This is a genomic window from Burkholderia sp. F1 (assembly GCF_050813845.1).
Classification (GTDB): domain Bacteria; phylum Pseudomonadota; class Gammaproteobacteria; order Burkholderiales; family Burkholderiaceae; genus Burkholderia; species Burkholderia ubonensis.
Map to the genome: position 1 here is coordinate 1,393,079 of NZ_CP172421.1, position 109,249 is coordinate 1,502,327.

Consider the following 109,249-nt stretch of genomic DNA (forward strand, 5'->3'; position numbering starts at 1 on the left):
GGGCCTGTTCCCGCTCATAACGGGCCCTAACCGGCCCGCGCATCGCGCGCGACGGCGAGCAAGTGCGCCGTCAGCGGATGCTGCTCGCCGCGCCGCGAGCGGATCGCGTGGATCTCCTCGGTCACGTCGCCGGCGCGCCCCAGCCGCCGCAACCCCCTCAATAGCGACGCATCGTTCGCGCCCAGTTCGCTCAATGGAAACACCCCGAGGCCGCGCGCCGCAAACACCGCCATCAGCGCGCTGTCCTCGAATTCGCCGGCGATGCGCGGCACGATGCGTTCCGACTCCAGCCAGCGGTCGAGCCGGTCGCGCAGCGCGGAATGCGCGGTCGGCAGCAACAGCGGCAGCTCGGCGAGGCACTGCGGAAAGCGCTGGCGCGCGGCCTGCGTGACGAGCGCGGCGGGGCCGTACCAGTCGACCGGCGACGCGACGAGCCGCTCGCTCGTCACCCGCAGGTTCGCGTTGGGCGGCGCGCCCTGGCCGGCGAGCACCAGGTCGAGATGATGCAGCGCGAGCTCCGCCAGCAGCGCGTCGTGCTCGCCTTCATGGCACAGGAGCCGCAGCGCGGGCGTGCCGAGCACCGGCGCGAGTATCGCGTGCGCGGCCAGCTTCGAGATGCCGTCCGACAGGCCGACCGCGAGCCGCACCGTCGGCTGGCTCGCGGCGGCGCGCACCTCGTCGGGAATCCGCCGCCCGAGCTCGAAGATCGCCTCCGCGCGCGCGAACGCCGCGCGGCCGGCGTCGGTCATCGCGACGCCGCGTCCCGCCGGCCCGAGCAGCTGATGGCCGAGCGACTTCTCCAGCTCGCGCACCTGCGCGCTGATCGTCTGCACCGCCATGTCGAGCCGTTCGGCCGCGCGCGCGAAGCCGCCTTCCTTCACGACGACCCAGAAGTAGTACAGATGTCGAAAATTCAGCATCGGATCGAAATATCGAAAAAACCGAACCAAAGATCAGATTGTCGCTGATTTTTTCGAAGCGTGCGGATGCCGATAATCGGGTTTTCCACCCTCGTTTCGCGATCCTCATGGACACTCTGCTGACGCTTGCCGCCGATCCCGCCGTATGGGCCTCGCTCCTGACGCTCGTCGTGATGGAAGTCGTGCTCGGCATCGACAACCTGATCTTCATCTCGATCCTCAGCAACAAGCTGCCCGACGCGCAGCGCGCCCGCGCGCAGCGGCTCGGCATCGGCCTTGCGCTCGTGATGCGGCTCGCGCTGCTCGGCACCGTCGCGTGGATCGCGCGCCTGACCGAGCCGGTGTTCTCGCTGTTCGACCACGCGTTCTCGTGGCGCGACATGATCCTGCTCGCGGGCGGCCTGTTCCTCGTGTGGAAGGCGACCACCGAGATCCATCATCACGTGTCGCATGACGGCGGCGATGCCGGCGCGTCGAACGGCGCGCCCGGCCTGACGATGTGGGCGGCGGTCGGCCAGATCCTGATGCTCGACATCGTGTTCTCGATCGACAGCATCGTGACCGCGATCGGCATGACCGAGCACATCCCGATCATGTTCGTCGCGGTGATCGCCGCGGTGACCGTGATGCTGTTCGCCGCGCAGCCGCTCGCGCGCTTCATCGACCGCAACCCGACGATCGTGATGCTCGCGCTGTCGTTCCTCGTCGTGATCGGCATGACGCTGATCGCCGAAGGCTTCGGCTCGCACGTGCCGAAGGGCTACATCTACGCGGCCATGGCGTTCTCCGCGTTCGTCGAGGGCATGAACATGCTGGCGCGGCGCGCGAAGGCGAAGCGTGCGGCGCAGGCGTCCGGCCGCTGAACGCGCGGCGCGATCCCGCTTCCTCACCCGTGCGACAAGGAGACGCATCATGAAATGCCCGGTCTGCAAGACCCCCGACCTGCTGGTTGCCGAACGTCAGTCGATCGAGATCGACTATTGCCCCGCATGCCGCGGCGTGTGGCTCGATCGCGGCGAGCTCGACAAGCTGATCGCGCGCGGCGTCGACGACGCGTCCGCGCACCGCGACGCACGCGCGCATCGCGACCACGACGACGCGTGGGGCCGCGACCGGCGAGCGCGCGACGACGACCGCCGCCACGAGCCGCACCGTCGCAAGCGATCGGTGTTCGACATCTTCGATTTCGATTGAGCGCGCGCCGGCCCCACGGTGAAAAAATGCCCCGTCAGGCTGTGTGCCTGACGGGGCATGTCACATGCGGGCCGCTACGGCGTCACGCGTTGCCGGCCGCGACCTCGATGCGGCGCGGCTGGGCCGCTTCGCGCCGCGGGATCGTCAGCGTCAGCACGCCGTCGCGCAGGTTCGCGACGATGTTCGACGTATCGAGATCCGGGCTCAGCGTGAACGCGCGCGCAAAACGCGGCGCACGCAGTTCGGCGTGCCGGACCCGCAGCTCGGCCGGCAGGTCGATGTGCGCCTGCGCATCGATCGACAGCGTGTTGTCATGCACTTTCACGTCGAGGTTTTCGCGCGGCACGCCGGGCAGGTCCGCGCGCAGCGTGACGCCGTGGCGGTCCTCGACGATGTCGACGGCCGGCGTGATCGCGGGCGGACGCGCGGCCGCTGCAGCGGCGCCGGGCTGGACGTTGGCCGATTGACGTTCGGCGAGTGGCTGGCTGATGTTCATGGCGATCTCCTCGTGATCAGTGGACCGCGATCGCGCGCGGCTTCGACGTTTCGCGCCGGCCGACGCGGATCAGCAGGCAGCCGTTCTCGTAGCGCGCGCTCACGTTGTCGGGATCGGCGTTGCGCGGCAGCTCGACGACGCGGCGGAACGCGCCGTGGAAGCGCTCCTGCGCATACGTGCGCACGTCGTCGCATTCGTTGCGCGGCGCCGGCTTGCGTTCGCCGCCGATCGTCAGCAGATCCTTGTCGATCGACACGTCGAAATCCGCCGCGGCCATGCCCGGCGCGAACACGACGATCTCGATCGCATCGTCGGTCGCGCCGACGTTGAGCGCCGGGAACGCGCCTTGCCGCGCCGCGCGGATGCTGGACGGCGATTCGCCGAACCGGTCGGTCATCTGGCGCTGCATGCGGGCCAGTTCATTGAAGATGTCGGTACCGAATGGGAAACCGTTCATGCTCGTGTCCTCCGTAACAGACGGGCTTCATGCCATCGAAACGCGCAGCGCATGGTGCGCGACTGCGCTCACGGCACGTAATTAGTGGCCGCCTCCGCGCATTTCAAGTGGCCGGCGTCAGACGCGTGCGCACGATTCGATGCGACAATCGCCCGCGCTATCCAAGGAGACCAAGGAGACGAAGCGACATGAGCAAGAACATCGGACGCATCGCCGTCGTCGGCGCCGGCGTGATCGGCGCGAGCTGGGCGGCTTTCTATCTGTCGAAGGGATTCGACGTCGTCGCGACCGATCCCGCGCCGGACGCCGACACGCGGCTGCGTGACGCGCTCGCCGCGTTTCTCGGCGACGCGGCGGCGGCGCTGACGCAGCGGCTCGCGTTCGACGCCGACCTGCCGCGCGCGCTCGACGGCGTCGATTTCGTGCAGGAGAGCGGCCCCGAGCGGCTCGACCTGAAGCGCGCGCTGTACCGCCGGATGGACGACGTGCTGCCCGCGCACGTGCTGATTGCCTCGAGCTCGTCGGGCCTCAAGATGTCCGACATCCAGACCGCGTGCACGAAGCATCCGGAGCGCTGCCTGATCGCGCATCCGTTCAATCCGCCGCACCTGATCCCGCTCGTCGAGCTGGTCGGCGGCGCGGCGACCGCCCCGGACGCGATCGCGCGCGCGAAGGCGTTCTACGACGCGCTCGGCAAGGAGACCATCGTCCTCAACAAGGAGATGCCCGGCCACGTCGCGAACCGGCTCGCGGCCGCGCTGTTCCGCGAGGTGTACCACCTCGTCGGCGAGGGTGTCGTCAGCGTCGCCGACGCGGACAAGGCGGTCGCATGGGGGCCCGGGCTGCGCTGGGGGCTGATGGGGCAGGCCCTGACCTATCACCTCGGCGGCGGCGCGGGCGGGATCGCGCACTTCCTCGAGCATCTGTCCGGCCCGATGACGAGCTGGTGGGACGATCTCGGCACGCCGTCGTTCGATCCGGACGTCGACCGCAAGCTGATCGACGAACTCCGGGCGATCCAGGGCGCGCGTTCGATGCAGGAACTCGCCGCCGAGCGCGACCGGCTGCTCGTCGAGCTGATCGACGCGCGGCGGCGCAGCTTCCTGCCCTGAGCGATTGCGGCGCGCGCGGCGCTACTGCTGCGACGCCGGCTGCTGCGCCTGCATTGCCCACGCGGGCCGCACCGCGTCGAGCCGGTCGCGGTTGCGCGCGCGGGTCGCGTCGCTCGGCGGATAGTCGGCGTCGGTGGTCGGCAGGTCGCCTTCGAGATAGGCCTGCTTCAGTTCGGCGAGGACTTCCGCGCGGGTCTTGCCCTGCGCGGGCGGCGTCGCATCGGTCTGGGCGAAGGCGGGAGACAGCAGCGCGGCGGCGGCGGCCGCGACGACGAATCGCATCACGTTCATGGGGCGCTCCGAAAGAGGGGACGGGACAATGGACTTGCGGCGCGGGGCCGCGCTGTCCGATGGGTCCCATTGTCGCGAGCGGGTGCTGCGCGGACGCTGACGCGTGCCGGGCAGGATTGTCAGCGGGCGGCGGGCGCGGGGCGGGCCGCCCGGCCGGGGCGTTGCGCCCCGCGTTACAGCCCGGCCGCGGCGGCGACCAGCGTCGCCTCCAGCGCGAGCGTCGAACGCGACGCGGCGGCGGGGCGGTCGATCACGTATTCGAGCTCGCCGAGCTCGGGCAGCCCCGCGTCGAGCCGCGCGAGCCCGGCCGGGATCACGTAGCCCGCGAACGCGCTGACGCCGAGCCCCGCGCTGGCGGCCGCGCGCAGCACCGCGACGCTGCTGCTGACCACCGCGATCCGGTACGGCCGGCCGATCGCGTCGAGCGTTTCGAGCACCCGGCGCCGCGACACGCTCGGCTCCGGATGCATGGCGAGCGGCAGCACGGCCTCGTGGCCGGTGATCCGCGAATCGGGGCCGGTGCACCAGTACAGCGGCTCGCTGCGGATCACGCGGCCGCGCCGGCTGCCGGCGATCCGCTTCGCGAACACCAGGTCGTGCCGGCCTTCGTCGAGCGCGTCGAACAGGTCGCCGGACAGCCCGGTCGCGATCGCCAGCTCGACTTCCGGGTTGCGCTGCACGAAGCTCGCGAGCGCGGCGGTCAGGTGGGCCGACGCGAAATCCTCCGACATCGCGAGCCGCACCTTGCCCGACAGCGGCGGCCCGCACACCGACGTGACGGCCTCGTCCATCAGCTCGAGGATGCGCACCGCGTAGCGGAACAGCGCGTCGCCGTGCTGCGACAGGCGCACGTTGCGGGTGTCGCGCTCGAACAGCGGCCGGTCGAGCAGTTCCTCGAGGCGGCGGATGTGCTGGCTGACGGTGGACTGCGACAGGCTCACGCGCTCGGACGCGGCGGTGAAGCTGCCGGACTGGGCGACGGCGACGAAGCTGCGCAGCAGCTCGGGCGGTAACGGACGCATTGCTAAACCCACTGAATCGGTTTCGACAACTTCATAAATGGCCGGATTGTGCGGCGCTAGTATCGGCTCACGCCCCGCGCCGGCGGCTGCTTCGGGCAGTCTACGGCATCCGGGCGCGGACCCGAAGCCGCATCATCCCATCGACCGCCCGAGAATGCGCTCGCACGACGAACCGCCGCGGGAGACACCTGGAAGGAGACGAGACTCATGATCATCTACGGAACCGCGCTGCTTGCGTTCTGCCATCTGGCCGGGCTGTTCCTCGGCGACCTGCTGGGCGCCGCGATCGGCGTGAAGACCAACGTCGGCGGCGTCGGCATCGCGATGCTGCTGCTGATCGGCCTGCGCCTTTACCTGCACCGCCGCGGCTGGCTGCCGAAGGAGACCGAGGCGGGCGTCGGCTTCTGGGGCGCGATGTACATCCCGGTCGTCGTCGCGATGGCCGCGAACCAGAACGTCGTGGCCGCGCTGAAGGGCGGGCCGGTCGCGCTGCTGGCCGCCGTCGGCGCGGTCGTGATCTGCGCGGGCTGCATCGCGGTGCTCGCGCGCACCGGCCGCGACGACACGGCGTTCGCCGTCGTCCCGCAATTCGACCAGCAATGACGGAGGCCGCGATGCTGCAGATGCTCGAAAAAACCGTTGCCCATAACGGCCTCGTCGCGTCGTTCGCGCTCGTCGGCCTGGTCATGTGGATCGCGTCGATCGCGTCGCGCAAGCTGACGTTCGGCCGCGTGCACGGCTCGGCGATCGCGATCCTGATCGGCCTTGCGCTCGCGTATGCCGGCGGTGCGTTCACCGGCGGCGAGAAGGGCATCGCCGACGTGCCGCTGTTCGCCGGCGTCGGCCTGATGGGCGGCGCGATGCTGCGCGATTTCGCGATCGTCGCGACCGCGTTCGAAGTGCAGCCGGCCGAGGCGAGGAAGGCCGGGCTGGTCGGCGTGCTGTCGCTGCTGCTCGGCACCGTGCTGCCGTTCATCGTCGGCGCGTGCGTCGCCTGCGCGTTCGGCTATACCGACGCGGTCAGCATGACGACGATCGGCGCGGGCGCCGTCACCTACATCGTCGGGCCGGTCACCGGCGCCGCGATCGGCGCGAGCTCGGACGTGATCGCGCTCAGCATCGCGACCGGGCTCGTGAAGGCGATCATCGTGATGGTCGGCACGCCGCTCGCGGCCGATTTCATGGGGCTGAAAACGCCGCGCTCCGCGATGATCTTCGGCGGCCTCGCGGGCACCGTGAGCGGCGTGAGCGCGGGCCTCGCCGCGACCGACCGCCGGCTCGTGCCCTACGGCGCGCTGGTCGCGACGTTCCACACCGGCGTCGGCTGCCTGCTCGGGCCGTCGGTGCTGTTCTTCGCGACGCGCGCGCTGGTCGGCGCGTAGGGCCCGGTCCCGCTAGTAACGGGTCCTAAGCCGCATCCATCGCGGCGGCCTCTGGGTCGCATTGGACATCATCATCAATCGGCGGCGGCGGCCGGCTTAGAATGCCGCTGAACCCTCGAAGCGGGAGAACTCTATGACGGGATGGAATCACGCGCGACGCGCGCGCGATGCACGCCTCGCGGCCGGCGCGCCCTTCGCGCAGGGCAAGCGGGTCGACGCGCGCGACGCCGTGGCATTGCTGGAAGCGGTCCTGCGGCCGGGCGACCGGGTCTGCCTCGAAGGCGACAACCAGAAGCAGGCCGATCTGCTCGCGACGGCGCTTGCCGACGTCGACAGCGCGAAGGTGCACGACCTGCACATGGTGCAGTCGGGCGTCGTGCTGCCCGAGCATCTCGACGTATTCGAGCGCGGCATCGCGAAGCGCCTCGACTTCGCGTATTCGGGCCCGCAGTCGCAGCGGATCGCGAAGCTGCTGTTCGGCGGCAAGATCGCGCTGGGCGCGGTGCACACCTATCTCGAACTGTTCGCGCGCTACTTCATCGACCTCACGCCGCAGGTCGCGCTGATCGCCGCGGTCAGCGCCGACGCCGACGGCAACCTGTACACGGGCCCGAACACCGAGGACACGCCGACCGTCGTCGAGGCCACGGCCTTCAAGGACGGCATCGTGATCGCGCAGGTCGACCGCATCGTCGACAAGGTGCCGCGCGTCGACATCCCGGGCGACCGCGTACATTTCGTCGTCGAGGCCGGGCGGCCGTTCTACGTCGAGCCGCTGTTCACGCGCGACCCGGCCGCGATCACCGAGACCCAGATCCTGACCGCGATGCTCGCGCTCAAGGGCATCTACCAGCCGTACGGCATCAAGCGCCTGAACCACGGGATCGGCTTCAACACCGCGGCGATCGAGCTGCTGCTGCCGACCTACGGCGAGAAGCTCGGGCTGAAGGGCAAGGTCGGCACGCACTGGGCGCTCAATCCGCACCCGACGCTGATCCCGGCGATCGAATCGGGCTGGGTCGAGCAGATCCACTGCTTCGGCTCCGAAGTCGGGATGGACGACTACATCCGCGCGCGCTCCGACGTGTGGTTCACGGGCCCCGACGGCTCGCTGCGCTCGAACCGCGCGTTCTGCCAGACGGCCGGCCTCTACGCGTGCGACATGTTCATCGGCTCGACGCTGCAGATCGACCTGTCCGGCCATTCGTCGACGGTCACGGCCGAGCGCATCGCCGGCTTCGGCGGCGCGCCGAACATGGGCAGCGACGCGCGCGGCCGGCGCCATCCGAGCGAGCCGTGGCTGAAGGCCGGCGCGGAAGCGGACCCCGACACGCCGGCGGCGCTCAGGCGCGGCCGCAAGCTCGTCGTGCAGATCGGCGAGACCTTCGGCGACAAGAACGTGCCGATGTTCGTCGAGAAGCTCGATGCGCTGAAGCTCGCCGACAAGCTGCAGCTCGATCTCGCGCCGATCATGGTGTACGGCGACGACGTCACGCACATCGTCACCGAGGAAGGGATCGCGAACCTGCTGATGTGCCGCGACCAGGACGAGCGCGAGCAGGCGATTCGCGGCGTCGCGGGCTATACGGAAGTCGGCCGCGGCCGCGACCGGAAGATGGTCGAGCGGCTGCGCGAGCGCGGCGTGATCCGGCGCCCGGAGGATCTCGGCATCGATCCGCTCGATGCGGACCGCCGCTGGCTCGCCGCGCGCTCGATCAAGGATCTCGTGCACTGGTCGGGCGGGCTGTACGCGCCGCCGGCGCGATTCCGCAACTGGTAAGGAAGAGGGCAATGGAACAGTTGAACTATCGCTTCACCGCGCGGGCGCGGGCAAAGGGCGAGCTGGCCACGGCGCTCGTCGGCGTGGTCGCGTCCGGCAATCTCGAAGTGCTGGTCGAACGGGCGCTGCCGGGCAACGCGTGCGAGATCGACATCCGCACCGCGGCGGTCGGCTTCGGCGCGGTCTGGCAGGCGGTGCTGGCCGATTTCGTCGAGCGGCGCGCGCCGGGCGGCCTGAAGCTGTCCGTCAACGACGGCGGCGCGCGGCCCGACATGGTGTCGCTGCGGCTCGCGCAGGCCGTGCGCGCGATCGAAGGGGAGGCCGCATGAACGACTCCCGCGACACGACCCACGACGCGCCGGCGTTCGTCGCGAACGCGTCGAGCTGGTACGAGGCGTCCGCGCGGCAGCGCATCGACGGCCTGCTCGACGCAGGCAGCTTTACCGAATTCCTCGGGCCGGCCGAGCGCGTGACGAGCCCGCACCTGCCGCTGTTCGACCTGCCGCAGCAGTTCGACGACGGGATGGTCGTCGGGCGCGGCTTGCTCGACGGCAAGCCGGTGCTGGTCGCCGCGCAGGAAGGCCGCTTCATGGGCGGCGCGTTCGGCGAGGTGCACGGCGCGAAGCTCACGGGCCTGCTGCGCGCCGCGCGCGAGCTGGCCGCGGCGCCGGTGCTGATCCTGTTCGACACCGGCGGCGTGCGGCTGCAGGAAGCGAACGCGGGCGAGCTCGCGATCGCCGAGATCATGCGCGCGCTGGTCGACGCGCGCGCGGCCGGCGTGCCGGTGATCGGGCTGATCGGCGGGCGCGCCGGCTGCTACGGCGGCGGCGGGCTGCTTGCCGCGTGCTGCTCGGGGCTCGCGGTGTCGGAGCAGGGCCGCATCAGCGTGTCCGGGCCGGAAGTGATCGAGACCAATCGCGGCGTCGAGGAATTCGACGCGAAGGACCGCGCGCTGATCTGGCGCACGATGGGCGGCAAGCACCGGCGGCTGATCGGCGGAGCGGACCGCTACGTCGCCGATACGCCCGACGCGTTCCGCGCGGCCGCGCTCGAGCTGATCGGCCGCGCGCCGGCGTTCGACGCGGCGATGCTGCGCGCGGAGCAGGCGCGGCTCGAAGCGCGGGTCGCGCGATTCGGCGCGTGCGCCGATGCGCTCGACGTGTGGCGCACGCTCGGCGCGAGCGCGCCGGAAGAAATTCCCGGCATGCCGGACGCCGCGTTCGCCGCGCTTGCCGATCAACTCCAGGAGTCCTCGCATGACGCTCGATGACGTTCTCGCGTCACTGTTTCCGCACGGTCACGCGATCGTGCGCGACGGCGGCCTGCTGTCCGGCCACGCGGAGCTGGCCGGCACGCGCGTCGACGTGATCGGCGTGGCCGATCGGCTGCCGTTCGGCATCGACGAGGCGCTGCGGCTCGCGTCGCACGTGCTCGCCACGCTCGAACGCGGCGGCGCGACGCCGATCCTCGTGCTGGTCGACAGCGACAGCCAGCGGATGAGCAAGCGCGACGAGCTGCTGGGCCTGAACGAAGGGCTGTCGCATCTCGCGAAGTGCCTGATGCATGCCGACCTCGCCGGGCACCGGACGATCGGCCTGCTGTACGGCCACACGGCGGCCGGCGCGTTCATCGCGACCGCGCTCGCGACGCGCGCGCTGCTCGCGGTACCGGGCGCCGATCCCGAAGTGATGGACCTGCCGTCGATGGCGCGCGTGACGAAGCTGTCGCTCGACGTGCTGAAGGAGAAGGCGCGTTCGACGCCGGTGTTCGCGCCGGGGCTCGACAACCTCGTGAAGATGGGCGCGGTCGACGCGGTGCTCGATCCGGCCCGCGGGCTCGACGCGCAGGTCGCCGAATGGCTCGACCGGCCGGCCGACCGGGTCGACCGGCGCGCCGCGCGCGGCCGTCCGGTCGCGGCGGACGTCGCGCAGCGCGTGGTTGAGGCCGCTCGTGCCGCGCAGTGACGCGCTGCTGCGGCGCCACGCCCTCGTCACGCTGACGGCGGCGGGGTGGGCGGCGCTGTTCGCGCGCGACGCGGCGCTCGCCGCCGACGCGCCCGTGTGCCGATGGGCGGGACGCGGCTGGCCGCTCGTCGTGCGTCGCGCGCTGCCCGGTGAAATCGATGGCAGCGGCGTGCCGCTCGGCATCCCGCTGCCGCCGTCGGCGGGCAAGCGGCGCATCGCGGTCAGCGTCGGCGCCGATGCGCTCGCGTCCGTCGGGGCGCCGCCGGCATTCGCCGCGGTGCTCGGCGCCGCGCCCGCCACGTGGCGGCAGCCGCTGCTCGACCTGGATGCGCTCGGCGCCCGCTGCGGCGTGCGGGGGCGCGTGTTCGGCAGCCTCGCATGGCAGGCGCTGACCGGCGAGCCTTACCTGACCGGCACGTCGGATCTCGACGTGTTGTTCCCGCTGCCGGGCGCCGCGCACGCCGCGACGCTGCTCGACGGACTCGCGGCGATCGACGCGCACGCGCCGATGCGCGTCGACGGCGAGCTGCTGCGCGACGACGGCGCGGGCGTCAACTGGCGCGAGCTGCATGCCGGCTTGCCGGACGTCGCGATCAAGACCGCCGACGGCGTCGCGCTCGGTCCGGCCGCCGGCTTCCTCGCCGGGAACGTGCAATGAGCGCCGCGGTGCTGCTGCGCGCGCTGCCGGCGGCGCAATCCGAAGCCGAGCGCATTGCGGCGCTCGCCGAGCGCAGCCTGCTGCTCGAGATCGACACCTATCCGAAGCCGGGGCTCGTCAGCCACGTCGATGCCGGCAGCCATGCGGACATGGACGCGTCGACGTTCGCGCGCAGCGCGCGGGCATTGCGGCCGTTTTTCGCGGAACTGGCCGACGCGGGTGCGCGCGATGCGGAGATGGCCGCGCTGCGCAAGATCGGCCTGCGCGCCGAGCACGCGATGCTCGCCGCGACGGGGGGGGTCAACACCCATCGCGGCGCGATCTTCGGGCTTGGGTTGCTGTGCGCGGCGGCGGGCCGTCGCGCGCGGCCGACCGCGGCGGCGCAGGGCCTGACGCTCGGCGCGTCGGTCGCGTGCCGCTGGGGCGCCGACATTGTCGGCGGGCCGCGGCTGCCCGGCAGCCATGGCGAACGCGCGAGCCGCCGCTATGGCGTCGGCGGCGCGCGCGGCGAAGCGGCCGGCGGATTCGACACCGTGTATCGCGTCGGATTGCCCGCGCTGCGCCGCGCGGCGCGCGACGTGCCGGGCGATCCGGAAGCGGCGCGCGTCGATGCGTGCTTCGCGCTGATCGCCGTGCTCGACGATACGAACCTGCTGCACCGGGGCGGGCAGGCGGGCCTCGCGTTCGCGCGGGCGACCGCGCGCGCGTTTGTCGCGCGCGGCGGCGTGCGTGCGCCCGGCTGGCGCAGCCGCGCGGTCGCCGCGCATCGCGCGTTCGTCGCGCGGCGGCTGAGTCCGGGCGGCGCGGCCGACCTGCTCGCGATGAGCGTGTTCGTCGACGCGCTGGAGCGGGACGAGGCGGCGCGATGACGCTCGCGATCCTGTGTTCCGGGCAAGGCGGCCAGCGCGCGGACATGTTCGACCTGACCGGCACCGGCGTCACGCAGCAGACCGACGCGCTGTTCGAGCATGCGGGGCGGCTGCTCGGCACCGATCCGCGCACGTGGGTGCGCGACGCCGCCCCGTTTGCGCTGCACGAAAACCGCGCGGCGCAGATCCTGTGCACGCTGCAGGCGCTCGCCGCCGCCGCGCTGCTCGCCGCCGCGTGGCCGCGCCGGCGCTGCGTCGCGGGCTACAGCGTCGGCGAACTGGCGTCGTGGAGCGTCGCGGGCCTGATCGATCCGCACGATGCGCTCGACCTCGCCGATGCGCGCGCCCGCGCGATGGACGCCGCGAGCAGCGGCGACGAGCGGATGGCGTTCGTGCGCGGCCTGCCGCGCACCCATCTCGCGCGCTTGTGCGCGGACCGCGGCGCGGCGATCGCGATCGCCAGCCCGGGCGACGCGTTCGTGATCGCCGGCCGGCGCGACGACGTCGAGGCGGCGGCCGCGGACGCGTCACGCGACGGCGCGCTGCGCGTGGCGCCGGTAGGCGTGCGCATCGCGTCGCATACGCCGCGGCTCGCGCCGGCGGTGCCGGCGTTTCGCGCGTCGCTGGCCGCGGTGCGCGTGCGGCGGCCGCTGCCGGGCGCGCGGCTGTTTGCGGGCATCGACGGCACGTCGGTGCTCGACGCCGCCGACGGGCTTGACAAGCTCGCGCGCCAGATCGCCGAGCCGGTCGAATGGGCGGCCTGTCTCGCCGCTTGCGTGGAGGCCGGCGCGACGGCCTTTCTCGAACTTGGCCCGGGCCGCGCGCTCGCCGAGATGGCGGCCAGCGCGTATCCGGCGCTGCCGGCGCGCAGCCTCGCCGATTTCCGCTCGATCGACGGCGCGACAAGCTGGCTCGCGCGTGTCGCGGCGGGCTGAGCGCGCACGCGCGCGCCCGTTGCCGGCGCGCCGTGTTGCGCCGGCGCAGCAGCGTCGCGGTGCGCGCTTGCCACGCGAATTGACGTCGCTACAATGTCGCCCGCCATGAGACCCGCCGCTTTCCTCTTCGCCGCGCTGTGCTGCGCGGCGACCGCCCACGCCACCCCGATTCCGTCCGACGCCGCGTCGGTCGGCGCGTATTTTTCGTATGACAACGCCGCGGCCGACGCGACCGTCGACCTGATCCGGCACGCGCAGCGCCGCGTGCTGCTGGCCGGCTACGCGTACGTGCCGCCTGCGGTGGCCGGTGCGCTGCACGACGCGCGCGGGCGCGGGGTCGAGGTGCGGGTTGTGCTGGTGCGCACGGCGCACGCCGGCAAGTACAGCGGCGCGGGCTACCTGAAGGGCGCGGGCATCGACGTCGCGATCGATGCGCGGCGCGACGCACCGGCGCCGCGGTTCGTGATCGTCGACGACAGCGTCGCGCTGACGACGCTGTCCGACAGTGCGCCGGCGCACGCCGAAACGGTGAACGTGTTCGAGCGCGCGCCCGAACTCGCGCAATCCTATGCGCAATCGTTCTGGCGCCTGTACCGGCGCGCTGGCGGGTTGTGACGCGCCGACGCCGTCGTCGCGCGTCATCCCGATCGGCACGCTTGAATTGGCGGTTCGCATGCACCATGCTCATTGACGTAACGTCGGCGTGATCGCAGCGCATGTGCGATCGGTCGCCGGCGAACGGAAGGGGCGGATCGTGATGGATCGTTTTCTCGATCGCGCCGATGCGGGCCGCCAGCTCGCCGACGCGTTGCACGAGTACGCGGGGCGCACCGACGTCGTGGTGCTCGCGTTGCCGCGCGGCGGCGTGCCGGTCGCGTTTCCGGTCGCCCGCGCGCTGGACGCGCCGCTCGACGTGCTGGTCGTGCGCAAGCTCGGCGTGCCGTACGACCCCGAGCTCGCGATGGGCGCGATCGCGACCGGCGGCGCGATCTATCTGCAGCGCTCGGTGATCGGGTCGATGGACGTGTCGGACGCGCAGCTCGCCGACGTGATCGCGCGCGAAACCGTCGAACTGCAGCGCCGCGAGGCGCTGTACCGCGGCGCGTGGCCGCCGGTGCCGGTCGAAGGGCGCACGGTGATCGTCGTCGACGACGGCATCGCGACCGGCGCATCGATGCGCGTCGCGCTGCAGGCGCTGCGCGAGCGCCGCCCGGCCCGCGTGGTGGCCGCGGCGCCGGTCGCGCCGGCCGGCGTGCAGCGCAAGTTCGACGATCTGGCCGACGCATTCGTCGTGGTGTCGCGTCCGCTGTCATTCTTCGGGATCAGCCAGTTCTACGCGCATTTCGAGCAGACGAGCGACGACGAGGTGCGCGTGCTGCTCGACGCGGCGCGCCGCGCGCCGGACGGCGGGGCGGCGCCGGCTTGATGCCGGCACAGTGCCGGCTCAGTGCCGCGTCGTGCGCGGCGTCTCGGCCTGCGCGAACACGGCCTGCAGCGCCGGATGCACGTCGTCGAGCCAGCGCGCGCCCGTGAACAGCCCGTAGTGGTCGCATCCGTCGACGTCGAGCCGATGCCGTTCGCCCGGCGCGAGACCGCGGCAGAGCGCATGTGCGGCATGCGTCTGCCCGGCGCCGGTGACCGCGTCGCGGGTGCCTTCGACCGTCAGCAGCGTCGTGGCGCGCAGCGCGGCCGGGTCGACGGGGACGTCGTGCACGCGCCAGGTGCGCTGCGCGAGGCACGCGCGCTGGAACACGATGTCGACGGTATCCAGAAAGTATTCGGCGGGCATGTCGAGCAGCGCGGTGTATTCGTGCAGCGCGCGCCGCGCGTCCGTCATCGCGCGCCCGTCCAGGCGCCATGCCGCTTGCGTGTAGCGGTCGAGCAGCGACAGGTAGCGGTGCGGGTAGACGATCGCGATCTCGGCCTGCTGCAGGTAGGTCGGAAACACGTGGCGGCCGTGCCCGGCGAACCCGGCGGGCACGACGTCGATCAGATGCCGGCGGCACCAGTCGAGCGAATGCGACGCGGCCGCGATGCCGAGCGTGCTCGGATGGTGCCGCGCGTCGAGCGGCCCGCCGACCAGCGTGACGCTTGCCGGCGGCGCGAGCCCGCGCTGTGCGCGCAGCGCGAGGGCGCCCAGCGCCGGGAACGTGGCCTGGCAGACGGCGACGACGTGCAGCGGCAGGCCGTCGCGCGCGAGCGTGTCGACGAAAGCGTCGAGCATCGCCACGTATTCGTCGAGGCCGAAGCGGCCCGCGGCGGGCGGCACGTCGCGCGCGTTGGCCCAGTCGGTAATGCAGACGTCGCCGTCGTCGAGCAGCGCCTCGACGGTCTCCCGCATCATCACGGCCGCATGGCCGGCGAGCGGCGCGCACAGCAGCACGGCGCGGGCGGCCTGCCGTTCGCGCGAAAAGCGGCGCAGGCTGCAGAACGGCGTGCGGGCGACGAGGCGCTCGGCGACGTCGCCCGATCCGATCGCGAATGGCGGCGGGTCGGCCGCCGGGCCGAGCAGGGGCTCGAACAGGTCGGCGTAGCACGACGACGCGGCGCGCGGCAGCGTCGCGGCCGGCCACGCGTCGAATGCGTCCCGGGTGGCCGCGCGCCAGGCGCGCAGCCATTGCCGCTGCTGTTCGAACAGGGCATACCACATGGCGGACCTTCCGGTGGCGATGGGCGAATCTGCATTATGGTCACTGTTCGCGCGCGGCGGGGGGCGCGTTTGTACCGGGTTCGCGCCGCGCGGCCATCGCAAGCCCGCTATTAGCGTAGACCCTAGGCGCATGCGCCGGACGCTGCTACAGTCGTCGGTCCCATTCCCTCAAGCGGAGTTTTTGCGATGAAGCTGATCGGCATGCTGGATTCCCCCTTCGTGCGGCGCGCCGCGATCTCGGCGAAGCTGCTCGACCTGCCGTTCGAACACCAGTCGGTGTCGGTGTTCCGGCAATTCGACACCTTCAAGGCGATCAACCCGGTCGTCAAGGCGCCGACGCTCGTCACCGACGACGGCGCGACGTTGATCGATTCGTCCCTGATCGTCGACTATTTCGATCACCTCGTCGCCCCGGAGCGGCGCCTGCTGCCCGAGGCGCCCGACGCGCGACTGCGCGCGCTCGTGCCGGTCGGCTTCGCGCTGGCGGCGGCCGAGAAGACGGTGCAGGTCGTCTACGAGCACGGCCTGCGGCCGGCCGACAAGCAGCACCAGCCGTGGCTCGACCGCGTGCTCGGCCAGCTCGAGGCGGCGTACGGCGAGCTGGAAAAGCAGGTCGCGGGCGTGGACGGCTGGCTCGGCGGCGCGCGCGTGATGCAGGCCGACGTGACGGTCGCGGTCGCGTGGCGCTTCACGCAGTTCATGGCGGCCGACTATCCGGCGCTCGCCCGCATCGATCCGGCCCGTTATCCGGCGCTCGCCGCGCATTCGGCGCGCGCGGAGGCGCTGCCGGCGTTCGTCGAGACGCCGCTCGCCTAGCGCACGCATCTGGTCGGGGGAGCATCGTTCCCCCGGCGCGCCGCTCGTCCGGCGATGGTCACGCCGATTGTTTACCGCAGCCGACAAGTGACTTCGTTTTCAGGCGATTTATCCGGACCTCGGCCGTCCCTAGAATTCACTCCATCGGATACCGCGTTGCCTGATGGAGCTGACGATGAAAGCCCTGATCGAATCGAGCCTGTACCACCCGTCCGTCGTGCTGCCGCTTGCCGCGCTGACGCAGTTGATGGTCGAGCGCGATTTCAATCTCTCGCAAGTTGGCCTGATCGTCGCTGCGCGCGGCGCGCAGGCGGCCGTGTCGCGCTCGCGCGCGCTGATCTTCTGCCGTCATGGCGACGCGCACGCATGAGCGCGGCGGCGCGGCAAGCATGAAAAAGCCCGGCCGGCGCAGAGCCGGTCGGGCGTTCGGGCCGGGCGACCGGCCGTTCGATCGGGCCCCGGCAATGCCGGGGCCCGTCGTTTTGGGCAACGCGCTCAGGCGCGCGCGGTGGCGGCCACGCGGTACAGGCCCGCGTCGTCTTCGTCGTCTTCGTCGTCGCGCAGCCGGCGCGCGAGCTGATGCGCTTCGCGGCGCGTCGCGACGGCCGGCGGCGAGCCCTTGAGCGGCTGGCGGGCGGTTTCGGCCAGCGCCAGCACCGACACGATGCCGATTACCGCAGCGCCCATCATGTAGTACGCGGGCATCATCAGGTTGCCGGTCGTGTCGACGAGCCACGCGGTCACGAGCGGCGTCGTGCCGCCGAACAGCGATACCGACACGTTGAAGCCGATCGCGAGCGCGCCGTAGCGGATTTCGGTCGGGAACAGCGCCGGCAGCGCCGACGGCATCACGCCGGTGAAGCATGACAGCAGCACGCCGAGCATCAGCAGGCCGCCGAACACGGCCGCCGTGGTGCCCGTGTGGATCAGCATCATCGACGGGATCGACAGCGCGAGCAGGCCGACGCAGCCGGCTAGCATCACGGGCCTGCGGCCAATCTTGTCGGACAGGCGGCCGGCGGCGAGCGTCATCGGCATCATCAGCACCATCACGATCAGCACCAGCACGAGGCTGTGCGACTCGTCGAAATGCAGCGTCGACGACATGAAGCTCGGCAGGTACGACAGCACCATGTAGTCGGTCACGTTGAAGATCAGCACGAGGCCGACGCACAGCAGCAGCGCGCGCCAGTTGGCGAGCAGCGTCTCGCGGAAGCGCGCCTTCGGCACGGCCTTGTCCTGCGCTTCGCGGGCCTCGGCCTGGCGCTTGAACGCGGGCGTTTCCTCGAGCTTCATCCGGATGTAGAGGCCGATCAGGCCGAGCGGGCCCGCGATCAGGAACGGCACGCGCCAGCCCCACGACAGCAGCGCTTCCTGCGACAGCGAGGCGGTGAGCAGCGCGACGACGCCCGCGCCCAGCACGTAGCCGATCAGCGTGCCGAACTCGAGGAAGCTGCCCATGAAGCCGCGGCGCTTGTCGGTCGAGAATTCGGCGATGAAGGTCGCGGCGCCGCCGTATTCGCCGCCGGTCGAGAAACCCTGCACGAGGCGGGCGACGAGCAGCAGCACGGGCGCCATGATGCCGATCGACGCGTAGCTCGGGATCAGGCCGATCGCGAACGTGCCGACGGCCATCATGATCATCGTCATCGCGAGCACGCGCTGGCGGCCGATGCGGTCGCCGAGCGGGCCGAACACCATGCCGCCGAGCGGGCGCACGAGGAACGCCGCGGCGAACGTGCCGAAGGTCGCGAGCAACTGCGCGGACGGGCTGCTGGACGGGAAGAACACCTTGCCGAGCGTGACGGCGATGTAGCTGTAGACGCCGAAGTCGAACCATTCCATCGCATTGCCGATGGCCATCGCGCTGACGGCGCGCTTGAGGAGGCTCTGGTCGACGACGGTAATGTCGTCGGCGGCGAGCGGGGCGTCGTCGGACGGCGGGGTGGAAGCAGCAGCGGTCGGGCTGACGTGTGTTGCGGTCAAGGTCATGCACTCCTTTGACTGCGCCGGACGCGGACGCCCGACACGGTTTGCCGGCGAGCGCGGTGTCGCACGCGGCGCGTCGGGGCAGGCCATTAAGCGCTTACTGCGAAAGGGGCTGCTTCGACGCGGGCCCGGCGGGCCGTCGCGACATGGCGCTCATGAAGAAGAAGCCGCGTGATGCGTGCGGCAGACGCCCCGCAGGGGCGGCGAAACGAGAAAAGCAGGCCCGACGGGCGCGCTTTCCTGTGGATGCAATTCCGAGCGAAACACCGGCCCGCATGATGCGGACGGACTTCTCTCAAAATCGAAATGATGGATATTGAATGTTGAAACAGGCAACATGATAGCACGATAACGGATGATCGTGCAAATTGCCGCGAAATGCCCGTGTGGCGGGGCTCGCTCGGGTATCATCGGCGGCGCGCGGCGGGGCCGCGCGAGCCCCGGCAGAAGGGCCGAAACGACGAGGATCCGGGATGTCCGAACTGATGAAAGTCGCGGTGCTGTTCGCCGCCACCGCGCTGGCTGAAATCGTCGGCTGCTACCTGCCGTGGCTCGTGCTGAAGGCGGGGCGGCCGGTGTGGCTGCTGGCGCCGGCGGCGGTGTCGCTCGCGCTGTTCGCATGGCTGCTGACGCTGCATCCGAGCGCGGCGGGGCGCACCTATGCGGCGTACGGCGGCGTGTATATCGCGGTTGCGCTCGCGTGGCTGCGCGCGGTCGACGGCGTTGCGCTGACTCGCTGGGACGCGGCCGGCGCGGCGCTCGCGCTGGCCGGGATGGCCGTCATCGCGCTGCAGCCGCGCGCGTGAGCGCGCGGCCGCGACGCGTTGGCGTCACGACGCTTCGCCGGTTGCCGGCGTCTGGCGCCACACGCAGGTGCCCTTGACGGACTTGTCGAGACTATCGAGCTGCGCCTGGTGCGCGGCGAGTTCGTCGTCGCTCGCGGCCAGCACCGGCAGGTCGAGCGACGCGAGCGACACGCGCTGGCCGTTCGCCGTGCCGCCGTCGGCCGAGTCGTCGTCGAGCATGTCGATGACGAGGCTGTCCTGGCCGCGCGTCATCGCGAGGTACACCTCGGCGAGCAGCTCCGAGTCGAGCAGTGCGCCGTGCAGCGTCCGGTGCGCGTTGCTGATGCCGAAGCGGTCGCACAGCGCGTCGAGCGAGTTGCGCTTGCCGGGGAACATCTGCTTGGCCTGCACGAGCGTGTCGATCACGCCGCCGCAATGCTCGGTGAACGGCGGCAGGTCGAGCCGCGCGAATTCGGCGTCGAGGAAGCCGAGGTCGAACGGCGCGTTGTGGATGATCAGCTCGGCATCCTTGACGAAGTCGCGGATCTGGTCGGCGACTTCCGCGAACTTCGGCTTGTCGCTGAGGAATTCGGTCGTGAGGCCGTGCACCGCCAGCGCGCCCGGATCGCTGTCGCGCTCGGGGTTCACGTAGAAGTGCAGGTTGTTGCCGGTGAGCCGCCGGTTCAGCAGCTCGACGCAGCCGATTTCGATGAGGCGGTCGCCCGTGCGGGGGTTCAGGCCGGTGGTTTCGGTATCGAGAATGATCTGGCGCATGTCGGAAAAATCAGCAGAAACGGGAGGGCGGTCAGGCCGCGAGCGATTCGACGCCGCGGTTCGCGAGCGCGTCCGCGCGCTCGTTCTCCGGGTGGCCGGCGTGGCCCTTGACCCAGCGCCATTCGACCTGGTGCTGAGCGACGAGCGCGTCGAGCCGCTTCCAGAGATCGGCGTTCTTCACGGGCGTCTTCGATGCGGTGATCCAGCCTTTCTTCTTCCAGCCGTGGATCCACTCGCTGATGCCTTTCTGCACGTATTGCGAATCGGTGTGCACGACCACGCGGCATTCGCGCTTCAGCGCTTCGAGCGCGGCGATCACGGCCATCAGCTCCATGCGGTTGTTGGTGGTGTTCGGCTCGCCGCCGAACATTTCCTTTTCGCGGTCGCCGTAGCGCAGCAGCGCGCCCCAGCCGCCGGGGCCGGGGTTGCCCTTGCAGGCGCCGTCGGTATAGATGTCGATGGTATCGGTAGTCATGACTGTTCTTGATGGGTGGTCGGGGAGGCCGCCGGCGTGAGGCCCGGCGCGAGCACGGGCTTTTTCACCTTGATCTGGCCGACGAGCCGCATGCCGCGCACGCGCTTGACGGCCGTCACCATGTAGACGGCGCCGAAGATCGGCCACCAGCGGTCGCCCGCGGCTTCCATGAAGCCGTAGCGGGCGAGCCATTGGTCGGAGGCGAGCGGCGGCCGGTAGCAGCCGAAGCGGCCGCGTTCGAGGTCGAAGCCGAGCAGCTTGATCCAGTCCTTCAGCCGGATGAACGCGATCTGGTCGCGCGCGGCCGGCACGAACGGCCGGTTCGCCATTTTGCCGAACGACTGCCGCATCCCCCACAGGCTGAGCGAATTGAAGCCGGTGATCACGAGCTGGCCTTCCGGCATCAGCACGCGTTCGGCCTCGCGCAGCAGGCGGTGCGGATCGGACGTGAACTCGAGCGTATGCGGCATCACGATCAGGTCGACGCTCTGCGACTCGAACGGCAGGTCGAGCAGGTCGCACCACGTGGTGCTGCGATCGGCCGGCGCATGGTCGGGCGCGTGCGCCTCGCGCGCCCACGGATACTGGTAGGGCGCGCTCGCGCCGCTCGCCGGATCGAGCACGAGGCCGCGATACGGCATGCGGTTCTCGCGCAGCGCGTCGAGCTGCGGCAGCCCGAGCTGCAGCGCGTGGAACCCGAACACGTCGGACACGACGCGGTCGAGCTGCGCCTGCTCCCAGCCCAGCACGTAGCGGCCGGGAGGCGAGTCGGTCCAGGCGGGCCAGTCTATAATTTGTCGATCAGACATAGCGATGATTGCGCGCCCATGAACGAGCTGGAATACATGCCGGTACCGGCATTCGAGGACAACTACATCTGGCTCGTGTCGGACGGCAGCGATGCGATCGCCGTCGATCCGGGCGAAGCCGCTCCGGTGCGCCGGGCTCTCTCCGAAAGAGGCTGGCGGTTGACCGCTATTTTACTCACCCACCACCATGCCGACCATGTCGGTGGTGTCACCGACCTGATCGATAGCCAGCCGGACGATGCGCCGCTTGCCGTTTACGGCCCGGCCGGCGAGGAAATCGGCGTCGTCACGCACCCGCTGCGCGGCGGCGACCGGGTGACGCTCGACGCGCCTGCGCTGGCGTTCGACGTGCTCGACGTGCCCGGCCATACGCGCGGCCACATCGCGTACTTCCAGACGGCCGGCCAAGGCGCCGCGGCGCCGCATGTGTTCTGCGGCGACACGCTGTTCTCGTGCGGCTGCGGCCGCCTGTTCGAGGGCACGCCCGCGCAGATGCTCGCGTCGCTCGACGCGCTTGCGTCGCTGCCGGGCGACACGCGCGTGCACTGCGCGCACGAGTACACGCTGTCGAACATCCGCTTCGCGCTCGCGTGCGAGCCGGGCAACGCGGCGCTCGCGGCGTGGCGCGACGAGGCGGCCGCCCGGTGCGCGCGGCGTGCCGACGCTGCCGACGACGATCGCGCACGAGCGCGCGGTGAATCCGTTCCTGCGCGCGGACAGCGCGGAGATTCACGCGACGCTCGAAGCGCAGCTGCATGAATCGGTGCCGGATCGCCTGACTGCGTTCAGGCTGCTGCGGGAGTGGAAAAACCGGTTCCGATGAAAGTTTTCCGGCGGATTCCAAAGCTCATCCGGAGTCTGTAAAATTTGCACCAAATATCGGATTTCGCTGAGTTTTCGGTGTTTTTATTGACGTGAAGCACGCACTTCCGTAGTATCGCCTGCAATTTTCAGCCGTCGGAAGCCGAGATTTTCATGCGACTTTTATTGAGCGCGATGCTGGTCCTGCTGCTCGCCGCGTGCGCGAGCCAGGGACCTGTCGCCAATTCCGCCGCCGATCCCGAGGCGGCGTCCAACTACCTTCGCAAGTCCGCCACCGCCAAGGAAACCGTCGACGTCGACAAGCAGTCGGTCGGCGATCTGACCAGCGCCGACTCCGATCTGTGGGCGCGCATCCGCCGCGGTTTCCAGATGCCCGACCTGCAGACCGACCTCGTCGACATGCAGACCACCTGGTATACGCAGCGCCCGGATTACGTGCAGCGCATGACCGAGCGTTCGCAGAAATACCTGTATCACATCGTCGAGGAGCTCGAGTCGCGCCACATGCCGACCGAGCTCGCGCTGCTGCCGTTCATCGAGTCGGCCTACAACCCGCAGGCGCTGTCGGTCGCGAAGGCGGCGGGCATGTGGCAGTTCATGCCGGGCACCGGCCGCACGTACAACCTGAAGCGGAACATGTGGCAGGACGAGCGGCGCGACGTGCTCGCGTCGACGAGCGCGGCGCTCGACTACCTGTCGCGCCTGCATGACATGTTCGGCGACTGGTATCTCGCGCTGGCCGCGTACAACTGGGGCGAGGGCAACGTGCAGCGCGCGATCGCGCGCAACCAGGCGGCCGGCCTGCCGACCGACTACCTGAGCCTGCGGATGCCGAACGAGACGCGCAACTACGTGCCGAAGCTGCAGGCGGTCAAGAACATCATCGCGAATCCGCGGCAGTACGGCCTCGCGCTGCCGGACATCCCGAACCACCCGTATTTCGTGACGGTCACGACGTCGCGCGACATCGACGTGACGGTCGCCGCGAAGCTCGCGAACCTGCCGCTCGACGAATTCAAGTCGCTCAACCCGTCGTTCGCGAAGCCGGTGATCCTCGGCGCGACCGAGCCGCAGATCCTGCTGCCGTTCGACAACGCGTCGGCGTTCGAGAAGAGCCTGAAGTCGTACGGCGGCCAGCTGTCGACGTGGACCACCTATACGGTCACCGAGCGCGCGCGTCCGGCGGCGATCGCCGAGAAGATCGGCGTCGACGCGGATACGCTGATGTCGGTGAACAAGATTCCCGCCGGCATGCGCCTGAAGCCGGGCTCGACGATTGTCGTGCCGCGCGGCGACGACGATGACGAGGACATCAGCGCGGACGTCGCGGAAAACGGCGTGCTGGCGATGGAGCCCGACGTGCCCGACACGCGCAAGATGCTGATCCGCGTGCGTCGCAAGCAGTCGATGGCGGCGATCGCGAGCCGCTACGGCGTGTCGGTCGGCCAGCTGAAGGCGTGGAACCGCACGCATCGCGATCTCGCGATGCCGGGCCAGGCGCTCGTGCTGCACGTGCCGGTCGGTCGTGCGGTGCCGGCGGAGCCGGGGCCCGAGAAGATCGCGACGTCGGTCGGTGGCGCGCACGTCGAGCGCGCGAGCCTGTCCACCGGCGGCAAGGCCGCGCGCGGCGCGAAGCGCGGCGCCGCGAAGCCGGCGGCGAAGGCGAAGGCCGCGCCGAAGGCGGCCGCGACCCACAAGGGCAAGAAGAAGTAAGCCGGTGCGCGGGCAGTCGCCCGCGCGGCCCGGATGCCGTATCATCCGACGAAACGCCGTCACCGAGGTGACGGCGTTTTCGTTTGTGCGCGGCGCGTGGCCGCGCAACATGAAAAGGGACAAAGGGAGTGGTCATGTCGTCGGTGCAGGTGAGGGTGCTCGGGCTGTTCGCGCTCGGGTATTTCGTGTCCTACGTGTTTCGGGGCGTCAATCTCGGCTTCGCGCCGTTCGTCACGCATGACCTCGGGCTGTCGGCCGCCGATCTCGGCCTGCTCACCAGTCTCTACTTCCTCGGCTTCGCCGGCGCGCAGATCCCGGCGGGCGTGCTGCTCGATCATTTCGGCTCGCGTCGCGTGGCGGCAGGCATGCTGCTGTTCGCGGCCGCGGGCGCTGCGGTGTTCGGCGCCGCGCACGGACTCGGCGCGATGATGATCGGCCGGCTGCTGATCGGAGTTGGTGTATCGGTGTGCCTCGGCGCGGCGTTCAAGGCGCTCGCCGAGCATTTTCCGATTGGCCGGCTGCCGCTGGTCAACGGGCTCGTGATGGCGGTCGGCGGGTTCGGCGGCGTGGTGGTCGGCTCGCCGCTCACCTGGCTGCTCGGCTGGACGAGCTGGCGCGCGGTGTGCGCCGGGCTCGCGGTGATGACGCTCGCGGTCGCGGCCGCGATCTGGCTCGGTGCGCCCAATCCGAAGCAAAACCGCCATCAGGGCGGGCTCGTCAGTCAGTTCAAGGGCACCTGGCACATTCTGTCGAGCCGCGCGTTCTGGAAGATCGGGTCGTTCTCGATCGTCACGCAGGGCGTGTTCTACGCGATGCAGTCGCTGTGGGTCGGGCCGTACTTGCGCGACGTCGCCGGGTTCGATGCGCAGCACGCTGCGCGCCTCGTGTCGGTGCTCGGCTTCGCGATGATGGCCGGCTGCGTCGGGTTCGGCGCCGCCGCGCGTGCGCTGGAGCGGCGCGGGGTGTCCGTCTATGCGTTCTGCGGCGTCGGCATGGCGCTGTTCGTCGCGACGCAGGTCGCGATCGTCATGCGCGCGCCGCTGCCGGCGGCGGTGCTGTGGGCCGCGTACGGGATGTTCGGCGGGGTCGGAATCCTGACCTACGCGGTGATGGCCGGCCATTTCCCGGCGCATCTGATCGGCCGCGCGAACACGACGCTGACGCTCGTGATCTTCGTGCTGATCTTCGCATTCCAGATCGGCGTCGGCGCGGTGCTGTCGCACTGGCCGGCGGTTGACGGCCACTATCCGGCCGCCGCGCACCTCGCCGCGTGGAGCGTGCTGCTCGTGCTGCAGATCGCGAGCGCGGTCTGGTACGTGTGGCCCGCGCAGATGGTCGCCTCTGGTCAAGCGAGCCGATAGAGGGGTACGCTGGAGCGTGGCGCGGTTCCGGAAACGGGGCCGCAGCGCGCGCGACGGGCGCAGGAAGGCCCGCGCAATTGAAAAAGAAGAAAAAGGGCGCGTGAGCGATCCGCCGGGCCGCGTTGCTGATTGCCGGGCCCGGAAGGGGGTGTCAACGCGTTATCAATGCCAGGGAATCGGGGGGGCGCGGCATTGAAAACAGGACGATTTTCACGCTATAATTTGAAAGTTTGTGCTGATCAACCTCGCACCCTAGCGCCTACCTCACTCATCCCGTTCATCCGCTGCACGCCGCCTGTCGGGCGATGCCGCGAAACCTCGCACGCTGCGCGCCGGTTTCGCGACTCGACACCGCCGGGTGCGTGACGCAAGCCGACGCGCGCGTCCACGCAGCGCGACGCTTGCGCGGCAGGGTAGACAGGTCGGCAGCAGGGTGTTCCCCAAGGAGCCTCCCGTGTTGCCGTCTTTTTCTCCCGCTTTGCTTGCACTCGCCGACGGCACGGTCTTTCGTGGTTATTCGATCGGTGCCGCTGGCCACACGATCGGCGAAGTCGTGTTCAACACCGCGATCACCGGCTATCAGGAAATCCTGACTGATCCGAGCTACGCGCGTCAGATCGTTACGCTCACCTATCCGCATATCGGCAACGTCGGCGTGAACGCCGAGGACGTCGAGGCGACGAAAGTCCATGCCGCCGGCCTGATCGTGCGCGACCTGCCCGATCTCGCGTCGAACTTCCGCATGGACCGCACGCTCGGCGACTACCTGCGCGACGAAGGCGTCGTCGCGATCGCCGGCATCGATACCCGCAAGCTGACCCGCATCCTGCGCGACAAGGGCGCGCAGAACGGCTGCATCCTCGCCGGCTCGACCGACGAGGCGAAGGCGATCGAGCTCGCGCGCTCGTTCCCGGGCCTCGCCGGCATGGATCTCGCGAAGGTCGTGTCGACCGCCAAGCCGTTCGAATGGAAGCAGACCGAATGGAAGCTCGGCAGCGGCTACGGGATGCAGGAAGCGCCGAAGTACCGCGTCGTCGCGTACGACTTCGGCGTCAAGTACAACATCCTGCGCATGCTCGCGGAGCGCGGCTGCCACGTGACGGTGCTGCCGGCGCAGGCGAGCGCGGCGGAAGCGCTCGCGCTGAATCCGGACGGCATCTTCCTGTCGAACGGCCCCGGCGATCCGGAGCCGTGCGACTACGCGATCGCGGCCACGAAGGAATTCATCGAGCGCGGCGTGCCGACCTTCGGCATCTGCCTCGGCCACCAGATCATGGGCCTCGCGGTCGGCGCGAAGACGCTCAAGATGAAGACGGGCCACCACGGCGCGAACCACCCGGTCAAGGATCTGGCCGACGGCCGCGTGGTGATCACGTCGCAGAACCACGGGTTCGCGGTCGACGCCGATTCGCTGCCGGCCAACGCGCGCGCGACGCACGTGTCGCTGTTCGACGGCACGCTGCAGGGCTTCGAGCTGACCGACAAGCCGGCGTTCTGCTTCCAGGGTCACCCGGAAGCGTCGCCGGGCCCGCACGACATCGGCTATCTGTTCGACCGCTTCACCGCGCTGATGGACGCGGCGAAGCAGCACGGCGCTTAACTTGCCCAGGAGCGGGAGGCTCGCATCATGTTCGGTCATGCACTCGGCATCACGGATCTCTGGACCTACGTCATCGGCGTGGTCTTCATCGTCCTGTTGCCGGGGCCGAACTCGATGTACGTGCTGTCGCTCGCGGCGCAGCGCGGCGTGAAGGCCGGCTATCGCGCGGCCTGCGGCGTGTTCCTCGGCGACGCGGTGCTGATGGTGCTGTCCGCGGCGGGCGTCGCGTCGCTGCTGAAGGCGAATCCGCTGCTGTTCTCGGTCGTCAAGTACGGCGGCGCCGCGTATCTGCTCTACATCGGCGCCGGGATGCTGCGCGGCGCGTGGCGCAAGCTGCGCGCGCCGGCCGGTGCGGTGGCCGACGCGCCGCGCGCGGTCGACGGCGACAAGCCATTCCGCAAGGCGTTGCTCGTGAGCCTCCTGAACCCGAAGGCGATCCTGTTCTTCATCTCGTTTTTCATCCAGTTCGTCGATCCGGCGTTCCCGCATCCCGCGCTGCCGTTCGTCGTGCTCGGGGCGATCGCGCAGTGCGCGAGCTTGCTGTACCTGAGCACGCTGATCTTCGCTGGCGCGCGGCTCGCCGCGCATTTCCGCCGCCGCCGGCGGCTCGCGGCGGGTGCGGCGAGCGGCGTGGGCGGGCTGTTCATCGGCTTCTCGGTGAAGCTTGCGCTCGCCACCATGGGCTGAGCGCAGCCGGCCGCCCCACGACAACGATTACTTATTGAATTTTCAAGCCATGCCAAAACGCACAGACATCAACAGCATCCTCATCATCGGCGCCGGCCCGATCATCATCGGCCAGGCGTGCGAGTTCGACTACTCGGGCGCGCAGGCATGCAAGGCGTTGCGTGAGGAGGGCTACAAGGTCATCCTCGTCAACAGCAACCCGGCGACGATCATGACCGACCCGAACACGGCCGACGTGACCTACATCGAGCCGATCACGTGGGAAGTCGTCGCGCGCATCATCGAGAAGGAGCGCCCGGACGCGATCCTGCCGACGATGGGCGGCCAGACCGCGCTGAACTGCGCGCTCGACCTGCATCACCACGGCGTGCTCGAGAAGTTCGGCGTCGAGCTGATCGGCGCGTCGCCGGAAGCGATCGACAAGGCGGAAGACCGCCAGAAGTTCAAGGACGCGATGACCAAGATCGGTCTCGGCTCCGCGAAGTCGGGTGTCGCGCACTCGATGGAAGAGGCGACCCAGGTGCAAGCCGAGATCATGGCGGCCACCGGCGGCAGCGGCTACCCGGTCGTGATCCGTCCGTCGTTCACGCTCGGCGGCTCGGGCGGCGGCATCGCGTACAACCGCGAAGAGTTCGAAGAGATTTGCCGACGCGGCCTCGACCTGTCGCCGACGCGCGAGCTGCTGATCGAAGAGTCGCTGCTCGGCTGGAAGGAATACGAGATGGAAGTCGTGCGCGACCGCGCCGACAACTGCATCATCGTCTGCTCGATCGAGAACCTCGACCCGATGGGCGTGCACACCGGCGACTCGATCACGGTCGCGCCGGCGCAGACGCTCACCGACAAGGAATACCAGATCCTGCGTAACGCATCGCTCGCGGTGCTGCGCGAGATCGGCGTCGACACCGGCGGCTCGAACGTGCAGTTCTCGATCAACCCGAAGGACGGCCGCATGGTCGTCATCGAGATGAACCCGCGCGTGTCGCGTTCGTCGGCGCTCGCGTCGAAGGCGACCGGCTTCCCGATCGCGAAGGTCGCGGCGAAGCTGGCCGTCGGCTACACGCTCGACGAGCTGAAGAACGAGATCACCGGCGGCCAGACCCCGGCGTCGTTCGAGCCGACGATCGACTACGTCGTCACGAAGATCCCGCGCTTCGCGTTCGAGAAGTTCCGCGAAGCGGATTCGCGCCTGACGACGCAGATGAAGTCGGTCGGCGAAGTGATGGCGATCGGCCGCACGTTCCAGGAGTCGTTCCAGAAGGCGCTGCGCGGCCTCGAAGTCGGCGTCGACGGTCTCGACGAGAAGTCGACCGACCGCGACGAGATCGCGATCGAGATCCACGAGCCGGGCCCGGACCGCATCTGGTATGTCGGCGACGCGTTCCGCATCGGCATGACGGCCGAGGAGATCTTCGCGGAAACCGCGATCGACCCGTGGTTCCTCGCGCAGATCGAGCAGATCGTCCTGAAGGAAAAGGCGCTCGCGGGCCGCACGGTCGCGTCGCTGTCGTTCGACGAGCTGCGCTACCTGAAGCAGAGCGGCTTCTCCGACCGCCGTCTCGCGAAGCTGCTCGGCGCGACGCCGGCCGACGTGCGTGCGCGCCGTCTCGAGCTGAACGTGCGCCCGGTCTACAAGCGGGTCGACACCTGCGCGGCCGAGTTCGCGACGAAGACGGCCTACATGTACTCGACCTACGAGGAAGAGTGCGAGGCGCAGCCGACGAACAACAAGAAGATCATGGTGCTGGGCGGCGGCCCGAACCGGATCGGCCAGGGCATCGAGTTCGACTACTGCTGCGTGCACGCGGCGCTCGCGATGCGCGAGGACGGCTACGAGACCATCATGGTCAACTGCAACCCGGAAACGGTGTCGACCGACTATGACACGTCCGACCGCCTGTACTTCGAGCCGCTGACGCTCGAGGACGTGCTCGAGATCGTCGACAAGGAAAAGCCGGTCGGCGTGATCGTCCAGTACGGCGGCCAGACGCCGCTGAAGCTCGCGCTCGATCTCGAGGCGCATGGCGTGCCGATCATCGGCACGTCGCCGGACATGATCGACGCGGCAGAAGACCGCGAACGCTTCCAGAAGCTGCTGCAGGACCTCGGCCTGCGCCAGCCGCCGAACCGTACCGCGCGCGCCGAAGACGAAGCGCTCGCGCTGGCCGCCGAGATCGGCTACCCGCTCGTCGTGCGTCCGTCGTACGTGCTGGGCGGCCGCGCGATGGAAATCGTCCACGAGCCGCGCGACCTCGAGCGCTACATGCGCGAGGCCGTGAAGGTGTCGAACGATTCGCCGGTGCTGCTCGACCGCTTCCTGAACGACGCGATCGAATGCGACGTCGACTGCATCTGCGACGGCGAAGCCGTGTTCATCGGCGGCGTGATGGAGCACATCGAGCAGGCGGGCGTCCACTCGGGCGACTCGGCATGCTCGCTGCCGCCGTATTCGCTGTCGAAGGAAACCGTCGCCGAGCTGAAGCGCCAGACGGCCGCGATGGCGAAGGCGCTGAACGTGGTCGGCCTGATGAACGTGCAGTTCGCGATCCAGCAGGTGCCGCAAGCCGGCGGCTCGAAGGAAGACATCATCTACGTGCTGGAAGTGAACCCGCGCGCATCGCGCACGGTGCCGTACGTGTCGAAGGCGACGAGCCTGCCGCTCGCGAAGATCGCCGCGCGCGCGATGGTCGGCCAGAAGCTCGCGCAGCAGGGCGTGACGAAGGAAGTCGAGCCGCCGTACTTCAGCGTGAAGGAAGCGGTGTTCCCGTTCGTGAAGTTCCCGAGCGTCGACCCGGTGCTCGGGCCGGAAATGCGTTCGACCGGTGAAGTGATGGGCGTCGGCCAGACGTTCGGCGAGGCGCTGTTCAAGTCGCAGCTTGCGGCAGGTTCGCGCCTGCCGGAGTCGGGCACGGTGCTGCTGACCGTGATGGACGCCGACAAGCCGAAGGCGGTCGAAGTCGCGCGCATGCTGCACGACCTCGGCTACCCGATCGTCGCGACGAAGGGGACGGCAGCCGCGATCGAGGCGGCCGGCGTGCCGGTGAAGGTCGTCAACAAGGTGAAGGACGGCCGTCCGCACATCGTCGACATGATCAAGAACGGCGAAATCGCGCTCGTCTTCACGACGGTCGACGAGACCCGCCAGGCGATTGCCGACTCGCGCTCGATCCGGATGAGCGCGCAGGCGCACAAGGTCACGTACTACACGACGATGTCGGGCGCGCGCGCGGCCGTCGAAGGCCTGCGCTATCTGAAGAACCTGGAAGTCTATGATTTACAAGGTCTTCACGCTCGCCTAAACTAAGCGGTCAGTTACCTGTCGAAGCAACACGTGCCGCGATTAAGCGGCGTTCCCGGTGTATCGGGAATGCGCTTAATCGCGGTGATTTTTTTTATAGCCGTTTTATTGATTGAGCCGTTTATGAGCACCATTCCGTTGACAAAGCGTGGCGCAGACCAACTGCGCGATGAATTGCAGCGCCTCAAGTCCGTCGAGCGGCCGGCCGTGATCAATGCGATTGCGGAGGCGCGCGCGCAGGGCGACCTGTCCGAAAACGCCGAATACGACGCAGCCAAGGAAAAGCAGGGCTTCATCGAGGGCCGCATCGCGGAAATCGAATCGAAGCTGTCGGCCGCTCAGATCATCGATCCGTCCTCGCTGGATGCCGACGGCCGCGTGGTGTTCGCGGCAACGGTCGAGCTCGAGGATCTCGAATCGGGCGACACCGTCAAGTACCAGATCGTCGGCGACGACGAAGCGGACCTCGATCATGGCCTGATCTCGGTCAGCTCGCCGATCGCGCGCGCGCTGATCGGCAAGTCCGAAGGCGACGTCGCGGCCGTGCAGGCGCCGAGCGGCGTGCGCGAGTACGAAATCATTTCGGTCAGCTACATCTGACGCGGAGCGACACGATGCCGCATCGCGTGTTCCGTCTGCTGTCGGCCGTCTGGGTCGGCAGCCTGCTGACGATCGGGTATGCGGTCGCGCCCGTGTTGTTTCGCTCGCTGGAGCGGATGACGGCCGGCTCGGTTGCCGCCCAGCTGTTCCGCATCGAGGCGGTCCTCGGTGTGGTGTGCGGCGTGCTGCTGCTCGTGCTGTCGAACCAGCAGGTGCGGCGCGGCAACGACGAATACCGCCGCGTGCGCTGGATTCTCGCGGCGATGGTCGGCTGCGTGCTGATCGGGTATTTCGCGCTGCAGCCGTTCATGAACGCGCTGCGCGTGGCCGCGATGGACGCGGGCACCGATATCGCGAGCTCGCCGTATGCGAGCCGGTTCGGGATGCTGCACGGCGTCTCGAGCCTGTTCTACCTGGTCGAGAGCGTGCTCGGGCTGATGCTGATCTGGCGGTTGCCGGCGCGCGACGCGTAAGCGCCGCGGGCCGGGCGCCCGGCGGGCTTACTTGTCCTGGAACGGCCGCTTGGTGCTCGCCTGACGCTTTTTCGCGCGCTTGACGGAGCCGCCGGCGGTCACGCGCTCGTTGCCGCGCACCGTGACCTTCACCGGCCTCGGACGGCGCACCGGGCTCGCGTTCGGCGACACCTTGACGACCTTCACGGTACGCGGCGCGCGGCCTTTCTTGTCGGCGGCGGCTTCGGCCGCGCTCGGCAGGGCGCCGCTGCGGCGGCCGCGAGCCGGCGCCGGCGCGGCTTCCTCGGGCCTCCAGATCACGAGCAGCTTGCCGATATGCTGGATCGGCGCAGCGTTCAGCCGGTCGCAGATTTCGTCGTAGATCGCGATGCGTTCGTCGCGCTCGTCGCCGAACACGCGGATCTTGATCAGCTGGTGCGCGTCAAGGTGCACCTTGATTTCCTTCAGGACCGCGTCGGTGAGCCCCTCGGCGCCGATCAGCACGACGGGCTTGAGCGCATGGGCTTCGGAGCGCAGCGCGGAGCGCTCGGCGGGAGAAAGCGAAAGGGCTGGCATGGAATGTCGAATTCAAAAATAAGGGCGCGCAACACCGGCATCTGCCGTGTGAGCCGCGCGCCGAAACCACGTAAAATCGCGGCTTGGGCCTGATGGAGGCCGCAGCCGCGCGAAGAAGACGCGTATTATCCGCCAAAAGCGCGGCTTCACGAAGCAAATGGCAGTAATCTCTCTCTCGAATGGCAAAGAACCGCTTTAACCAGCACTGGCTGCACGACCACATCAACGACCCGTACGTCAAAATGGCGCAGCGGGAGGGCTATCGCGCGCGCGCCGCTTACAAGCTGAAGGAAATCGACGAACAGGACAAGCTGATTCGTCCCGGCCAGGTGATCGTCGATCTCGGCGCGGCGCCCGGCAGCTGGAGCCAGTACGCGCGCAACAAGCTCGCGCAGGGCAAGAAACGCGACGCGGCGCGCGAAGGCGGGATCGACGGCACGATCGTCGCGCTCGACATGCTGCCGATGGAGCCGATCGCCGACGTGCACTTCATCCAGGGCGACTTTCGCGAGGACGAGGTGCTGCATCAACTGGAGGCCGTCCTCGAAGGCCGGCCGGTGGACCTTGTAATTTCCGACATGGCCCCCAACCTTTCGGGGGTCGCCTCCGCGGATGCGGCGCGCATCGAGCACGTGTGCGATCTCGCGCTCGAATTCTCGCAGAATCATCTGAAGCCGGATGGCGCGTTGCTGGTGAAATGCTTCCACGGCAGCGGCTACAGCCAGATTGTCGAGAAATTCAAACAGCAGTTTAAGATTGTCGCGCCGCGCAAGCCCAAGGCGTCCCGCGACAAATCGTCCGAAACGTTCATCTTGGGGCGGCACCTGAAGCATCCGCGCTGACGCGGAGCCGGGGGCCGCAAACGGGCTCCGGCCCTTGCCAGGCAAGCCGTTCGCTATCGCGACGGTTGTCAATGCTTATGGCAGGGGTGGTCGGACTGGATTAGAATGCCTGAGGGGCGCCGCAAGGAAAATGTAGGCGCTCGTCTACGAGTGAAGGAGTGGTGCTTTGAACAACAATATGTTTTCGAAGGCAGCAGTGTGGCTGGTGATCGCACTGGTGCTGTTTACGGTGTTCAAGCAGTTCGACAAGCCCCGCGTCCAGGAAGGCGTGTCCTATTCGCAGTTCATGGACGACGCCAAGAACGGCAAGGTCAAGACTGTCGTCGTGCAGGGGCGCAACCTCACCGTCACTCCGGCTGATGGCCAGAAATACCAGATCGTGTCGCCCGGCGACATCTGGATGGTCGGCGACCTGATGAAGTATGGCGTGCAGGTCAGCGGCAAGGCAGACGACGAGCCGAACGCGCTGATGTCCGCGCTGTACTACCTCGGGCCGACGATCCTGATCATCGGTTTCTGGTTCTACATGATGCGGCAGATGCAAGGCGGCGGCAAAGGCGGTGCGTTCTCGTTCGGCAAATCGCGTGCGCGGCTGATCGACGAGAACAACAACGCGGTCAACTTCTCCGATGTCGCGGGCTGCGACGAAGCGAAGGAGGAAGTGTCCGAACTCGTCGATTTCCTGCGCGATCCTCAGAAATTCCAGAAGCTTGGCGGCCGCATTCCGCGCGGCGTGCTGCTGGTCGGCCCTCCGGGCACCGGCAAGACGCTGCTCGCCCGCGCGATCGCCGGTGAAGCGAAGGTGCCGTTCTTCAGCATCTCGGGCTCCGACTTCGTCGAAATGTTCGTCGGCGTCGGCGCGGCCCGCGTGCGCGACATGTTCGAGCAGGCGAAGAAGCATGCGCCGTGCATCGTGTTCATCGACGAAATCGACGCGGTCGGCCGTCATCGCGGCGCCGGCATGGGCGGCGGCAACGACGAGCGCGAGCAGACGCTGAACCAGATGCTCGTCGAGATGGACGGCTTCGAAGCGAATTCGGGCGTGATCGTGATCGCCGCGACCAACCGTTCCGACGTGCTCGACAAGGCGCTGCTGCGTCCGGGTCGTTTCGACCGCCAGGTCTATGTCGGCCTGCCGGACATCCGCGGCCGCGAGCAGATCATGCGTGTCCACCTGCGCAAGGTGCCGATCGCGAACGACGTCGATGCGGCAGTGATCGCGCGCGGCACGCCGGGCTTCTCGGGCGCCGATCTCGCGAACCTCGTCAACGAGGCAGCGCTGTTCGCCGCGCGTCGCGGCAAGCGCATCGTCGAGATGCAGGACTTCGAGGACGCGAAGGACAAGATCTTCATGGGTCCGGAGCGCAAGTCCGCGGTGATCCGCGAGGAAGCGAAGCGCGCGACCGCGTACCACGAGTCGGGCCACGCGGTGATCGCGAAGCTGCTGCCGAAGGCCGATCCGGTGCACAAGGTCACGATCATTCCGCGCGGCCGTGCGCTGGGCGTCACGTGGCAGCTGCCGGAGCACGACAACGAGACGTATTCGAAGGATTACCTGATGGATCGCCTGGCGATCCTGTTCGGTGGTCGTGTCGCCGAGGAGTTGTTCATGAACCTCGTCAGCACCGGCGCGTCGGACGACTTCAACAAGGCGACGCAGACGGCGCGCGCGATGGTGGCCCGATTCGGGATGACCGACGCGCTCGGCCCGATGGTCTATGTCGACGACGAGAACGAGGCAAGTCCGTTCGGCCGCGGCTTCACGCGGACGATTTCGGAAGCGACGCAGCAGAAGGTCGATGCGGAAATCCGCCGCGTGCTGGATGACCAGTACAGCCTCGCTCGCCGCCTGCTGGATGAAAACCGCGACAAGGTCGAGGCGATGACCGCCGCGCTGATGGAGTGGGAGACGATCGACGCCGATCAGATCAACGACATCATGGAAGGCCGTCCGCCGCGCTCGCCGAAGAGCTCGCCGACCGTCGGCGGTGATGCATCGTCGGGCGGCACCGGCGCCGAGGTCAAGCCGGGCAACGCGCCGGCGCCTGCGTCGCCGGCGTAATTTCCGCTGTCGTACCGTTCACGGGCTGGTGTGGCTTTCACACCGGCCCGTTTTGCATTCATCCCACGCTTGTTGCTCGTGTCCGATCCCGTCTCCCCGTCATTCATTCCGGCGCCGCTCCAGTGCGGCCGCTTCACGCTGACGTTCGAACGCCCGCTCGTGATGGGCATCCTCAACGCGACGCCCGACTCGTTCTCCGACGGCGGCCGCTTCCTCGCCCATGACGATGCGCTGCGCCAGGCCGAGCAGATGCTCGCCGAGGGCGCCGACATCCTCGACATCGGCGGTGAATCGACCCGCCCGGGCGCGCCGCCGGTGCCGCTCGACGAGGAGCTCGCGCGCGTGATTCCGCTGGTCGAGGCGTTGCGCCCCCTGAACGTGCCGCTGTCGATCGATACTTACAAGCCGGCCGTGATGCGCGCGGCGCTGGCCGCCGGCGCGGACCTGATCAACGATATCTGGGGCTTTCGCCAGGCCGGCGCGATCGACGCCGTGCGCGACGGCAACTGCGGCCTGTGCGCGATGCACATGCTCGGCGAGCCGCAGACGATGCAGGTGCACGAGCCCGACTATCGAGACGTGGTCGCCGACGTGCGCGATTTCCTCGCCGAGCGTGCACGAGCATTGATGGACGCCGGCGTCGCGGCGGAACGCATCTGCGTCGACCCCGGTTTCGGGTTCGGCAAGGCGGTGATCGAACACAACTATGCGCTGCTTGCCGCGCTGCCCGACACGACGCCCGCGCGGCCCGACGGCCGGCCTTACCCGATTCTCGCGGGGATGTCGCGCAAGTCGATGCTCGGCGCGGTGATCGGCGGCAAGCCGCCGATCGAGCGCGTCGCGGCGAGCGTCGCGGCCGCGCTGTGCGCGGTGGAGCGGGGCGCCGCGATCGTGCGGGTGCACGACGTCGCGGAAACGGTCGACGCGCTGAAGATCTGGAGTGCCGTGCGCGGGGCCGCACGGCATCGATAAGTCAAAACGGGAGGAACATTCATTATGGGACGTCGATACTTCGGTACGGACGGCATCCGCGGCACCGTCGGCGAAGCGCCGATCACGCCCGATTTCGTATTGCGGCTCGGCTACGCGGCGGGCAAGGTGCTGGCCGGCTCGGCTGACGTTGCGGCGGGCGCGCGCCCGACCGTGCTGATCGGCAAGGACACGCGCGTATCGGGCTACATGCTCGAGGCGGCGCTGGAGGCGGGCTTTTCAGCGGCCGGCGTCGACGTGATGCTGGCCGGCCCGATGCCGACGCCGGGCGTCGCGTACCTGACGCGCGCGCTGCGCCTGTCGGCGGGCGTCGTGATCAGCGCGTCGCACAATCCGTATCACGACAACGGCATCAAGTTCTTTTCCGCGGACGGCAACAAGCTGCCCGACGAAACCGAGGCCGCGATCGAGGCGTGGCTCGGCAAGCCGCTCGAGTGCGCGCCGTCGGACGGGCTCGGCAAGGCGCGCCGCCTAGACGATGCGGCCGGCCGCTACATCGAGTTCTGCAAGAGCACGTTCCCCGCGGCGTTCGACCTGCGCGGGATGAAGCTCGTCGTCGACTGCGCGCACGGCGCCGCGTACCAGGTTGCGCCGCACGTGTTCCACGAACTGGGCGCGGACGTGATCCCGATCGGCGTCGCGCCGAACGGCTTCAACATCAACGACGGCGTCGGCGCGACCGCGCCCGATGCGCTGGTGCGCGCGGTGCGGGCGAATCACGCGGACCTCGGCATCGCGCTCGACGGCGACGCGGACCGCCTGCAGGTCGTCGACGCAACCGGGCGGCTGTTCAACGGCGACGAGCTGCTGTACGTGCTGGTCAAGGACAGGATCGCAACTAACGGTCGAGTCGAAGGGGCGGTGGGAACGCTGATGACGAATCTCGCCGTCGAAGTCGCGCTGCAACGCGAGGGCGTGCAGTTCGTGCGTGCGGCGGTCGGCGACCGCTACGTGCTCGAGCAGCTGCGCGAGCATGGCTGGCAGCTCGGCGCGGAAGGGTCGGGCCACATCCTGTCGCTCGACCGGCATACGACCGGCGACGGCATCGTGTCGGCGCTGCTGGTGCTCGCGGCGCTGAAGCGCAGCGGCCGCACGCTCGCGCAGATGCTCGACGGCGTCACGCTGTTCCCGCAGAAGCTGATCAACGTGCGGATGAAGCCCGGCGCGGACTGGAAGGGCAATGCGTCGATCCGGGCCGCGATCGACGGCGCGGAACAGGCGCTGGCCGGCAGCGGCCGCGTGCTGATCCGTGCATCGGGCACCGAGCCCGTGCTGCGCGTGATGGTCGAGGCGGAGCAGGCGGCGGACGCGAGCCGTCACGCCGAGGCGATCGCCGACGCGGTGCGCGCCGCGACTGCCTGAATCCGGCCGGCGGGCGGCGCATGTGCGCACGGCCGCCGGTTGCCTGCCGGCCGTGCTTCGCACGCCGGCCCGGGTTCGGACGCTCCGTCCGGCCAGCACGGCGACTGCGTCGGCGCTGCCGGCCCGACATCGCGCCGAAGTCCGCTTCCGACCCCTGAACCGCTTGGCGCGGCGTGTCCAGTCCGGATGTGCCGCGTGCGAGTGCGAACCGGGTACAATCCGCTCGCCTGATCGACCGCTTTCGACGCGGGATCGGACGCACATTTTCCGCCTTTCCCTCCCCGGCATTTATTGCCTATTCTCCCGGTGCCGGCGCTGCCCGCACACGTCCGTTTCACCCTCCTGTGTTGCCTTTCAAGTAGTCATGTTACTGTCACGCCAGTTTCATTGATTGTCACAGTACTGTCATGAGGAGCCCCTAACCTTCGCGGTGCCGTAGTCATCCGCTCACACACTGGAGGTCTCATGAAATTGATGCAAACCGCGATTGCCGGCCTGGCTGGCGCACTCTTCGCTGTTGCTGCGCACGCCGCCGACATCACGGGCGCAGGCAGCACGTTCGCGATGCCGATCTACACGAAATGGGCTGCCGATTACCAGCAGGCCGGCGGCGCGAAGATCAACTACCAGGGCATCGGCTCGTCGGGCGGCCTGAAGCAGATCAATGCGAAGACGGTCGATTTTGCCGGTTCGGACGCACCGCTGAAGGACGACGAACTCGCGAAGGATGGCCTGTTCCAGTTCCCGACGGTAGTCGGCGGCGTGGTGCCGGTCATCAACGTGCCGGGCGTGAAGGCGGGCGAGCTGACGCTGTCGGGCCCGGTGCTCGGCGACATCTACCTCGGCAAGATCAAGAAGTGGAACGACCCGGCGATCGCCGCGCTGAACCCGAAGGCCAAGCTGCCGGATACCGACATCGCAGTCGTGCGCCGTGCGGACGGCTCGGGCACGAGCTTCATCTGGACGAACTACCTGTCGAAGGTCAACGACGAGTGGAAGTCGAAGGTCGGCGAAGGCACGACGGTCAACTGGCCGACCGGCACGGGCGGCAAGGGCAACGACGGCGTCGCGGCATTCGTGCAGCGCCTGCCGGGCGCGATCGGCTACGTCGAGTGGGCGTACGCGAAGAAGAACAGCATGGTCTACACCGCGCTGAAGAACTCGACGGGCACGGTGGTCGAGCCGAAGACGGAAACCTTCAAGGCCGCTGCCGCCGGCGCGAACTGGTCGAAGTCGTTCTACCAGATCCTGACGAACCAGCCGGGCAAGGAAGCATGGCCGGTCGTCGGCGCGACGTTCGTGCTGCTGCACGCGAAGCAGGACAAGCCGGAGCAGGGCGCGGAAACGCTGAAGTTCTTCAGCTGGGCGTTCAAGAACGGCGAGAAGGCGGCTGACAGCCTCGACTACATCTCGCTGCCGCCGGCGGTCGAAGCGGAAATCCGCAAGCAGTGGAAGACCAAGGTGACGGACGCGGCGGGCAAGCCGGTCGCCGCGGAGTAAGCGTCACAGCGGTTCGCTGCCCGGCCGCGCAGGCCGGGCAGTGTTGTGCGGTAAGGCCGGGCGTCAAGGCGCCCGGCATTCAGAAGCAGGCGCCCATGTCTGATATTCCATACGTGTCCTCCCGGTCCGCCGGCAACGCGCAGCAACACGCGCCCAGCCGCCTCGGAGACATCCTCTTCGGCGGCCTCGCCCGGCTCGCCGCGATCGTCACCCTGCTGCTCCTCGGTGGCATCATCGTCTCACTGATCATCGCGTCGATGCCGACCATCCAGAAGTTCGGCCTCGGCTTCCTGTGGCAGTCCGAATGGGATCCCAATTCGGATGTCTACGGCGCGCTCGTGCCGATCTACGGCACCATCGTGACGTCGGTCATCGCGCTGCTGATCGCGGTGCCGGTCAGCTTCGGCATCGCGCTGTTCCTCACCGAGCTGGCGCCGGTCTGGCTGCGCCGCCCGCTCGGCATCGCCATCGAGCTGCTCGCCGCGATCCCGTCGATCGTCTACGGGATGTGGGGGCTGCTCGTGTTCGCGCCGATCTTCGCAACCTATTTCCAGAAACCGATCGGCCGCCTGTTCGACGGCGTGCCGCTGCTCGGCGCGCTGTTCGCCGGCCCGCCGATCGGCATCGGCATTCTCGCCGCCGGCGTGATCCTCGCGATCATGATCATCCCGTACATCGCGTCGGTGATGCGCGACGTGTTCGAGGTCACGCCCGTGCTGCTGAAGGAATCGGCCTACGGGATCGGCTGCACGACCTGGGAAGTGATGTGGAAGATCGTGCTGCCCTATACGAAGACCGGCGTGATCGGCGGCGTGATGCTCGGCCTCGGCCGCGCGCTCGGCGAAACGATGGCCGTGACGTTCGTGATCGGCAACACGAACCTGCTCGACAACGTGTCGCTGTTCTCGCCCGGCAACAGCATCACGTCGGCGCTCGCGAACGAGTTCGCCGAAGCGTCGCCCGGCCTGCATACGGCCGCGCTGATGGAACTGGGCCTGATCCTGTTCGTGATCACCTTCATCGTGCTGGCCATCTCCAAACTGCTGCTGCTGCGTCTCGAGAAAGGAGAGGGCAAGAAATGACCGAGCCCGTACTGAACTTCCCCGGCCCGGACGGCGCCGTGCTCGACGCGATGCGCAGCCGGCTCCAGCGCAAGCGCAAGATCGTCAATGCGATCGCGCTCACCGCGTCGCTCGGCGCGATGGTGTTCGGCCTGATGTGGCTCGTGTGGATCCTCTACACGACGCTGAGCCTCGGCATCGGCGGCCTGTCGCTGCAAATGTTCACCGAATCGACCCCGCCGCCGAACACCCCGGGCGGCGGCCTCGCGAACGCGATCGTCGGCAGCCTGCTGCTGGTCGGTTTCGGCACGCTGGTCGGCACGCCGATCGGCATCCTGGCGGGCGTCTACCTCGCCGAATACGGCAAGAAGAACCCGCTCGCGAGCACGATCCGCTTCATCAACGACATCCTGCTGTCGGCGCCGTCGATCGTCGTGGGCCTGTTCGTCTACGCGATCGTCGTCGCGAAGTCGGGCCGCTTCTCCGGCTGGGCCGGCGTGATCGCGCTCGCGCTGCTGCAGATCCCGATCGTGATCCGCACGACCGAGAACATGCTGAAGCTCGTGCCGAACGCGCTGCGCGAAGCGGCCTTCGCGCTCGGCACGCCGAAGTGGCGGATGGTGCTGAAGATCACGCTGCGCGCGTCGGTGGGCGGCATCATCACGGGCGTGCTGCTCGCGGTCGCGCGGATTGCCGGCGAAACGGCGCCGCTGCTGTTCACCGCGCTGTCGAACCAGTTCTTCTCGTGGGACATGAGCCAGCCGATGGCGAACCTGCCCGTCACGATCTTCAAGTTCGCGATGAGCCCGTTCGCGGAATGGCAGTCGCTCGCGTGGGCGGGCGTATTCCTGATTACGCTCGGCGTGCTCGGACTCAACATCCTCGCGCGTTCGATCTTCTCGAAACAGTAACGGCGGAGCAATCCGATGAATATGGCAGAAAGCCACCTGAATCCCATCGAACGTGTCGCTGCGCCGGCCGGTACGCACGGCGCGACGGACGGCCGTCCGCTCGCGCCGCTGAACGCGAAGATCGAGGTCAACAACCTCAACTTCTTCTACAACAAGTTCCATGCGCTGAAGAACATCAACCTGCGCATTCCCGAAGGGAAGGTGACGGCGTTCATCGGCCCGTCGGGCTGCGGCAAGTCGACGCTCCTGCGCACGTTCAACAAGATGTACGCGCTCTATCCGGAGCAGCGCGCCGAAGGCGAAATCCTGATGGACGGCGAGAACCTGCTGACCACCAAGCGCGACATCTCGCTGTTGCGCGCGCGGATCGGCATGGTGTTCCAGAAGCCGACGCCGTTCCCGATGTCGATCTATGACAACATCGCATTCGGTGTGAAGATGTTCGAGAAGCTCACGCGCTCGGAAATGGACGACCGAGTCGAGTGGGCGCTGACGAAGGCCGCGCTGTGGAACGAAGTGAAGGACAAGCTGGGCCAGAGCGGCTACGGCCTGTCCGGCGGCCAGCAGCAGCGTCTGTGCATCGCGCGCGGCATCGCGATCCGTCCGGAAGTGCTGCTGCTCGACGAGCCGTGCTCGGCGCTGGACCCGATCTCGACGGGCCGCATCGAAGAGCTGATCGCGGAGCTGAAGAGCGACTACACGGTCGTGATCGTCACGCACAACATGCAGCAGGCGGCGCGCTGCTCGGACTATACGGCCTACATGTACCTGGGCGAACTGATCGAATTCGGCGAGACCGAGAAGATCTTCATCAAGCCGGTACGCAAGGAAACGGAAGACTACATCACCGGCCGCTTCGGTTGATGACGGAGAACAACAGCCATGACGGATAAACATTTGTCGAGCCAGTTCGACGCCGATCTCAATGCCGTGTCGTCGAAGGTGCTGGAGATGGGCGGGCTCGTCGAGGCGCAGATCACGGGCGCGATGCACGCGCTGAACGAATTCGACCGCGACGCGGCCGAGAAGGTGATCGCGAACGAAGAGATCCTGAACGCGATGGAAGTCGAGATCGACCAGGAGTGCGGCAACATCATCGCGCGCCGCCAGCCGGCCGCGCGCGACCTGCGCCTCCTGATGTCGATCTCGAAAACGATTACGAACCTCGAGCGCGCCGGCGACGAGGCGGAGAAGATCGCGAAACGCGTGCGCCGCCTGGTCGACGAGCCGGCCGCACGTACCGTCAACATCGCCGAGATCAAGGTGTCGGGCGAGATGGCCGTGACGATCCTGCGCCGCGCGCTCGACGCGTTCGCGCGGCTCGACACGGTCGCCGCCGCGCAGATCGTCAAGGACGACAAGGAGATCGACCAGGAATTCCGCGCGTTCGTGCGCAAGCTCGTGTCGTACATGCAGGAGGACCCGCGCACGATCTCGGTCGGCCTCGAATACCTGTTCATCGCGAAGGCGATCGAACGGGTCGGCGACCACGCGAAGAACATCGCCGAATTCATCATCTACATCGTGAAGGGCACCGACGTGCGGCACCAGCCGCGCGACACGCTCGATCGCGAAGCCAACAGCTAACCGTCCAGGTACAAGGCGAACAACGAGGTGCCGATGCCCAGCAACATTCTCGTCATCGAAGACGAACCCGCGATATCCGAGCTGATCTCGGTGAATCTCCAGCATGCCGGACACTGCCCGATCCGCGCGTACAACGCGGAGCAGGCGGCGAACCTGATCAGCGACGTGCTGCCCGATCTCGTGCTGCTCGACTGGATGCTGCCGGGCAAGTCCGGCATCGCGTTCGCGCGCGATCTGCGCAACAACGAGCGGACCAAGCACATCCCGATCATCATGCTGACCGCGCGCGGCGACGAGCAGGACAAGGTGCTCGGGCTCGAGATCGGCGCGGACGACTACGTGACGAAGCCGTTCTCGCCGAAGGAGCTGATGGCGCGCATCAAGGCGGTGCTGCGCCGCCGCGCGCCGCAGCTGACCGAGGACGTCGTGTCGATCAACGGGCTGCGTCTCGACCCGGCCACGCACCGGGTGGCCGCGCACGCGGACGGCAGCGAGATCAAGCTCGATCTCGGCCCGACCGAGTTCCGCCTGCTGCACTTCTTCATGACTCACCCGGAGCGCGTGCACAGCCGCACGCAGCTGCTCGACCAGGTGTGGGGCGACCATGTGTTCGTCGAGGAGCGCACCGTCGACGTGCATATCAAACGATTGCGCGCGGCCCTCAAGCCGGCGGGTTGCGACGCGATGATCGAAACGGTCCGCGGCAGCGGCTACCGCCTCGCGAAGCACGCGTGACGCACATGGGCGGCGCATCGTGCGCCGCGCAGGCATTTCAACTTTTCGGACGCTGAATCATGAACATCATCTGGGCGCGCTTCCTGGTGTCGCTCGTGTTGCTCGTGCTGATCAGCGTACTGGTCGGCTTCTTCGCCGGCCCGAGCGCCGGACTCGTGTTCGCGGCCGTGATGCTGGCCGCACAGGGTTTTTTCAGCACGTTTCATACGCAGCGCCTGTGGCGGCTGCTCGACGCGCCGGTATATGGTGAAGTGCCGAGCGCGCCCGGCATCTGGGGCGAGATCTACTACCGGCTGCACAAGCTCGCCAAGCAGTGGCATGCGCAGGTGCGGCAGGTCGAGCAGCAGCATTCGCGCTTCATCCAGGCAATCCAGGCGTCGCCGAACGGCGTCGCGATGCTCGACGAGCACGACACGATCGAATGGTGCAACGCGATCGCCGAAGTGCATTTCGGCCTCGATGCGAAGCGCGACCTGCGCCAGCACGTCACGAATCTCGTCAGGCATCCGGATTTCGTCCGCTACCTGAATTCGCAGCACTACGACGAGATGCTCGTGATGCACGGGATGGGCGACGCGCGGCAGAACGTGCTCGCGGTGCAGGTGTTCCCGTACGGCGAGAACCGCAAGCTGCTGCTGACGCAGGACATCACCGAGCTCGAGCGCACCGACGCGATGCGGCGCGACTTCGTCGCGAACGTGTCGCACGAGCTGAAGACGCCGCTCACCGTGCTGTCGGGCTTCCTCGAGACGATGCGCGAACTGCCGCTGAACGAGGAAGACCGTGCACGCTACCTCGACCTGATGGAGCAGCAGGCGTCGCGGATGCGGCATATCGTCACCGACCTGCTGGTGCTCGCGAAGCTCGAAGGCGACAGCAAGCCGGCCGCCGATCGCGCGATCGACATGCGGTCCGTGTTCGACCATCTGAAGGAAGATGCGCAGTCGCTGTCGAACGGGCATCACGACATCTCGTTCACGCTCGACGACACGCTGGCGGTCGCCGGTGCGCAGACGGAAATCTTCAGCGCGTTCGCGAACCTCGTGATCAACGCGATCCGCTATACGCCGGAGGGCGGCAAGATCATCGTGTCGTGGCGGCGCGAAGGCGCGCAGGCGGTGTTCTCGGTGACCGACAGCGGGTTCGGCATTCCGGCCGCCGACCTGCCGCGGCTGACCGAACGCTTCTACCGCGTCGACCGCAGCCGGTCGCGCGACACGGGCGGCACCGGCCTCGGGCTCGCGATCGTCAAGCACGTGCTGCAGCGGCACGACGCGCACCTGTACATTCAGAGCGAGGAAGGGCGCGGCAGCACGTTTACCGCGCGCTTTCCGGCGTTGCGAACCGTTACAGTGAGGCCGGCGGCGTTCGAGGCCTGATCCGGCGGAGATAAAAAATCGCAGCCTGTTTCCGGGCTGCGATTTTTTTTTGCTCGCGCGGCGCGTTAAGGGCAGAACTTCGCGAGCAGGCCGAGCTGCGCGTTGCGCGTCGTCTTGCCTGCGCGGCGGCGGCGATAGTGGCCGTCGCTGTGCATCAGCCATGCCGACTGGTTGTCGCCGAGAAACACCGACAGGCCTTCCGCGATCACGCGGCGCTTGAGCTTGCGCTCATGGATCGGGAACGCGACCTCGACGCGGCGGAACAGGTTGCGGTCCATCCAGTCCGCGCTCGACAGGTACACGTCTTCCGCGCCGTTCGCGTGGAAATAGTAGATGCGGTGATGCTCGAGGAAGCGGCCGACGATCGAGCGCACCACGATGTTGTCCGACAGCCCCGGCACGCCCGGCTTCAGCGCGCAGACGCCGCGCACGATCAGGTCGACCTTCACGCCCGCCTGCGACGCTTCGTACAGCGCGGCGATCACCGACGGCTCGAGCAGCGCGTTCATCTTCGCGACGATGCGCGCGCGCTTGCCGGCGCGTGCGTTCTCGGTTTCGGCGCGGATGCCGTCGATGATGCGCGGATGCAGCGTGAACGGCGACTGCCACAGCTCGTGCAGCGTCAGCTCGCCGCCGATGCCGGTCAGCTGCTGGAACACGTGATGCACGTCCTCGCAGATCTTCTGGTCGGCCGTCATCAGCCCGAAGTCGGAGTAGAGGCGCGCGGTGCGCGGATGGTAGTTGCCGGTGCCGAGGTGCACGTAGCGGCGCAGCGACGCCTTGCCGCCCTGCACGACGCGCCGCACGATCAGCATCATCTTCGCGTGGCACTTGTGCCCGACGACGCCGTACACGACATGCGCGCCGACGGCTTCGAGCTGCGAGGCCCAGTTGATGTTGGTTTCCTCGTCGAAGCGCGCGAGCAGCTCGACGACGACGGTCACTTCCTTGCCGTTGCGCGCGGCTTCCATCAGCGCGTCCATCAGCGGCGAGTCGGTGCCGGTGCGGTAGATCGTCTGCTTGATCGCGACGACGCTCGGATCCTTCGCTGCCTGCTGCAGCAGCTCGAGCACGGGCTGGAAGCTCTCGTACGGGTGATGCAGCAGGATGTCGCCATCGTCGATCGCGTCGAACATCGTCGGCGCATTCGCGATGGCGGGCGGGATCGACGCGGTGAACGGCGCGAATTTCAGGTCCGGCCGGTCGACGAGATCGGGGATCTGCATCAGCCGCACGAGGTTCACCGAACCGATCACCCGATAGCAATCCTTCTCGCCGAGCCCGCCTTCCTCGAGCAGGCGCCGCACGATGTGCGGCGGCGTGTCGGCGGACACCTCGAGGCGCACCGCGTTGCCGAGGTGGCGCGCGGGCAGTTCGCCCTGCAGCGCGACGCGCAGGTTCGTGATTTCGTCTTCGTCGACGAACAGTTCGCTGTTGCGCGTGATGCGGAACTGGTTGCAGCTCTTCACGACGAGCTGCGGGAACAGCTCGCCGACGAAGCGCTGCATGAACGAGCTCAGCAGCACGAAGCCGTGCTCGAACCCTGACAGCGACTGCGGCATGCGCACGACGCGCGGCAGCGCGCGCGGCGCCTGCACGATGCCGAGCACGGCCTGGCGGCCGAACGCGTCGCGGCCCTCGAGCTCGACGACGAAGTTCAGGCTCTTGTTCAGCACGCGCGGAAACGGGTGAGCGGGATCGAGGCCGATCGGCGTCAGCACCGGCAGCAGCTCGTCGAGGAAGTAGCGCCGCGCCCACTCGGTCTGCTCGTCGTTCCACGTGTCGCTGCTGTGGAAGTAGATGCCTTCCTGCTCGAGCGCCGGCAGCACCGTTTCGTGCAGCATCGTGTATTGCCGGTGCACGAGCCGCTGCGCGCGCTCGACGACGAGATCGTAGGCATGTTGCAGCGACATGCCGTCGGGCGTGAGCGCGCCGGGATTGTCGCGGATCTGCTCCTGCAGGCCGGCCATCCGCACTTCGAAGAATTCGTCCAGGTTGCTGCTCGTGATGCAGATGAAGCGCAGGCGCTCCAGCAGCGGGACATGCGGGTCGGCCGCCTGTGCGAGCACGCGCTCGTTGAATCCCAGGATGCCGAGTTCACGATTCAGAAGCGGGTAGCGGACGGACATCGGCGGAGTAGGGGGCTGATCGGGCAACGACTCGAAAGGACGCTCGGAAACTCTCACGGTGCGATGACGTGCTGATGACACGGGTCGTTAGGTATCGGCAAATTCTACGCTGGAAACCTTTCGTCTCATAAATGTTTCGCCTATATACAATGTTGCGGTGTGCATGCCCGGCGAACGTGACACCGGCAGGCGTTCCACGCTTAAAATGTCGCCTTTGAGTCATTGCCTCGCGGCGGCGGTTGTCGCGGGCGCATGCGCACGGAGCCCCCTTCTGATGGTTATGACCCCCCACTTGCTGGCTGCCGTGGATCTCGGCTCGAACAGCTTCCGGCTGATCGTCGGGCGCATCGAGGAGACGCCGGCGGGCAGCCAGATCTATCCTGTCGACGCGCTGCGCGAGCCGGTGCGGCTGGCCGCGGGCCTGTCGAGCGACAAGATGCTCGATCGCGCGTCGCAGGAGCGTGGCTGGGAGGCGCTCAAGCGATTCGGCGAACGGCTGCGCGATTTCCATCCGGATCACGTGCGGGCGGTGGCGACCAACACGCTGCGCGTCGCGAAGAACGCGGGCGAATTCCTCGTCGAGGCCGAAGCGGCGCTCGGCTTCCCGATCGAGGTGATCGCGGGCCGCGAAGAGGCGCGCCTGATCTATGCGGGCGCCGCGCATTCGGTGCCGGCGAGCGCCGGCAAGCGGCTCGTCGTCGACATCGGCGGCGGCTCGACCGAATTCATCATCGGCTCGCACTACACGCCGCTCGTGATGGAGAGCCTGTACATCGGCTGCGTGAGCCACAGCCGCGCGTTCTTCCCGGCCGGCAACGTCGACGAATACACGATGCGGCAGGCCGAGCTCGCCGCGAAGCGCGAGATCCAGATCATCTCGGGCGAGTACAAGAAGGCGGGGTGGGACCAGGCGATCGGCTCGTCGGGCACGGCGCGCGCGCTCGCGGAGCTCGTCGAGGCAAACGGCTTCAACGATCCCGGCGTGTCGCACGGAATTTCGCGCGGCGGGCTGGAGCGCCTGAAGCGTGCGCTGATCAAGTCCGAGAACGTCAACCGGCTGAAGCTCGTCGCGCTGAAGCCCGATCGGGTGCCGGTGCTCGCGGGCGGGCTGGCGATCATGCTCGCGGTGTTCGAGGAGCTCGGCATCGACTACGTCGACACGACCGACGGCGCGCTGCGCCTCGGCGTGCTGTACGACCTGCTCGGCCGCGCGCAGCACGAGGACATGCGCGCGGTGACCGTCGAGGGCTTCACGCGCCGCTACGGCGTCGATCGCGCGCAGGCCGAGCGGATCGCCGCGCTGTCGGTGCGCTTCTACGACCAGCTCGAGGACGAGCCGGACGAAGAGCGCCGCGAGGAAAGCCGGATGTTCCTCGGCTGGGCGGCGGCGCTGCACGAGATCGGCCTGTCGATTTCGCACAGCGCGTATCACAAGCATTCCGCGTACATCGCGAGCAACGCGGACATGCCGGGTTTCTCGCGTACCGACCAGGCGCGGCTCGCCGCGCTCGTGCTCGGTCATGCGGGCAAGCTCGGCAAGCTGTCGCAGGCGCGCGAGGTCGAATGGCCGCTGCTGTTCTGTCTGCGGCTGGCCGCGCTGCTGTGCCGGCGCCGTACTGATGCGGGGCTGCCGGACATTTCGGTCACGCAGATGAAGAAGGGCGGCTACGAAGTGCGCCTGCCGGGCGCGTGGGTCGAGCAGAATCCGCTGACCGACTACAGCCTCAGCCAGGAGGCGGCGGAATGGGAGAAGGTCGGCACCCCGTATCGCGTGGTGTACACGGGCGCGTGACGCGGGCGGCGCGGCCCGGGGCGGCGCCGCCGCCGGGTGCGTTCAGTCCGACGCGCAGACGATTGCCGTCAGGAACGGGAACGCCTGCTTGACGGTGGCGTCGCTGCCAGCCTTGCGCACGGCCGCCTCGACCGAACGCTTCATGCCCTTGACCACGACCCCGTACGCCCATTCGCCGATCGGCGTGCCGCTGCCCTGGCGGAAGATCGGGTCGTTCGCCTGATAGCCGAGCACGACGTAGACGCCGAAGCCGTAGGCGGTCAGGTCGTGCTCGGTGTGGAACGCGTTGACCGAATTCGACTCGACGTGCATCGGCTCCCGCTCGATGTCGCCGGCGGCGAGCAGCGGCGCGACGAACTTGTGGCCGTTGGAATGACAGTCGAGCGCATCGTCGAGCGATTTGGCGGACGCGATGCCCGGTGCCGCCAGCGTCAGCAGCGCGCCGAAGAGGGTGGTCTGAAGGATGTATTTCATGCGATGGAGTCGGTTGTTGCCGGCTATTATCGCGTGATCCCGCGCATGGCGTGACCGGGTTCCCGGTGCGGAGAAGGCGGTCGCATGCCGGGCGGTTTGCTCCCTTTCTTGTCGGATGGGTGCCGCGAAGGGATTCGAACCACCGCCTCCCTGATTGAATCCGCTTTCCTTGCAAACCTGTCATTTCCAGAATAATTCCAATTCCCTTACAGTCCCGTCGAATCAGAGATAATCCTGGACCGGCTTTGGAACACCGTATCTGGCGGGGTTGCATCCGGCATGGACTTACCGGATTTCATCAGACAATTTAAAGCCCGGGGAATGGCCTCGGTTGCGCGAGATGCGTGCCACCGCCGGAACGCTCCGGATTTCGGGATTGCAGATGACACGAACACCAGGCCCGCGCCAGGGCGGCGGCGGGAATCTCGCGCACTGAAACGCACTGAAATTTAGATCGTTTGCTCGCTTCAGAAATACGCGGGTCTGCCGTAAAAGCGTATAGGCGATTTGAAGCATCAGGAGCGCGGCGCGATTCGAATTTGATAAATTGTTTTAACAATTCGCCGTCAATTGGATGTTGATCGTTGTTTTTCCGGGGGGAATCTGCTACAGTCCACGCCGCGCGGAGGCCGGCGTATTAGGTGTGCAAAGTAATTAATCCTGATAAGCCGGTTGTTGATGTCAACCCGGTATTTTCGATGGCCCTGTTCCCATTGACGGTGGACGGACGGGGGCATTGGGATAGCGATCAACTTCATCCGGCCCGACGTGCCCGCAACGAAGCGCCGTGCGCTTTCTCGAGCGGGTCGGTCGATACAAGAAACGCCTTCCGAGAAACAAGCCTCAACGAGAACAACAATGGCCGATTTGCATTGGACCATGCCAATCGCCAGATGGACGTCGATTTCGACCGCGGGGGTGCCGGGTGTCGAATTTATCGATCCGATGGTGCGCCGCCGGTTGAGCCGCTTGTCCCGGCTCGCCTTGCAATCCGCTCACGATTGCACGGGTGAACATCGCGCATTGCGCGTCGTGTTCGCGTCGCGTCACGGCGAATTGGCGCGCACGACGGGCATTCTCGAAGACATCCAGGCCGCCGAGCCTGTTTCCCCGACCGCCTTCAGTCTTTCCGTCCTCAATGCCGTCACGGGTGTGTTCGGCATCGCGCGCGGCGACCGGTCCGCCGCCAGCGCGATCGCGGCCGGGCCGGAAACGCTCGGGTACGCGTTGCTCGAAGCGTTCGCGCAATACGAAACCGACGCGTCGTCGCCGGTGCTGCTCGTCTATGCGCACGAACCTGCCGATCCCGTCTATGGCGATGTCGACGACGATCCCGAAAGCGAAGCACTCGCGATCCTGCTCGATCGACGATCGGCGATCGGCCATTTGACCTGCGACGTGACGGGGCGCGCCGAAAGCGGCGGCGGGCAGGGCGCTGACGCCACGCAAAGCGCGGCGGTCCGGCGCTGCCTGTCCGGGCAGACCGGGCACGCGGACGCGACGTGGCAGCGCGGCGACTCGGTCTGGCGATGGAGCTGGCATGCGCACGCGGCTTGACTACGGCTGGCGGCTGTTCGCGACGGGCGCGTGCCTGAGCTTCTTCGCGCTGTGCGGCTCCGCGTTCTCGCTGCTGGCGATCGTCGCGGGCACGCTCTGGCCGCACCGGCGCTCGCGTCAACGAGGCGTGACGCTCGTCATCCATCACTTCTTCCGCATGCTGGTCGCCGTGCTGCAGCGCATCGGCGTGATGACGCTCGAGGTGTCCGGCTCGGCGCGATTGCGCGACGGCGGGCCGTCGATCGTCGTCGCCAATCACCCGACCTGGCTCGACGTGATGGTCTTGCTGTCGCTGACGCCGAAGGCGTGCTGCGTGGTAAAGCGCGGCCATTGGGGCAACCCGTGTTTCTGGGGCATCGTGCGCGCGGCCGAGTACGTGAGCAATGCCGATGCGGTCGAACTCGTCGATGCCGGCGCGCGGCAACTGGCGGCCGGCTACACGATGATCATCTTTCCCGAAGGCACGCGCAGCCCGGGCGCCAATCGCCTGCATGCGTTTTCGCGCGGCTTTGCGCACATGGCGCTGCTCTCGCGCAGCCGGATCCAACCGGTCCTGATCGATTGCGATCCGCCGGTATTCACGAAGGAACTGCGCTGGTATCACGTGCCGTCGCGGGCGTTTCGCATGCGGATCACGGTACTCGAGCCGATCGACATGGACCGGCTGATCCCCGAGGACAAGTCGCCGTCGATCGCGGCGCGCAACATCGCGCACGCGGTGGAAACGCATATCACCCAACACCTGTTCCAGCATGGATACTTTAAAACTGCAAATTAAGCAGCTGCTGATCGAGATGCTCGATCTCAACGACATGACGGTCGACGACATCGACGACGACGCGCCGCTGTTCTCGACAGACGGCGTCGGGCTGGACTCGGTCGACGCGCTCGAAGTCGGCATCATGCTGCGCAAGAAATTTCAACTGACGATCGCCGCAAACGACGAGCGCACGAAAGCACATTTCCGCTCGATCAATACGCTGGCCGCATTCATCGCGAGCCAGCAGGCGCATCAGCAATCGAACCACGCCGTTCCGGCAACCGGGGAGTGACACGTGACCGACGCAGAAATCCTTGAGCGCATCCGCGCGATCTTCAACGAGAATTTCGCGATCGAGCCGGAGCGCGTGACGCCCGACACGCATCTGTTCGAGGAGCTCGATCTCGACAGCATCGACGCCGTCGACCTGGCCATCAAGCTGCAGGAGATGACCGGCCAGCGCATCAAGCCGGAAGAATTCAAGTCGGTGCGCACCGTCGGCGACGTGATCGCCGCGGTTCACGCGCTGCTCGCCCGCAAGCAATGACGCTGGCGGCGCGCATGCGTACGACCGGCCACGTGCTGCCGCGCTACGCGGGCGCCGCGGCGCGGGCGGCGCTGGCGATGGCCTATCCGCTCGCGATCCTGTGCGCGTGGCACGGGCTGGCGCCGCGCTACGTCGGTTGCCTGCTGGTCGCGCTGCTGTGGCTGCAGCGCACGGTCGGGAAGGGCGCGTTCGCCGCCGCGCTCAACCGGTTCGCGACGCTCGACTGGTGCGTCGCGGCGGCGTTGACCGGCGTGTCGGTCGCGATTGCCGTGACCGACAGCGCGCAGCTGCTGCATCTGTATCCGGCCTGCGTCAGCGCCGGCCTGCTTGCCGCGTTCGGCGCGACGCTGTGGCGCGGCCCGTCGATGATCGAGAAGTTCGCACGGTTGAGCCATCCCGATCCCGCGCCGGCCGTCGTGCGCTATACGCGGCGCGTCACGCAGGTCTGGTGCGCGTTCTTCGTCCTGAACGGCGCGTTCTCCGTCTATACGGCGCTGTACTGGAGCCACGCCGCGTGGGCCCTCTACAACGGTGCGATCGCCTATGCGCTGATCGGCGCATTGATCGCCGGCGAATGGGGCTGGCGCCGGCTGTTCGTATCGGCCGGGCAGGCCGGGGCAGGGACCGCATGATCGCGCTGCACGACATCCTTTCCGCCGACGCCGACGCAGGCACGGTCGTCTGCCGCGACGGCGACGCGCGCATCACGCTGGCCGAGCTTCGCGCCCGCGCGGACACGATCGCGCGCGTGGTCGAGTCCTCGGGCGCGCGCCGCGTCGCGATCTCGACCGACGATCCCTACGAATTCGCCTGTGCGCTGTTCGCTGTCGCGGCGACGGGGCGCGAAGCGGTGATCCCGGCGAGCGCGGCGCCCGGTTATCTTCGCGATCTCGCGCATGCATACGACATGCTGCTCGACGACGACGCGCTTGCGATGTGTGTCGCCGGCAGTCCGAAAGGCGGCGCGCCGGTTCCGTCGCGCCCGATCGACGCGGATGCCGCAATCACGCTGTACACGTCGGGCAGCAGCGGCCAAGCGAAGGCGCTGCGCAAGTCGCTCGCCCAGTTCGACGCGGAAGTGCGCACCTTGCAGCGGGAGTGGGCCGAGCGGATCGGTACGGCGGTGACGCTGTCGAGCGTCCCGCATCACCACATCTACGGGCTGCTGTTCAGGATCATGTGGCCGCTGGCGGCGGGCCGCGCGTTCGACCGCGCGCTGTCGCTCGACCCGCAGCAACTGCAGCGGCGGCTGGCCGCGTACGGCGGCGGCATCGTGGTGTCGACGCCGTCGCATTTGATGCGCTGGCCTGCGCTGCCGGGATTCCCGATGCCGGGCATCGCGCCGCGCGTGTTCTTTTCGTCGGGCGGCCCGTTGCCGGCCGACACGGCGTCGGTGTACGCATCGGCGTTCGGCGCCGCGCCGCTCGAGATCTTCGGCAGCACGGAGACGGGCGGCATCGCATGGCGGCGCCAGGACCGCTCGCAGGCATGGCAGGCGATGACGGGCATCGACGTGCGTTGCGACGACGACGGCGCACTGTGCGTTCGCTCCGCGCATCTCGGCCACGACCGGTGGCACCGCACCGACGATGCGGCGCGCTTTGACGCGCATGGCCGCTTCGAGCTGACGGGCCGCCGCGATCGCGTGGTCAAGCTCGACGGCAAGCGCGTGTCGCTGCCGGAACTCGAGGCGCGCATCGTCCGGCACGACTTCGTCGAGCAGGCGGCCGCGACGGTCGTCGAGGGCGCGTCGCGCGCGCGCATCGGCGTGGTCGCGGTCTTGAGCGAAGCAGGGCGGCACGCGTTGCGCGCGGACGGCCGCGTCGCGGTCGCCGCCACGCTGCGCCATGCGCTTGGCGAATACTTCGATGCCGCCGCGTTGCCGCGGCACTGGCGTTTCCGGTGCGCGCTGCCGTTCGACGCGCGCGGCAAGCTGCCGGCCGCGGCGATCGCCGCCGCGTTCGCGCCGACGCCGGAGGGCTTCGAGCTGCTCGCCGAACGGCGTGACGACGACGGATGGCACTACGAACTGCGCGTGCCCGCTACGCTCGCGCACTTCGACGGCCATTTCCCGGGCATGCCGATCCTGCCCGGCGTCGTGCAGATCGATTGGGCGGTGCGGCTCGCCCGCCGCGAGGTTGCGGCGCTGCGCACGGTTCGCTCGATCGATCATCTGAAATTCAAGGCTCCGGTGCCGCCGGGCGCGGTGCTCGCGCTGCGCATCGCGCACGATCAGGCGCGCGGCTGCGTGAAGTTCGTGTTCCGGCGCGGCGAGCGCGATTGCACGTCCGGCACGATCGTGTACGGAGCGAGCGCGTGATGATCGACGTCTGCATCGTCATTCCGATCTACAACCATCGCGACGCGATCGGCGGCACGCTCGCGCGGCTTGCCGTGCACGGGCTGCCGATCATCGTGGTCGACGACGGCAGCGATGCAGCGACGCAGCAGACGCTCGCCGCACTCGCCGCGCAATACGCGGGATGCATGACGCTGTTGCGCCTGCCCGTCAACGGCGGCAAGGGGGCGGCGGTGATGGCCGGGCTGCGCGCGGCGCGCGCGCACGGCCATACGCATGCAATCCAGATCGACGCGGACGGCCAGCACGATGCCGCCGACGTGCCGACGTTCGTCGCCGCCGCGCAGGACGCGCCGGACGCGGTGATCCTCGGCCGTCCGCGCTTCGACCACAGCGTGCCGAAGGCGCGGCTGTACGGCCGATACCTGACGCACGTCTGGGTCTGGATCGAGACGCTGTCGCTCGACATTCCCGATGCGATGTGCGGGTTCCGGCTCTATCCGCTCGATGCCGTCTGCCGGCTGATCGATGCAGTGTCGATGCCGACCCGCATGGACTTCGACAGCGAGATCCTGGTGCGCCTTCACTGGCGCGGCCTCGCGTTCCGCACGATTCCGACGCGCGTCGTCTATCCGGTCGACGGCGTGTCGCATTTCGACGTGCTGTGGGACAACGTGCGCATCAGCGCGAGCCATACGCGGCTGGTGGCCGGGATGCTGGCGCGCGCGCCGTGGCTGCTGGCGCGCCGGTGCGCGCGACCGCGCGGCGTTGCCGCCGGCGGCCGCGCACGATCGTGGTGGCGCACGCCGGAACGCGGCAGTCGCGTCGGCATGGCGTTGCTGGCGTGGAGCTGCCGCTGGTTCGGCACGCGCTTCACGTCGCTCTGGCTGTACCCGATCGTCGGCTATTTCGCGTTGACGAACCGCGCGGCGCGCGCCGCGTCGCACGCCTATTTCGCGCGTCTGCGCGATGTGTGCCCGGCCGCGCCGAAGCCCGGCTGGCGCACCGCGTATCGGCACATGCTCACGTTCGCGCAATCGGGATTCGACAAGTTCGTCGCGTGGTCCGGCCGGCTCGATCGCCTCGCGGTGCGGTTCGACGATGCGGCGGCGTTCGACGCGCTCGCGGCGAGCGGACGCGGCGCGCTCGTGATCGGCGCGCATCTCGGCAACCTGGAGATGACGCGGGCGCTGGCGCTGCGCGACGCGCACGCGAAAGTGACCGCGATCGTCTACACGAGCCACGCGAAGCGCTTCAACAGCGTGCTCGCGCAGGCGAACGCGGCGTTCGGCGAGCAGCTCGTCGAGGTGGCGGATTTCGGTCCCGACACCGCGATGATGATGCAGGCGCGCATCGACGCGGGCGAACTGCTCGTGATCGTCGGCGACCGCGTGCCGCCGCACGACGCGGGCAAGACCGTCGACGCCCGCTTTCTCGATGCGGACGCGCCGTTCGCGCAGGGGCCGTACATCCTCGCGCACGCGCTCGGCTGCCCGGTCTATCTGTTCTTCTGCCTGAAGGAAGGGCGCGAATACCGTCTGTACTTCGAACCGTTCGCCGAACGCATCGAGCTGCCGCGCCGCGAACGGACCGCGCGGGTCGCCGTCTGGGCGCAGCGCTACGCGGCGCGGCTCGAACACTATTGCCGCAAGGCGCCGTACCAATGGTTCAACTTCTTCGATTTCTGGGCGCGGCCCGATGGAGGGCCGCGTGGCCGAGCATGACGTGAATGACGCGATTCGGGCGGTCCGGCGCGAAACGGGCCGGGCGGCCGTCGTGATCGGCGGCCGGCACCTGACGATCGAGGACGTGATCGCGATCGCGCGCGACGGCGCGCCCGTCGCGCTCAATGCGGACCCCGCGTGGCAGGCGCGCATCGAGCGCGGCGCGGCCTGGCTGCGTGACCATCTCGCGAACGGCGGGACCGTCTACGGCGTGACGACCGGGTATGGCGACGCATGCGTCGTCGACGTGCCCGCGGCGCTCGTCGACGCGCTGCCGCTGCAACTGACGCGCTATCACGGCTGCGGGATGGGCGCGTGGTTCGATGCGCAGCAGACGCTCGCGATCGTCGCCGCGCGGCTCAATTCGCTCGCCTACGGCTACTCCGGCGTGCGCCTGATGCTGCTCGAGCGCCTTGCCGATCTGGTGAATCACCGGATTTTGCCGCGCATTCCGTCGGAAGGGTCGGTCGGCGCGAGCGGCGACCTGACGCCGCTGTCGTACGTCGCCGCCGCGCTGGCCGGCGAACGCACGGTGATCCATGACGGCGGCGAGCGCGACGCGCGGGCCGTGTGGCGCACGCTCGGCCGCGAGCCGCTGACGCTCGCGCCGAAGGAAGGGCTCGCGCTGATGAACGGCACCGCCGTGATGACGGGCCTCGCGTGCCTCGCGTTCGCGCGGGCCGACTACCTGACGCGGATCGCCGCGCGCCTCACCGCGCTGACGACCGTCGCACTCGATGGGCGCGCGGCCCATTTCGACGCGCTGCTGTTCGACGCGAAGCCGCACGTCGGGCAGGCCGAGGCGGCCGCGTGGATCCGCGCGGATCTCGCGGGACGCGACGAATCGCCCGCCCGCCGGCTGCAGGATCGCTACTCGGTGCGCTGCGCGCCGCACGTGATCGGCGTCGTGCGCGACGCGCTGAGCTGGGTGCGCCGCGACGTCGAGAACGAGCTCAACAGCGCGAACGACAATCCGCTGGTCGATCCGGACGACGGCCGCGTGCTGCACGGCGGCAACTTCTATGGCGGGCACATTGCGTTCGCGATGGATGCGCTGAAGACCGCGGTCGCGAATCTCGCCGACCTCATGGACCGCCAGCTCGCACTGCTCGTCGACGACAAGTTCAGCAACGGCTTGCCGCGCAACCTGACGGGCGCGGCGCCGGATCGCGCGCCGATCAACCACGGCTTCAAGGCCGTGCAGATTTCCGCGTCGGCCTGGACCGCGGAAGCGCTCAAGCACACGATGCCGGCGAGCGTGTTCTCGCGCTCGACCGAGTCGCACAACCAGGACAAGGTCAGCATGGGCACGATCGCCGCGCGCGACTGCCTGCGCGTGCTGGAGCTGACCGAGCAGGTCGCGGCCGCGCACGTGCTCGCGACCGTCCAGGCGGTGCGCCTGCGGATGCGGGAGGCGGCCGGCACGCATCTGTCGGCGCCGTTGCGCGCGTTCGTCGACGACGTGAACCGGCGCTCGCCGCTCGTCGTGGAAGACCGGCCGCTCGAAGCCGAGCTGCGCGCGCTGACCGCGCGGCTTGCCGCGTGCGACGCGATCGGCGGGGAGGGCGCATGAGCGCGCCGCGTCCCCCATTGACGGCGACGGCCGCCGTCGAAGTGCCGTTCCACGACGTCGACGCGATGAATGTCTGCTGGCACGGCCATTACCTGAAGTACTTCGAAGCCGGACGCGCGGCGCTGCTGCGCGCGATCGACTACGACTATCCGGCGATGCAGGCGTCCGGCTATCTGTGGCCGGTCGTCGAAGCGCACCTGAAGTACGTGCGGCCCGCGGTTTACGGCCAGCGCCTCGACGTGCGCGCGACGCTGCTCGAATTCGAGAACCGGCTGAAGATCGGTTATGAAATCGTCGACGCGCAATCGGGCGAACGCCTGACGAGGGGACATACGGTGCAGCTCGCGGTCGACGGCGAGACGCACGAAACGCAGTTCGCGTCGCCGGCCGCGCTGATCGAACGGGTGGAGGCGCGATGGAAATGAGCGCGCGACTTCGCGGCCTGTCCGCCGTGGCCGGGATGGTCGTCGCCTGCGCGGCCGCCGCGCAGGCCGGCGCACCGGCGCCCGCGCCCGCGCCGGCCGCCATGCAGCGCCAGGCGAGCGCCGCGCTCGTGGCCGACATTGCCGCGCGGCTGACCCGGGTCGGCGCCGTTCGCGCCGACTTCACGCAGACCCAGACGCTCGCGGCGATGAAGCAGCCGCTCGTCAGCACGGGATCGATGCTGTTCGACCGCGCGTCCGGCATCGTCTGGCGGATCGACACGCCGTACAAGGCGACCTACGTGATCACCGACGGCGGCATGCGCGAGGTGGGCGCGGACGGACGGCTCGTCGCGGCGGGCGGGAGCGGCCGCGGCGTCGCCCAGGTGTCGCGGATGATGCGCGACATGCTCGGCGGCGACCTGTCGGCGCTCTATGCGCAGTTCGACGTCGACGCGACCGGCACGCGCGAGCGCTGGCGGATGACGCTGCGGCCGAACCAGCCGCAGCTCGCGCAGGCGATCCGCGTGCTGGAGATGAGCGGCGGCGCGTATCTGGGCACGCTCAGCATGACGTTCGCGAACGGCAACGTGACGAAGCTCGAATTCGCACGCGCGACGCCGGTGGACGCGCCGGCGCCGGCCGAGCGCGCATGGCTCGGAGCGCGCTGATGAGCACGACGCGCGACGCGATCGACGTGCCGGCCGGGCGCGCCCGGCGGCTGGCGCTGCGCGCCGCGTGGCTGCTGGTCGCGCTCGTCGCCGGCCTCTATTGCCTGTGGCGCTTCACCGGAGCGTCGCCGCTGCAGACGAACCTGCTGGCGCTGTTGCCCGCGACCGAGGCGAATCCGGTCGCCGAGCAGGCGGTCGACCGGTTGTCGGCGGCGCTCGGCGAGCGCACCGTCTATCTCGTGACGGACCGCGATGCGGCGCGCGCGAAGGCGGCCGCGAAGCAGTTCGGCGCGCTGCTCGCGAACAGCGGCGCGTTTCGTTCGGTCACGGTCGAGGTGCCGCCGTTCGATCTGTCGCAGATCGCGGCGACCTACCTGCCGGCCCGCTTCGGCTTGCTGACGGATGCCGACCGCGCGTCGCTCGAACGCGGCGACGTCGCGCTCGCCGATGCATTGACGCGTCGGCTCTACAGCCCGCCCGTCGACGGCGTGCCGACCGCCGTGTCGGACGATCCGTTCGGCTGGCTCCAGCACTGGCTGGCGGGCTTGCCGCTGGCGACGTCCCGTCTCGCGCTGGAGGACGGCATGCTGGTCTCGCATCACGACGGCGCGACAGGCGTGCTCGTGATGACGTCGCTCGCCGGCTCGGCCTACGAGTCGGAGATCCAGCAGGCCGTGCGCGGCGCGACGGCGGCTTCGGAACGGTCGCTCGCCGCCGCGTATCCGGGCGTGCGGATCGCCCGCACGGGGGCCGTGTTTTATGCGCAGGCCGCGCGCGCGAGCGCGGAGCGCGACGTGCACGTGATCGGCGCAGTGTCGCTGTGCGGCATCGCGCTGCTGCTGCTGGCCGTGTTCCGCACGCCGCGCCTGCTGGTGCTCGCATTCGCGTCGACCGCGTTCGGCATCGTCTGCGCGCTCGCGGTGACGCTGGCCGTGTTTGGCAAGCTGCATCTGCTGACGCTGGTGTTCGGCGTGAGCCTGATCGGCGAGGCGGTCGATTACTCGATCCAGTATTTCGTCGTGTACCTGTCGTCGGGCGCGCAATGGGATGCGCGGCGCGGCGCGGCCGCCGTGCGGCCGGCGCTCGCCGTCGCGCTGGCGACGAGCCTGCTCGGCTACGCGATCCTGACGTGGGTGCCGTTCCCGGCGCTCAAGCAGATCGCGTGCTTCGCGATCGTCGGCATCGCGGCGGCGTTCGCGGCGGTGACGGGCTTCTTGCCGCTGATGCTGACCCGGCCGCCGAAGCGCACGCCGTCCCGCGTGTTCGCGTGCGCCGCGCGCGCGCTGCAGCGCTGGCAGGCTGCGCTGTCGGGCCGGCGCGCGCTGGCCGCGGCGCTGGGCGTCGCGCTGGTCGCGGCGCCCGGCTGGTTCTTGCTGACGAGCGACGACGACATCCATCTGCTCGCCCAGCGCGATCCGGACCTCGCGCGCCAGGAGCGCGAGATCCGCGATGCGATCGGGCTGGCGAACACCGCGCAGTTCTTCGTGATCCAGGGCAGCACGCCCCAGGACGTGCTCGAACGCTCCGAAGCGCTGGTGACGGCGCTGGATGCGCAACGCGTCGGCCGCGTGCAGTCGATCGCGACGTTCGTGCCGTCGGCGCGGCGGCAGGCGCAGAACCGCGCGGTGCTGGCCGCACGCGTGTTCTCCGATCCGGCGGCGCTGCGCGCGACGCTCGGGCGCGCGGGATTCCGCGACGACGTCGCGCAGGCGTGGGTCGACACGTTCGCGCGCGATGCGCACGCGACGCTCGACGTCGACCGCTGGCTGGCCGCGCGCTGGTCGGCGCCGTTCCGGCACCTGTGGCTCGGCAGCGTCGGCGCGGGCGCGCCGGAATATGCGGCGCTGGCGATTCCCGAGCAGATCGACGCGGCGGATACCGCGGCGCTCGACGCGCTCGCGCATCGGCTGCCCGGCGTCACGTACGTCGACAAGGCGGCGGGCGTGTCGAAGCTGTTCGGTGCGTACCGCATCGACAGCGGCCGGTGGCTGGGCGGCGCGCTCGTCGTGGTCGCCGCGCTGCTGATGTGGCGCTACGGCGTGCGCGGCGGGATCGCGACGACGCTGCCGATCGTGCTCGCGATCGGCCTGACGCTGGCGGTATTCGGTTATCTGCGCATCCCGCTCACGTTGTTCAACTGGCTCGCGCTGATGCTCGTGCTCGGCGTCGGCGCGAATTATGCGGTCTTCCTGCGCGAAGGCTGCATCCGGGAAGCCGCGAACCTGGGCGCGGTGTGGACCGGCGTGCTGCTCTCCGCCGCGACGACGCTGCTGTCGTTCGGCATGCTGGGCGCGAGCGCGATGCCCGCGTTGCGCGGCTTCGGCACGACCCTCGCGATGGGGATCGTGTTCTCGGTGCTGTTCGCGCCGCTCGCCACGCCATCCCCGAAGGAAACCACCGCATGAAACATGCGCACGTCTATCTGCATGCGCTCGGCATGGTCAATGCGCTTGGCGGTACCGTCGACGCGGTCGAGCGCGCATTGCGCGCCGGCGTTTCGCCCGGCATGGGGCCGTGTGCGGAAGCGCCCGGCGGCGCGTGGGCCGGGCGCGTCGACGCGTCGCTCGACGTCGCGCCGCCCGAGCCGCTCGCGCACTTCGATTGCCGCAACAACCGGCTGCTGCTGGCCGCGCTCGCGCAGATCGCGCCTGCCGTCGACGCGGCGGTGGCGCGCTACGGGCCGCGCCGCATCGGCGTCGTGATCGGCACGAGCACGTCCGGCATCCGTGCGGCCGAGGAGGCGTTCGCGCAGCGCGCCGCGTCGGGTGCGATGCCGCCGGCATTCGATTACCGGCAGATGGAAATCGGCACGGCGGCCCCGTTCGTCCGCGCGGCGCTCGGCGTCGCCGGACCAGCGTACACGCTGTCGACCGCGTGCACGTCGAGCGCGAAGGCGTTTGCGGCCGCGCGCCGGCTGCTGCGCCTGCGCCTGTGCGACGCGGTCGTCGTCGGCGGCGCGGACTCGCTGTGCGCGCTGACGATGCAGGGCTTCGCGTCGCTCGAGTCGGTCAGCTCCGCGCGCACGAACCCGATGAGCGCCAATCGCTGCGGGATCAACATCGGCGAAGGCGCCGCCGTGTTCGTGATGAGCCGCGACGAAGGGGAGATCCGGCTGGCCGGCGTCGGCGAATCGAGCGATGCGCATCACATCTCCGCGCCGGATCCGGAGGGACGCGGCGCCGAGGACGCGCTTCGGCAAGCGCTTGCGGATGCGGGCGTGAGTCCGTCGGCCCTCGGTTACGTGAACCTGCACGCGACGGCGACGCGCCTGAACGACGAGATGGAAGCGCGCGTGATGGCGCGCGTGTTTCCCGGCGGCGTGCCCGCGAGCGGCACGAAGCCGCTGACCGGACATATGCTCGGCGCGGCGGGCGCGACGGAACTGGCGTTCGGTTGGCTGGCGCTCGCGCGCGGGACGCCGCTGCCGGTTCACGTGTGGGACGGCGTGCCGGACCCCGCACTGCCGGCGCTGGATCTCGTGCAGGACGAACGCCGGCTCGCCGGCCACACCGGAAGCCAATACGTGATGAGCAATTCGTTCGCATTCGGCGGCAGCAATGCCAGCCTGATCCTGGGGCGCTGACATGCAGACCGGTTCGTTGATGGAAACCTTGCACGACGGCGCGGAGATCGCCGTGTGCGACGTGCAGGACGTGCTGCCGCATCGCGGCACGATGCTGCTGCTCGACGCGATCGAGCGCTGTTCGGAAGCCGGGATCGAGGTGCGTGCGACCGCGCGCCGCGACGCGTGGTACGCGGACGGCGACGGTGCGATGCCGGCGTGGATCGGCATCGAGCTGATGGCACAGGCGATCGCCGCGCACGTCGGGCTGCTGGCGCGGCACGCCGGGGGGCGCGCGAAGCCGGGCGTGCTGCTCGGCGCGAACCGCTACAGCGCGCATCGGGCCGCGTTCGATGCGGGGGCGACGCTGCGGATCGCGGCACGTGAATTGCTGCGCGGCGACGAAGGGCATGGCGCGTACGAATGCGCGATCCACGCCGACGGCCGATGCTGCGCGGAAGCGATCGTCAAGGTGTACCAGCCGGACGATTTTCAGTCTTTTATCGAAGGGAGCTTCAATTCATGACTCGGCGAGTTCTCGTGACCGGCGCGAGCCGCGGCATTGGCCGGGCCGTCGCGCTGCGACTGGCGGCGGACGGCTTCGCGGTGACGGTTCATTGCCGCAGCGGCCGTGACGCAGCGCAAGCCGTGGCCGCCACGATCCGCGAACAGGGCGGCGCGGCCGATGTGCTGCAGTTCGACGTGCGTGACCGCGCGGCCTGCCGGCAACTGCTCGAGGCCGACGTGGACGCGCACGGCGCGTACTACGGGATCGTCTGCGGTGCGGGCGTGACGCGCGACGGCGCGTTTCCGGCGCTGTCCGACGAGGACTGGGACGTCGTGATCGAGACCGGGCTCGACGGCTTCTACAACGTCGTCCATCCGCTGACGATGCCGATGGTGCGATTGCGCAAAGGCGGCCGCATCGTGACGATCGCGTCGGTGTCCGGCGTGATGGGCAATCGCGGGCAGGTCAACTACAGCGCGGCGAAGGCCGGCCTGATCGGCGCGACGAAGGCGCTCGCGGTCGAGCTCGCGTCGCGCAACATCACGGTCAACTGCGTCGCGCCCGGTCTCGTCGATACCGGGATGCTCGACGACGTGCCGCTCGAGCATGCGTTGAAGACGGTGCCGATGGGGCGCGTCGGGCGGCCCGACGAAGTCGCGTCGGTCGTCGGCTTCCTGATGTCGGACGGGGCGTCCTACGTGACGCGGCAGGTGATCGGCATCAACGGCGGGATGGTCTGATGAAGCGGGTGGTCGTGACGGGAGTGGGCGGCGTGACCGCATTCGGCGAGACGTGGCCGGAGATCGACGCGCGCCTGAAGGGGGCGACCAACGCCGTGCAGCGCATCGCGGCGTGGGATTGCTACGAATCGCTGCACACGCGGCTCGCGTGCCCGCTGCCGGGCTTCGCGCAGCCCGCGCATTATCCGCGCAAGAAGACGCGCTCGATGGGGCCGGTGTCGATGTATGCGGTGCGGGCGAGCGAGCTCGCGCTCGCCGACGCCGGTCTCGCGGACGATCCGTCGATCAAGGACGGCAGGATGGGCGTCGCGTACGGGTCGTCGTCGGGCTCGGTCGAGCCGATCCGCGCGTTCGGCGCGATGCTCGAAACGGGTTCGATGCGCGACGTCACGTCGAACAGCTACGTGCAGATGATGCCGCACACGACGGCCGTCAACGTCAGCCTGTTCTGGGATCTGAAAGGCCGGATCGTGCCGACGTCGTCCGCGTGCGCGTCGGGCAGCCAGGCGATCGGCTACGCGTACGAAGCGATCGCGACCGGCAAGCAGACGCTGATGCTCGCGGGCGGCGCGGAGGAGCTGTCGGGCCCGGCGGTCGCGGTATTCGACACGCTGTACGCGACCAGCACGCGCAATGACGAGGCCGGACTGACGCCGCGCCCGTTCGACGTCGATCGCGACGGGCTCGTGGTCGGCGAGGGGGCGGCGACGCTCGTGCTCGAGGAATACGAGCACGCGATCGCGCGCGGCGCGACGATCCATGCGGAGGTGGTCGGCTTCGGCTGCAATTCCGACGGCGCGCACATCACGCAGCCGACGGCCGGGACGATGGCGATCGCGATGCGGCTCGCGCTGCGCGACGCCGGGCTCGATCCGGCGGCGATCGCGTATGTGAACGCGCACGGCACGTCGACCGATCGCGGCGACATCGCCGAGAGTCATGCGACGGCGTCGGTGTTCGGCGAGCGCATGCCGATCAGCTCGCTGAAGAGCTACGTCGGCCACACGCTCGGCGCCTGCGGCGCGCTCGAGGCGTGGTGGACGATCGAGATGATGAAGCGCAACGCGTATGCGCCGACGCTGAACCTGGAGAACGTCGATCCCGCGTGCGCGGCGCTCGACTACATCGTCGGCGCGGCGCGCGAGATCGATGCCGAGTTCGTGATGAGCAACAACTTCGCGTTCGGCGGGATCAACACGTCGTTGATCTTCCGGCGCGTCGCCGCGTGACGGCCGGCCGCCCGATGCCTTCGCGCGTCGTCGTCACGGGGCTCGGCATCGTGTCGTGCCTCGGCAATTCGCTCGACGGCGTGTCGGCGGCGCTGCGCACGGGCCGCTCGGCGCTCGCGCGCGTCGATGCGTGGCGCGCGCGCGGTTTCCGCAGCCAGGTCGCGGGCGTCGCCAGTGTCGCGGCGCAGCCGCCGTTCGCGCGCAAGCACGAGCGCTTCATGGGCGACACCGCGCGCTTCGCCGCGCATGCGGCGGCGAAGGCGATCGACGACGCGGCGCTCGATCCCGCGCGATTGCGTTCGCCGCGCGCGGGCGCGATCGTCGGCTCCGGCATCGGCTCGATGGCCGCCTATGACGACGCGATGGCGATTGCCGCGCAGCGCGGCATCGACAAGACGCCGCCTTACGTCGTGCCCAAGGCGATGAGCAGCACCGCGTCGGCCTGCGTCGCCCAGCTGTTCGGCATCGAAGGTGTCGCGTATTCGCCGTCGTCCGCGTGCACGAGCTCGGCGCTGGCGATCGGGCAGGCGATGCAGTTGATCCGGTCCGGCTGCCAGGACGTCGTGCTGGCGGGCGGCAGCGATGCGCTGCACGACAACATGACGCTGATGTTCGATGCGATGGGCGCGTTGTCCGGTCGATTCAACGATACGCCGGACCAGGCGTCGAGACCCTATGGCATCGGCCGCGACGGCTTCGTGATCGCGTCGGGCGCGGGCATCCTCGTGCTCGAATCGCTCGAGCACGCACGGGCGCGCGGCGCGCGGATCCATGCGGAGCTGGTCGGCTTCGGCCAGTGCACCGACAGCGCGGGCATGGCGACGCCGCACGCGCCGGGGATCGCGCGGGCGATACGGATGGCGCTGGATGGCGACGCGCGGCGTCCCGACTATGTGAACACGCACGCGCCGTCGACGCCGCTCGGCGATGTCGAGGAACTGAAGGCGCTCGCGGACGTGTTCGGCGACGACGTGCCCGCGTTCTCGTCGACGAAGGGGATGACCGGCCATCCGCTCGGCGCGAGCGGCGCGCACGAGGCGATCTACACGATCCTGATGATGCGCGACGGCTTTATCGCGGGCACGGCCGTCGACGGGACGCCCGATCCCGCGGTCGGGCGCATGCCGCTCGTGCGCACCGCGCGCGACGCGCGGATCGAGCGGGCGCTGTCGGTCTCGTTCGGATTCGGCGGCAGTTGCGCGAGCCTGTTGTTGGACGCCTGGAAAGGCGATTGAAGTTGAACGTCACTGAGCGATAAGGACAAGCACGATGAAGCATACGAGACATCTGGCCGGCATGTTGATCGCGGCGGCCCTGCTGGCGGGCTGCGGCGGCACGGTCGTCCGCACGCTGCCGCTGCCGGCGGAAGCAACCGGGCACGATGCGACCGGCGTGAAGCTGTATTTCGGCGCGCAGGCGCATCCGGCGGTGAAGACGACCATCGGATCGCGCTCGGAATCGGTGCGCGTGAAGCGCGCGATCGAAGCGGAGCAGCCGACGTGCGATCAGGCGCTCGCCGAGGCGCTCAGCCGTCTGCGCGATTATGCGAAGCGCCATGGCGGGAATGCGGTCGTCAACGTGACGACGCGCTTTCACGAGCAGCGTTCCGATTCGGCGGCCCGGTATACGTGCGGCGTGAGCCCCAGCGCCGGGGCGCTCGCGGTGTCGGGCGACGTCGTGGTGCTCGACGCGCAGTAATGCGCGCGGAGCGGGGCGATGCTGGAGACGCCTTGCGGTGCATGCGCCCGCCCCGAGGCGGGCGCCTGTCACGCGGGCTTGCGCGCGGCCACGTTGACGAGCGTTTCGCGGCGCTTGCCGGGCTTGGGGGTATAGAGGCCGACGCGCTCGAGCAGGCCGAAGTCCTTCGCGCGGCTCCACCACAGGTACGGCAGCGATACGTTCCGCTCGTCGAACGAGAAGCCGGCGTCGCGCAGCATCGCGAGATAGCCGTCCGCGCTCTTCTGCACGTGCATCGGGTGCCGGAACAACAGCCGGATGACCCACGACTTGATGTAGGCGTCGGTCGATTCGGCGAACAGCAACAGGCCGTTCGGCTTCAGCACGCGGCGAAACTCGGCCAGCGCGCGCTCCTGCTCGACGAGGTGGTGGAAGGTCTGGTGACAGAACACGATGTCGACGCTCGCGTCGGCCAGCGGCAGCTGCGCGCAGTCGGCGCGGCGCAGTTCGACGGTGGCGCCGCAGTGCCGGGCCGCTTCCGTCGCATGGGCGAGCGATTCGTCGTGGCATTCGATGCCGACGATCTTGTGCGGCGAGAACGCGTCGTTCAGGAGCCTGAACGACTTGCCCTGGCCGCAGCCCGCGTCGAGGATGACCGGGGCGGCCGGCAGCGGCGTCGTAACGAGCCGCTTCAGGTCGTTGATGGCCACCCGCAGCACGTGATGTTCCCAGGTGTGCGTGCGCAGGAACCAGACGCCGAAGGCCGTTTCGGGAACGTAAGTTGCAGCGTGCGTGCGGGATGACGACATGAACCCCTCGTTCGTATACATTTTTTCGGGCGATCATTGTAAATGGCATTACGGAAGTGCGGCGCGGAAAGCCGTCACGTCCCATCGATTCAAACGGGCAGGCAACACATGAATGAGATGAAATCGGAGCAATTGAACGTCGACGTCGCGATCATCGGCGCCGGGCCTTCCGGCGCGGTGGCCGCGGGACTGTTGCGCAAGGCGGGACGGTCGGTGCTCGTGCTGGAGCGCCAGCATTTTCCGCGCTTTTCGATCGGCGAGAGCCTGTTGCCGCAGAGCATGCATTACCTCGAAGAGGCGGGCATGCTGCAGGCCGTCGTGGAGGCGGGCTTCCAGTTCAAGAACGGCGCGTATTTCGTGCACCGCGATCGCATGTCGTCGTTCGATTTCCGGGAGAAGACGACGCCGGGCTGGGGCACCGCGTACCAGGTTGAGCGCGCGGCATTCGACGACCTGCTGATCCGCTGCGCGGCGCAGCAGGGCGCCGACGTGCGGTTCGGCCATACGGTGCGCGCGTTCATGCCGGGCGACCGGCCGCAGCTCGACGTCGTCGACGAAGCGGGGCACGACTATCGCGTGCACGCGTCATTCGTGCTGGACGCGAGCGGCTTCGGCCGCGTGCTGCCGCGGCTGCTCGATCTCGAGGCGCCCACACGCATGCCGACGCGCGCGGCGCTGTTCTCGCACGTCGAGGATCGCCTGCCGGCGGGGTCGACCGATCGCGACAAGATCTGCATCGCGGTGCATCCGGAACGGCGCGACGTGTGGTTCTGGATGATTCCACTGACGAACGGCCGCTCGTCGGTGGGCTGTGTCGCCGAAGCGGCGTTCCTCGACGTGCCGGAAGCGCGGCGCGAAGCGCTGTTGCGTGAGCTGTTGCAGACGGAACCGACGCTCGCCCGTCTCGTCGGCGAGAAGCCGTTCGTGATGCCGGTGCGCCATATCGGCGGCTATGCGGCCAACGTCGAGCGGCTGCACGGCCCCGGCTATGCGCTGCTCGGCAATGCCGGCGAGTTTCTCGATCCGATCTTCTCGTCGGGCGTCACGATTGCCATGCGCTCGTCGCATCTGGCGGTGCAGGCGCTCGAACGGCAGTGGCGGGGCGAGGCGGTGGACTGGCAGCGGGATTACGACGTCGCGCTGCGCAAGGGCATCGATACGTTCCGCGCGTTCGTCGAGAAATGGTATTCGGGCGACCTGCAGGACATCGTCTTCCACGACGACAAGGCGCCGGAAGTGAAGCGCATGGTCTGCGCGATCCTCGCCGGCTACGCATGGGACGAATCGAATCCGTTCGTGCGCGATCCGGTTCGGCGTCTCGAGGTGCTGGCCGAAATCTGCCGTCCGGCCCGGCATGGCGACGCGACGCCCTGAACAATGCGTGAGCCGGGTGTCGTGATCCCGGTTCATTCGACAAACGCAAATTTCATCAAGCAATGAAGCGCTTATTTCTCATCGGCCTGTATCTCACAACCAGCTCCGCTTTCGCGGCAAGCCAGATCCTGCTCGAAACCCCGGTGACCTACGCGCCGGATGCCGGCGTCGTCCAGCGGGTCAAGGACGAATGCCACATCGAAGACATGCTGACGCGCCACGTCGGCCGCGTACTTGGCAAGATCAACAGAGGGGGCGACGGCACCGTGGCGTCGCAAGCCGACGCAGGGGATGCCAAGGTTCTCAAGCTGCAGATCACTCACGTACTGGGCGTCGGCGGTGGCGTATGGAGCGGACCCAAGGCCACGACCGTCACCGCGGATCTGATCGAGAACGGCAAGGTCATCCGTCATACCAAAATCAACCGCTGGTCGGTGGGTGGCGTGTGGGGCGCGTTCAAGGGAACGTGCTCGATTCTCGAACGGACGACCATCGCGATCGGCAGGGACCTCGGCCGCTGGGCGCGTGACCCGTCCTATGAGATCAAGGAAGAGGCGCCGCCCAAAGTCGCTGATGAGCCGGGTGCAGGCAAGGATTTCTGCACGCCGGGCGAAAGCATGCCGAATGCGCCGGGCAGTTCGGTCACGCTATGCGTCAAGAAAAGGCTTTTTGCTCACGACCAGTATGAAGTGAAGGTCGATGGGGCGGTTGTCGTGAAGGGCATCGACGACGAGACGACCGGCGGGGTCAATGGCGCCTATGACGGGAAACCGATCAACCTGACGTGCACGCCCGTTCTGTCAGCGCCGGAGGAGGTCACCGAATCCCGGATCGAGTCGATGCGAAGCATGGACCCGCAAGCGACGCGTGAGCAATTGAAGCAGCGCTATGTGAGTCTCTATACGGTGGAGACCGCACGCCACTGCGTCGTTCGTGTTGATTCAAAGAATGTGCTGTCGACCGACATTCACTTCGATTGATTTCGTTGGAACGGGGCGGTGGAGGGGGCTCCACCGTCTTCGATTCGTGAAGCAAGGATTTCGATGGGGCGGGATATTGGGGGGCTTGCGACGACGGCTTGAGCACCGCCACGATTGGCTCCATCGAAAACCGTTTGCGTTTCGTCGTCAACCTCCTTCCAAGGCGTCACGCGTCGAAACACCAATATCAATTTCGGTCCGGATTTCCCAAAGCGGATCAACTTTCACGCATTTCTTTCGCGAATATCGTTGATGATGAAATTATCCAGGCTCGCTGCATGCGCACTGATCTTCACCGCGACCCTCACCAACGTGGCGCATGCCCGCGATTTGGACAAGAGCGACCGTGACCGCGCCCATATACTGGCAGCTGTTCACCGGCTGAACGACCGCGAGCCTGACCTGAGGGACTATCACTATTTTGTGGTCGATCTGGTCAAAGATCACGATGCCGCATTCTTATGCGTTGCATTGGCGGATAAGGACGGCGACTTGGTGTTGACGGACGACCAGGCCGGGATCATGACGTTCGCGCTGGAGAAGCGTAACCCGCAATGGGTAGCGACCAAACTGAGCGGTGTGGGATTTGCTGTTGGCGCAAAGCCGGTGCAGTCGGATTGCAAGGTAGACGGTCGTATCGTCAGCACACGCGACGATATCAATGCCGCGTTGAAGGTGACGGGGCATAAGCCATTGGCTTCCCGCTGACCATAATAGAGATTGCTGTCGGGAGCGCGGCTGGACGGTCAGTAGAGAATCGCGCGCAGCGCCTGGTCTAGCGGGTCGATCAGGAAAGTCTGGTGCAACTCCAGTTGCTTATCGTAAGCTCGCGGCCGCGAGAAGTAGCGATCCTTGCAATTGATCGCAACCGGCCAAGATTCTGGTCCGTTGGGGTCAAGAATCCAGAAATGGAAAAGGGGTTACGGCGTTTAACCGTAACCCCTTGATTTCCTTGGTCGGAGCGATAGGATTCGAACCTACGACCCTCTGATCCCAAATCAGATGCGCTACCAGGCTGCGCTACGCTCCGACGAGCCAAAGATTGTATCGTTGAATAGCGTGCCGGGTCAATCGCACAATGCATGTTCGAGTGCCGTGGTGGTGCAAACCCGTCACGCACCACGGAGACCAACCATGATGAATCTGATCCTGTGGCGCCACGCCGAGGCCGAAGACTACGCGACGAGCGACCTCGCGCGCCAGCTGACCGTGCGCGGGCGCAAGGAGGCGCAGGCGATGGCGAAGTGGCTGCGCGGCCGGCTGGAAGCCAGCAGCGTGATCCTCGCGAGCCCGGCGGCGCGCACCGTGCAGACGGTCGAGGCGCTGACCGACCAGTACCGGACCGTCGACGCGCTCGCGCCCGGCGCGGACGTCGACGACGTGCTCGCGGCAGCCGGCTGGCCGGACGGCATCGCGCCGACGGTGGTGATCGTCGGCCACCAGCCGACGCTCGGCAGTGTCGCCGCGCGGCTGGTGGCCGGCAGCGACGATAGCTGGAGCGTCAAGAAGGGCGGTATCGTCTGGCTCGCGAGCCGCACGCGGAACGGCAGCCGGCAGGCGGTGCTGCGCGCCGTCTTGACGCCCGATCTGATTTGAAGGGTTTGATCATACGTTTCGGTAGGCTTTCTGCTAAAGTCAGTTCGGCGACACGTCACTGAATGGACACGGACTTGCCACGTAACGGTCACAGCCGGTTACTAAATTGGCGGGCATGTCGCCATATTCCTTACGACCAGGAAAGCCTAATGCGAGAACTGCCGACGCCTACGCTCCCCTTTGCCTCGCTGCCCCTCGACTCGGCGCGGCGCCACCTGCCGCGCGCCGCTGAAACCGTCACGGCGGAGTTCCGCCTGCGCGCCGCGTGGGCGCGCACGGAAGACGAGCTGCGCGAGGCCCAGCGCCTGCGCTACAGCGTGTTCGCCGAAGAGATGGGCGCGCAGGTCAGCGGTCCCGCCGGTCTCGACGTGGATCCTTTCGACGCCTATTGCGACCACCTGCTGGTTCGCGATCTCGATACCCTGAAGGTCGTCGGCACGTATCGCGTGCTGCCGCCGCACGAGGCCGCCCGTGTCGGCCGCCTGTACGCGGAAGGAGAATTCGACCTGTCGCGCCTGACGCACCTGCGCGGCAAGATGGTCGAGGTCGGCCGCTCGTGCGTGCATAGCGACTACCGCAGCGGCGCAGTCATCATGGCGCTCTGGGGCGGCCTCGGCGCGTACATGATGCAGAACGGCTACGAGACGATGCTCGGCTGCGCGAGCGTGTCGATGGCCGACGGCGGCCACTATGCGGCGAACCTGTACCAGTCGCTGCCGGCCAGCGCACTGACCGATCCCGAATATCGCGCGTTCCCGCACACGGCGCTGCCGGTCGACGAGCTGCAGACCGGCGTCGCCGTTGCGCCGCCGCCGCTGATCAAGGGCTACCTGCGGCTCGGTGCGAAGATCTGCGGCGCGCCCGCCTGGGATCCGGACTTCAACTGCGCGGATTTCCTGACGCTGTTCCGCTTGTCCGACATCAACGCGCGCTACGCCCGCCACTTCCTGGGCTGAGCATCGATCGGACGTGCGTCCGCGTGGCGGGCGCACGCATGAACGCCGCCGGCGGCAGACCGCACGGCGGCGTTCGTTTGTCCGCTTGTCCTGGCAGCGCCGGTGACGGCGAATCCGGCCCCCCATTGTTTTGCGCGACGCAGTGCAACCTCCGTGTCCAAGCGCACGGCGCAGGACGACCTCGCTTTCGCGCAGGTCGAGACGGGAAGGGCGGCGGGACGGCTTAGTGCTTGCGCCGCCAGTCGAGCAGGTGGTGCTCCGCCATCCAGTGGTGGATCATGCCCTCGCCACCGTGAGTACGCTTGTATTCGCGCGCCTCGAAGTACGACAGGGCGACCAGCACCATCAGGCCGATGAACAGGCCAATCAGGCCGGCGATTTCCTCAGACGACATGGCAGCCTCCTTTCAACGGCACAGCGCCATCAGTACATAGTAGGACATGCGCGTCGCCACTTCGAAGGCGGAAATCCGTTAGACTCGGCCCGACCCGAGCGCGCCGCAGGCGCGCGTTCCTTTCCGGAGCAAGACCTGATGACCCGTTTCGTGCTGGCCGTGATGGCCGCAGCGATCCTCGCCGGCTGCGCGAGCGACCCCCGCCAGGCCCGCCGCGGCCACCCGCCGCAGGACCCGGCCGATTATCACGGCGTGCCGACCGACATGACGCCGCCGTCGATGCTGGCCGAGCCGCCGTCCGCGACGCAGTAGCGCCTACGCGGCGGATGTCGGTGTCGCTCGCGCGTTGCCGCCGATCCGCGCCGACAAGCCAGGCAGGTAGCGCGCGAGCGTCGCGCCGCGCGCGGTCATGAACAGCAGCAGCGCGAGCCAGAGGCCGTGGTTGCCGAACGGGCCGACGAGGGTGAGCGCGGCGGCGGCGAACACCGCGAACGACACGACCATCGCGCGCAGCAGCGCGCGGGTCTGCGTCGCGCCGATGAACACGCCGTCGAGCAGGAACCCCCACACGGACACGACGGGCGAGAGCGCGGCCCACGGCAGATAGCGATCCGCGACCGCGCGGATCGCCGCCTGGTCGGTCAGGCGCGCGACGATCCAGCCGCCCGCCGTCCAGTAGACGAGCGTGAACGCCAGCGCGCCGAGCGCGGACCAGAACAGCGTGACGCGCACCGCCTGCCTGAACGCCGCGCGATCGCGCGCGCCGGCCGCCGCGCCGACGAGCGCTTCGGCCGCATGCGCGAAGCCGTCGAGGCCATACGCCATGAAGGTCTGGAAGTTGAGCAGCAGCGCGTTCGCCGCCAGCGTCGCGTCGCCCTGCTGCGCACCGAGGTGCGCGAACCAGCCGAACGCAGTCAGCAGGCACAGCGTGCGGATGAAGATGTCGCGATTCAATGCGACGAGGCGCATGAGCGCGGCGCGGTCGACGAGCGCGCGCGCCGCGAGCGGCGGCAGGCCGCGCGGCCGCAGCCGCCACAGCATCCACGCGCCGAGCGCAAAGCCGCACGCGTCCGCGGTGGCGGTCGCAGCACCAATGCCGGCGATGCCCCAGCCGAAGCCGTACACAAACAGCAACACCGCGCCGATGTTTACCGCGTTGATGAACACCTGCGCGACGAGCGCGAGCCGGACCCGCTGCACCCCGAGCAGGTAGCCGAGCACGACGTAGTTCGCGAGCGCGAACGGGGCGCTCCAGATCCGCGCGTGGCCGTACGTCAGCGCCGTGGCGCGCACCGCATCGCTGCCGCCCAGCGCGGCGAGCGCGATCGACAGCAGCGGCGCCTGCAGCGCCAGCACTACGGCGCCTAGCGCGAACGCGGCGATCAGCGCGCGCAGCACGTTCAGCCGGATGCCGTTGTCGTCGCGCGCGCCGTGCGCCTGCGCGACGAGGCCCGTCGTGCCCATCCGCAGGAAGCCGAAGCCCCAGAACACGAAATTGAAGACCAACCCGCCGAGCGCGACGCCGCCGAGATACTGCGCGCCGTCGAGGTGGCCGGCGACGGCCGTGTCGACCGCGCCGAGAATCGGCTGGGTCAGGTTCGCGAGGACGATCGGGAAGGCAAGCGCGAGCACGCGCCGATGCGATACATCGGTCGCGCGCGCGCCGGCCGCGGGCGATAAGGCGGAGTTGGGCATCGCGAACGCGTCAGGCGCGTTCCTGCACGCAGATCCAAGGCGAGACGACGACCGCCCACAGTTCCGGATTGCGCGTCGCGTAGTCCTGTGCGGTGTCCGCCTCCATGCGGGCGACGTGGCCGGCGGAGAGCCAGCGGGTGACCTGTTCCTTGTCGTCGCTGGCGATTGCCTCGGCGACGCTCACGAGATCGAGATCGCGTGCGACGGCAAGCAGCTTGCCCTGCGCGAAGAAACGCTCCAGATCGCACCAGTCGATCTTCGCGGTTTCGCCGAGGAGTTTGACGTAGAGCGGGCTATGCGACGCGCCCGCAGCGGATTCGTGTTCGGAGGACATGGATTTCTGGAAAAACTGCGTGTGCGCCACTATAAACCATCCGGTCGCGGGCTCAGGCGTCGCGCAGCGCGCGCCGCACGATCTTGCCGGTCGCCGTCATCGGCAGGCCGTCGACGAACGCGATTGCACGCGGATACTCGTGCGCCGCGAGGCGCGTCTTCACGTGCGCCTGCAGCGCCTGCACGAGCGCGTCATCGCCGGCGTAGCCCGGGTTCAGCACGACGAACGCCTTGACGATCTCGGTGCGCGTCGCGTCGGGCACGCCGACGACGGCCGCCATCCGCACCGCGGGATGCGTGAGCAGGCAGTCCTCGATCGGGCCGGGGCCGATCCGGTAGCCCGCGCTCGTGATCACGTCGTCGTCGCGGCCGACGAAGCGCACGAAGCCGCCGGCATCGAGCACGCCCGTGTCGCCCGTCAGCAGGTAGTCGCCGGCGAACTTGTCGCGCGTCGCGTCGGGGTTGCGCCAGTATTCGAGAAACATCACCGGATCCGGGCCGCGCACCGCGATGCGGCCTTCGACACCGGGCGGCAGCGGCGCGCCGTGCGCGTCGACGATCGCGACCCGGTGGCCGGGCACGGCCTTGCCGATCGCGCCCGGCCGAGGCGCGAACAGCGCCGCGCACGACGACAGCACCATGTTGCATTCGGTCTGCCCGTAAAACTCGTTGATCGTGACGCCGAGCGCGTCGCGCCCCCAGGCCGTCAGCTCGCTGCCGAGCGATTCGCCGCCGCTCGCGACCGATTTCAGCGACAGCGCGTAGCGCTCGCGCGGCTGCGGCACGGCGCGCATCAGCTTCAGCGCGGTCGGCGGCAGGAATGCGTGGGTCACGCCGTGACGGGCCATCAGGTCGAATGCCGCTGCGCCGTCGAATTTCTCGAACCGGCGCGCGAGCACCGGCACGCCGTGGTGCCATGACGGCAGCAGCACGTCGAGCAGGCCGCCGATCCACGCCCAGTCGGCGGGCGTCCAGAACAGGCGTGCGTCGCGCGGAAAGCACTGCTGCGACATCTCGACGCCGGGCAGATGGCCGAGCAGCACGCGGTGCGCATGCAGCGCGCCCTTCGGCTTGCCGGTCGTGCCGGACGTGTAGATGATCAGCGCCGGATCGTCGGCTGCCGTGTCGGCCGGTGTGAAATCGGCGGATTCGGCGGCCAGCGCCGCGTCGTAGCGCAGCACGCCGGCAGCGTCGGGCGCATCGTCGCCGATGCAGTAGAGCGTCCGCAGCGCCGGCAGCCGCGCGCGCAGCGGCGCGATCTTCGCGTAGCCGGCTGTGTCGGTGACGAGCGCCGCCGTGTCGCTGTTCGCAAGCCGGTATTCGAGCGCGTCGGCGCCGAACAGCGTGAACAGCGGCACCGCGATCGCGCCGAGCTTGTACGCGGCGAGATGCGCGACGGCCGTTTCCGGGCCCTGGGCGAGGAAGATGCCGATCCGGTCGCCGCGGCGCAGGCCGGCGCGCACGAGGCTGTTCGCGAGCCGATTAGAGGCGTTCTTCAGATCGTCGAACGTCAGCCGCGAGACGTCGCCTTGCGCGGTTTCGTGGATCAGCGCGAGCCGGCCGCTGCCGTCCGCCCATTTGTCGCAGGCGTCGACGGCGATGTTGTAGCGGGCCGGAACGGCCCACGCGAAGCGGGAGAGCAGCGTGTCGTAGCAGTCGGCGGCGGGCAGCATCGGGTGTCTCCGTGGCGCGGATCGTGACGGCCGGGGTGCGGACATGCACCGGCTTTCATGCGTCCGGAATCACACTGTAAGCGATCTTCGGGACGATGCCGACTCGCCCGGCATGGGCAGTTCGATGCACGATTCCGAAATGACGCATAAGATCACTGCTGATACTTGTAATGACCACGGATATGCTTCTGATAGCTGCGGGGTTCAGCCTGATCGGAATCGGGGCGCTGGTGGCGTTCGCACGCCACGTCGACCCGTTGTCCGGCCACTTGTCCGGTCGCGTGTTCGACCGGCTGCGCAAGCGCTGATTCGCCCCTCCCAAACACGTCCGCGCCCGACCGCACCTGATGCGCGCCGGCGCTGCCGGTCGCGCCGTCAGCGGGCCGGCAGGTAGCGCGACGGATCGATCGAACGGCCGCCGTAGCGCAGTTCGAAATGCAGCGCGACGCGATCGCTGTCGGTGTTGCCCATCTCGGCGATCGTCTGCCCTTGCGTCACCGACTGGCCTTCCTTCACGAGCAGCGCGCGATTGTGCGCGTACGCGGTCAGGTAGTCCGCGTTGTGCTTGAGGATGATCAGGTTGCCGTAGCCGCGCAGCCCGTTCCCCGCGTAGACGACGACACCCGGCGCCGCTGCGTTCACCGCCGTGCCCGCCGAGTTGGCGATGTCGATTCCCTTGGACTTCGCGCCGTCGAAGGTGCGCACCACGTTGCCGGCGGCCGGCCAGATCAGCGCGATGCTGGTGGCCGGCTTCACGGGCGATTGGGCCGGCGCGGCCGGCGCGGTCGGCGCCGGGCGGCTGCGTCCCGCGCTGCCGGTGCCGACGCTCGCCGCCGCCGACGTCGTCGTGCCGGGCGGCGGCGCGACGCGCAGCACCTGGCCGACTTCGATCGCATCCGGGTTCGAGATCTGGTTCCAGCGCACGATGTTCTGCATTGACTGGCGGTTGTCGCGCGCGATCTTGTAGAGCGTGTCGCCGCGCTCGACGCGGTAGAACCCGGGGCCGACCGGCGCGGAGCCGCAGGCGGCGAGCAGGGCGGCGAACGACGCCGCGATGAGTCGCTTCGTTGTTGTTCCGAACATTGAACCTCGCAAAACCCCGCCGCGCGTGGGCGCGACAGGTGACACAAAACATCAGATTTTAACGGGTTCGACCTGCCGCTCGCAGTTTGTCGCCGCCGGGCATCCGTTCGGGGCGCGAAACGTCAGGCCGCATGCGGGCTGACGCGAATCCGCAGCGCCGCGGTTTCGGTCGCGCCGGGTGCGAGCATGCGCAGCCCGAGTCCGTTGTGGATTGCGTCGGGCAGGCCGAGCCACGGCTCGACACAGTAGAAGTCCGAGTCCGGCTTTTCCGTCCAGGTCGTGACCGCGTACCACGGGATCGAGCCCGGCACGTCGAGCGCGATCTCGATCGTGCGGCGGCGGCCCGGCATCACGATCCGCACGGGGGCGGACGGCGCGCCGTCGACGCAGTGGAAGCGGTCGTGAATGCGCGCGTCGTCGAGCGCGTAGCGCGCTTCGCCGGGCTCCGGCGCGCTGATGGCGCCGTCGGGGCGCTGTTCGCGCCGGTGCGTCGGCGGCAGTTCGAGCGCGGTCTGGGCGCGCTCCGCGTGCGGCAGCGCGAAGTAGAAGTGATGGCCCGCGTAGTACGGCAGCGGCGCGTCGCCGCGATTGGTCGTCGTCAGCGCGACGTCGAGCGTGTGCGAGTCGACGAGGCGGTAGGCCGCTTCGAAACGGAAGTCGAACGGGTAGCTCGCCTGGAGCGCCTCGTTCGCGTCGAGCGTCATCGCGAGCGCCGTGCCGTCGGCGGACGGCTGCGCCGCGAACGGCAGGTCGCGCGCGAAGCCGTGCATCGGCAGGTCGCGGACCACGCCCGACGCGTCGCGCCAGCGGCCGAGTTCGCCGTCGACGCGGTGCCGGCCGAGAAACGGGAACAGCAGTGGATTGCCGCCGCGCACGCGCGCGAGCTGGCTCCAGTCCGCGGTGTCCGGCCAGAAGATGACGGGTTCGCCGTCGACGTGCCACGACAGCAGTCGTCCGCCGAATTGCGGGGCGATCCGGACGAGAGACTCGCCGGCGTGGAGTTCGTGAATCTCGTGTTGCTGGAAGATCGGCATGGAGAATCGGGAGTGGTCGGGGTTGGAAGACGGGCTGCCGCAGGGTGGCGCGCTCCATTATCGGGCCGCGCGGGCGTCGGGGAAAACCCTTCTGGGGAAATTGCGAGCTTTGCAATTTGTAAAGCGTCCGGATAATGGCCTGAACCGGTCATGTTGCCGGGTCATGACACTTCGAGGAGGGGCCATGGATCTGGCAATGGCAATGGGTATCGCCCTGTTTGGGATGTTTACCGGCAGCACGGTGCTGTTTTTCTACCAGCTCGGCCGCTGACGGCAAAATCTGCCGAATTTCGAAAGCCCGCCATTCAGATGGCGGGCTTTTTGCTTTCCGATTGCTTACGAATTGCAAGCGTTTGTATGCATCGCAGCAATATCCTGCCAAATGCCTTGGCGCAGTAATGTGTGCTCGGCATAATCGGGGCCGCGCTTCCGGGCGGCTCACCGCGTCGTCCGGAATTCCTTTCCGCTTTTGATCTGTTTTTAGAGGACCGACGCGTGAGTCTCTCGTTTCTGGCATTCCTGAGCGTCCTGCAGGGCGTGACCGAACTCTTTCCCGTCAGCAGTCTCGGCCATACGTTGCTCGTGCCGGCGCTGTTCGGCATGCATATCGACAAGCACGCGCCGCAGCTGCTGCCGTTTCTCGTCGCGCTGCACCTCGGCACCGCGCTGGCGCTGCTGTGGTACTTCCGCGCGCGCTGGATCGAGCTGATCCGCGGTTTCTTCGCGTCGCTCGGCGGCCGCAAGAATGACGAGGGGCACCTGATGTGGGCGCTCATCATCGGCACGATTCCGACCGGGATTGTCGGCCTGCTGCTCGAGAAGCGCATCGAGCGCGTGTTTCACGATCTGCGAATCGTCGCGATCGCGCTGATCGTCAACGGCGCGCTGCTGTGGATCGGCGATCGCATCCAGCGCAGCCGCGCACATCAGCCGCCGGAGAAGCTGACGTTCAAGCAGGCGTTTTTCGTGGGGCTCGCGCAGGTGGGCGCGCTGATTCCGGGTTTTTCGCGCAGCGGCCTGACGATGATCGCAGGCAACGCGGCGGGGCTGACCGCGGAGAAGGCGGCGGAATTCTCGTTCCTGCTCGGCACGCCGATCATTTTCGCTGCGGGCGTGCTCGAGCTGCCGAAGCTGTTTCATGCGCGGGACCAGCTTGCCGACGCGCTGCTCGGCGGCGTGCTGACGGCGGTTGCGGCCTATCTGAGCGTGCGTTTCCTGATGCGCTATTTCGAAGGGCGCGGGCGGCTGGCGTCGTTCGGCATATATTGCGCGATCGCGGGTGTGTTCTGTCTCGGCTGGTTCATGTTCCATCCGCAGCCGGTGTGACGCGGTGCGCCGATCCTTCATGAGTGTCGTGGGGATCGGGTATAATTTCGGGCTCGGTTCTCGCCGGGCCCGTTTTGTTGTTGAGGGTGCTTTTTTCCTCTTTTGCGCGGGCGGCCGGCGTCGAGCCCGTGTCTTCTTCCCCAGACCGCCCTTAGCTCAGTTGGATAGAGCAACGGCCTTCTAAGCCGTAGGTCACACGTTCGAATCGTGTAGGGCGGGCCAGAATTCCATTGCAAAACAATCGCTTATCCACGCGAGCGACTGTGGTTAAGTCGTCCCCATTCGCCAGTCAGTGTGAACGGATTCTACCCGATGGCCGTCGGATACTTGGCCGGATGCCGCGTTATCGTTTGATGATCTCTTGGGTTAGCAGTGTTCCTCCAACACCCAGCGCCGCGCCTATGACAGCCGATATCAAGTTAGCGAGGATGTCGTCACGCTTTCGTTGCCAGAACGATTTTCGCGTATCGCGGCGTATGCCATAGAAGACGGTGTCTCTCCTTCGCCGCGGGCGGAACACATTCACAAACATTGCCAGACCGATAATGACAAGGCTGCCAAACGGCACCACAAGCCACGACCTGAAGTGGATTAGGGCCTCAGTGAATCCCAGCCAAAGAAGGATACCGGCGACAAAGCTAAACGACGCACGGGAACGTAACGGCTTCTGTTTTTCGCAATGGCTGAGCGTGTTAGCTACTCGGTGAAATAGTGCGACACTGGCGTCGCTCGGATCACTTGTGTACACCGTGGCGTACAAGAGTCCGTCACCTGAAAACCGGACTGACGGATTTCGACGGCTTATGCTGATCTCGCCTTTCCCATTTTCTCCAAGGAATGCGAAAAGCTCTTCAGCGTTGTCAAACTCATAGCTCCCACTGACTAGATTGGGAGGGTCGCCGTCAATGGTCATGAGATCGATTACGTCTTGTAATTCCTCTCTGAACACATGGCAGTAATACAACTTGCGCTGATGACCTTCTTCTATGCGCTTCATGTGATTTTGCCGGAGACGGGAACACTTAATGATAGCCGATGCAACCTTGATGCACACATCGACTGGTGGTAGTCGTGAGCTGTCGGGCAAGAGTCGGTAAAAACTCCAGTGCGGCGCAGAACCATCCGTCCATCCACGTGGTTCGCATACAGTCGTTACGTATTGCCGGAAGATGGTGGTGGTGCGAGAAAGCTGAGTTCGCGAAACGGTGCACGGCTGCCGCTCGGCTGAATGTCGTCCCGCATCGCCCGAATAGCAGTGTTCAGCAGGGTGTCGTGTCGCTCGTCGCTTGGGTTGTTGTTGCGGTAGGCTATCTCTGCCTGAAACGCGTGAACAGCATCAAGCACTGCTGGAGAGGCAACTAAGGCCAGCGCGTTCACTCGGCAATGACCACGAATCCAAAGACCATCCGTAAGCGCCGCTACTTGCCGACAAAGGCCTGATTGGGCAACCTGTAGACGATGGGGTGGTTGATCGAGGATGCTTTAAAATCTGGCAGGCTGATACGCTCAGCGCGATGAAGCACCCGAGAATTTGTCGGGAATGTAAACGAGGGCATCATGTTTAAGGGCATCAGTGCCATTGTGATTGGGGTGGGCCTTCTTATTGCTGCTGCGATCAGCGCGCAGTCGACCAGAGAGTTTCTTCGGACGTCGATTGTGGCGCCCGGCCTCGTCGTTAAGCTCAATGCAGGCGGATACCATCCGGAGATTCAATTTACCACCAAGACGGGGCAGCAGATTTCGTATCCGCAGGGCGGAATTGTCACGAAAGTTGAGCTTGGTCAGCGAGTCGAAGTGCGATACCAAGCCGATGACCCTGATGGCAGCGCAACGATGAACGTCTTTTCCGCGATCTGGGATTCGGCGATTGTTTTTGCCTTCATGGGGGCAGTCGCGATCGTGTGCGGGATCATGAATCTTCCGTCTCGGACATAACTAGAAGCAAAAGAGAGAGGGCGTATGTCGTATCTTCGGAAGAGCAAGTGGAAATATGACACCGGGGCTGGTGGCGGATTGAGCGTCGACATCGTGGTCGCGACGGGCGGAAATATTGTTCTCACCGATCCCGGGAAGCATTCACAAAGTTTCTACTATGGTGCTGTGGGAATTGGTTACGGATGGGGTGCAAGGATTCCGAAATAAGCTATCGAGATTCACAATTCCTGAATTGAAACTGCCGAACTTTGGTAGCCACGATGCAAGTGCTGCCGGATCGACGTATGACTTCCCGAGTCATGGAACTGTTTGCATGACGAGTGCATTCAAGGGTAGCGAGCTATCGCGGTCTGATTTGCAAGGTGGAACGGTTTATATTGATGGCTATGGCGGTGCGATCATTGCGCAGGGCGTGACCGTCATGTTATTGGGCATCAATCCCGCGATGCTCGCGCTGGGTCTTTCGAGCATAGCCTTGTCGATGGTTCTGCAAGAGGCAATTTGGAATGCCCCGGCATTGCTCTACATGCATGGTCGAACGGCCGGTTTTCAGGCCGGTATTGGTGGCGGTATCTTGGCCGGGTACCTCCACTGACCGATATCAGGGGCTGCGTCCCAGGGCGAGGATGGCATCGTAAGCGTTCCTTGCCCGTTTCAGCCGATAGAGCGACAAGTTGGGTGTAGCTGCTTGACTGAGCATAAGGGCTGAAAAACGGGACCACGACGCTGGCGAATCGATTCAGGCTTACATCTCTTGTTGTCGATTCAGTCAATGACAGCAGGATCTCAACGCCACGGACAAATGAGGGGAGCAGGTCAGCTGCTCCAATCTGAAAAACCACCGCTTTCGACGGCGATTTCGATGACATCACGTTCGAACCGGATCCCGGCATCAAGGACGACGGGTACAACCTCATGTGGATTCCGTTCACGCATGAGCGCAGCGGCAATCACTTGTGCGTCGATCTCGATCCTGCGAAAGGCGGCGTGGTGGGGCAGGTGATCCGCGTCTGGCATGACGACGCGCGGCGCTTTGCGGAATGGCTCCCTCGCGTCGCGGCCGGGCGTGTTGTGCGCTGACGCTGCGCATCCCGCAGCGAAAAGCATTCACTCACGCGTCACGCATCGCCCATCTCGAAGATCGACATCCGTCGTTCGATGTGCTGAAGAAGCACTTGCGCCGCATGGGGCAACGTTCGATCGGCTTTCACCAGCAGCTGGACACTCTGGCGCCCGAGGAGCGGGTGGTCGATGCGCTTGCCGACCAGTCGGCCTTCGGCCACTTCCGTCGCGATCGAATAATCCGTCAGGAATGCGACGCCCATCCCCGCGAGCGCGAACCGGCGCAGCACGTCGAGCGTGTTGCCGACCAGACGCGGTTGAAAGCGCATGGTTTCTCCGCGAGCCAGCACGTCGATCGTGCTGCCCAGGCCATACATCGGCGGCATGGTGGCGAACGGATAGGAGATCGCCCGTCCGAACGTGATCGGCCCGGGGTGCGAAGCCAATGGGTGATCCGGTCGCACCGCGGCAACGACATGATGGATGACGCTCCGATGCACCAGGATGCCCTCGGAAGTCGGCGGATTATAGGCGATGCCGATATGCGCAATGTCCTTGCGCACCTCGTCCACGATTTCCCCGGTCGCCCGAATATTCAATGAAAGGCGCACGGCCGGATATCGCCGCCCGAACTCCCACAGGATTTCATTCGTCAGCGCAGGTATCACGCCTTCGCTGGCGGAAATCGCGACGTATCCCGTCGTGAGCGAACGCAGCGCATCGAGTTCGCTTTGCAGCACTTCGTAAGTCGCTTCGCATCCGCGATGGTAGCGAAGCAGGCATTCCGCTTGTTCCGTCGCGACGACGCCCGAGATCTGGCGGTCGAAAAGGTGCAAGCCGGTTTCGCTTTCGAGACGCTGAATCTGACGGCTCACTTCGGACGGCGCGACCTGCAGTTTGTCCGCCGCCTTGCGAAAGGATCGTTCAGCCATTACCGCTTCGAAATACAGCAATTGGCGTTGGGTCGGGATTTCCATTCCGATGCTCAGAAAAACAACTGTCAATAACGACAGGTGTTGAGATAAAGCGCAACACCCCGGTACGCAGGATGATATCCAATCCAATATCATTTGCCGGTACAGTCTGAGCACAACCAGTTGGCACTGGCATAGAGAAGCGCTCCAACCTTCCGAGGGAATTAATGTCAATCGCGTTCGACGCCGCTGACGGCGTGCAATCCGTATACCGGAAAATAGATCGCCGGGTGCTCGCGTTCCTCGCCGTCGGCTATTCCATCGCGTATATCGACCGTGTCAATATCGGCTTCGCGAAAATTCAAATGCAGCAGGATCTCGGGCTGGGCGACGCCGCCTACGGGTTTGGCGCGGGCCTGTTTTTTCTCGGCTACATGCTGTTCGAGATTCCGAGCAACCAGCTGTTGACCCGGATCGGCGCGCGCAAAACGCTGAGCCGCATCATGCTGCTGTGGGGCATCGCATCGATGTCGACGCTCGTCGTCACCGACGCCACCTCGTTCTACGTCATCCGGTTTCTTCTCGGCGTGTGCGAAGCCGGGTTCGCGCCCGGCATGCTCTTCTACCTGACGCGCTGGTATCCGCGCGAGCGCCTCAGCCGGGCGACGGCGCTGTTGCTCGGCGCCGCGCCGATCGGCGGCATCGTGGCCGGCCCGATCTCGGGATGGTTGCTCGAACACATGACGGACGTTGCCGGCCTCGCCGGCTGGCAGTGGATGTTCCTGATCGAAGGCATTCCCGCCGTTCTGCTCGGCACGATCGCACTCACCTGGTTGAGCGATTCGCCAAACGATGCGCGATGGCTGACAGCCGACGAAAAGCGGATGGTCGTCGAACGGCTGGACGCCGCGTCGTCGAGTCGCGAAGGGTGGCAATCCCTGAAGGTCGTGCTGCGCAATCCCGGCATCTATCGCCTGTCGGCGATCTACTTCTGCCTGATCTGCGGGGTCTACGTCGTCGGCTTCTGGCTTCCGTCGATCCTGAAAGCGGGCGGCGTGAAGAGCGTCGCCGAGATCGGCTGGTATTCCGCGATTCCGTATGCGGCAGCCGTGGCAGCGATGTATTTGCTGGCAAGACGTTCCGATCGATTGCTCGAGCGGCGTCGGCATGCCGGCGTTGCAACCGCAGCGGCCGCTGTCGCACTGGCGGTCGCCGCGATCTTCGTCGACCGTTTCGGCATCGCGATCGTCGCGATCACGATTGCGACCGCGCTGACGTTTGCGGGTTACGCGGTGTTCTGGGCCATTCCGTCGGAGTATCTCCCGACCTCGACCTCTGCGAGCGGCATCGCATTCGTCAATACCGTCGGCCTGTTCGGCGGGTTTCTCAGCCCGACGATCATCGGCACGTTGAAATCGGCGACGGGCAGCACCGCCGCCGGACTGTTCGTGATCGTCGGGTTGCTCGCGCTCGGCGCGCTGCTGCTGCTGGTGCGTCCCATCGCGTCTTCGGAGGGCGCGCGCGCATGAAGTTCTTCGTAGCCGGGTTTCTTCACGAAACCAACACCTTCGTGGCGTCGCACGCCCGCTACTGCGACTTCACGAGCGGCGCGAATGGTCCGATCGTCAGGGGCGACGCAATGCTCGCGCTGCGCGACGCGAATCTCGCCATCGGCGGCTTTATCGGCGCGCTCGATCCCGCCGCGGACATCCCGATCCCCGGCGTCTGGGCGCACGCGACGCCTTCGGGCCCGGTCACGCGAGACGCGTTCGAGCGCATCGTCGGCGAGATCGTCGAGGGGGCGCGAACCGCGAAGGCGGACGCGGTATTTCTCGATCTTCACGGGGCGATGGTTGCCGAGCACGTCGACGACGGCGAAGGGGAACTCCTGAAGCGGGTTCGCGAAGCCGTAGGGCATGGCGTGACCATCGTCGCCGCGTTGGACCTGCACGCGAACGTGACTGCTCAAATGTTCCGCTGTGCAGACGGCCTCGTCGCATACCGCACCTATCCTCATGTCGACATGGCCGATACCGGCGCGCGGGCGGCGCGTCTGATCAAGAAGCTCGCGCAGGAACGCGAGAGTCATCACCGCGGCATCCGGCGCGGGCCGTTCCTTGTCCCGATCGAAGCGATGGCGACGTCGAGCCCGCCGGCGGCGGATCTGTATGCGACGTTGGCGACGCTCGAAGCGGAACTCGGCGTCGACTTGTCGATTGCGCTCGGCTTCCCGGCCGCCGACATCGCCGAGTGCGGCCCGACGATCTGGGGATACGGCATCAGTCAAACCGCGCTCAACGAAGCGCTGGATCGCCTTTACCGCCAATTCGTGCGCCGCGAGAACGACTGGCAAGCCACCTGCCTGTCGCCCGACGAGGCCGTGAAGACCGCCGTCTCGCTCGCGGCGCATGCGAAGCGTCCGGTCGTGATCGCTGACACGCACGACAATCCGGGCGCCGGTGCAGACTCGAACACGACCGAAATGCTCGCGGCCCTGGTGCGCCACGGCGTGGCGCGCGCAGCGCTGGGGGTCATCTGCGATCCGCTCGCGGCCGCGGCGGCTCATGCCGCAGGCGTCGGGTCCGCCATCGCGCTGACCCTGGCGGAGGGCACGCCGCGCGCGTTCCGGGCGACCTTCGTCGTCGACGCGCTCTCTGACGGCGAATGCCGGCTGGAAGGGCCGATGATGCGCAATGTCACTTTGCGTCTCGGGCCGTGTGCGTGCCTGCGCATCGACGGTGTGCGCGTGGTCGTGAGCAGTGTGAAAACCCAGCTGCTGGATCGCAACCTCTATCGGATGGTTGGCATCCAGCCGGAAGCGATGGCGATTCTGGTGAACAAGAGCTCGGTTCATTTCCGTGCCGCGTTCGAGCCGATCGCCGAGGCGGTGCTGGTCGCGCGAACCGTGGACGGCATCGTCACCGATCCCGCCAGGCTGCCGTGGCGAAAACTGAACCCTTCCGTCCGGATCGCTCCAGGACATGAAGGGCAGGGCCGGATTTGACCGGAGGGAAATTACACCAGACGGCAATTGCACGTCTCGTTCAATATCATGCGCACTCCAAACCTTATTGAACGGCGGCGGACATGATGCGACACGCCCACAATATTCCTCTTCATCGGGAAGACACGACATGCCAACCTATCGGGACTTGAAAGCCCAGATTCGTACTCTTCAGGCTCAGGCGGAGCTCGCACGCAAGCGGGAAATCTCGGTCGCGGTCGAGAAGATTCGAGAAATGATCGCCGAATTCGATCTGAAACCCGAGGACCTGTTTGCTGATGTCCAGCGAAAGTCACGTCGGATCAGGCGTCGCGCGCCCGCGACGGCAAAGTATCGCGATCCGGCATCGGGTGCGCTCTGGAGCGGGCGCGGGAAGGAGCCGCGGTGGATCGCCGGTCGTGATCGCGACATGTACCTTATCCCGACGTCGACATAGACAGCTGCAACGTTCGACGCGTCCTGAGCAGTCAACCCCACATGATTCGCCCGTACTGCTGCTAAGCGACCTGGCGTCGCGCGAGCATCCCGTACGCACAATTTGCTTCACGCAATCCCATGTCCAAGACCGCCTGGGAAGAACGAATCAGTGCCGCCATCGGCGTCGTGTGCGCGGGCGTCCGTGCTTGCATCCCCGCTCGATATCGGAAGCACGCGGGCCGTCGGGATTCGGGTGTGCATGTCACGGACTCGACCGCCGCCGAGTCCGTCCAGGCAGCGATCGTTGACGCCGCCGAAGCTGAAGCATGCGTTGCGGAACTCGAGAAACTGGAGGAGCGGTATGCGATGTCGGCAACCGCATGCTTTTCAAGCGCTCACGCCCGCATTGAACTGCTTGGGTTCCGCGTGAGGAAGGCGCGGTTGCACGCGACGCGCGCACGGGTCCATGCCGATACCGCGATGCTGATTTTTCGGAGTGGAATCGACAGCGGTCTCGACGCCACTTCGCAGACGCTCAGGCACCATGCCGATCTCGCGAAGCAAGCGCGCCTGCTTGCCAGCGATCTCCTCGACATTTCGCTCGCGTCGGAAACGCGCGAGAAATCCCGATTTCCCTGGTGCGGGCGATCACGGTGGCCGCGCGCGAGCCGCCGCCCGGGTTGGTTGCGGCCGGCGTCGCCGCAAACGTCGCGCGATGCCCGGGAGCCGAAAGCTTTCGACTGAGACCGGTAACGTTGTCGGGCCCGCCTCAGCCGCCGAGCCTGTTTGCGACGCGGCCAAGGAACAGGCGCAGTGCAAGACGCTGTATCGCGGTGTCGTAGGGCGGATGAAACAACTCGATCGGGAACCAGCGGCGCTCTTCCAGCACGGCTTTCGCGTGCGACAGCTCACGGAAACCCTCCTGACCGTGGTAATTGCCGGTGCCGGACGTGCCGATGCCGCCGAACGGCAAATCGTGGTTGATCACATGCCAGCCCCAGTCGTTGACGGTCACGCCGCCGGAGTGCGTGCGCTTGAGCAGCGTCCGGTATTCGTGCTTGTCGTGGCCGAAGTAGTAGAGCGCGAGCGGGCGCGTGTCGCGCCTGACGTGCGCGATGGCGTCGTCGAATTCCCGATAGGTGAACACCGGCAGGATCGGCCCGAAGATCTCTTCGCGGGCGAGCCGCATGTCCGGCGTCACGCCCGTGACGACGTGCAGCGGAAGATGCCTGCCGCGGCTCGGCATCGCGCAGGCGATCACCCGGGCGCCGCGCGAGCGCGCATCGTCGAGCAGGTCGTTCATGCGCTGGTGCGCACGGTCGTGGATCATCGCCGTGTAGTCGGCGCTGTCGCTCGGGAAGAATTGATTGGCAGCGCTGACGACCGCCGATACGAACGCATCGACGGATTGTTCCGGCACCAGCGCATAGTCCGGCGCAACGCAGATCTGGCCGGCGTTGACGGTCTTGCCGTGGGCGATTTTGCGTGCGGCCCGCTCGAGATTCGCGCTGCGCGACACGAGCGCGGGCGATTTGCCGCCCAGTTCCAGCGTGACGGGCGTGAGATTGTCGGCGGCTGCCCGCATGACGTGGCGGCCCACCTGCGGCGACCCGGTGAACACGAGATGATCGAACGGCAACGCGCTGAATTGCCGGGCGACGTCGGCATCGCCTTCGACGACCGCGACCTGATCCTCGGAAAAGGCGTCCGCCAGCAGCGCACGCAGCGCGCGCGACGTGGCCGGCGCGAATTCGGACGTCTTGATCAGGCAGCGATTGCCGGCCGCTAGCGCGGTGGCGAGCGGGCCGAGCGCGAGATAGATCGGAAAGTTCCACGGCACCAGCACGCCGACGACACCTTTCGGCTGATACGACACGTATGCGCGATTGGTCGCGAACAGCAGCTCCGTATGCCGGCGCGAAGGCTTCATCCAGCGCTTCAAATGGCGCAGCAGATGATTGATGTGCAATACCGACGGCAGCACGTCCACGGTCGCGGTTTCCGCGTGCGCGCGTCCGCTGAAGTCCTCGTCGGCCGCGGCGACAAGGGCAGGGGTGTGCGCGATGATCGCCTGTTTCAGGCCGAGCAGCGCTTGCCGACGCTCGCGGTACGCGGGATAAGGATGCGCGTCGAACGCGACGCGCTGGCGGCGCAGCAGCAACGGCAGGGAATCGTTACGCACCGGGTCGGGATGAGGCGTCATGGTCGCTCCAAGAATTGTACTGAGCGTTCAGTACAATTAGAATATGGCGGTTCCCGGCTTGTTCTGTCAACCTGCCGCGAAGGTCTCTAGGGAAACTCCCGAGTTAGAATCGCCGATCACCTGTCCGGTCCATCCCATGACTCAAACTGCTTCAGACGAAACGGGCGCGCGTCCGTCGACGGTCAAGAACAAGCGTGGTCTCGAGACGCGGCAACGTGTGCTCGTGGTGACGAAGGCGCTCATCGGCGAGCACGGCTACTCGGAGGTGACGCTCGACCAGATCTCGAGCGCGGCGGGGGTGGCGAAGAGCAGCCTGCTCTGGCATTTCGGCAGCAAGGAGGCGTTGCTCGCCGAGGCGGTGACGAGCCTGTTCCAGGAAGTCGAGGCGCAACTGCTGCCGGAGGCCGTCGAAGGGTTGCCGGTCGCGGCGCGCACCCGCCATCTGTTCGAGCGGGTTGCAGCGTATTTCACGCGCAATCCCGAGGCCAAGGGGATCATCATGTCGCTGCTGTTCTCGGGCGGCGTGCCCGAGCAGGTGAGGGCGCAGATTCAGGCCGGCTGGCATGAACACGCCGTGTCCATCGCGTCGTTCCTCAGCATGCCTGAACGGCCGTTTCCTCCCGACCTGGCCCGGACCATGGTCGCGATGTTTCATGGCGCGTATTGCCAGTGGTACGCGGACGGGCGGACGCAGCCGATCATCACCTATCTCGCATCGGCCCAGCAGCTCATTCTCGATTGGCTCGACGGCCCGCGTTGAAATCGCGGGGCGCGTCGCGCGCGACCGTTCCCGCTAGTGGAGCTGCTGCAGGAATGCCGCGAGCTTCCGGCCGAGCATGCGATGGTGATCGGCCGAAAAGTGGACGCCGTCCACCGGACTGACTTCGATGATCTCGCCGACGTCCAGAAAATGCGCGCCGGCATCGCGGGCCATCTGCGCGTACAGGCTTGCGAGCTGGCGAGACTTTGCCGCGCCGCCCGCGAAGATCTCGCCGAGGAACCCGACCTCGACGACCGGGGCGGGCGCCATCAGCACCACCTGCGGCGTCGCGCCCGCAGGGCCTGCGCGGCACGCGTCCAGTTCGGCGAGCAACACGCCGACCGAGACCGCGATGTCGGCGGGCGTGACCGAGAAGCGCGCTTTCAGGTCGTTCGTGCCGAGCATCAGCACGACGACGTCGATCGGCAAATGGCTTTCCAGGCACGGGCGCAGATACGACAGGCCGTTCTTGTGCCGGCCTTCGATCGGGTCGTCATGGACGGTCGTGCGGGCGGGCAAGCCTTCTTCGACGACCCGCCAGCCCGCGCCCAGCGTTTGCGCGAGCACGCCCGTCCAGCGGTCGTCGCGGTCGAAGCGTTCCAGCACGGCGGGGCGCGTCATCGGACGCGTGCCGTGGGTGTTCGAGTCTCCGTAGCAGAGCACGGTCTTCTGCGTCATCGTCATCTCCCTGGTTATTCGTTGATTGCGTCGCGCACCTGAGCGGGTTCGGGGCGACGGTCATTCCTTCGGCAGGCGCAGGACGTCGAGCGCTTCCTGCGAGAACTCGACCCAGAGCTGCTCTTGCGCGATGCCCGCCTTCAGCACCAGATGCTGCAGACGCTTCGCGCGGGAGGCCGTCTCCGGCGGGAAATCGCGCGCCTCGATCTGCCGGTACAGATCGAGTCGTTCCTGGTGCAGCGCCATGTGTCGCCTGATCTCTTCTTCCAGACCGGCGGGGCCGAGCACCGCCTCCGCGCGCAGCCGGACCAGCAGCGCCTCGCGCAGCGTCGTCGGGTCTTCCTGCTCGGCAATCCAGCGCCGCAGCTCCTTTTTGCCGGCCGGCAGGATCCGGTACGCGCGCTTGCGGCCGCGCCCGGTTTCGGCCGGCAGCGATTCGATCCACCCCAGTTCCTCGATGCGGCCCAGCTCGCGATAGATCTGCTGATGGGTCGCCTGCCAGAAATAGCCGATCGAACGATCGAAGCGGCCGGCGAGTTCCGAGCCGGAACCGGGGCGTTCGGCAAGAGAGGTGAGAAGCGCGTGAGGCAAGGACATGTCGAATCGAGGGAATCCACAAGATGCATCGCATCTTGCCATATCGGGGACACAAGGTAAGCGACATGGCTCTGTTTGTGCAACATGTTGCATAAACGAAAACCACGAGCTAGTATCAATGCAACTGGTTGCATAAACATGGAGACGATCGATGGCCCGCTATCCCCACTTGACCGCCCCGCTCGATCTCGGCTTCACGTCGCTCAGGAACCGCGTGCTGATGGGCTCGATGCACGTCGGCCTGGAGGAGGCGCCGAACGGCTTCGAACGGATGGCGGCGTTCTACGCGGAACGGGCGCGGGGGGAGGCCGGCCTGATCGTGACGGGCGGCATTGCGCCGAACGAGCGCGGCCGTCCGGCGCCCGGCGGCGCGATGCTGACGACGGAGGCCGAGGCCGAGCGCCATCGCGCGGTGACGCGCGCGGTACACGCGGAAGGCGGCCGGATCGCGCTGCAGATCCTGCATTTCGGCCGCTACGCGTATCATCCGGCGCTCGTCGCGCCGAGCCCGCTGAAGGCGCCGATCAACCCGTTCACGCCGCACGCGCTGAGCGGCGCCGAGGTCGAGGAGACGATCGCCGATTTCGTCCGCTGCGCCGCGCTCGCGCAGTATGCGGGCTACGACGGCGTCGAGATCATGGGCTCCGAGGGTTACCTGATCAACGAGTTCATCGTCGCGCGCACGAACCATCGCGACGACGCATGGGGCGGCGCGTACGAGAACCGCATCCGCTTTCCGGTCGAGATCGTGCGGCGAGTGCGCGAGCGGGTCGGCGCGAACTTCATCGTCATCTACCGGCTGTCGATGCTCGATCTCGTCGAGGGCGGCTCGACGCTGGACGAGGTGATCCGGCTCGCCCGCGCGATCGAGGCAGCCGGCGCGACGATCATCAACACCGGCATCGGCTGGCACGAGGCGCGCATTCCGACCATCGCCACCAAGGTGCCGCGCGCCGCCTATGCGTGGGTCACGCGGCAACTGATGGGCAAGGTCGGCATTCCGCTCGTGGCGACCAATCGGATCAACACGCCGGAAGTCGCCGAACGGCTGATCGCCGACGGCGATTGCGACATGGTGTCGATGGCGCGGCCATTCCTGGCCGATGCCGATTTCGTGCGCAAGGCGCGCGACGGGCGTGCGGATGAAATCAACACCTGCATCGGCTGCAACCAGGCGTGCCTGGACCACACGTTCAGCGGCAGGATCACGTCCTGCCTCGTGAACCCGCGCGCGTGCCACGAAACCGAACTCGTGATTCGCCCCGCGCAGCAGCGCAAGCGGATCGCGGTGGTCGGCGCCGGCCCGGCGGGGCTCAGCTTCGCGGTGACGGCGGCCGAACGCGGCCATGCGGTGACGCTGTACGAGGCCGGCTCCGAGATCGGCGGGCAGTTCAACATCGCCAAAAAGGTGCCCGGCAAGGAGGAGTTCAACGAGACGCTGCGCTATTTCCGCCGGCAAATCGAGCTGCGCGGCGTCGACCTTCGGCTCGATACGCGCGCTACCGCCGAGCTGCTGCTGCAGGGCGGCTTCGACGACGTGGTGCTGGCGACAGGCATCGTCCCGCGCGTGCCGCCGATCGACGGCATCGACCATCCGAAGGCGCTCGGCTACCTCGACGTGCTGCGCGACGGCAAGGACGTGGGGCGCAGCGTCGCCATCGTCGGCGCCGGCGGGATCGGCTTCGACGTGGCCGAGTTCCTGACGCACAGCGGCGACAGCGCGAGCCTGAATCCCGACCGGTTCTTCGCCGAATGGGGCGTCGATCCCGCGTACGGGGATGCCGGCGGCTTGCGCGAGCCGCAGCCCGAACCGGCGCCGCGGCAGGTGCAGCTGCTGCAGCGCAAGACGTCCAGGGTCGGCGACCAGCTGGGCAAGACCACCGGGTGGATCCATCGTGCGGCACTGAAGGTGCGCGGTGTGGGCATGTCGTCGTCGGTCACGTACCGGCGCATCGATGACGACGGCTTCCACGTGACGATCGACGGCGTCGAGCGAACGCTGCCGGTGGACAACGTGGTGATCTGCGCCGGACAGGAGCCGTTGCGCGAACTGGCCGAGCAGTTGCAGGCCGCGGGTCGCACGGTCCATCTGATCGGCGGCGCCTGCGAGGCCGCCGAGCTCGACGCCAAGCGCGCGATCCGGCAGGGCATGACACTTGCCGCGACCCTTTGATACCCGATCCGCGCCCCATCCATTCACGCCTGACGATACAGGAGCACTCGATGACGCAAGTACCGATGCCTCTCCATCCCGCTGTCGCGAAATCGCTCGAAACGTGGCATGCGCTGGTCGAACGCAAGGACCTGGGCACGCTGGAAGCGATCGTCCATCCGGACGCCGTGTTCCGCTCGCCGATGGCGTTCAAGCCTTACGGGCCGGCGCCCGCGCTGCTGATGGCGCTGCGGACGGTGATCACGATCTTCAAGGACTTCACCTATCACCGCCAGTTCGGCAGCGACGACGGCATGAGCGTGGTGCTGGAATTCAGCGCGACCGTCGGCGACAAGCAGCTCAAGGGGATCGACATGATCCGCTTCGACACCGACGGGCGGATCGTCGAATTCGAGGTCATGATTCGTCCGCTCAACGGTCTGCAGGCGCTCGGCGCGGAAATGGGCGCCCGGCTCGGACAGGTTCTGCCTGCGTTCAAGTTTAATGGCTGAATCGATTGCAAACCGACGATGGCGAAAATCGGGGGCCGCGGCCGCGAACGGTCTGTTCGCGTCGGGAAGAGGGAAGTAGAGAGGGGAGCGCACTGGCGTCACGGGCGCGCCGCCGCCAAACCGGCGAGCGCTTGCGGCCGGGTGCGAAGCGTTGCAGCGGCGCGTCAGGCCGGCGCTTTCATCGCGCCGCACGCCTGATCCACCACTCGCGCCGGCAGCGTGATCACGAACCGCGCGCCGCCGAGCGGCGAATCCTCTAGCCGCACGTCGCCACCGTGCACGAGCGCGACGCGCCGCACGATCGCGAGCCCGAGACCGAACCCGCCCGTCTGGCGGTCGCGGCTCGAATCGAGCCGCTGAAACGGCTCGAACACGCGCGCGCGGTCGGCCGCCGGAATCCCCGGGCCGTCGTCGTCGACGCTCAGCACGAGCGCACCGTCGGCGCCGGCCGTCGCGGCAAGCGAGACCGTCTTCGCCGCATAGCGCAGGCCGTTGCGGATCAGGTTCAACAGCGCCCGCGCGACGAGCTTCGGGTCGCACTCGTGGCTCGCCGGCGCGTCGCGCGTCGACACGTCGAGCGCGAGCCCGCGATCGGCGACGTCGTTCGCGATGCTGCCGGCAATGCTGTCGATCAGGTCCGCGACGGCGACCCGCATCGGCGCGAGTTCGCTTTGTCCCTGCTCGAGCCGGCCGATCGTGAGAAGCTCGGTGACGAGCTCGTCGAGTTCCCGCACGTCGCCGAGCAGCGCGTCGCGTTGCTCGCGCATCCGCTCCGTCTCGTTCGGCGCCGCGAGCAACGCGAGCCCGAATTCGAGCCGCGCGAGCGGCGTCTTCAGTTCGTGCGAGATGCCGTGCATCATCTCGCGCTGCTGCTGGATCGACGCTTCGATCCGCTGCGCCATGTCGTTGAACTGCTGCGACAGCTCGTAGATGTTCGACTTGTGCGACAGCTGGGCGCGCGTCGACAAGTAGCCCGCGCCGAACGAGCGCGCGGCGTCCTGCAGCTTGCGCAGGTCGCGCCAGTGATAATTCACCCACGTCACGACCGCGAACAGTGTCGCGATCGCGAGCACCAGGTAAGCGTAGATGCGGATGTCCAGATCCGGCGCCTCGGCCGGACGGGCGTGCAGCACGGAGCCGTCCGCGAGCGGCATGTAGTAATCGCTGCCGTCGTAGCTGATCGCGATCTTGCCGCTGTCGAGGTCGCGCAGCGGTATGCCGCTCAGCCGCGCGCGGGCGTCGGCCATCGACATGAAACCGAAGCCGGCGGTGCCGTGCCGCGCCAGTTCGCGCAGCGCGAACGCCCGCTGCGGGCCCGGATGGCGCTCGAGGTAATCGTTCAGCACGAACGCGTAGGTGGTCAGCGAATCGCGCGTGGCCTGCGCGCCCCGCTCGTAGAAGATCCGGTCGAATGACAGCTGGATGAACAGGATCGCGACCGCGACGCACGCGATCACGATGAGGTACAGCCTGATCAGCGAGCGCAGCATTCACTCATCCCACGCGGAAGGGCTGAACAGATAGCCGCGGCCCCAGATCGTCTTGATCTTGTGCGGCTCCGACGACGCGTCCTCGAAGCGGCGGCGCAGCCGCGAGATGCCGGAATCGACCGAGCGGTCGAGCCCGTCGAACTCGATTCCGCGCAATTGCTTCAGGATGTCGTCGCGGCTCAGCACGGTGCCGGCGGCGCGCGCGAGGATCAGCAGCAGGTTGAACTCGGCGGTCTTCAGGTCGACCGGCTCGCCGCGCCACGTGACGGTGCGGTTCGGCGGCGAGATCGTCAGTTCGCCGAACACGAGCGATTCCGGCGCCGCGCTGGCGGCGGCCGGGCTCGCGGGCTGCGCGCGCCGCAGCAGCGCGCGGGCGCGGGCGACGAGCACGCGCGGCTCGATCGGCTTCGTCACGTAGTCGTCGGCGCCCGTCTCGAGGCCGGCGACCTGGTCGTACACGTCGGCGCGCGCGGTCATGATCAGCACGGGCACGTTCGAGAACGCGCGAATCCGGCGGCAGACTTCCATGCCGTCGAGATTCGGCAGCATCAGGTCGAGTATCACGAGCGACGGCTGGTGCTCGCGCACCGCCGCAATGGCGAGATCGCCGCGCCGCACGACCGTCACCGCGAACTCGTAGCCGTCGAGATATTCGCGAATCAGCTGCGCAAGGCGGTCGTCGTCCTCGATCAGCAGGACGCGATATTTGAGCGGGTCTTCGTTCATGGTCTCCTCGGAATGCACGCGCCGCCGCGCAGCAGGGCGGACGCGGCGGGGCAGGCACGCGGATTTTATCCGGCGCGCCGGCGGCCGGGGCGCGACCGCGACACTCCTCAACAATCGAACACAATTGCGCACAGATTTGCTTCAGTTTCCGGACAGTTTCGGCGCGCGGCGGCTCCTAGACTTCGGACTCCCTGACTTTGATCCGAATATCGTGCGCCCAACCCTCCGCCGTTACCGCTATTGCATGCCGCTTGCCGGCCTGACCCTTGCCGCCGCCGCGCATGCGGAGAACGAATACACGATCTCGCTCGGCGGCGGCTTCGCGCCGCGCTACCAGGGCAGCAGCCAGTATCGGGGCCTCGTCGCGCCGTCGTTTTCCGCGACGTTCGACAACGGTCTGTTCATCGGCGAGGGCGGCATCGGTTACCGGATGAACCTGCCGCACGACGTGTTCGTGTCGGCGGCGGTGAGCTACGATCCGGGCCGCACGGACGAGAACCGCTTCGACCTGCCGGGCTCCGACTACCTGAAGGGGATGGGTCGGATTCCCGGATCGGTGCTCGTCGGCGTGCGCGCCGGCGTGAAGCTCTACGGCAATGCGATGCTGAGCGTGACGCTCGATACGCCCGTCACGCACACGACGCGCGGCGTGTCCGGGCAGGTCGATCTCGCGGTGCCGGTGTTCAAGTCGGCCAAGGACGAGATCGTCGTGACGGGCAGCGTGCACGGCGGGTCGGGGCGCTACATGCAGACGTTCTACGGCGTGACGGACGCGCAGGCGGCGTCGAGCCGCTTCCGGCCGTATTCGGCGGGCGGCGGGATCGACAGCGTGTCGATGTCGGCCGCGTGGACGCGCGCGGTGTCGCAGCACTGGTCGATTCTCGCGACGGCGGGCGTGTCGCGGCTGCTCGGCCGCGCCGGCAACAGCCCGATCGTGCAGTCGCGCACCAACTACTTCGGGATGGCGGGCGTGAGCTACCGGTTCTGAGGGCGACGGGGCGGCGCGCGGGCCCTGCGTGCTTCGTTGAAAACCGTCCGCCGCATCGGGCGCGTGTCGGATTATTGTAAGATTCGACCCGTCCTGCGCGCAGGTCATGCCGCAACGTTCGCGTGGAATCCATATGAGCGGCAGCATGCGCGACGATGGCGACCGGTTTCGATCGGCCGGGCCACCGCGGCGAAACGGCGCGCAGGCGAGCATCGCACCGTTCATGCACCGGACGGTAGCGGACCGTCCGTCAAATCCGGCAGGGCCCCGGAAAGGGAGGCACACATGAAAAATCTGATTTCGATCGTCGCCGCGATGGTTGCATGCGCATCGATTGCGGGGTGTGGGAACCCCAGCCAGAACACGAGAGAGAACGCGATGCCGAATCATGGAGGCTCCGAAGCGGCCGCCACCTGCAAGGCCGATGCCGCGCCCGACGATGCATTGGTCGGCAAGCCGGAAGCGGAGGCGGCCGCGATGCTCGGCGGTTGCGCGTGGCGGGTCGGCGAGCGCGACGGCCGGTCGTTGCCGGGCACGATGGATTACCGGGAAGATCGGCGAAATCTGGGCATCGAGGCAGGCAAGGTGATCTGGGTGCGTCGCGGTTGACTGTCGGACGTGGCGCCTTCGAGATTGGCTGATGGATGATTTGCGCTCGTTCTACGAGCGGGAACTGACATTTCCGCGTCATCGTGCGCGTGAGTTTGCCGACCGATACCCGAAGATCGCGACGCGCATGCAGCTCACGAGCGGGGCGGACGGCGGCAGCGACGATCCCCATGTCGCGCGTCATCGACGACGACTACCCCGGATTCACGCAGGCGCTTGTTGAAGCCCTGTATCCGCATTATCTGCGTCCGTTTCCGTCGTGCTCGATCGCCTGCTTCGACGTCGACGCGAGCCGCGCGGCGCAGATGTCGGCGGCGGTCGTCGTTCCGCGCGGCACCGAACTGTACAGCCGGCCGGTGAAGGGCGCCGAGCTATTCTTCCGGACCGCATACGACGTGACGCTGTCGCTGCCGCAACTGACGGACGCGTGTTCGGGCAGTACATCAACTCACGACATCTGGTCGACGTGACAATGGCGCAGCTTGACGGCAACTGGCAGCGCTTGACCGAGACGAACTTGATGGGCCGCGGAATGTTCAACAAAAGCCAGAAATTCCGAAGCACTACATGCAAGGCTTCCGTGACTGGTTTGACGAAAAAAGCGGGAGCGACGTGATGCAGACTGAACGCTCGCCGCGCGCGGCCCGTGTCGACTTGCCGGTACGTTGCGGCATGGAGCCGAAATGGAGCGGCGATGATCCGCACAGCGCGACACCGACGATCAGGACGGGCAACGGCGTTTGTCGAGTGGGAGGGCGGACAAGCGGAATGGCGCAACGCAGCCCGGGGCAGATCAAGCCTTCGCCGCCATTGTCTTTCACGTTCGACGGCAATCGCGTGACCTATTATTCGCGTGGACGGGATCTGGACATCATGCCGCCTGCGAAGTACACGGGAATCGGAAAGTACACGGCAGAACTGAACGACCGCTACCGGCCGGAGATCGACCAGATGAAGCGGATTCTGGCCAATCACGAGATCGCTTCGGTCCCGGGCCGGAATATCGGATCGGTCCTGAGATATTCGTTCGATCAGAATGGAACGCGGTACGAGGGCGATCTTCAGTATCGATCCAGCGACGAGATCAACTGCAAGCTGTCGTTTCTTTACGAACTTGCGCAGGATTTGCTTGTGCACGGCAAGCCGGAAATCAACCTGCATCCGGCGTTCGCCGTGCATGCCGCGTCGCGAAATCTGGTGGTGGATGTCGTGTTCAAAAATGATGGGGAACAGGAGGTCGTCATCGACAGTCCTGAGCAATGGTCGCCGCAACCGGTACGCCCGAACGTGCAGTACGTCCAGATCGGCGCGCGCGACGACGCCGGCGTCAGGTTCAAGGTCACACTGGTTGCGAAGTACTTGAGTGCCGCCTCCCGTTCCTATGCGTCCGCGATTTCCGTCAAACCGGGGCAGCCGGTCAAGGTCGAATTCGTCGTGCCCTATACGGAACTCGCGTTCGATCCGGGTTCGTCCGCGCAGCAGATCCATGCGGGCACCTGCCGGATTGCAGGGACAGCTAATCTCAACATACAGTCGCCCGCCGAAATGAAGGGAAAGGTATTGACGCGGATGGACACGCTGCCCGCCGTTGAACTGACCGAGCAGTAATGCGAGCGCCGGGCACCTCGAATGCCTGGATTCGAGACACCGCCCCCGCGAGCCCCGAACGAACACACCATGTCGATCCAATCTGACCGCACCCACGCCTTCCTCGGCGGCTGGTACGCATCTTCTACCCGCGCGTCGATGCGCAGGAGCTCGATGCGTTGCGGCGCGGGAGCCGGCCGGACGCGATCGTCGCCGAACTGCGGCGCAATGGACGGATTCCGGTCGACGCCGATCCGTTCGCGACCTGCGCAAACGTGCGAAGCGTCATCGCGCAGCTCGACGCGCTGGCTTACCGGACCGCCGCGATCCTGGCGATGTATCCGGGCGCGTCGCCCGACGATGCGGCGCTCGCCGAATGCATCGCCGGCCATCGCGACGATCACGACGCATTGTGCGAGGCCGTGCACGACCGCGTATTCGAGCGTCACGCGCATGCGGCGGGGCCGGAGGCGCAACATCGACGGCGCGGGCGCTTTTCTCGTTCGGCGGCCGCGCGGAATCGCTACGATCTGCCGTCACCGGTGCAGCAGGACAAGGATGCAAGTTTGCGGGGGTATCGATGAAATTCAGTCAGGGATGGCGCGCGCTGGCGCTGGCAGGGCTCGGCGTGCTGGCGGCGTGCGGCAGGCACGGCGGCACGGAAGCAGCGGCGGCGGAGCCGCGCGCCGTATGCGTCACGGGGTACAACGAGTACGGCCGCAAGCTCCACGAGTTCTGGCTCGACAACGAGCACAAGTCGGGGTGCTTCGGTAACCCGTCAGCGCGGGAAGCGGGCGAAGCGTTCGGCGGCGGCGGCGGCTTCGCGTGCGGCTGCAAGGTGACGCCGGGCCAGAAGGTGAAACTGTTCTGGGAATTCGCGCAGCCGCTGGACGCGATCCAGCGCGGCGTCCCGCCCGAGCGCAAGACGATCGACGTGACGATTCCTCTGCCGGAGTCGCCCACGTCGCGTTACCTGCGCGTGTATTTCCGGAAGAACGGCACCGCCGAGCTGCAGTGGGTGGACGACATGAACGCGCCCGAAGTGAAACCGACGCAGGAGAAGTGAGCGCCATGGCCGGGATCAACCAGAAGCAGGCGTTGAAACAACTGGGCGGCGAAGTGCCCGGGTCGATGTTCAACCCCGATCCGCAGGCGCAGGCGTTGTTCTGGCTCCGGAACAATCCGGGCGCGCGCCTGCCGCAAGTCGAACGGATGTATCCGATCTTCGTCAGGCAGGCACATGCACGACAGCATGGCCGACAGCGACATTGACGCCGTGTACAGCCATGTCGTCGCGATCAAGAGCTACATGAACGCCCGAGCGATGCAGAAAATCGCGACGGCGCCGGACAAGACGTTTCTCGATCGCGTCGCGGATGCGTACCACGCGCTGCTGCCGTCTGGCGCTGCGGCGCCCGCGGTCCGCTAGCGTTCCGGACGCGAGCGGATTACTTCGAGATGTACCAGAGCGCGTCGGTGCTGACGCGCGCGGGCGTCGCCGCCGGCGCCGGGGCAGCCGCCGGCGCCGAGACGGCGGCCGTTGACGGCGCCGCCGTCGCAACAGGCACGGCCGCGGGCAACGGCGTCGGGGCCGCCGACGGCTTGGTCACGTACCAGAGGGCGTCGGCCGATGCGTTGCTCCGGGCCGTCTCCACAGTCCTTTTGGCCGGCGGCGACGCGCTCGCCGCCGCCGTCGCGGCCGGGCGCTGCGCGGCAGCGCCGGCCGGCATCAGCGGGCCCGGCGTCCCCCGCTGCGCCCGCGCCTCATAAGTCCCGAGCTGGAAGATCAGCGCCTGCGCGGGACGCGCGAGCACCGCATACGGGAACTGCGGCTCCCACGGCACCAGCACGCGCCCGCCCGGCGTGTCGGCAAAGATCGCCGGCACGCGCTTCATGTCGCTGAACTGCACGTAGACCTTCGCGCCGTCGTCGAACACCTGGATCGGCTTCGCCTGATCCGCGCCGGTCACCGTCCAGCCGAAGTTGTACGCGCCGGCGGGGCCGGCGGGTGCCGCGGCGGCCGGCGCCGCGGCGCGCGGACGCGTGGCCTGCGGCGCCGTGATGCTCAGGCTCGCGAACGGGTTGTACGCCTGCGGCGGCGTATAGGACGGCGGAAGGATGGGCATGGGAGAGTCCGGCGTATCCGGAATGGTTTGGATCGCATCATAGACCTTGCGCGCGTACGCAAGGCGCTTGTCGGGTGACGCCGAGTTGTACGCACCGATGGCGTTCCAGGTCGGCCCGAGCTGACGGATGTTCTGCGACAGGATCCACGCGCCGACGAACGCGTTGGTGCACGGGTCGTACAGGCTCTGCTCGCTGATGCCCTCGCGCGAGAGCGTCGGCAGCCACGAGCTGTTGATCTGCATGAGCCCGATGTCGGTCGTGCCGTTGGTGTTGGTGTTCACGGCGTTCGTCTTCATGCCGGACTCGACCAGCGCGATGCCGCGCATCAGGCTGACGTTGACATGATGGAAGGCGGCGGCGTCGTCGAGACAGTCGGCGCGGGCAATGTCGTGCATCACGAGCGAAACCGCGATGATGGGGGCGATTTTCAGCGTTGCGCTGCGGATCGAAGGGTAAGTCTGACGCGGCATGGCAGGTTGGGGCACATTCCGGGCGCCCGGTGCAAGGAAATCACGCAAACGCGAAGTGTGCCATAGCGCGCATGCAAATGGCTCGCATCAAACTTTCCTTTGCATTTGCCGGCCTGATTCACGCGTGGAAAGCCGCTTCGGCCGCCGCCTTTTCTTCCGCACGCTTCGCGTTTGCGCCTGCCGTCCCGACCCCGCAATCGTCGCGCGCCGGGCAGTGCTGCACAGTTGTATATAATAATCATTCTCATTTACAGATGTGATCGCGCGCCCGCGCCCGGAACCCGGCCATGTCCGCTGACAAGCTCCCTCTCTACCGCGAAATCGACTCCCTGTACGTCGGCCATCACGCGTGGCTGCGCGGCTGGCTGAGCCGGAAGCTCGGGTGCGCGCACCGCGCGGCCGATCTTGCGCACGACACGTTCATGCGCCTGCTCGCGCGCGACGAGCCGATCGGCGCCGACGAGCCGCGCGCGTTCCTGACGACGGTCGCGCAGCGCGTGCTGTACAACCACTGGCGCCGCGAGCAGCTCGAGCGCGCGTATCTCGACGCGCTCGCGCAGCGTCCCGAAGCGCACGCGCCTTCGCCGGAGGCGCGCGCCGTCGTGCTCGAGGCGCTGCTCGAAATCGACCGGCTGCTCGACGGCCTGCCGCTCGCGGCCAAGCGTGCGTTCCTGCTGTCGCAGCTCGACGGGCTCACGCAGGCCGAGATCGCGGCCGAGCTCGACGTGTCGCTGTCGACGGTCAAGCGCTATCTCGTGAAGGCCGGCACGCAGTGCTTCTTCGCGATGGCGGCCTGACCGATGGCCGCCTCGGGAACGCCGCCGATTGCGCCGCAGGTCGCGCAGCGCGCGGTCGAGTGGTGGGTCGATCTGCAGGCCGGCAACACGGACGACGCGTTCGCGGCCGACCTCGCGCGGTGGCGCGCGGCGGACGCGAGCCACGACGCGGCGTGGCGCCACATCGAGGCCGTGCACGGCCGGCTGAACCGGCTGGCCGACGGCCTCGACGCACAGGTCGCGCGCGCGGCGCTGCTGCCGCCGCGCTCGGGCCGCCGCCGCGCGGTCGTCAAGGCGCTCGCCGTGCTTCTGTTCGCGGGCGGCGCCACGTGGATGGCCGATCCGTACCGACACCGGGAGGTCCGGCACGCCGACCTGCGCACCACGGTCGGCGAACGGCGCACGGTGACGCTGGCCGACCGCACGGTGGTCGTGCTCGATACCGATACCGCGCTCGACGTGCGCTTCGATGCGACCGAGCGGCGGCTGCGCCTGCTGCGCGGCACGATCATGGTGACGAGCGGCCACGACGATCGCCCGGTTGCGCGTGCGCTCGTCGTCGCGACCGACGAGGGCGAACTCCGGCCGCTCGGCACGCGCTTCTCGGCGCGGCAGCGTGACGGCGCGAGCCGTATCGAGGTGTTCGCCGGCGCGGTGCGCGTGCAGCCGTACGGCGCGTCGGCCGGCGCGCGCGTGATCGCCGCGGGCGAGGGCGCCGACTTCACGCGCGACGCGATCGGCGCGGGCGCGCCGCTCGACGCGCATGCGGCCGCGTGGACCGACGGGATGATCGTCGCGTCGCACATGCGGCTCGCCGACCTCGTCGCCGAACTCGGCCGCTATCGCCGCGGCAGCCTGCGGTGCGACGCGTCCGTCGCGGACCTGCGGGTGTCCGGCACGTTTCCGGTCGCCGACACCGATAGCGTGCTCGACACGCTGAAGAGGACGCTGCCGATCGACGTCGCGTATGTGACCCGCTACTGGGCGACCGTCGTGCGGGCCGGTTCGTGAGCCGCCCTGAAAAAAATTTCCGCCGACCTGAGCTGTTTTCGATGTTCGCGTGACATGGGTGATGAAAGCAGCACTGACCCATCGCCTATCAACACCTCGATCATGCCTTCCACTCGTCTTGCCCGCCGCCGACCGGCAGCCCTCCGCTCCCAGCCGCCGCGCCCGCGCGCGGCCTCCATTACCGCACCCGCCGCGCCGCGTAGCCTCGTTCACCGGCTGGCCGGCGCCGTCCTGCTGTCGGCGCTGTTGCCGGTGCCCGCGCTGGCCGACGCCGAGGCCGCGCCCGCAACCGCGCAGAACGCGTCGCGCCGGCCATTCGACGTGCCGGCCGGCCCGCTCGAGGCGGCGCTCAATCGCTTCGGGCGCGACGCGGGCATCCTGCTCGCGTTTCCCGCGGATCTGACGGCCGGCCTGACGAGCGGCGGCGTGCATGGCCGGTTCGACGTCGAAGGCGCGCTCGACCGCCTGCTCGCGGGCACCGGGCTCGTCGTGCTGCGCCAGCCGGGCGGCGGCTATACGCTGCAGCGCGCCGGCAGGGCGGCCGCCCTGCCGGCCGCTGCCGGCGCGGAACTGCCGACGATCGCGGTGCGCAGCAGCGCGATCCGCGCGGAAAGCTACCGTCCGCCGCAGGAGGCCGGCGTGCTGCGCTCGGAGATCCCGCTGCTCGACACCGCGCAGGCCGTCGCGATCGTGCCGGCGCAGGTGCTGCGCGACCAGCGTCCGCGCAATCTCGACGATGCGCTCGCCAACGTGAGCGGGATCACGCAGGGCAACACGCTCGCGGGCACGCAGGACACGATCATGAAGCGCGGCTTCGGCGACAACCGCGACGGCTCGATCATGCACAACGGGATGCCGATCGTGCAGGGGCGCTCGTTCAACGCCGCGGTCGACAGCGTCGAGGTGCTCAAGGGCCCGACGTCGCTGCTGTACGGCCTGATGGACCCGGGCGGCGTCGTGAACGTCGTCGCCAAGCAGCCGCAGCTCACGCGCTACAACGCGGTGTCGGTCGGCGGCGCGACCTACGGTCACGGCAGGAACGGCGGCAACGTCACATTCGATTCGACCGGGCCCGTCGGCGACACGCGGCTCGCGTACCGGCTGATCGTCGACCAGTCGAACCAGCAGTACTGGCGCAACTTCGGCGAATACCGGCAGACCTTCGTCGCGCCGTCGCTCGCGTGGTACGGGCGCGATACGCAGGTCGTGCTGTCCTACGAATACCGCCAGTTTCATTCGCCGTTCGATCGCGGCACCGCGCTCGACCCGCGCACCAACGCGCCGCTCGACATTCCCGCGCGGCGCCGTCTCGACGAGCCGTTCAACAACATGGACGGCGAATCGCATCTCGCGCAGCTGTCGGTCGATCACCGGATCAACGCCGACTGGAATGCGCACTTCGGCTACAGCTACAACCGCGAGACCTACGACGCGAACCAGATCCGCATCACGGGCGTGAACCCGGCGACGGGCACGCTGTCGCGCAGCAACGACGCGACGCACGGCTCGCTCGGCACCGACAGCTACGGGATCGCCTACGTGAACGGCAAGCTGCAGCTCGCCGGGATGCGGCATGACGTGCAGCTCGGCGTCGACAGCGAATACCGCCGCATCTATCGCAAGGACATGCTGCGGCAGGCCGTGAAGACGCCGTTCAGCTACCTGGATCCCGTGTACGGCCTGCTGCCGCCGTCGAGCACGGTGTCCGCGAGCGACAGCGACCAGGCCGACACGCTGCACGACGCGTCCGTGTTCTTCCAGGACAGCATCCATGTGACCGACAAGTGGATCGTGTCGGGCGGGATGCGCTTCATCACGTACAACCAGGTCGCGGGCCGCGGCCGGCCGTTCAAGGCGAACACCGACCTGAGCGGCTCGAAATGGCTGCCGCGCGCGGGTGTCGTCTACAAATGGAACGACGCGTTCTCGCTGTACGGCAGCTACTCGCAGTCGCTGAAGCCGTCGTCGTCGATCGCGCCGATGGGGTCCGGCTTCGTGATCGACGGCGCGACGCCGCCGGAAGCGTCGACCGCGTGGGAAGTCGGCGGCAAGCTCGACCTGCCGGGCGGCCTGACCGGCACGCTCGCGCTGTTCAACATCGACAAGAAGAACGTGCTGGTGTCGCAGTTCAACGACACGACGAAGCTCACCGACTGGCGCACGTCCGGCAAGGCGCGCTCGCGCGGGGTCGAGCTCGACGTGTCGGGCAAGCTCGGCGAACGCTGGAACGTGATCGCGAGCTACGCGTACATCGACGCGAAGACGATCGAGGATCCGCTCTACGCGGGCAACCGGCTCTGGAACGTCGCGCGTCACACCGCATCGCTCGCGGCCGTGTACGACGTCGGCACGCTGATGGGCGGCGACGACCTGCGCATCGGCGCCGCCGCGCGCTACGTCGGCGCGCGGCCCGGCGATTCGGCGAACAGCTTCACGCTGCCGTCGTACGTGCTCGCCGACGCGTTCGCGACGTACGACACGCGCGTCGGCAAGCAGAAGCTGTCGTTCCAGCTCAACGTGAAGAACCTCTTCAATCGCACGTACTACCCGTCGAGCGCGAACCGCTACTTCGTCGCGGTCGGCGACGCGCGGCAGGTGTCGCTGCTGACGACGCTGCAGTTCTGATTCCGGACCCCGCATTACACACTTGCCGCGCGGTTTGTCGCGCGCCCCTGGAGAACATCGCAATGAACACGAACCTGAAGAACGGACCGATGCGCGGGCTGTCGCGCGCGCGGCGCGGCGCACTGCGCGCGATCGCGAGCGGCGCGCTCGCGCTGGGGATGAGCGTCGCGGGGATGATGCCGGCCGCAGCGGCCGACCCGCAGGCCGCCGTCACGCGCGTCGCGATGCTCGTGCAGCTCGGCGGGCCGAACCTGAAGGTCGACGAACGCGCCGGCGCGCATCTGGAAACGCGCGGCTACGCGGTGCGTTTCGTCGACCAGGCCGCGACGCCCGACGCCGCGCGCGACGCCGATCTGGTGATCATCTCGTCGACCGTGTCGTCGAAGCACGTCTCGGCCGGCTGGCGCACGCTCGACAAGCCGCTCGTGACCTGGGAAAACGATCTGCTCGACGATCTCGCGATGACGGGCAAGCGTCACGACGTCGACTTCGGCGAAACCGGCAAGGAGCGTTACGTGTGGCTGGTCAACGCGCCGCATCCGGTCGCGGCGGGGTTGCCGGCGGGCGCGATCAACGTGTACGGCAAGCAGGCGCCGATGAGCTGGGGCAAGCCGGGGCTTGGCGCGAGCATCATCGCGACCGTGTACGGGCAGCCGGACAAGGCCGCGATCTTCGCGTACGAGAAGGGCGCGACGATGGACTACGAAGCGCTCGCGCCGGCGCGGCGCGTGATGTTCTTCCTCGACAACGACACGTTCGTCAATCTGTCGCCGGCCGGGCTCGCGCTGTTCGACGCGGCGGTCGACTGGGCGGCGGGGCGGCGCTGACGCGGAGGGCGAATACACGCGAAGCCAGCAGGTGGATTCGATCCGTCGCGGCCCGTCGATGCGAGAATGCGGACGTTTGCCGATTCGCTTCGAGAGAACCTGAATGGACAGTCATATCGCTCCGGTGGAGCTCAAGAAAGCCTACCGCCTCCTCAATCACGGCCCGACCGTGCTCGTCTCGGCCCGCCATGACGGCGTCGACAACGTGATGGCCGCGGCGTGGGCCTGCGCGCTGGACTTCCAGCCGCCGAAACTGACGGTCGTGCTCGACAAGTCCGCGAAGACCCGCGAGCTCGTCGAGCGCAGCGGCACGTTCGTGATCCAGATTCCGACCGCCGCGCAGTTGACGCTCACGCATGCGGTCGGCAGCCACAGCCTCGCCGACCGGCCGGACAAGCTGCAGGAGGCCGGCGTGACGCTGTTCGATATCGACGGCCATGACCTGCCGTTCGTCGCCGGTTGTTCCGGATGGCTCGCGTGCAGGCTTGTGCCGGAGCCGCACAACCAGCAGACCTACGACCTGTTCATCGGTGAAGTGGTGGGCGCGTGGTCCGATACGCGCGTGTTCAACGACGGCCACTGGCATTTCGAAGCGGCCGATCCGGCGTTGCGCAGCCTGCACTACATCGCGGGCGGCAATTTCTATGCGATCGGCGACGCGCTGTCGGTCGACGCCGGCAAGACCGACGTGCAATGACGCGGCGGGCCGGCTGACGCCGGTTCGTCCCGGTGGTCCGCCGCCGGGACGTCGACACTCACTTCAATTCCCGCAACATCAACGCGACGAACGCTTCCGCGACACGCGGCAGCGTGCGTCCGCGTTTGCGGATCAGCGCGATCGGGCGCACGAACGCGGGGTCGTCGATCGGTTTCGCGACGAGCGCCGGTTCGGTCAGCACTTCGCGCGCCGTCGCGGGCAGGATCGTCACGCCGAGCCCGCCGCGCACCATCGCGACGGCCGTCGTCATGTAGGTCGGCTCGCACGCGATGTCCGGCACGCAGCCGGCCGCGTCGAGCGCCGCATCGACGACGCTGCGCACGCTGGTGCCTTGCGCGGTCAGCACGAGCGGCTCACGCGCGACGTCGGCGGCCGTGACGCGGCGCTTGCGCGCCAGCGCGTGATCCTTCGGGCACACGGCGACCAGCCGGTCCGAGCCCGCATACAGCACCTCGAGCGACGCATCGAACGCGTCGCCGCCCGTCAGGCCGAGATCCGCTTCCTCGTTGCGCACGAGCGACGTGACGAGACTCGCGACGCCGTCGCGGATCTGGAAGCCGGCGAGCGGCACTTCCCGCCTGAACGCCTGGATCAGCTCCGGCAGCGCGCTCGACGCGAACGTCGGCAGGCACGCGAGCCGGACGGTGCCGCTCGATCCTTCGCCGAGCGCGCGCGCATCGCGCAGCACCCGCTCCATGTCGTCGAGCGAACGCTGCAGCAGCGGCAGCAGCTCACACCCCGTCTGCGTCAGCGCGACGCTGCGGCTGTTGCGGTCGAACAGCCGCGCGCCGACGATCTCCTCCAGCCGCCGGATCTGCACGGTCAGCGCGGGCTGCGACAGGTTGAGGCGCGCGGCGGCGCGCGTGAAGTTGCCGGCGTGCGCGACGGTGACGAACGCACGAATGTCGCGAAGATTCAGATCCATAATGGTTCGTGATTGCTGCGATCAAATCATTTCAATTGTGCTATCGCTGCGCCGACCTTACGCTCGTCTCCAACAAAAGACAATGGTTGGAGACAAGGATGCTGCCATTACTCGGGCTCGTCACGATAGCCGTCCTGCTCGGCGCGATCCTGTCGAAGCGGATGTCGCCGCTCGTCGCGCTGATCGTCGTGCCGATCGCGGCATCGCTGATCGGCGGCTTCGGGCTGCAGACCAGCAAGTTCGTCGTCGACGGGCTGAAAAGCCTCGCGCCCGTCGTCGGCATGTTCGTGTTCGCGATCCTCT

Annotated in this window: 115 protein-coding genes, 2 tRNA genes and 3 pseudogenes (1 of these 120 only partly in view); 87 read left to right on the top strand and 33 right to left on the bottom strand. The window is 67.7% G+C overall.

Features of this window, described 5'->3' with window-relative positions:
* Positions 1-26: 26 nt before the first annotated feature.
* The gene (locus tag ACFIMZ_RS06750; RefSeq protein WP_431821949.1) at positions 27-920 is read right to left on the bottom strand and encodes a LysR family transcriptional regulator; all 894 of its coding nucleotides are present in this window, start codon (positions 918-920) and stop codon (positions 27-29) included.
* Positions 921-1,027: 107 nt separating this feature from the next.
* On the opposite strand from ACFIMZ_RS06750, the gene ACFIMZ_RS06755 reads away from it, so the two are divergent.
* Both ACFIMZ_RS06755 and ACFIMZ_RS06760 read left to right on the top strand, forming a co-directional pair.
* On the top strand, positions 1,028-1,783 hold the full coding sequence (locus ACFIMZ_RS06755; RefSeq protein WP_431821950.1) for a TerC family protein: 756 nt from the start codon (positions 1,028-1,030) through the stop codon (positions 1,781-1,783).
* Positions 1,784-1,832: 49 nt separating this feature from the next.
* The gene (locus tag ACFIMZ_RS06760; protein WP_431821951.1) at positions 1,833-2,114 is read left to right on the top strand and encodes a zf-TFIIB domain-containing protein; all 282 of its coding nucleotides are present in this window, start codon (positions 1,833-1,835) and stop codon (positions 2,112-2,114) included.
* An 82-nt stretch (positions 2,115-2,196) separates the two neighbouring features.
* On the opposite strand, the gene ACFIMZ_RS06765 is transcribed toward ACFIMZ_RS06760, so the two are convergent.
* Both ACFIMZ_RS06765 and ACFIMZ_RS06770 read right to left on the bottom strand, forming a co-directional pair.
* Entirely contained in the window at positions 2,197-2,610 is a 414-nt protein-coding gene (locus ACFIMZ_RS06765) for an Hsp20/alpha crystallin family protein (protein WP_431821952.1), read from the bottom strand.
* Positions 2,611-2,626: 16 nt separating this feature from the next.
* Positions 2,627-3,067 carry an Hsp20/alpha crystallin family protein gene (locus ACFIMZ_RS06770; protein ID WP_431821953.1) on the bottom strand — a complete coding sequence of 147 codons (441 nt, stop codon included), beginning with the start codon at positions 3,065-3,067 and terminating at the stop codon, positions 2,627-2,629.
* A gap of 188 nt (positions 3,068-3,255) precedes the next feature.
* On the opposite strand from ACFIMZ_RS06770, the gene ACFIMZ_RS06775 reads away from it, so the two are divergent.
* Positions 3,256-4,179, top strand: coding sequence for a 3-hydroxyacyl-CoA dehydrogenase NAD-binding domain-containing protein (locus tag ACFIMZ_RS06775; protein ID WP_431821954.1), 924 nt, complete (start codon positions 3,256-3,258; stop codon positions 4,177-4,179).
* Positions 4,180-4,200: 21 nt separating this feature from the next.
* Here ACFIMZ_RS06775 and ACFIMZ_RS06780 read toward each other — a convergent pair whose 3' ends face one another.
* Together ACFIMZ_RS06780 and ACFIMZ_RS06785 are read right to left on the bottom strand one after the other, a co-directional pair.
* On the bottom strand, positions 4,201-4,470 hold the full coding sequence (locus ACFIMZ_RS06780) for a DUF4148 domain-containing protein (RefSeq protein WP_431821955.1): 270 nt from the start codon (positions 4,468-4,470) through the stop codon (positions 4,201-4,203).
* A 173-nt stretch (positions 4,471-4,643) separates the two neighbouring features.
* A complete protein-coding gene (locus ACFIMZ_RS06785; RefSeq protein WP_431821956.1) occupies positions 4,644-5,492 on the bottom strand; it encodes a LysR substrate-binding domain-containing protein in 849 nt (282 codons plus the stop codon).
* 207 nt (positions 5,493-5,699) lie between these two features.
* Between ACFIMZ_RS06785 and madL the strand changes: the two genes are divergently transcribed.
* The 11 genes from madL to ACFIMZ_RS06840 all read left to right on the top strand — a co-directional run bounded on the left by madL (position 5,700) and on the right by ACFIMZ_RS06840 (position 14,506).
* A complete protein-coding gene (madL, locus tag ACFIMZ_RS06790; protein WP_010092696.1) occupies positions 5,700-6,095 on the top strand; it encodes a malonate transporter subunit MadL in 396 nt (131 codons plus the stop codon).
* 11 nt (positions 6,096-6,106) lie between these two features.
* Positions 6,107-6,874: a malonate transporter subunit MadM gene (gene madM, locus ACFIMZ_RS06795; protein ID WP_431821957.1), complete on the top strand. Its 768-nt coding sequence runs from the start codon at positions 6,107-6,109 to the stop codon at positions 6,872-6,874.
* A 133-nt stretch (positions 6,875-7,007) separates the two neighbouring features.
* Positions 7,008-8,654, top strand: a complete 1,647-nt coding sequence (gene mdcA / locus ACFIMZ_RS06800; protein WP_431821958.1) for a malonate decarboxylase subunit alpha — start codon at positions 7,008-7,010, stop codon at positions 8,652-8,654.
* Positions 8,655-8,665: 11 nt separating this feature from the next.
* Complete coding sequence (gene mdcC / locus ACFIMZ_RS06805) at positions 8,666-8,983, top strand: malonate decarboxylase acyl carrier protein (RefSeq protein WP_431821959.1); 318 nt, start codon at positions 8,666-8,668, stop codon at positions 8,981-8,983.
* Positions 8,980-9,924 (top strand): biotin-independent malonate decarboxylase subunit beta, encoded by a 945-nt coding sequence (locus ACFIMZ_RS06810; protein WP_431821960.1) that lies wholly within the window; start codon positions 8,980-8,982, stop codon positions 9,922-9,924. The genes mdcC and ACFIMZ_RS06810 overlap by 4 nt, the downstream gene beginning before the upstream one ends.
* Positions 9,911-10,618, top strand: a complete 708-nt coding sequence (gene mdcE / locus ACFIMZ_RS06815) for a biotin-independent malonate decarboxylase subunit gamma (protein WP_431821961.1) — start codon at positions 9,911-9,913, stop codon at positions 10,616-10,618. The genes ACFIMZ_RS06810 and mdcE overlap by 14 nt, the downstream gene beginning before the upstream one ends.
* Positions 10,605-11,276: a malonate decarboxylase holo-[acyl-carrier-protein] synthase gene (gene mdcG / locus ACFIMZ_RS06820; protein WP_431821962.1), complete on the top strand. Its 672-nt coding sequence runs from the start codon at positions 10,605-10,607 to the stop codon at positions 11,274-11,276. The genes mdcE and mdcG overlap by 14 nt, the downstream gene beginning before the upstream one ends.
* On the top strand, positions 11,273-12,145 hold the full coding sequence (gene mdcB, locus ACFIMZ_RS06825; protein WP_431821963.1) for a triphosphoribosyl-dephospho-CoA synthase MdcB: 873 nt from the start codon (positions 11,273-11,275) through the stop codon (positions 12,143-12,145). Before mdcG ends, mdcB begins: the two co-directional genes overlap by 4 nt.
* Complete coding sequence (locus ACFIMZ_RS06830) at positions 12,142-13,080, top strand: acyltransferase domain-containing protein (RefSeq protein WP_431821964.1); 939 nt, start codon at positions 12,142-12,144, stop codon at positions 13,078-13,080. Before mdcB ends, ACFIMZ_RS06830 begins: the two co-directional genes overlap by 4 nt.
* Positions 13,081-13,173: 93 nt before the next feature.
* Complete coding sequence (locus ACFIMZ_RS06835; protein WP_431821965.1) at positions 13,174-13,695, top strand: phospholipase D-like domain-containing protein; 522 nt, start codon at positions 13,174-13,176, stop codon at positions 13,693-13,695.
* Between the two features lie 142 nt (positions 13,696-13,837).
* On the top strand, positions 13,838-14,506 hold the full coding sequence (locus tag ACFIMZ_RS06840) for a phosphoribosyltransferase (protein ID WP_431822438.1): 669 nt from the start codon (positions 13,838-13,840) through the stop codon (positions 14,504-14,506).
* 18 nt (positions 14,507-14,524) lie between these two features.
* On the opposite strand, the gene ACFIMZ_RS06845 is transcribed toward ACFIMZ_RS06840, so the two are convergent.
* Complete coding sequence (locus ACFIMZ_RS06845; protein ID WP_431821966.1) at positions 14,525-15,730, bottom strand: polyhydroxyalkanoate depolymerase; 1,206 nt, start codon at positions 15,728-15,730, stop codon at positions 14,525-14,527.
* Positions 15,731-15,916: 186 nt separating this feature from the next.
* On the opposite strand from ACFIMZ_RS06845, the gene ACFIMZ_RS06850 reads away from it, so the two are divergent.
* Together ACFIMZ_RS06850 and ACFIMZ_RS06855 are read left to right on the top strand one after the other, a co-directional pair.
* Positions 15,917-16,546 carry a glutathione S-transferase family protein gene (locus ACFIMZ_RS06850; protein WP_431821967.1) on the top strand — a complete coding sequence of 210 codons (630 nt, stop codon included), beginning with the start codon at positions 15,917-15,919 and terminating at the stop codon, positions 16,544-16,546.
* Between the two features lie 175 nt (positions 16,547-16,721).
* Entirely contained in the window at positions 16,722-16,916 is a 195-nt protein-coding gene (locus ACFIMZ_RS06855) for a hypothetical protein (RefSeq protein WP_431821968.1), read from the top strand.
* Between the two features lie 125 nt (positions 16,917-17,041).
* Here ACFIMZ_RS06855 and proP read toward each other — a convergent pair whose 3' ends face one another.
* Entirely contained in the window at positions 17,042-18,538 is a 1,497-nt protein-coding gene (gene proP, locus ACFIMZ_RS06860) for a glycine betaine/L-proline transporter ProP (RefSeq protein ID WP_431821969.1), read from the bottom strand.
* Positions 18,539-19,008: 470 nt separating this feature from the next.
* On the opposite strand from proP, the gene ACFIMZ_RS06865 reads away from it, so the two are divergent.
* Positions 19,009-19,341 carry a YnfA family protein gene (locus ACFIMZ_RS06865; protein ID WP_060166933.1) on the top strand — a complete coding sequence of 111 codons (333 nt, stop codon included), beginning with the start codon at positions 19,009-19,011 and terminating at the stop codon, positions 19,339-19,341.
* A gap of 24 nt (positions 19,342-19,365) precedes the next feature.
* Here ACFIMZ_RS06865 and dnaQ read toward each other — a convergent pair whose 3' ends face one another.
* Genes dnaQ through ACFIMZ_RS06880 form a run of 3 tightly spaced genes read right to left on the bottom strand, consistent with a single transcriptional unit; the run spans position 19,366 to position 21,378 of the window.
* Positions 19,366-20,094: a DNA polymerase III subunit epsilon gene (gene dnaQ, locus ACFIMZ_RS06870; RefSeq protein WP_431821970.1), complete on the bottom strand. Its 729-nt coding sequence runs from the start codon at positions 20,092-20,094 to the stop codon at positions 19,366-19,368.
* 31 nt (positions 20,095-20,125) lie between these two features.
* Complete coding sequence (rnhA, locus tag ACFIMZ_RS06875; protein WP_076474635.1) at positions 20,126-20,569, bottom strand: ribonuclease HI; 444 nt, start codon at positions 20,567-20,569, stop codon at positions 20,126-20,128.
* Positions 20,566-21,378 carry a class I SAM-dependent methyltransferase gene (locus ACFIMZ_RS06880; protein WP_431821971.1) on the bottom strand — a complete coding sequence of 271 codons (813 nt, stop codon included), beginning with the start codon at positions 21,376-21,378 and terminating at the stop codon, positions 20,566-20,568. Before ACFIMZ_RS06880 ends, rnhA begins: the two co-directional genes overlap by 4 nt.
* Before the next feature lie 18 nt (positions 21,379-21,396).
* On the opposite strand from ACFIMZ_RS06880, the pseudogene gloB reads away from it, so the two are divergent.
* The 8 genes and pseudogenes from gloB to ACFIMZ_RS06920 all read left to right on the top strand — a co-directional run bounded on the left by gloB (position 21,397) and on the right by ACFIMZ_RS06920 (position 31,932).
* Positions 21,397-22,201: pseudogene (gloB, locus tag ACFIMZ_RS06885) on the top strand (hydroxyacylglutathione hydrolase).
* Between the two features lie 152 nt (positions 22,202-22,353).
* Positions 22,354-23,913: a transglycosylase SLT domain-containing protein gene (locus ACFIMZ_RS06890; protein ID WP_431821972.1), complete on the top strand. Its 1,560-nt coding sequence runs from the start codon at positions 22,354-22,356 to the stop codon at positions 23,911-23,913.
* Between the two features lie 134 nt (positions 23,914-24,047).
* A complete protein-coding gene (locus tag ACFIMZ_RS06895; RefSeq protein WP_431821973.1) occupies positions 24,048-25,274 on the top strand; it encodes an MFS transporter in 1,227 nt (408 codons plus the stop codon).
* A 454-nt stretch (positions 25,275-25,728) separates the two neighbouring features.
* A complete protein-coding gene (gene carA, locus ACFIMZ_RS06900) occupies positions 25,729-26,874 on the top strand; it encodes a glutamine-hydrolyzing carbamoyl-phosphate synthase small subunit (protein ID WP_431821974.1) in 1,146 nt (381 codons plus the stop codon).
* A 27-nt stretch (positions 26,875-26,901) separates the two neighbouring features.
* Complete coding sequence (leuE, locus tag ACFIMZ_RS06905; RefSeq protein ID WP_431821975.1) at positions 26,902-27,561, top strand: leucine efflux protein LeuE; 660 nt, start codon at positions 26,902-26,904, stop codon at positions 27,559-27,561.
* A gap of 49 nt (positions 27,562-27,610) precedes the next feature.
* Entirely contained in the window at positions 27,611-30,865 is a 3,255-nt protein-coding gene (gene carB / locus ACFIMZ_RS06910) for a carbamoyl-phosphate synthase large subunit (protein ID WP_431821976.1), read from the top strand.
* A 117-nt stretch (positions 30,866-30,982) separates the two neighbouring features.
* Positions 30,983-31,459: a transcription elongation factor GreA gene (gene greA, locus ACFIMZ_RS06915; protein ID WP_010092671.1), complete on the top strand. Its 477-nt coding sequence runs from the start codon at positions 30,983-30,985 to the stop codon at positions 31,457-31,459.
* Positions 31,460-31,473: 14 nt separating this feature from the next.
* Positions 31,474-31,932 (top strand): DUF4149 domain-containing protein, encoded by a 459-nt coding sequence (locus tag ACFIMZ_RS06920; RefSeq protein ID WP_431821977.1) that lies wholly within the window; start codon positions 31,474-31,476, stop codon positions 31,930-31,932.
* A 27-nt stretch (positions 31,933-31,959) separates the two neighbouring features.
* On the opposite strand, the gene ACFIMZ_RS06925 is transcribed toward ACFIMZ_RS06920, so the two are convergent.
* Positions 31,960-32,487, bottom strand: coding sequence for a YhbY family RNA-binding protein (locus tag ACFIMZ_RS06925; protein WP_431821978.1), 528 nt, complete (start codon positions 32,485-32,487; stop codon positions 31,960-31,962).
* A 179-nt stretch (positions 32,488-32,666) separates the two neighbouring features.
* Between ACFIMZ_RS06925 and ACFIMZ_RS06930 the strand changes: the two genes are divergently transcribed.
* From ACFIMZ_RS06930 to phoR, 11 genes are all read left to right on the top strand, one after another.
* On the top strand, positions 32,667-33,329 hold the full coding sequence (locus tag ACFIMZ_RS06930; RefSeq protein ID WP_059749398.1) for an RlmE family RNA methyltransferase: 663 nt from the start codon (positions 32,667-32,669) through the stop codon (positions 33,327-33,329).
* A 166-nt stretch (positions 33,330-33,495) separates the two neighbouring features.
* Positions 33,496-35,391 (top strand): ATP-dependent zinc metalloprotease FtsH, encoded by a 1,896-nt coding sequence (ftsH, locus tag ACFIMZ_RS06935; RefSeq protein ID WP_431821979.1) that lies wholly within the window; start codon positions 33,496-33,498, stop codon positions 35,389-35,391.
* Between the two features lie 72 nt (positions 35,392-35,463).
* Positions 35,464-36,363, top strand: a complete 900-nt coding sequence (gene folP / locus ACFIMZ_RS06940; protein ID WP_431822439.1) for a dihydropteroate synthase — start codon at positions 35,464-35,466, stop codon at positions 36,361-36,363.
* Between the two features lie 24 nt (positions 36,364-36,387).
* On the top strand, positions 36,388-37,743 hold the full coding sequence (gene glmM / locus ACFIMZ_RS06945; protein WP_431821980.1) for a phosphoglucosamine mutase: 1,356 nt from the start codon (positions 36,388-36,390) through the stop codon (positions 37,741-37,743).
* 465 nt (positions 37,744-38,208) lie between these two features.
* A complete protein-coding gene (gene pstS / locus ACFIMZ_RS06950) occupies positions 38,209-39,243 on the top strand; it encodes a phosphate ABC transporter substrate-binding protein PstS (protein WP_431821981.1) in 1,035 nt (344 codons plus the stop codon).
* 95 nt (positions 39,244-39,338) lie between these two features.
* The gene (gene pstC / locus ACFIMZ_RS06955) at positions 39,339-40,325 is read left to right on the top strand and encodes a phosphate ABC transporter permease PstC (RefSeq protein WP_431821982.1); all 987 of its coding nucleotides are present in this window, start codon (positions 39,339-39,341) and stop codon (positions 40,323-40,325) included.
* Complete coding sequence (pstA, locus tag ACFIMZ_RS06960) at positions 40,322-41,215, top strand: phosphate ABC transporter permease PstA (RefSeq protein ID WP_431821983.1); 894 nt, start codon at positions 40,322-40,324, stop codon at positions 41,213-41,215. Before pstC ends, pstA begins: the two co-directional genes overlap by 4 nt.
* A gap of 15 nt (positions 41,216-41,230) precedes the next feature.
* Positions 41,231-42,079 (top strand): phosphate ABC transporter ATP-binding protein PstB, encoded by an 849-nt coding sequence (gene pstB / locus ACFIMZ_RS06965; protein WP_010092661.1) that lies wholly within the window; start codon positions 41,231-41,233, stop codon positions 42,077-42,079.
* An 18-nt stretch (positions 42,080-42,097) separates the two neighbouring features.
* Positions 42,098-42,802 carry a phosphate signaling complex protein PhoU gene (gene phoU / locus ACFIMZ_RS06970; RefSeq protein ID WP_431821984.1) on the top strand — a complete coding sequence of 235 codons (705 nt, stop codon included), beginning with the start codon at positions 42,098-42,100 and terminating at the stop codon, positions 42,800-42,802.
* Between the two features lie 33 nt (positions 42,803-42,835).
* Positions 42,836-43,537 (top strand): phosphate regulon transcriptional regulator PhoB, encoded by a 702-nt coding sequence (gene phoB / locus ACFIMZ_RS06975; RefSeq protein WP_010092659.1) that lies wholly within the window; start codon positions 42,836-42,838, stop codon positions 43,535-43,537.
* A 59-nt stretch (positions 43,538-43,596) separates the two neighbouring features.
* Positions 43,597-44,916, top strand: a complete 1,320-nt coding sequence (phoR, locus tag ACFIMZ_RS06980) for a phosphate regulon sensor histidine kinase PhoR (RefSeq protein WP_431821985.1) — start codon at positions 43,597-43,599, stop codon at positions 44,914-44,916.
* Positions 44,917-44,981: 65 nt separating this feature from the next.
* On the opposite strand, the gene ppk1 is transcribed toward phoR, so the two are convergent.
* Positions 44,982-47,045, bottom strand: coding sequence for a polyphosphate kinase 1 (gene ppk1 / locus ACFIMZ_RS06985; protein WP_431821986.1), 2,064 nt, complete (start codon positions 47,043-47,045; stop codon positions 44,982-44,984).
* A gap of 274 nt (positions 47,046-47,319) precedes the next feature.
* Between ppk1 and ppx the strand changes: the two genes are divergently transcribed.
* Positions 47,320-48,837 (top strand): exopolyphosphatase, encoded by a 1,518-nt coding sequence (ppx, locus tag ACFIMZ_RS06990; RefSeq protein ID WP_431821987.1) that lies wholly within the window; start codon positions 47,320-47,322, stop codon positions 48,835-48,837.
* Positions 48,838-48,879: 42 nt separating this feature from the next.
* On the opposite strand, the gene ACFIMZ_RS06995 is transcribed toward ppx, so the two are convergent.
* Positions 48,880-49,311, bottom strand: a complete 432-nt coding sequence (locus ACFIMZ_RS06995; RefSeq protein ID WP_431821988.1) for a hypothetical protein — start codon at positions 49,309-49,311, stop codon at positions 48,880-48,882.
* Between the two features lie 858 nt (positions 49,312-50,169).
* Between ACFIMZ_RS06995 and ACFIMZ_RS07000 the strand changes: the two genes are divergently transcribed.
* The 17 genes from ACFIMZ_RS07000 to ACFIMZ_RS07080 are packed head-to-tail and all read left to right on the top strand — an operon-like array spanning position 50,170 to position 66,601.
* Positions 50,170-50,868, top strand: coding sequence for a beta-ketoacyl synthase chain length factor (locus ACFIMZ_RS07000; RefSeq protein ID WP_431821989.1), 699 nt, complete (start codon positions 50,170-50,172; stop codon positions 50,866-50,868).
* The gene (locus ACFIMZ_RS07005) at positions 50,852-51,646 is read left to right on the top strand and encodes a lysophospholipid acyltransferase family protein (RefSeq protein ID WP_431821990.1); all 795 of its coding nucleotides are present in this window, start codon (positions 50,852-50,854) and stop codon (positions 51,644-51,646) included. The genes ACFIMZ_RS07000 and ACFIMZ_RS07005 overlap by 17 nt, the downstream gene beginning before the upstream one ends.
* Positions 51,621-51,920, top strand: coding sequence for a phosphopantetheine-binding protein (locus ACFIMZ_RS07010; RefSeq protein ID WP_059715586.1), 300 nt, complete (start codon positions 51,621-51,623; stop codon positions 51,918-51,920). Before ACFIMZ_RS07005 ends, ACFIMZ_RS07010 begins: the two co-directional genes overlap by 26 nt.
* 3 nt (positions 51,921-51,923) lie before the next feature.
* Entirely contained in the window at positions 51,924-52,175 is a 252-nt protein-coding gene (locus ACFIMZ_RS07015; protein WP_010092650.1) for an acyl carrier protein, read from the top strand.
* The gene (locus ACFIMZ_RS07020) at positions 52,172-52,807 is read left to right on the top strand and encodes a hypothetical protein (protein WP_431821991.1); all 636 of its coding nucleotides are present in this window, start codon (positions 52,172-52,174) and stop codon (positions 52,805-52,807) included. The genes ACFIMZ_RS07015 and ACFIMZ_RS07020 overlap by 4 nt, the downstream gene beginning before the upstream one ends.
* On the top strand, positions 52,804-54,495 hold the full coding sequence (locus tag ACFIMZ_RS07025) for an AMP-binding protein (protein WP_431821992.1): 1,692 nt from the start codon (positions 52,804-52,806) through the stop codon (positions 54,493-54,495). Before ACFIMZ_RS07020 ends, ACFIMZ_RS07025 begins: the two co-directional genes overlap by 4 nt.
* Entirely contained in the window at positions 54,495-56,198 is a 1,704-nt protein-coding gene (locus ACFIMZ_RS07030; RefSeq protein ID WP_431822440.1) for a glycosyltransferase family 2 protein, read from the top strand. Before ACFIMZ_RS07025 ends, ACFIMZ_RS07030 begins: the two co-directional genes overlap by 1 nt.
* Positions 56,185-57,771, top strand: a complete 1,587-nt coding sequence (locus tag ACFIMZ_RS07035; RefSeq protein WP_431821993.1) for an HAL/PAL/TAL family ammonia-lyase — start codon at positions 56,185-56,187, stop codon at positions 57,769-57,771. The genes ACFIMZ_RS07030 and ACFIMZ_RS07035 overlap by 14 nt, the downstream gene beginning before the upstream one ends.
* A complete protein-coding gene (locus tag ACFIMZ_RS07040; protein WP_431821994.1) occupies positions 57,768-58,196 on the top strand; it encodes an acyl-CoA thioesterase in 429 nt (142 codons plus the stop codon). The genes ACFIMZ_RS07035 and ACFIMZ_RS07040 overlap by 4 nt, the downstream gene beginning before the upstream one ends.
* Positions 58,193-58,864, top strand: coding sequence for a LolA family protein (locus tag ACFIMZ_RS07045; RefSeq protein WP_431821995.1), 672 nt, complete (start codon positions 58,193-58,195; stop codon positions 58,862-58,864). The genes ACFIMZ_RS07040 and ACFIMZ_RS07045 overlap by 4 nt, the downstream gene beginning before the upstream one ends.
* The gene (locus ACFIMZ_RS07050; RefSeq protein WP_431821996.1) at positions 58,864-61,269 is read left to right on the top strand and encodes an MMPL family transporter; all 2,406 of its coding nucleotides are present in this window, start codon (positions 58,864-58,866) and stop codon (positions 61,267-61,269) included. Before ACFIMZ_RS07045 ends, ACFIMZ_RS07050 begins: the two co-directional genes overlap by 1 nt.
* Positions 61,266-62,447 carry a beta-ketoacyl-[acyl-carrier-protein] synthase family protein gene (locus ACFIMZ_RS07055; protein WP_431821997.1) on the top strand — a complete coding sequence of 394 codons (1,182 nt, stop codon included), beginning with the start codon at positions 61,266-61,268 and terminating at the stop codon, positions 62,445-62,447. Before ACFIMZ_RS07050 ends, ACFIMZ_RS07055 begins: the two co-directional genes overlap by 4 nt.
* A 1-nt stretch (position 62,448) precedes the next feature.
* Positions 62,449-62,952, top strand: coding sequence for a hotdog family protein (locus ACFIMZ_RS07060; RefSeq protein ID WP_431821998.1), 504 nt, complete (start codon positions 62,449-62,451; stop codon positions 62,950-62,952).
* Positions 62,949-63,674, top strand: a complete 726-nt coding sequence (locus ACFIMZ_RS07065; protein ID WP_431821999.1) for a 3-ketoacyl-ACP reductase FabG2 — start codon at positions 62,949-62,951, stop codon at positions 63,672-63,674. Before ACFIMZ_RS07060 ends, ACFIMZ_RS07065 begins: the two co-directional genes overlap by 4 nt.
* On the top strand, positions 63,674-64,903 hold the full coding sequence (locus ACFIMZ_RS07070; RefSeq protein WP_431822000.1) for a beta-ketoacyl-ACP synthase: 1,230 nt from the start codon (positions 63,674-63,676) through the stop codon (positions 64,901-64,903). Before ACFIMZ_RS07065 ends, ACFIMZ_RS07070 begins: the two co-directional genes overlap by 1 nt.
* A 14-nt stretch (positions 64,904-64,917) precedes the next feature.
* Complete coding sequence (locus ACFIMZ_RS07075; protein ID WP_431822001.1) at positions 64,918-66,138, top strand: beta-ketoacyl synthase N-terminal-like domain-containing protein; 1,221 nt, start codon at positions 64,918-64,920, stop codon at positions 66,136-66,138.
* Positions 66,139-66,172: 34 nt separating this feature from the next.
* Positions 66,173-66,601 (top strand): signal peptidase, encoded by a 429-nt coding sequence (locus ACFIMZ_RS07080; RefSeq protein WP_431822002.1) that lies wholly within the window; start codon positions 66,173-66,175, stop codon positions 66,599-66,601.
* Positions 66,602-66,669: 68 nt separating this feature from the next.
* Here the strand turns inward: ACFIMZ_RS07080 and ACFIMZ_RS07085 are convergent, their stop codons facing one another.
* Positions 66,670-67,389, bottom strand: a complete 720-nt coding sequence (locus ACFIMZ_RS07085; RefSeq protein ID WP_431822003.1) for a class I SAM-dependent methyltransferase — start codon at positions 67,387-67,389, stop codon at positions 66,670-66,672.
* Positions 67,390-67,497: 108 nt separating this feature from the next.
* Here ACFIMZ_RS07085 and ACFIMZ_RS07090 point away from each other — a divergent pair, with 108 nt between their 5' ends.
* The 3 genes from ACFIMZ_RS07090 to ACFIMZ_RS07100 all read left to right on the top strand — a co-directional run bounded on the left by ACFIMZ_RS07090 (position 67,498) and on the right by ACFIMZ_RS07100 (position 70,451).
* Complete coding sequence (locus ACFIMZ_RS07090; RefSeq protein ID WP_431822004.1) at positions 67,498-68,763, top strand: NAD(P)/FAD-dependent oxidoreductase; 1,266 nt, start codon at positions 67,498-67,500, stop codon at positions 68,761-68,763.
* A 62-nt stretch (positions 68,764-68,825) separates the two neighbouring features.
* The gene (locus ACFIMZ_RS07095; RefSeq protein ID WP_431822005.1) at positions 68,826-69,743 is read left to right on the top strand and encodes a hypothetical protein; all 918 of its coding nucleotides are present in this window, start codon (positions 68,826-68,828) and stop codon (positions 69,741-69,743) included.
* A gap of 252 nt (positions 69,744-69,995) precedes the next feature.
* Positions 69,996-70,451: a hypothetical protein gene (locus ACFIMZ_RS07100; RefSeq protein WP_431822006.1), complete on the top strand. Its 456-nt coding sequence runs from the start codon at positions 69,996-69,998 to the stop codon at positions 70,449-70,451.
* Positions 70,452-70,696: 245 nt separating this feature from the next.
* On the opposite strand, the gene ACFIMZ_RS07105 is transcribed toward ACFIMZ_RS07100, so the two are convergent.
* Positions 70,697-70,773: transfer RNA gene (locus ACFIMZ_RS07105), tRNA-Pro, on the bottom strand.
* Between the two features lie 104 nt (positions 70,774-70,877).
* Between ACFIMZ_RS07105 and sixA the strand changes: the two genes are divergently transcribed.
* On the top strand, positions 70,878-71,339 hold the full coding sequence (gene sixA, locus ACFIMZ_RS07110; protein ID WP_431822007.1) for a phosphohistidine phosphatase SixA: 462 nt from the start codon (positions 70,878-70,880) through the stop codon (positions 71,337-71,339).
* A 149-nt stretch (positions 71,340-71,488) separates the two neighbouring features.
* Complete coding sequence (locus ACFIMZ_RS07115) at positions 71,489-72,295, top strand: GNAT family N-acetyltransferase (protein ID WP_010092640.1); 807 nt, start codon at positions 71,489-71,491, stop codon at positions 72,293-72,295.
* Positions 72,296-72,518: 223 nt separating this feature from the next.
* Here the strand turns inward: ACFIMZ_RS07115 and ACFIMZ_RS07120 are convergent, their stop codons facing one another.
* On the bottom strand, positions 72,519-72,689 hold the full coding sequence (locus ACFIMZ_RS07120; RefSeq protein ID WP_174963998.1) for a hypothetical protein: 171 nt from the start codon (positions 72,687-72,689) through the stop codon (positions 72,519-72,521).
* Between the two features lie 138 nt (positions 72,690-72,827).
* On the opposite strand from ACFIMZ_RS07120, the gene ACFIMZ_RS07125 reads away from it, so the two are divergent.
* Entirely contained in the window at positions 72,828-73,001 is a 174-nt protein-coding gene (locus ACFIMZ_RS07125; protein WP_431822008.1) for a hypothetical protein, read from the top strand.
* A 3-nt stretch (positions 73,002-73,004) separates the two neighbouring features.
* Here ACFIMZ_RS07125 and ACFIMZ_RS07130 read toward each other — a convergent pair whose 3' ends face one another.
* From ACFIMZ_RS07130 to ACFIMZ_RS07140, 3 genes are read right to left on the bottom strand one after another with little or no spacing between them, the layout of a single operon-like run.
* Entirely contained in the window at positions 73,005-74,384 is a 1,380-nt protein-coding gene (locus ACFIMZ_RS07130) for an MATE family efflux transporter (RefSeq protein ID WP_431822009.1), read from the bottom strand.
* Between the two features lie 10 nt (positions 74,385-74,394).
* On the bottom strand, positions 74,395-74,718 hold the full coding sequence (locus ACFIMZ_RS07135; protein ID WP_431822441.1) for a DUF2288 domain-containing protein: 324 nt from the start codon (positions 74,716-74,718) through the stop codon (positions 74,395-74,397).
* Positions 74,719-74,770: 52 nt separating this feature from the next.
* A complete protein-coding gene (locus tag ACFIMZ_RS07140; protein WP_431822010.1) occupies positions 74,771-76,390 on the bottom strand; it encodes an acyl-CoA synthetase in 1,620 nt (539 codons plus the stop codon).
* Between the two features lie 182 nt (positions 76,391-76,572).
* On the opposite strand from ACFIMZ_RS07140, the gene ACFIMZ_RS07145 reads away from it, so the two are divergent.
* Positions 76,573-76,698: a hypothetical protein gene (locus tag ACFIMZ_RS07145; protein WP_256099587.1), complete on the top strand. Its 126-nt coding sequence runs from the start codon at positions 76,573-76,575 to the stop codon at positions 76,696-76,698.
* Between the two features lie 67 nt (positions 76,699-76,765).
* On the opposite strand, the gene ACFIMZ_RS07150 is transcribed toward ACFIMZ_RS07145, so the two are convergent.
* A complete protein-coding gene (locus ACFIMZ_RS07150; RefSeq protein WP_431822011.1) occupies positions 76,766-77,473 on the bottom strand; it encodes a peptidoglycan DD-metalloendopeptidase family protein in 708 nt (235 codons plus the stop codon).
* A 122-nt stretch (positions 77,474-77,595) separates the two neighbouring features.
* A complete protein-coding gene (locus ACFIMZ_RS07155) occupies positions 77,596-78,507 on the bottom strand; it encodes an aldose epimerase (protein ID WP_431822012.1) in 912 nt (303 codons plus the stop codon).
* Here ACFIMZ_RS07155 and ACFIMZ_RS07160 point away from each other — a divergent pair.
* The 3 genes from ACFIMZ_RS07160 (at position 78,506) to ACFIMZ_RS07170 (ending at position 80,055) form a co-directional block, all read left to right on the top strand.
* Entirely contained in the window at positions 78,506-78,778 is a 273-nt protein-coding gene (locus tag ACFIMZ_RS07160; RefSeq protein ID WP_431822013.1) for a hypothetical protein, read from the top strand. The two genes, ACFIMZ_RS07155 and ACFIMZ_RS07160, sit on opposite strands and share 2 nt — an antisense overlap.
* Positions 78,779-79,002: 224 nt before the next feature.
* Entirely contained in the window at positions 79,003-79,833 is an 831-nt protein-coding gene (locus ACFIMZ_RS07165; protein WP_431822014.1) for an undecaprenyl-diphosphate phosphatase, read from the top strand.
* A 145-nt stretch (positions 79,834-79,978) separates the two neighbouring features.
* Positions 79,979-80,055, top strand: a tRNA-Arg gene (locus ACFIMZ_RS07170).
* Positions 80,056-80,176: 121 nt separating this feature from the next.
* Here the strand turns inward: ACFIMZ_RS07170 and ACFIMZ_RS07175 are convergent.
* Both ACFIMZ_RS07175 and ACFIMZ_RS07180 read right to left on the bottom strand, forming a co-directional pair.
* A complete protein-coding gene (locus tag ACFIMZ_RS07175) occupies positions 80,177-80,830 on the bottom strand; it encodes a hypothetical protein (RefSeq protein WP_431822015.1) in 654 nt (217 codons plus the stop codon).
* Between the two features lie 155 nt (positions 80,831-80,985).
* Complete coding sequence (locus ACFIMZ_RS07180; protein ID WP_431822016.1) at positions 80,986-81,210, bottom strand: hypothetical protein; 225 nt, start codon at positions 81,208-81,210, stop codon at positions 80,986-80,988.
* Between the two features lie 180 nt (positions 81,211-81,390).
* On the opposite strand from ACFIMZ_RS07180, the gene ACFIMZ_RS07185 reads away from it, so the two are divergent.
* Together ACFIMZ_RS07185 and ACFIMZ_RS07190 are read left to right on the top strand one after the other, a co-directional pair.
* Positions 81,391-81,768, top strand: a complete 378-nt coding sequence (locus ACFIMZ_RS07185; protein WP_431822017.1) for a DUF3592 domain-containing protein — start codon at positions 81,391-81,393, stop codon at positions 81,766-81,768.
* A 313-nt stretch (positions 81,769-82,081) separates the two neighbouring features.
* The gene (locus tag ACFIMZ_RS07190; RefSeq protein WP_431822535.1) at positions 82,082-82,363 is read left to right on the top strand and encodes a hypothetical protein; all 282 of its coding nucleotides are present in this window, start codon (positions 82,082-82,084) and stop codon (positions 82,361-82,363) included.
* 73 nt (positions 82,364-82,436) lie between these two features.
* Here ACFIMZ_RS07190 and ACFIMZ_RS07195 read toward each other — a convergent pair.
* The 3 genes and pseudogenes from ACFIMZ_RS07195 to ACFIMZ_RS07205 all read right to left on the bottom strand — a co-directional run.
* Positions 82,437-82,685: pseudogene (locus tag ACFIMZ_RS07195) on the bottom strand (hypothetical protein); the annotation flags it as partial.
* The gene (locus ACFIMZ_RS07200) at positions 82,585-82,875 is read right to left on the bottom strand and encodes a hypothetical protein (RefSeq protein WP_431822536.1); all 291 of its coding nucleotides are present in this window, start codon (positions 82,873-82,875) and stop codon (positions 82,585-82,587) included. The gene ACFIMZ_RS07200 and the pseudogene ACFIMZ_RS07195, both read right to left, overlap by 101 nt.
* 11 nt (positions 82,876-82,886) lie before the next feature.
* The gene (locus ACFIMZ_RS07205; RefSeq protein ID WP_431822018.1) at positions 82,887-83,807 is read right to left on the bottom strand and encodes a LysR family transcriptional regulator; all 921 of its coding nucleotides are present in this window, start codon (positions 83,805-83,807) and stop codon (positions 82,887-82,889) included.
* 164 nt (positions 83,808-83,971) lie between these two features.
* Here ACFIMZ_RS07205 and ACFIMZ_RS07210 point away from each other — a divergent pair, with 164 nt between their 5' ends.
* The 4 genes from ACFIMZ_RS07210 (at position 83,972) to ACFIMZ_RS07225 (ending at position 87,909) form a co-directional block, all read left to right on the top strand.
* Positions 83,972-85,273, top strand: a complete 1,302-nt coding sequence (locus ACFIMZ_RS07210; RefSeq protein WP_431822019.1) for an MFS transporter — start codon at positions 83,972-83,974, stop codon at positions 85,271-85,273.
* Complete coding sequence (locus ACFIMZ_RS07215; protein WP_431822020.1) at positions 85,270-86,748, top strand: M81 family metallopeptidase; 1,479 nt, start codon at positions 85,270-85,272, stop codon at positions 86,746-86,748. The genes ACFIMZ_RS07210 and ACFIMZ_RS07215 overlap by 4 nt, the downstream gene beginning before the upstream one ends.
* A 130-nt stretch (positions 86,749-86,878) precedes the next feature.
* Positions 86,879-87,184: an H-NS histone family protein gene (locus tag ACFIMZ_RS07220; RefSeq protein ID WP_431822021.1), complete on the top strand. Its 306-nt coding sequence runs from the start codon at positions 86,879-86,881 to the stop codon at positions 87,182-87,184.
* Between the two features lie 119 nt (positions 87,185-87,303).
* The gene (locus tag ACFIMZ_RS07225) at positions 87,304-87,909 is read left to right on the top strand and encodes a hypothetical protein (protein ID WP_431822022.1); all 606 of its coding nucleotides are present in this window, start codon (positions 87,304-87,306) and stop codon (positions 87,907-87,909) included.
* A 25-nt stretch (positions 87,910-87,934) separates the two neighbouring features.
* On the opposite strand, the gene ACFIMZ_RS07230 is transcribed toward ACFIMZ_RS07225, so the two are convergent.
* A complete protein-coding gene (locus ACFIMZ_RS07230; RefSeq protein WP_431822023.1) occupies positions 87,935-89,368 on the bottom strand; it encodes a coniferyl aldehyde dehydrogenase in 1,434 nt (477 codons plus the stop codon).
* A gap of 136 nt (positions 89,369-89,504) precedes the next feature.
* Between ACFIMZ_RS07230 and ACFIMZ_RS07235 the strand changes: the two genes are divergently transcribed.
* The gene (locus ACFIMZ_RS07235) at positions 89,505-90,128 is read left to right on the top strand and encodes a TetR/AcrR family transcriptional regulator (protein WP_431822024.1); all 624 of its coding nucleotides are present in this window, start codon (positions 89,505-89,507) and stop codon (positions 90,126-90,128) included.
* A 33-nt stretch (positions 90,129-90,161) separates the two neighbouring features.
* Here the strand turns inward: ACFIMZ_RS07235 and ACFIMZ_RS07240 are convergent, their stop codons facing one another.
* The gene (locus ACFIMZ_RS07240) at positions 90,162-90,806 is read right to left on the bottom strand and encodes an SGNH/GDSL hydrolase family protein (protein WP_431822025.1); all 645 of its coding nucleotides are present in this window, start codon (positions 90,804-90,806) and stop codon (positions 90,162-90,164) included.
* Positions 90,807-90,866: 60 nt separating this feature from the next.
* Positions 90,867-91,403 (bottom strand): PadR family transcriptional regulator, encoded by a 537-nt coding sequence (locus tag ACFIMZ_RS07245; protein ID WP_431822026.1) that lies wholly within the window; start codon positions 91,401-91,403, stop codon positions 90,867-90,869.
* 151 nt (positions 91,404-91,554) lie between these two features.
* Between ACFIMZ_RS07245 and ACFIMZ_RS07250 the strand changes: the two genes are divergently transcribed.
* A complete protein-coding gene (locus ACFIMZ_RS07250) occupies positions 91,555-93,576 on the top strand; it encodes an FAD-dependent oxidoreductase (RefSeq protein WP_431822027.1) in 2,022 nt (673 codons plus the stop codon).
* Positions 93,577-93,626: 50 nt separating this feature from the next.
* Entirely contained in the window at positions 93,627-94,067 is a 441-nt protein-coding gene (locus tag ACFIMZ_RS07255) for a nuclear transport factor 2 family protein (protein ID WP_431822028.1), read from the top strand.
* Positions 94,068-94,231: 164 nt separating this feature from the next.
* Here the strand turns inward: ACFIMZ_RS07255 and ACFIMZ_RS07260 are convergent, their stop codons facing one another.
* Together ACFIMZ_RS07260 and ACFIMZ_RS07265 are read right to left on the bottom strand one after the other, a co-directional pair.
* Positions 94,232-95,557: an ATP-binding protein gene (locus ACFIMZ_RS07260; RefSeq protein WP_431822029.1), complete on the bottom strand. Its 1,326-nt coding sequence runs from the start codon at positions 95,555-95,557 to the stop codon at positions 94,232-94,234.
* On the bottom strand, positions 95,558-96,283 hold the full coding sequence (locus ACFIMZ_RS07265) for a response regulator (protein WP_431822030.1): 726 nt from the start codon (positions 96,281-96,283) through the stop codon (positions 95,558-95,560).
* Between the two features lie 244 nt (positions 96,284-96,527).
* Between ACFIMZ_RS07265 and ACFIMZ_RS07270 the strand changes: the two genes are divergently transcribed.
* The 8 genes and pseudogenes from ACFIMZ_RS07270 to ACFIMZ_RS07305 all read left to right on the top strand — a co-directional run bounded on the left by ACFIMZ_RS07270 (position 96,528) and on the right by ACFIMZ_RS07305 (position 100,896).
* The gene (locus ACFIMZ_RS07270) at positions 96,528-97,271 is read left to right on the top strand and encodes a MipA/OmpV family protein (RefSeq protein ID WP_431822442.1); all 744 of its coding nucleotides are present in this window, start codon (positions 96,528-96,530) and stop codon (positions 97,269-97,271) included.
* Positions 97,272-97,556: 285 nt separating this feature from the next.
* Positions 97,557-97,880, top strand: coding sequence for an LptM family lipoprotein (locus ACFIMZ_RS07275; RefSeq protein ID WP_431822443.1), 324 nt, complete (start codon positions 97,557-97,559; stop codon positions 97,878-97,880).
* Positions 97,881-97,911: 31 nt separating this feature from the next.
* A pseudogene (locus ACFIMZ_RS07280) lies at positions 97,912-98,308 on the top strand (type VI secretion system baseplate subunit TssF); the annotation flags it as partial.
* A gap of 139 nt (positions 98,309-98,447) precedes the next feature.
* Positions 98,448-99,488, top strand: a complete 1,041-nt coding sequence (locus ACFIMZ_RS07285; RefSeq protein ID WP_431822031.1) for a hypothetical protein — start codon at positions 98,448-98,450, stop codon at positions 99,486-99,488.
* Positions 99,489-99,646: 158 nt separating this feature from the next.
* Entirely contained in the window at positions 99,647-100,051 is a 405-nt protein-coding gene (locus ACFIMZ_RS07290) for a hypothetical protein (RefSeq protein WP_431822032.1), read from the top strand.
* On the top strand, positions 100,048-100,533 hold the full coding sequence (locus ACFIMZ_RS07295; RefSeq protein ID WP_431822033.1) for a hypothetical protein: 486 nt from the start codon (positions 100,048-100,050) through the stop codon (positions 100,531-100,533). Before ACFIMZ_RS07290 ends, ACFIMZ_RS07295 begins: the two co-directional genes overlap by 4 nt.
* Before the next feature lie 5 nt (positions 100,534-100,538).
* A complete protein-coding gene (locus ACFIMZ_RS07300) occupies positions 100,539-100,739 on the top strand; it encodes a hypothetical protein (protein ID WP_431822034.1) in 201 nt (66 codons plus the stop codon).
* Positions 100,720-100,896: a hypothetical protein gene (locus ACFIMZ_RS07305; protein WP_431822035.1), complete on the top strand. Its 177-nt coding sequence runs from the start codon at positions 100,720-100,722 to the stop codon at positions 100,894-100,896. Before ACFIMZ_RS07300 ends, ACFIMZ_RS07305 begins: the two co-directional genes overlap by 20 nt.
* Positions 100,897-100,915: 19 nt before the next feature.
* Here the strand turns inward: ACFIMZ_RS07305 and ACFIMZ_RS07310 are convergent, their stop codons facing one another.
* Positions 100,916-102,064, bottom strand: coding sequence for a transglycosylase SLT domain-containing protein (locus ACFIMZ_RS07310; RefSeq protein ID WP_431822036.1), 1,149 nt, complete (start codon positions 102,062-102,064; stop codon positions 100,916-100,918).
* A gap of 287 nt (positions 102,065-102,351) precedes the next feature.
* On the opposite strand from ACFIMZ_RS07310, the gene ACFIMZ_RS07315 reads away from it, so the two are divergent.
* The 5 genes from ACFIMZ_RS07315 to ACFIMZ_RS07335 all read left to right on the top strand — a co-directional run bounded on the left by ACFIMZ_RS07315 (position 102,352) and on the right by ACFIMZ_RS07335 (position 108,000).
* A complete protein-coding gene (locus tag ACFIMZ_RS07315) occupies positions 102,352-102,861 on the top strand; it encodes a sigma-70 family RNA polymerase sigma factor (protein WP_431822037.1) in 510 nt (169 codons plus the stop codon).
* A 3-nt stretch (positions 102,862-102,864) separates the two neighbouring features.
* Entirely contained in the window at positions 102,865-103,851 is a 987-nt protein-coding gene (locus ACFIMZ_RS07320) for a FecR domain-containing protein (RefSeq protein ID WP_431822038.1), read from the top strand.
* Positions 103,852-103,905: 54 nt separating this feature from the next.
* Positions 103,906-106,476 carry a TonB-dependent siderophore receptor gene (locus tag ACFIMZ_RS07325; RefSeq protein ID WP_431822039.1) on the top strand — a complete coding sequence of 857 codons (2,571 nt, stop codon included), beginning with the start codon at positions 103,906-103,908 and terminating at the stop codon, positions 106,474-106,476.
* 62 nt (positions 106,477-106,538) lie between these two features.
* Entirely contained in the window at positions 106,539-107,303 is a 765-nt protein-coding gene (locus tag ACFIMZ_RS07330) for a hypothetical protein (protein WP_431822040.1), read from the top strand.
* Between the two features lie 103 nt (positions 107,304-107,406).
* On the top strand, positions 107,407-108,000 hold the full coding sequence (locus tag ACFIMZ_RS07335; RefSeq protein WP_431822041.1) for a flavin reductase family protein: 594 nt from the start codon (positions 107,407-107,409) through the stop codon (positions 107,998-108,000).
* 58 nt (positions 108,001-108,058) lie between these two features.
* On the opposite strand, the gene ACFIMZ_RS07340 is transcribed toward ACFIMZ_RS07335, so the two are convergent.
* Positions 108,059-108,946: a LysR family transcriptional regulator gene (locus ACFIMZ_RS07340; protein WP_431822042.1), complete on the bottom strand. Its 888-nt coding sequence runs from the start codon at positions 108,944-108,946 to the stop codon at positions 108,059-108,061.
* A 98-nt stretch (positions 108,947-109,044) separates the two neighbouring features.
* On the opposite strand from ACFIMZ_RS07340, the gene ACFIMZ_RS07345 reads away from it, so the two are divergent.
* Positions 109,045-109,249, top strand: partial view of a CitMHS family transporter gene (locus ACFIMZ_RS07345; RefSeq protein ID WP_431822043.1) — the 5' portion only. Its footprint extends 1,100 nt past the window's final position; only the first 205 of its 1,305 coding nucleotides appear in the window; its start codon is at positions 109,045-109,047; its stop codon lies off the right edge, out of view.

Coding starts and splice junctions, on each gene's coding strand:
- ACFIMZ_RS07240 (WP_431822025.1), bottom strand. CDS start 90,806: ATGACGCAGAAGACCGTGCTCTGCTACGGAGACTCGAACACCCACGGC.
- ACFIMZ_RS07315 (WP_431822037.1), top strand. CDS start 102,352: ATGTCCGCTGACAAGCTCCCTCTCTACCGCGAAATCGACTCCCTGTAC.
- ppx (WP_431821987.1), top strand. CDS start 47,320: ATGGTTATGACCCCCCACTTGCTGGCTGCCGTGGATCTCGGCTCGAAC.
- phoB (WP_010092659.1), top strand. CDS start 42,836: ATGCCCAGCAACATTCTCGTCATCGAAGACGAACCCGCGATATCCGAG.
- phoU (WP_431821984.1), top strand. CDS start 42,098: ATGACGGATAAACATTTGTCGAGCCAGTTCGACGCCGATCTCAATGCC.
- ACFIMZ_RS06780 (WP_431821955.1), bottom strand. CDS start 4,470: ATGAACGTGATGCGATTCGTCGTCGCGGCCGCCGCCGCCGCGCTGCTG.
- ppk1 (WP_431821986.1), bottom strand. CDS start 47,045: ATGTCCGTCCGCTACCCGCTTCTGAATCGTGAACTCGGCATCCTGGGA.
- madM (WP_431821957.1), top strand. CDS start 6,107: ATGCTGCAGATGCTCGAAAAAACCGTTGCCCATAACGGCCTCGTCGCG.
- ACFIMZ_RS07265 (WP_431822030.1), bottom strand. CDS start 96,283: ATGAACGAAGACCCGCTCAAATATCGCGTCCTGCTGATCGAGGACGAC.
- ACFIMZ_RS06920 (WP_431821977.1), top strand. CDS start 31,474: ATGCCGCATCGCGTGTTCCGTCTGCTGTCGGCCGTCTGGGTCGGCAGC.
- ACFIMZ_RS07030 (WP_431822440.1), top strand. CDS start 54,495: ATGATCGACGTCTGCATCGTCATTCCGATCTACAACCATCGCGACGCG.
- ACFIMZ_RS07155 (WP_431822012.1), bottom strand. CDS start 78,507: ATGCCGATCTTCCAGCAACACGAGATTCACGAACTCCACGCCGGCGAG.
- greA (WP_010092671.1), top strand. CDS start 30,983: ATGAGCACCATTCCGTTGACAAAGCGTGGCGCAGACCAACTGCGCGAT.
- ACFIMZ_RS07130 (WP_431822009.1), bottom strand. CDS start 74,384: ATGCCCAACTCCGCCTTATCGCCCGCGGCCGGCGCGCGCGCGACCGAT.
- proP (WP_431821969.1), bottom strand. CDS start 18,538: ATGACCTTGACCGCAACACACGTCAGCCCGACCGCTGCTGCTTCCACC.
- ACFIMZ_RS07250 (WP_431822027.1), top strand. CDS start 91,555: ATGGCCCGCTATCCCCACTTGACCGCCCCGCTCGATCTCGGCTTCACG.
- ACFIMZ_RS06785 (WP_431821956.1), bottom strand. CDS start 5,492: ATGCGTCCGTTACCGCCCGAGCTGCTGCGCAGCTTCGTCGCCGTCGCC.
- ACFIMZ_RS07145 (WP_256099587.1), top strand. CDS start 76,573: ATGCTTCTGATAGCTGCGGGGTTCAGCCTGATCGGAATCGGGGCGCTG.
- ACFIMZ_RS07270 (WP_431822442.1), top strand. CDS start 96,528: ATGCCGCTTGCCGGCCTGACCCTTGCCGCCGCCGCGCATGCGGAGAAC.
- ACFIMZ_RS06850 (WP_431821967.1), top strand. CDS start 15,917: ATGAAGCTGATCGGCATGCTGGATTCCCCCTTCGTGCGGCGCGCCGCG.
- pstA (WP_431821983.1), top strand. CDS start 40,322: ATGACCGAGCCCGTACTGAACTTCCCCGGCCCGGACGGCGCCGTGCTC.
- ACFIMZ_RS07160 (WP_431822013.1), top strand. CDS start 78,506: ATGGAGAATCGGGAGTGGTCGGGGTTGGAAGACGGGCTGCCGCAGGGT.
- ACFIMZ_RS07175 (WP_431822015.1), bottom strand. CDS start 80,830: ATGAAGCGCATAGAAGAAGGTCATCAGCGCAAGTTGTATTACTGCCAT.
- ACFIMZ_RS07235 (WP_431822024.1), top strand. CDS start 89,505: ATGACTCAAACTGCTTCAGACGAAACGGGCGCGCGTCCGTCGACGGTC.
- mdcE (WP_431821961.1), top strand. CDS start 9,911: ATGACGCTCGATGACGTTCTCGCGTCACTGTTTCCGCACGGTCACGCG.
- ACFIMZ_RS07215 (WP_431822020.1), top strand. CDS start 85,270: ATGAAGTTCTTCGTAGCCGGGTTTCTTCACGAAACCAACACCTTCGTG.
- ACFIMZ_RS07020 (WP_431821991.1), top strand. CDS start 52,172: ATGACGCTGGCGGCGCGCATGCGTACGACCGGCCACGTGCTGCCGCGC.
- ACFIMZ_RS07335 (WP_431822041.1), top strand. CDS start 107,407: ATGGACAGTCATATCGCTCCGGTGGAGCTCAAGAAAGCCTACCGCCTC.
- ACFIMZ_RS07135 (WP_431822441.1), bottom strand. CDS start 74,718: ATGTCCTCCGAACACGAATCCGCTGCGGGCGCGTCGCATAGCCCGCTC.
- ACFIMZ_RS07295 (WP_431822033.1), top strand. CDS start 100,048: ATGAAATTCAGTCAGGGATGGCGCGCGCTGGCGCTGGCAGGGCTCGGC.
- ACFIMZ_RS07220 (WP_431822021.1), top strand. CDS start 86,879: ATGCCAACCTATCGGGACTTGAAAGCCCAGATTCGTACTCTTCAGGCT.
- mdcA (WP_431821958.1), top strand. CDS start 7,008: ATGACGGGATGGAATCACGCGCGACGCGCGCGCGATGCACGCCTCGCG.
- ACFIMZ_RS07140 (WP_431822010.1), bottom strand. CDS start 76,390: ATGCTGCCCGCCGCCGACTGCTACGACACGCTGCTCTCCCGCTTCGCG.
- ACFIMZ_RS07205 (WP_431822018.1), bottom strand. CDS start 83,807: ATGGAAATCCCGACCCAACGCCAATTGCTGTATTTCGAAGCGGTAATG.
- ACFIMZ_RS07080 (WP_431822002.1), top strand. CDS start 66,173: ATGAAGCATACGAGACATCTGGCCGGCATGTTGATCGCGGCGGCCCTG.
- ACFIMZ_RS07320 (WP_431822038.1), top strand. CDS start 102,865: ATGGCCGCCTCGGGAACGCCGCCGATTGCGCCGCAGGTCGCGCAGCGC.
- ACFIMZ_RS06865 (WP_060166933.1), top strand. CDS start 19,009: ATGTCCGAACTGATGAAAGTCGCGGTGCTGTTCGCCGCCACCGCGCTG.
- ACFIMZ_RS07085 (WP_431822003.1), bottom strand. CDS start 67,389: ATGTCGTCATCCCGCACGCACGCTGCAACTTACGTTCCCGAAACGGCC.
- ACFIMZ_RS06755 (WP_431821950.1), top strand. CDS start 1,028: ATGGACACTCTGCTGACGCTTGCCGCCGATCCCGCCGTATGGGCCTCG.
- rnhA (WP_076474635.1), bottom strand. CDS start 20,569: ATGACTACCGATACCATCGACATCTATACCGACGGCGCCTGCAAGGGC.
- ACFIMZ_RS06770 (WP_431821953.1), bottom strand. CDS start 3,067: ATGAACGGTTTCCCATTCGGTACCGACATCTTCAATGAACTGGCCCGC.
- ACFIMZ_RS07275 (WP_431822443.1), top strand. CDS start 97,557: ATGAAAAATCTGATTTCGATCGTCGCCGCGATGGTTGCATGCGCATCG.
- ACFIMZ_RS07060 (WP_431821998.1), top strand. CDS start 62,449: ATGCAGACCGGTTCGTTGATGGAAACCTTGCACGACGGCGCGGAGATC.
- ACFIMZ_RS06750 (WP_431821949.1), bottom strand. CDS start 920: ATGCTGAATTTTCGACATCTGTACTACTTCTGGGTCGTCGTGAAGGAA.
- ACFIMZ_RS06760 (WP_431821951.1), top strand. CDS start 1,833: ATGAAATGCCCGGTCTGCAAGACCCCCGACCTGCTGGTTGCCGAACGT.
- ACFIMZ_RS06995 (WP_431821988.1), bottom strand. CDS start 49,311: ATGAAATACATCCTTCAGACCACCCTCTTCGGCGCGCTGCTGACGCTG.
- dnaQ (WP_431821970.1), bottom strand. CDS start 20,094: ATGCGCCAGATCATTCTCGATACCGAAACCACCGGCCTGAACCCCCGC.
- mdcC (WP_431821959.1), top strand. CDS start 8,666: ATGGAACAGTTGAACTATCGCTTCACCGCGCGGGCGCGGGCAAAGGGC.
- ACFIMZ_RS07100 (WP_431822006.1), top strand. CDS start 69,996: ATGATGAAATTATCCAGGCTCGCTGCATGCGCACTGATCTTCACCGCG.
- ACFIMZ_RS06845 (WP_431821966.1), bottom strand. CDS start 15,730: ATGTGGTATGCCCTGTTCGAACAGCAGCGGCAATGGCTGCGCGCCTGG.
- ACFIMZ_RS07055 (WP_431821997.1), top strand. CDS start 61,266: ATGAAACATGCGCACGTCTATCTGCATGCGCTCGGCATGGTCAATGCG.
- ACFIMZ_RS07185 (WP_431822017.1), top strand. CDS start 81,391: ATGTTTAAGGGCATCAGTGCCATTGTGATTGGGGTGGGCCTTCTTATT.
- ACFIMZ_RS07260 (WP_431822029.1), bottom strand. CDS start 95,557: ATGCTGCGCTCGCTGATCAGGCTGTACCTCATCGTGATCGCGTGCGTC.
- phoR (WP_431821985.1), top strand. CDS start 43,597: ATGAACATCATCTGGGCGCGCTTCCTGGTGTCGCTCGTGTTGCTCGTG.
- ACFIMZ_RS07325 (WP_431822039.1), top strand. CDS start 103,906: ATGGGTGATGAAAGCAGCACTGACCCATCGCCTATCAACACCTCGATC.
- ACFIMZ_RS07070 (WP_431822000.1), top strand. CDS start 63,674: ATGAAGCGGGTGGTCGTGACGGGAGTGGGCGGCGTGACCGCATTCGGC.
- ACFIMZ_RS07045 (WP_431821995.1), top strand. CDS start 58,193: ATGAGCGCGCGACTTCGCGGCCTGTCCGCCGTGGCCGGGATGGTCGTC.
- ACFIMZ_RS07225 (WP_431822022.1), top strand. CDS start 87,304: ATGTCCAAGACCGCCTGGGAAGAACGAATCAGTGCCGCCATCGGCGTC.
- ACFIMZ_RS06925 (WP_431821978.1), bottom strand. CDS start 32,487: ATGCCAGCCCTTTCGCTTTCTCCCGCCGAGCGCTCCGCGCTGCGCTCC.
- ACFIMZ_RS07255 (WP_431822028.1), top strand. CDS start 93,627: ATGACGCAAGTACCGATGCCTCTCCATCCCGCTGTCGCGAAATCGCTC.
- pstS (WP_431821981.1), top strand. CDS start 38,209: ATGAAATTGATGCAAACCGCGATTGCCGGCCTGGCTGGCGCACTCTTC.
- pstC (WP_431821982.1), top strand. CDS start 39,339: ATGTCTGATATTCCATACGTGTCCTCCCGGTCCGCCGGCAACGCGCAG.
- ACFIMZ_RS07025 (WP_431821992.1), top strand. CDS start 52,804: ATGATCGCGCTGCACGACATCCTTTCCGCCGACGCCGACGCAGGCACG.
- ACFIMZ_RS07075 (WP_431822001.1), top strand. CDS start 64,918: ATGCCTTCGCGCGTCGTCGTCACGGGGCTCGGCATCGTGTCGTGCCTC.
- ACFIMZ_RS07200 (WP_431822536.1), bottom strand. CDS start 82,875: ATGCTTTTCGCTGCGGGATGCGCAGCGTCAGCGCACAACACGCCCGGC.
- carB (WP_431821976.1), top strand. CDS start 27,611: ATGCCAAAACGCACAGACATCAACAGCATCCTCATCATCGGCGCCGGC.
- ACFIMZ_RS07125 (WP_431822008.1), top strand. CDS start 72,828: ATGACCCGTTTCGTGCTGGCCGTGATGGCCGCAGCGATCCTCGCCGGC.
- madL (WP_010092696.1), top strand. CDS start 5,700: ATGATCATCTACGGAACCGCGCTGCTTGCGTTCTGCCATCTGGCCGGG.
- ACFIMZ_RS07230 (WP_431822023.1), bottom strand. CDS start 89,368: ATGACGCCTCATCCCGACCCGGTGCGTAACGATTCCCTGCCGTTGCTG.
- mdcB (WP_431821963.1), top strand. CDS start 11,273: ATGAGCGCCGCGGTGCTGCTGCGCGCGCTGCCGGCGGCGCAATCCGAA.
- ACFIMZ_RS07095 (WP_431822005.1), top strand. CDS start 68,826: ATGAAGCGCTTATTTCTCATCGGCCTGTATCTCACAACCAGCTCCGCT.
- ACFIMZ_RS07190 (WP_431822535.1), top strand. CDS start 82,082: ATGACGAGTGCATTCAAGGGTAGCGAGCTATCGCGGTCTGATTTGCAA.
- ACFIMZ_RS07310 (WP_431822036.1), bottom strand. CDS start 102,064: ATGCCGCGTCAGACTTACCCTTCGATCCGCAGCGCAACGCTGAAAATC.
- ACFIMZ_RS07120 (WP_174963998.1), bottom strand. CDS start 72,689: ATGTCGTCTGAGGAAATCGCCGGCCTGATTGGCCTGTTCATCGGCCTG.
- ACFIMZ_RS06835 (WP_431821965.1), top strand. CDS start 13,174: ATGTCGCCCGCCATGAGACCCGCCGCTTTCCTCTTCGCCGCGCTGTGC.
- ACFIMZ_RS06895 (WP_431821973.1), top strand. CDS start 24,048: ATGTCGTCGGTGCAGGTGAGGGTGCTCGGGCTGTTCGCGCTCGGGTAT.
- ACFIMZ_RS06810 (WP_431821960.1), top strand. CDS start 8,980: ATGAACGACTCCCGCGACACGACCCACGACGCGCCGGCGTTCGTCGCG.
- ACFIMZ_RS07150 (WP_431822011.1), bottom strand. CDS start 77,473: ATGTTCGGAACAACAACGAAGCGACTCATCGCGGCGTCGTTCGCCGCC.
- glmM (WP_431821980.1), top strand. CDS start 36,388: ATGGGACGTCGATACTTCGGTACGGACGGCATCCGCGGCACCGTCGGC.
- ACFIMZ_RS06855 (WP_431821968.1), top strand. CDS start 16,722: ATGAAAGCCCTGATCGAATCGAGCCTGTACCACCCGTCCGTCGTGCTG.
- pstB (WP_010092661.1), top strand. CDS start 41,231: ATGAATATGGCAGAAAGCCACCTGAATCCCATCGAACGTGTCGCTGCG.
- ACFIMZ_RS06880 (WP_431821971.1), bottom strand. CDS start 21,378: ATGTCTGATCGACAAATTATAGACTGGCCCGCCTGGACCGACTCGCCT.
- ACFIMZ_RS06765 (WP_431821952.1), bottom strand. CDS start 2,610: ATGAACATCAGCCAGCCACTCGCCGAACGTCAATCGGCCAACGTCCAG.
- ACFIMZ_RS07340 (WP_431822042.1), bottom strand. CDS start 108,946: ATGGATCTGAATCTTCGCGACATTCGTGCGTTCGTCACCGTCGCGCAC.
- sixA (WP_431822007.1), top strand. CDS start 70,878: ATGATGAATCTGATCCTGTGGCGCCACGCCGAGGCCGAAGACTACGCG.
- ACFIMZ_RS07245 (WP_431822026.1), bottom strand. CDS start 91,403: ATGTCCTTGCCTCACGCGCTTCTCACCTCTCTTGCCGAACGCCCCGGT.
- ACFIMZ_RS07005 (WP_431821990.1), top strand. CDS start 50,852: ATGCGCACGCGGCTTGACTACGGCTGGCGGCTGTTCGCGACGGGCGCG.
- ACFIMZ_RS06830 (WP_431821964.1), top strand. CDS start 12,142: ATGACGCTCGCGATCCTGTGTTCCGGGCAAGGCGGCCAGCGCGCGGAC.
- ACFIMZ_RS06930 (WP_059749398.1), top strand. CDS start 32,667: ATGGCAAAGAACCGCTTTAACCAGCACTGGCTGCACGACCACATCAAC.
- ACFIMZ_RS07300 (WP_431822034.1), top strand. CDS start 100,539: ATGGCCGGGATCAACCAGAAGCAGGCGTTGAAACAACTGGGCGGCGAA.
- ACFIMZ_RS06840 (WP_431822438.1), top strand. CDS start 13,838: ATGGATCGTTTTCTCGATCGCGCCGATGCGGGCCGCCAGCTCGCCGAC.
- ACFIMZ_RS07330 (WP_431822040.1), top strand. CDS start 106,539: ATGAACACGAACCTGAAGAACGGACCGATGCGCGGGCTGTCGCGCGCG.
- ACFIMZ_RS06775 (WP_431821954.1), top strand. CDS start 3,256: ATGAGCAAGAACATCGGACGCATCGCCGTCGTCGGCGCCGGCGTGATC.
- ACFIMZ_RS07010 (WP_059715586.1), top strand. CDS start 51,621: ATGGATACTTTAAAACTGCAAATTAAGCAGCTGCTGATCGAGATGCTC.
- ACFIMZ_RS07210 (WP_431822019.1), top strand. CDS start 83,972: ATGTCAATCGCGTTCGACGCCGCTGACGGCGTGCAATCCGTATACCGG.
- ACFIMZ_RS07065 (WP_431821999.1), top strand. CDS start 62,949: ATGACTCGGCGAGTTCTCGTGACCGGCGCGAGCCGCGGCATTGGCCGG.
- ACFIMZ_RS07305 (WP_431822035.1), top strand. CDS start 100,720: ATGGCCGACAGCGACATTGACGCCGTGTACAGCCATGTCGTCGCGATC.
- ACFIMZ_RS07115 (WP_010092640.1), top strand. CDS start 71,489: ATGCGAGAACTGCCGACGCCTACGCTCCCCTTTGCCTCGCTGCCCCTC.
- ACFIMZ_RS06890 (WP_431821972.1), top strand. CDS start 22,354: ATGCGACTTTTATTGAGCGCGATGCTGGTCCTGCTGCTCGCCGCGTGC.
- ACFIMZ_RS07000 (WP_431821989.1), top strand. CDS start 50,170: ATGGCCGATTTGCATTGGACCATGCCAATCGCCAGATGGACGTCGATT.
- ACFIMZ_RS07285 (WP_431822031.1), top strand. CDS start 98,448: ATGCAAGGCTTCCGTGACTGGTTTGACGAAAAAAGCGGGAGCGACGTG.
- ACFIMZ_RS07050 (WP_431821996.1), top strand. CDS start 58,864: ATGAGCACGACGCGCGACGCGATCGACGTGCCGGCCGGGCGCGCCCGG.
- leuE (WP_431821975.1), top strand. CDS start 26,902: ATGTTCGGTCATGCACTCGGCATCACGGATCTCTGGACCTACGTCATC.
- ACFIMZ_RS07090 (WP_431822004.1), top strand. CDS start 67,498: ATGAATGAGATGAAATCGGAGCAATTGAACGTCGACGTCGCGATCATC.
- ACFIMZ_RS07040 (WP_431821994.1), top strand. CDS start 57,768: ATGAGCGCGCCGCGTCCCCCATTGACGGCGACGGCCGCCGTCGAAGTG.